This window comes from Mycobacterium sp. NGS50 (assembly GCF_059812545.1).
Genome location: NZ_JCALCW010000004.1, coordinates 1 through 113,829, shown reverse-complemented (window position 1 = coordinate 113,829; position 113,829 = coordinate 1). Strand labels below are relative to the sequence as shown.

General features: G+C 67.9%; 102 protein-coding genes, 2 tRNA genes, 1 other RNA gene and 1 pseudogene (1 of these 106 only partly in view). 55 read left to right on the top strand and 51 right to left on the bottom strand.

Annotation, left to right across the window (positions count from 1 at the left end; all coding sequences use genetic code 11):
* The 6 genes from AC5Y36_RS04550 to AC5Y36_RS04525 all read right to left on the bottom strand — a co-directional run.
* Positions 1 to 600, bottom strand: partial view of a PaaI family thioesterase gene (locus AC5Y36_RS04550; RefSeq protein ID WP_500039664.1) — the 5' portion only. Its footprint begins 30 nt before the window's first position; the window shows 600 of its 630 coding nt (coding positions 1-600); the start codon lies at positions 598 to 600; its stop codon lies beyond the left edge, outside the window.
* 136 nt (positions 601 to 736) lie between these two features.
* A complete protein-coding gene (locus tag AC5Y36_RS04545) occupies positions 737 to 3,721 on the bottom strand; it encodes a bifunctional [glutamine synthetase] adenylyltransferase/[glutamine synthetase]-adenylyl-L-tyrosine phosphorylase (protein ID WP_500039663.1) in 2,985 nt (994 codons plus the stop codon).
* A gap of 23 nt (positions 3,722 to 3,744) precedes the next feature.
* Positions 3,745 to 5,085, bottom strand: a complete 1,341-nt coding sequence (gene glnA / locus AC5Y36_RS04540; protein ID WP_500039662.1) for a type I glutamate--ammonia ligase — start codon at positions 5,083 to 5,085, stop codon at positions 3,745 to 3,747.
* 20 nt (positions 5,086 to 5,105) lie between these two features.
* Positions 5,106 to 6,617 carry an alpha/beta hydrolase gene (locus AC5Y36_RS04535; RefSeq protein WP_500039661.1) on the bottom strand — a complete coding sequence of 504 codons (1,512 nt, stop codon included), beginning with the start codon at positions 6,615 to 6,617 and terminating at the stop codon, positions 5,106 to 5,108.
* A gap of 90 nt (positions 6,618 to 6,707) precedes the next feature.
* Positions 6,708 to 8,249, bottom strand: coding sequence for an alpha/beta hydrolase (locus tag AC5Y36_RS04530; protein ID WP_500039660.1), 1,542 nt, complete (start codon positions 8,247 to 8,249; stop codon positions 6,708 to 6,710).
* A 222-nt stretch (positions 8,250 to 8,471) separates the two neighbouring features.
* On the bottom strand, positions 8,472 to 9,863 hold the full coding sequence (locus AC5Y36_RS04525) for a WS/DGAT/MGAT family O-acyltransferase (RefSeq protein WP_500039659.1): 1,392 nt from the start codon (positions 9,861 to 9,863) through the stop codon (positions 8,472 to 8,474).
* A 188-nt stretch (positions 9,864 to 10,051) separates the two neighbouring features.
* Between AC5Y36_RS04525 and panB the strand changes: the two genes are divergently transcribed.
* Together panB and AC5Y36_RS04515 are read left to right on the top strand one after the other, a co-directional pair.
* Entirely contained in the window at positions 10,052 to 10,888 is an 837-nt protein-coding gene (gene panB / locus AC5Y36_RS04520; RefSeq protein WP_500039658.1) for a 3-methyl-2-oxobutanoate hydroxymethyltransferase, read from the top strand.
* Positions 10,889 to 10,930: 42 nt separating this feature from the next.
* Positions 10,931 to 12,349, top strand: coding sequence for a CYTH and CHAD domain-containing protein (locus AC5Y36_RS04515; RefSeq protein ID WP_500039657.1), 1,419 nt, complete (start codon positions 10,931 to 10,933; stop codon positions 12,347 to 12,349).
* A 5-nt stretch (positions 12,350 to 12,354) separates the two neighbouring features.
* Here AC5Y36_RS04515 and rnpB read toward each other — a convergent pair.
* Positions 12,355 to 12,739: RNase P RNA component class A (rnpB, locus tag AC5Y36_RS04510), an RNA gene on the bottom strand.
* A 67-nt stretch (positions 12,740 to 12,806) separates the two neighbouring features.
* Here rnpB and AC5Y36_RS04505 point away from each other — a divergent pair.
* Positions 12,807 to 13,241 carry a TM2 domain-containing protein gene (locus tag AC5Y36_RS04505; protein WP_500039656.1) on the top strand — a complete coding sequence of 145 codons (435 nt, stop codon included), beginning with the start codon at positions 12,807 to 12,809 and terminating at the stop codon, positions 13,239 to 13,241.
* A gap of 13 nt (positions 13,242 to 13,254) precedes the next feature.
* Here AC5Y36_RS04505 and AC5Y36_RS04500 read toward each other — a convergent pair whose 3' ends face one another.
* Positions 13,255 to 14,565 (bottom strand): HNH endonuclease, encoded by a 1,311-nt coding sequence (locus AC5Y36_RS04500; protein WP_500039655.1) that lies wholly within the window; start codon positions 14,563 to 14,565, stop codon positions 13,255 to 13,257.
* A 63-nt stretch (positions 14,566 to 14,628) separates the two neighbouring features.
* Here AC5Y36_RS04500 and AC5Y36_RS04495 point away from each other — a divergent pair, with 63 nt between their 5' ends.
* The gene (locus tag AC5Y36_RS04495; RefSeq protein WP_500039654.1) at positions 14,629 to 15,339 is read left to right on the top strand and encodes a 2OG-Fe(II) oxygenase; all 711 of its coding nucleotides are present in this window, start codon (positions 14,629 to 14,631) and stop codon (positions 15,337 to 15,339) included.
* Positions 15,340 to 15,341: 2 nt separating this feature from the next.
* On the opposite strand, the gene AC5Y36_RS04490 is transcribed toward AC5Y36_RS04495, so the two are convergent.
* A complete protein-coding gene (locus tag AC5Y36_RS04490; RefSeq protein WP_500039653.1) occupies positions 15,342 to 15,968 on the bottom strand; it encodes a class I SAM-dependent methyltransferase in 627 nt (208 codons plus the stop codon).
* Positions 15,961 to 16,920 (bottom strand): NAD(P)/FAD-dependent oxidoreductase, encoded by a 960-nt coding sequence (locus AC5Y36_RS04485; RefSeq protein ID WP_500039652.1) that lies wholly within the window; start codon positions 16,918 to 16,920, stop codon positions 15,961 to 15,963. The genes AC5Y36_RS04490 and AC5Y36_RS04485 overlap by 8 nt, the downstream gene beginning before the upstream one ends.
* A 48-nt stretch (positions 16,921 to 16,968) precedes the next feature.
* On the opposite strand from AC5Y36_RS04485, the gene AC5Y36_RS04480 reads away from it, so the two are divergent.
* The gene (locus AC5Y36_RS04480; protein WP_500039651.1) at positions 16,969 to 17,544 is read left to right on the top strand and encodes a helix-turn-helix domain-containing protein; all 576 of its coding nucleotides are present in this window, start codon (positions 16,969 to 16,971) and stop codon (positions 17,542 to 17,544) included.
* A 7-nt stretch (positions 17,545 to 17,551) separates the two neighbouring features.
* Here the strand turns inward: AC5Y36_RS04480 and AC5Y36_RS04475 are convergent, their stop codons facing one another.
* The 4 genes from AC5Y36_RS04475 to cobC are packed head-to-tail and all read right to left on the bottom strand — an operon-like array spanning position 17,552 to position 21,522.
* Entirely contained in the window at positions 17,552 to 18,631 is a 1,080-nt protein-coding gene (locus AC5Y36_RS04475; protein WP_500039650.1) for a bifunctional RNase H/acid phosphatase, read from the bottom strand.
* On the bottom strand, positions 18,631 to 19,362 hold the full coding sequence (locus AC5Y36_RS04470; RefSeq protein WP_500039649.1) for a zinc ribbon domain-containing protein: 732 nt from the start codon (positions 19,360 to 19,362) through the stop codon (positions 18,631 to 18,633). The genes AC5Y36_RS04475 and AC5Y36_RS04470 overlap by 1 nt, the downstream gene beginning before the upstream one ends.
* Positions 19,352 to 20,491 carry a Nif3-like dinuclear metal center hexameric protein gene (locus tag AC5Y36_RS04465; protein WP_500039648.1) on the bottom strand — a complete coding sequence of 380 codons (1,140 nt, stop codon included), beginning with the start codon at positions 20,489 to 20,491 and terminating at the stop codon, positions 19,352 to 19,354. The genes AC5Y36_RS04470 and AC5Y36_RS04465 overlap by 11 nt, the downstream gene beginning before the upstream one ends.
* The gene (gene cobC / locus AC5Y36_RS04460; protein ID WP_500039647.1) at positions 20,488 to 21,522 is read right to left on the bottom strand and encodes an Rv2231c family histidinol phosphate aminotransferase CobC; all 1,035 of its coding nucleotides are present in this window, start codon (positions 21,520 to 21,522) and stop codon (positions 20,488 to 20,490) included. The genes AC5Y36_RS04465 and cobC overlap by 4 nt, the downstream gene beginning before the upstream one ends.
* A gap of 108 nt (positions 21,523 to 21,630) precedes the next feature.
* Between cobC and mtnA the strand changes: the two genes are divergently transcribed.
* From mtnA to AC5Y36_RS04420, 8 genes are all read left to right on the top strand, one after another.
* Positions 21,631 to 23,199, top strand: a complete 1,569-nt coding sequence (mtnA, locus tag AC5Y36_RS04455; protein WP_500039646.1) for an S-methyl-5-thioribose-1-phosphate isomerase — start codon at positions 21,631 to 21,633, stop codon at positions 23,197 to 23,199.
* The gene (locus AC5Y36_RS04450) at positions 23,196 to 23,735 is read left to right on the top strand and encodes a 1,2-dihydroxy-3-keto-5-methylthiopentene dioxygenase (protein ID WP_500039645.1); all 540 of its coding nucleotides are present in this window, start codon (positions 23,196 to 23,198) and stop codon (positions 23,733 to 23,735) included. The genes mtnA and AC5Y36_RS04450 overlap by 4 nt, the downstream gene beginning before the upstream one ends.
* Entirely contained in the window at positions 23,732 to 24,451 is a 720-nt protein-coding gene (mtnC, locus tag AC5Y36_RS04445) for an acireductone synthase (protein WP_500039644.1), read from the top strand. Before AC5Y36_RS04450 ends, mtnC begins: the two co-directional genes overlap by 4 nt.
* 145 nt (positions 24,452 to 24,596) lie before the next feature.
* Entirely contained in the window at positions 24,597 to 26,054 is a 1,458-nt protein-coding gene (locus AC5Y36_RS04440; RefSeq protein WP_500039643.1) for a type I restriction-modification system subunit M, read from the top strand.
* Positions 26,051 to 27,214, top strand: coding sequence for a restriction endonuclease subunit S (locus tag AC5Y36_RS04435; RefSeq protein ID WP_500039642.1), 1,164 nt, complete (start codon positions 26,051 to 26,053; stop codon positions 27,212 to 27,214). Before AC5Y36_RS04440 ends, AC5Y36_RS04435 begins: the two co-directional genes overlap by 4 nt.
* Positions 27,214 to 28,464 (top strand): exonuclease domain-containing protein, encoded by a 1,251-nt coding sequence (locus tag AC5Y36_RS04430; protein WP_500039641.1) that lies wholly within the window; start codon positions 27,214 to 27,216, stop codon positions 28,462 to 28,464. Before AC5Y36_RS04435 ends, AC5Y36_RS04430 begins: the two co-directional genes overlap by 1 nt.
* Before the next feature lie 48 nt (positions 28,465 to 28,512).
* Positions 28,513 to 29,718, top strand: a complete 1,206-nt coding sequence (locus AC5Y36_RS04425; RefSeq protein ID WP_500039640.1) for a Fic family protein — start codon at positions 28,513 to 28,515, stop codon at positions 29,716 to 29,718.
* The gene (locus tag AC5Y36_RS04420; RefSeq protein WP_500039639.1) at positions 29,715 to 33,131 is read left to right on the top strand and encodes a DEAD/DEAH box helicase family protein; all 3,417 of its coding nucleotides are present in this window, start codon (positions 29,715 to 29,717) and stop codon (positions 33,129 to 33,131) included. The genes AC5Y36_RS04425 and AC5Y36_RS04420 overlap by 4 nt, the downstream gene beginning before the upstream one ends.
* A gap of 79 nt (positions 33,132 to 33,210) precedes the next feature.
* Here the strand turns inward: AC5Y36_RS04420 and AC5Y36_RS04415 are convergent, their stop codons facing one another.
* Positions 33,211 to 33,678, bottom strand: a complete 468-nt coding sequence (locus AC5Y36_RS04415; protein WP_500039638.1) for a DoxX family protein — start codon at positions 33,676 to 33,678, stop codon at positions 33,211 to 33,213.
* A gap of 68 nt (positions 33,679 to 33,746) precedes the next feature.
* On the opposite strand from AC5Y36_RS04415, the gene AC5Y36_RS04410 reads away from it, so the two are divergent.
* The 3 genes from AC5Y36_RS04410 to AC5Y36_RS04400 are packed head-to-tail and all read left to right on the top strand — an operon-like array spanning position 33,747 to position 35,714.
* Positions 33,747 to 34,406, top strand: coding sequence for an HAD-IA family hydrolase (locus AC5Y36_RS04410; RefSeq protein WP_500039637.1), 660 nt, complete (start codon positions 33,747 to 33,749; stop codon positions 34,404 to 34,406).
* Positions 34,399 to 34,887 carry a low molecular weight protein-tyrosine-phosphatase gene (locus AC5Y36_RS04405; protein ID WP_500039636.1) on the top strand — a complete coding sequence of 163 codons (489 nt, stop codon included), beginning with the start codon at positions 34,399 to 34,401 and terminating at the stop codon, positions 34,885 to 34,887. The genes AC5Y36_RS04410 and AC5Y36_RS04405 overlap by 8 nt, the downstream gene beginning before the upstream one ends.
* On the top strand, positions 34,887 to 35,714 hold the full coding sequence (locus tag AC5Y36_RS04400) for an SURF1 family cytochrome oxidase biogenesis protein (RefSeq protein WP_500039635.1): 828 nt from the start codon (positions 34,887 to 34,889) through the stop codon (positions 35,712 to 35,714). Before AC5Y36_RS04405 ends, AC5Y36_RS04400 begins: the two co-directional genes overlap by 1 nt.
* Here the strand turns inward: AC5Y36_RS04400 and AC5Y36_RS04395 are convergent.
* Complete coding sequence (locus tag AC5Y36_RS04395) at positions 35,696 to 36,589, bottom strand: cobalamin biosynthesis protein (RefSeq protein WP_500039744.1); 894 nt, start codon at positions 36,587 to 36,589, stop codon at positions 35,696 to 35,698. The genes AC5Y36_RS04400 and AC5Y36_RS04395 overlap by 19 nt on opposite strands.
* 92 nt (positions 36,590 to 36,681) lie before the next feature.
* On the opposite strand from AC5Y36_RS04395, the gene AC5Y36_RS04390 reads away from it, so the two are divergent.
* The 4 genes from AC5Y36_RS04390 (at position 36,682) to AC5Y36_RS04375 (ending at position 39,415) form a co-directional block, all read left to right on the top strand.
* On the top strand, positions 36,682 to 37,494 hold the full coding sequence (locus AC5Y36_RS04390) for an oxygenase MpaB family protein (RefSeq protein WP_500039634.1): 813 nt from the start codon (positions 36,682 to 36,684) through the stop codon (positions 37,492 to 37,494).
* Between the two features lie 27 nt (positions 37,495 to 37,521).
* The gene (locus AC5Y36_RS04385; protein ID WP_500039633.1) at positions 37,522 to 38,385 is read left to right on the top strand and encodes an LLM class F420-dependent oxidoreductase; all 864 of its coding nucleotides are present in this window, start codon (positions 37,522 to 37,524) and stop codon (positions 38,383 to 38,385) included.
* On the top strand, positions 38,385 to 39,047 hold the full coding sequence (locus tag AC5Y36_RS04380; RefSeq protein ID WP_500039632.1) for an adenosylcobinamide amidohydrolase: 663 nt from the start codon (positions 38,385 to 38,387) through the stop codon (positions 39,045 to 39,047). The genes AC5Y36_RS04385 and AC5Y36_RS04380 overlap by 1 nt, the downstream gene beginning before the upstream one ends.
* A 62-nt stretch (positions 39,048 to 39,109) precedes the next feature.
* Positions 39,110 to 39,415, top strand: coding sequence for a CDGP domain-containing protein (locus AC5Y36_RS04375; RefSeq protein ID WP_500039631.1), 306 nt, complete (start codon positions 39,110 to 39,112; stop codon positions 39,413 to 39,415).
* Positions 39,416 to 39,443: 28 nt separating this feature from the next.
* Here AC5Y36_RS04375 and AC5Y36_RS04370 read toward each other — a convergent pair whose 3' ends face one another.
* The 5 genes from AC5Y36_RS04370 to AC5Y36_RS04350 all read right to left on the bottom strand — a co-directional run bounded on the left by AC5Y36_RS04370 (position 39,444) and on the right by AC5Y36_RS04350 (position 41,212).
* Positions 39,444 to 39,587 carry a hypothetical protein gene (locus AC5Y36_RS04370; RefSeq protein WP_500039630.1) on the bottom strand — a complete coding sequence of 48 codons (144 nt, stop codon included), beginning with the start codon at positions 39,585 to 39,587 and terminating at the stop codon, positions 39,444 to 39,446.
* A 94-nt stretch (positions 39,588 to 39,681) separates the two neighbouring features.
* Positions 39,682 to 39,756, bottom strand: a tRNA-Val gene (locus tag AC5Y36_RS04365).
* A 114-nt stretch (positions 39,757 to 39,870) separates the two neighbouring features.
* On the bottom strand, positions 39,871 to 40,338 hold the full coding sequence (locus AC5Y36_RS04360) for a peroxiredoxin (protein WP_500039629.1): 468 nt from the start codon (positions 40,336 to 40,338) through the stop codon (positions 39,871 to 39,873).
* Positions 40,339 to 40,761 carry a DUF3052 domain-containing protein gene (locus AC5Y36_RS04355; RefSeq protein WP_500039628.1) on the bottom strand — a complete coding sequence of 141 codons (423 nt, stop codon included), beginning with the start codon at positions 40,759 to 40,761 and terminating at the stop codon, positions 40,339 to 40,341. It lies immediately after the preceding gene.
* Positions 40,762 to 40,822: 61 nt separating this feature from the next.
* Entirely contained in the window at positions 40,823 to 41,212 is a 390-nt protein-coding gene (locus tag AC5Y36_RS04350; RefSeq protein WP_500039743.1) for an Rv2240c family protein, read from the bottom strand.
* Between AC5Y36_RS04350 and AC5Y36_RS04345 the strand changes: the two genes are divergently transcribed.
* Complete coding sequence (locus AC5Y36_RS04345) at positions 41,097 to 41,444, top strand: hypothetical protein (protein ID WP_500039754.1); 348 nt, start codon at positions 41,097 to 41,099, stop codon at positions 41,442 to 41,444. The genes AC5Y36_RS04350 and AC5Y36_RS04345 overlap by 116 nt on opposite strands.
* Before the next feature lie 190 nt (positions 41,445 to 41,634).
* On the top strand, positions 41,635 to 44,433 hold the full coding sequence (gene aceE / locus AC5Y36_RS04340) for a pyruvate dehydrogenase (acetyl-transferring), homodimeric type (protein WP_500039627.1): 2,799 nt from the start codon (positions 41,635 to 41,637) through the stop codon (positions 44,431 to 44,433).
* Between the two features lie 8 nt (positions 44,434 to 44,441).
* Here aceE and AC5Y36_RS04335 read toward each other — a convergent pair whose 3' ends face one another.
* Positions 44,442 to 44,882, bottom strand: coding sequence for a flavin reductase family protein (locus tag AC5Y36_RS04335; protein ID WP_500039742.1), 441 nt, complete (start codon positions 44,880 to 44,882; stop codon positions 44,442 to 44,444).
* A 141-nt stretch (positions 44,883 to 45,023) separates the two neighbouring features.
* Between AC5Y36_RS04335 and AC5Y36_RS04330 the strand changes: the two genes are divergently transcribed.
* The 6 genes from AC5Y36_RS04330 (at position 45,024) to AC5Y36_RS04305 (ending at position 51,740) form a co-directional block, all read left to right on the top strand.
* Positions 45,024 to 46,319, top strand: a complete 1,296-nt coding sequence (locus tag AC5Y36_RS04330) for a PucR family transcriptional regulator (protein ID WP_500039626.1) — start codon at positions 45,024 to 45,026, stop codon at positions 46,317 to 46,319.
* A gap of 129 nt (positions 46,320 to 46,448) precedes the next feature.
* Positions 46,449 to 47,369, top strand: a complete 921-nt coding sequence (locus AC5Y36_RS04325) for an ACP S-malonyltransferase (RefSeq protein WP_500039625.1) — start codon at positions 46,449 to 46,451, stop codon at positions 47,367 to 47,369.
* Positions 47,370 to 47,445: 76 nt separating this feature from the next.
* Positions 47,446 to 47,754 (top strand): meromycolate extension acyl carrier protein AcpM, encoded by a 309-nt coding sequence (gene acpM, locus AC5Y36_RS04320; RefSeq protein WP_500039624.1) that lies wholly within the window; start codon positions 47,446 to 47,448, stop codon positions 47,752 to 47,754.
* Positions 47,751 to 49,001: a 3-oxoacyl-ACP synthase KasA gene (gene kasA / locus AC5Y36_RS04315; RefSeq protein ID WP_500039623.1), complete on the top strand. Its 1,251-nt coding sequence runs from the start codon at positions 47,751 to 47,753 to the stop codon at positions 48,999 to 49,001. Before acpM ends, kasA begins: the two co-directional genes overlap by 4 nt.
* Positions 49,002 to 49,024: 23 nt before the next feature.
* On the top strand, positions 49,025 to 50,287 hold the full coding sequence (kasB, locus tag AC5Y36_RS04310) for a 3-oxoacyl-ACP synthase KasB (RefSeq protein ID WP_500039622.1): 1,263 nt from the start codon (positions 49,025 to 49,027) through the stop codon (positions 50,285 to 50,287).
* Between the two features lie 31 nt (positions 50,288 to 50,318).
* Positions 50,319 to 51,740 carry an acyl-CoA carboxylase subunit beta gene (locus tag AC5Y36_RS04305; protein WP_500039621.1) on the top strand — a complete coding sequence of 474 codons (1,422 nt, stop codon included), beginning with the start codon at positions 50,319 to 50,321 and terminating at the stop codon, positions 51,738 to 51,740.
* A 77-nt stretch (positions 51,741 to 51,817) separates the two neighbouring features.
* On the opposite strand, the gene AC5Y36_RS04300 is transcribed toward AC5Y36_RS04305, so the two are convergent.
* Complete coding sequence (locus AC5Y36_RS04300; protein WP_500039620.1) at positions 51,818 to 52,567, bottom strand: SDR family oxidoreductase; 750 nt, start codon at positions 52,565 to 52,567, stop codon at positions 51,818 to 51,820.
* An 85-nt stretch (positions 52,568 to 52,652) separates the two neighbouring features.
* Here AC5Y36_RS04300 and AC5Y36_RS04295 point away from each other — a divergent pair, with 85 nt between their 5' ends.
* The gene (locus AC5Y36_RS04295; protein WP_500039619.1) at positions 52,653 to 53,540 is read left to right on the top strand and encodes a LysR family transcriptional regulator; all 888 of its coding nucleotides are present in this window, start codon (positions 52,653 to 52,655) and stop codon (positions 53,538 to 53,540) included.
* 132 nt (positions 53,541 to 53,672) lie between these two features.
* Positions 53,673 to 54,437, top strand: coding sequence for a TNT domain-containing protein (locus AC5Y36_RS04290; protein WP_500039618.1), 765 nt, complete (start codon positions 53,673 to 53,675; stop codon positions 54,435 to 54,437).
* Positions 54,438 to 54,455: 18 nt separating this feature from the next.
* Here AC5Y36_RS04290 and AC5Y36_RS04285 read toward each other — a convergent pair whose 3' ends face one another.
* Complete coding sequence (locus AC5Y36_RS04285; RefSeq protein ID WP_500039617.1) at positions 54,456 to 55,145, bottom strand: hypothetical protein; 690 nt, start codon at positions 55,143 to 55,145, stop codon at positions 54,456 to 54,458.
* A 149-nt stretch (positions 55,146 to 55,294) separates the two neighbouring features.
* Between AC5Y36_RS04285 and AC5Y36_RS04280 the strand changes: the two genes are divergently transcribed.
* Positions 55,295 to 56,110, top strand: coding sequence for a CDP-diacylglycerol diphosphatase (locus tag AC5Y36_RS04280; protein ID WP_500039616.1), 816 nt, complete (start codon positions 55,295 to 55,297; stop codon positions 56,108 to 56,110).
* 3 nt (positions 56,111 to 56,113) lie between these two features.
* On the opposite strand, the gene AC5Y36_RS04275 is transcribed toward AC5Y36_RS04280, so the two are convergent.
* Together AC5Y36_RS04275 and AC5Y36_RS04270 are read right to left on the bottom strand one after the other, a co-directional pair.
* Complete coding sequence (locus AC5Y36_RS04275; RefSeq protein WP_500039615.1) at positions 56,114 to 57,706, bottom strand: FAD-dependent monooxygenase; 1,593 nt, start codon at positions 57,704 to 57,706, stop codon at positions 56,114 to 56,116.
* A 78-nt stretch (positions 57,707 to 57,784) separates the two neighbouring features.
* Positions 57,785 to 58,417 (bottom strand): TetR/AcrR family transcriptional regulator, encoded by a 633-nt coding sequence (locus AC5Y36_RS04270; protein WP_500039614.1) that lies wholly within the window; start codon positions 58,415 to 58,417, stop codon positions 57,785 to 57,787.
* A gap of 178 nt (positions 58,418 to 58,595) precedes the next feature.
* On the opposite strand from AC5Y36_RS04270, the gene AC5Y36_RS04265 reads away from it, so the two are divergent.
* The gene (locus tag AC5Y36_RS04265; protein ID WP_500039613.1) at positions 58,596 to 59,162 is read left to right on the top strand and encodes a methyltransferase family protein; all 567 of its coding nucleotides are present in this window, start codon (positions 58,596 to 58,598) and stop codon (positions 59,160 to 59,162) included.
* Between the two features lie 28 nt (positions 59,163 to 59,190).
* Here the strand turns inward: AC5Y36_RS04265 and AC5Y36_RS04260 are convergent, their stop codons facing one another.
* Both AC5Y36_RS04260 and AC5Y36_RS04255 read right to left on the bottom strand, forming a co-directional pair.
* On the bottom strand, positions 59,191 to 60,675 hold the full coding sequence (locus AC5Y36_RS04260; RefSeq protein ID WP_500039741.1) for a glycerol-3-phosphate dehydrogenase/oxidase: 1,485 nt from the start codon (positions 60,673 to 60,675) through the stop codon (positions 59,191 to 59,193).
* A 47-nt stretch (positions 60,676 to 60,722) separates the two neighbouring features.
* Positions 60,723 to 61,304, bottom strand: a complete 582-nt coding sequence (locus AC5Y36_RS04255; protein WP_500039612.1) for a TetR/AcrR family transcriptional regulator — start codon at positions 61,302 to 61,304, stop codon at positions 60,723 to 60,725.
* 56 nt (positions 61,305 to 61,360) lie between these two features.
* Between AC5Y36_RS04255 and AC5Y36_RS04250 the strand changes: the two genes are divergently transcribed.
* A complete protein-coding gene (locus AC5Y36_RS04250; protein ID WP_500039740.1) occupies positions 61,361 to 62,941 on the top strand; it encodes an FAD-binding oxidoreductase in 1,581 nt (526 codons plus the stop codon).
* On the top strand, positions 62,938 to 63,849 hold the full coding sequence (locus AC5Y36_RS04245; protein WP_500039611.1) for a diacylglycerol kinase: 912 nt from the start codon (positions 62,938 to 62,940) through the stop codon (positions 63,847 to 63,849). Before AC5Y36_RS04250 ends, AC5Y36_RS04245 begins: the two co-directional genes overlap by 4 nt.
* A gap of 70 nt (positions 63,850 to 63,919) precedes the next feature.
* Here AC5Y36_RS04245 and AC5Y36_RS04240 read toward each other — a convergent pair whose 3' ends face one another.
* The 3 genes from AC5Y36_RS04240 to AC5Y36_RS04230 form a co-directional block, all read right to left on the bottom strand.
* The gene (locus AC5Y36_RS04240) at positions 63,920 to 64,441 is read right to left on the bottom strand and encodes a DUF3145 domain-containing protein (RefSeq protein ID WP_500039610.1); all 522 of its coding nucleotides are present in this window, start codon (positions 64,439 to 64,441) and stop codon (positions 63,920 to 63,922) included.
* A gap of 134 nt (positions 64,442 to 64,575) precedes the next feature.
* Positions 64,576 to 65,397, bottom strand: coding sequence for a serine hydrolase domain-containing protein (locus AC5Y36_RS04235; protein WP_500039609.1), 822 nt, complete (start codon positions 65,395 to 65,397; stop codon positions 64,576 to 64,578).
* A gap of 11 nt (positions 65,398 to 65,408) precedes the next feature.
* The gene (locus AC5Y36_RS04230; protein ID WP_500039608.1) at positions 65,409 to 66,470 is read right to left on the bottom strand and encodes an alpha/beta hydrolase family protein; all 1,062 of its coding nucleotides are present in this window, start codon (positions 66,468 to 66,470) and stop codon (positions 65,409 to 65,411) included.
* 52 nt (positions 66,471 to 66,522) lie between these two features.
* On the opposite strand from AC5Y36_RS04230, the gene AC5Y36_RS04225 reads away from it, so the two are divergent.
* Together AC5Y36_RS04225 and AC5Y36_RS04220 are read left to right on the top strand one after the other, a co-directional pair.
* Positions 66,523 to 67,608 carry an S-(hydroxymethyl)mycothiol dehydrogenase gene (locus tag AC5Y36_RS04225; RefSeq protein WP_500039607.1) on the top strand — a complete coding sequence of 362 codons (1,086 nt, stop codon included), beginning with the start codon at positions 66,523 to 66,525 and terminating at the stop codon, positions 67,606 to 67,608.
* The gene (locus AC5Y36_RS04220) at positions 67,605 to 68,231 is read left to right on the top strand and encodes an MBL fold metallo-hydrolase (protein WP_500039606.1); all 627 of its coding nucleotides are present in this window, start codon (positions 67,605 to 67,607) and stop codon (positions 68,229 to 68,231) included. Before AC5Y36_RS04225 ends, AC5Y36_RS04220 begins: the two co-directional genes overlap by 4 nt.
* A gap of 88 nt (positions 68,232 to 68,319) precedes the next feature.
* Here the strand turns inward: AC5Y36_RS04220 and AC5Y36_RS04215 are convergent, their stop codons facing one another.
* Positions 68,320 to 69,048 (bottom strand): SHOCT domain-containing protein, encoded by a 729-nt coding sequence (locus AC5Y36_RS04215; protein ID WP_500039605.1) that lies wholly within the window; start codon positions 69,046 to 69,048, stop codon positions 68,320 to 68,322.
* Positions 69,049 to 69,065: 17 nt separating this feature from the next.
* A complete protein-coding gene (locus AC5Y36_RS04210) occupies positions 69,066 to 70,637 on the bottom strand; it encodes an Hsp70 family protein (RefSeq protein ID WP_500039604.1) in 1,572 nt (523 codons plus the stop codon).
* 308 nt (positions 70,638 to 70,945) lie between these two features.
* On the opposite strand from AC5Y36_RS04210, the gene AC5Y36_RS04205 reads away from it, so the two are divergent.
* Together AC5Y36_RS04205 and AC5Y36_RS04200 are read left to right on the top strand one after the other, a co-directional pair.
* Positions 70,946 to 71,626 carry a cutinase family protein gene (locus AC5Y36_RS04205; RefSeq protein WP_500039603.1) on the top strand — a complete coding sequence of 227 codons (681 nt, stop codon included), beginning with the start codon at positions 70,946 to 70,948 and terminating at the stop codon, positions 71,624 to 71,626.
* A 140-nt stretch (positions 71,627 to 71,766) separates the two neighbouring features.
* The gene (locus AC5Y36_RS04200) at positions 71,767 to 73,617 is read left to right on the top strand and encodes a serine/threonine-protein kinase PknD (RefSeq protein ID WP_500039602.1); all 1,851 of its coding nucleotides are present in this window, start codon (positions 71,767 to 71,769) and stop codon (positions 73,615 to 73,617) included.
* 4 nt (positions 73,618 to 73,621) lie between these two features.
* Here the strand turns inward: AC5Y36_RS04200 and AC5Y36_RS04195 are convergent, their stop codons facing one another.
* Positions 73,622 to 74,056 carry an SRPBCC family protein gene (locus AC5Y36_RS04195; RefSeq protein WP_500039601.1) on the bottom strand — a complete coding sequence of 145 codons (435 nt, stop codon included), beginning with the start codon at positions 74,054 to 74,056 and terminating at the stop codon, positions 73,622 to 73,624.
* Positions 74,057 to 74,110: 54 nt separating this feature from the next.
* Between AC5Y36_RS04195 and AC5Y36_RS04190 the strand changes: the two genes are divergently transcribed.
* Entirely contained in the window at positions 74,111 to 75,697 is a 1,587-nt protein-coding gene (locus tag AC5Y36_RS04190) for a Na+/H+ antiporter (protein WP_500039600.1), read from the top strand.
* Here the strand turns inward: AC5Y36_RS04190 and ngg are convergent.
* The 4 genes from ngg to AC5Y36_RS04170 are packed head-to-tail and all read right to left on the bottom strand — an operon-like array spanning position 75,694 to position 80,791.
* Positions 75,694 to 77,469, bottom strand: a complete 1,776-nt coding sequence (gene ngg, locus AC5Y36_RS04185) for an N-acetylglutaminylglutamine synthetase (RefSeq protein WP_500039599.1) — start codon at positions 77,467 to 77,469, stop codon at positions 75,694 to 75,696. The genes AC5Y36_RS04190 and ngg overlap by 4 nt on opposite strands.
* A 36-nt stretch (positions 77,470 to 77,505) precedes the next feature.
* Entirely contained in the window at positions 77,506 to 78,672 is a 1,167-nt protein-coding gene (locus AC5Y36_RS04180) for an acyl-CoA dehydrogenase family protein (protein ID WP_500039598.1), read from the bottom strand.
* Positions 78,669 to 79,757: an NAD(P)H-dependent amine dehydrogenase family protein gene (locus AC5Y36_RS04175; RefSeq protein WP_500039597.1), complete on the bottom strand. Its 1,089-nt coding sequence runs from the start codon at positions 79,755 to 79,757 to the stop codon at positions 78,669 to 78,671. The genes AC5Y36_RS04180 and AC5Y36_RS04175 overlap by 4 nt, the downstream gene beginning before the upstream one ends.
* Before the next feature lie 5 nt (positions 79,758 to 79,762).
* A complete protein-coding gene (locus tag AC5Y36_RS04170) occupies positions 79,763 to 80,791 on the bottom strand; it encodes an aromatic ring-hydroxylating dioxygenase subunit alpha (RefSeq protein ID WP_500039596.1) in 1,029 nt (342 codons plus the stop codon).
* A gap of 93 nt (positions 80,792 to 80,884) precedes the next feature.
* Between AC5Y36_RS04170 and AC5Y36_RS04165 the strand changes: the two genes are divergently transcribed.
* Positions 80,885 to 81,514: a TetR/AcrR family transcriptional regulator gene (locus tag AC5Y36_RS04165; RefSeq protein WP_500039595.1), complete on the top strand. Its 630-nt coding sequence runs from the start codon at positions 80,885 to 80,887 to the stop codon at positions 81,512 to 81,514.
* Here AC5Y36_RS04165 and AC5Y36_RS04160 read toward each other — a convergent pair.
* On the bottom strand, positions 81,507 to 82,715 hold the full coding sequence (locus tag AC5Y36_RS04160; protein WP_500039594.1) for a cytochrome P450: 1,209 nt from the start codon (positions 82,713 to 82,715) through the stop codon (positions 81,507 to 81,509). The genes AC5Y36_RS04165 and AC5Y36_RS04160 overlap by 8 nt on opposite strands.
* Before the next feature lie 205 nt (positions 82,716 to 82,920).
* On the opposite strand from AC5Y36_RS04160, the gene AC5Y36_RS04155 reads away from it, so the two are divergent.
* Positions 82,921 to 83,481 carry a TetR/AcrR family transcriptional regulator gene (locus AC5Y36_RS04155; RefSeq protein ID WP_500039593.1) on the top strand — a complete coding sequence of 187 codons (561 nt, stop codon included), beginning with the start codon at positions 82,921 to 82,923 and terminating at the stop codon, positions 83,479 to 83,481.
* Here AC5Y36_RS04155 and AC5Y36_RS04150 read toward each other — a convergent pair.
* Genes AC5Y36_RS04150 through AC5Y36_RS04135 form a run of 4 tightly spaced genes read right to left on the bottom strand, consistent with a single transcriptional unit; the run spans position 83,478 to position 85,999 of the window.
* A complete protein-coding gene (locus AC5Y36_RS04150) occupies positions 83,478 to 84,197 on the bottom strand; it encodes a DUF2652 domain-containing protein (protein ID WP_500039592.1) in 720 nt (239 codons plus the stop codon). The two genes, AC5Y36_RS04155 and AC5Y36_RS04150, sit on opposite strands and share 4 nt — an antisense overlap.
* A gap of 26 nt (positions 84,198 to 84,223) precedes the next feature.
* On the bottom strand, positions 84,224 to 84,799 hold the full coding sequence (locus AC5Y36_RS04145; protein WP_500039591.1) for a carboxymuconolactone decarboxylase family protein: 576 nt from the start codon (positions 84,797 to 84,799) through the stop codon (positions 84,224 to 84,226).
* Positions 84,796 to 85,113 (bottom strand): hypothetical protein, encoded by a 318-nt coding sequence (locus AC5Y36_RS04140; RefSeq protein WP_500039590.1) that lies wholly within the window; start codon positions 85,111 to 85,113, stop codon positions 84,796 to 84,798. Before AC5Y36_RS04140 ends, AC5Y36_RS04145 begins: the two co-directional genes overlap by 4 nt.
* Positions 85,114 to 85,129: 16 nt before the next feature.
* Positions 85,130 to 85,999: a sigma-70 family RNA polymerase sigma factor gene (locus AC5Y36_RS04135; RefSeq protein WP_500039589.1), complete on the bottom strand. Its 870-nt coding sequence runs from the start codon at positions 85,997 to 85,999 to the stop codon at positions 85,130 to 85,132.
* Between the two features lie 73 nt (positions 86,000 to 86,072).
* Here AC5Y36_RS04135 and AC5Y36_RS04130 point away from each other — a divergent pair, with 73 nt between their 5' ends.
* The 4 genes and pseudogenes from AC5Y36_RS04130 to AC5Y36_RS04115 all read left to right on the top strand — a co-directional run bounded on the left by AC5Y36_RS04130 (position 86,073) and on the right by AC5Y36_RS04115 (position 88,654).
* A complete protein-coding gene (locus AC5Y36_RS04130; protein WP_500039588.1) occupies positions 86,073 to 86,462 on the top strand; it encodes a DoxX family protein in 390 nt (129 codons plus the stop codon).
* Between the two features lie 64 nt (positions 86,463 to 86,526).
* Positions 86,527 to 86,620: pseudogene (locus AC5Y36_RS04125) on the top strand (antitoxin); the annotation flags it as partial.
* 139 nt (positions 86,621 to 86,759) lie between these two features.
* Complete coding sequence (locus AC5Y36_RS04120) at positions 86,760 to 87,140, top strand: type II toxin-antitoxin system VapC family toxin (protein WP_500039587.1); 381 nt, start codon at positions 86,760 to 86,762, stop codon at positions 87,138 to 87,140.
* A 782-nt stretch (positions 87,141 to 87,922) separates the two neighbouring features.
* On the top strand, positions 87,923 to 88,654 hold the full coding sequence (locus AC5Y36_RS04115) for a PE-PPE domain-containing protein (protein WP_500039586.1): 732 nt from the start codon (positions 87,923 to 87,925) through the stop codon (positions 88,652 to 88,654).
* Positions 88,655 to 88,984: 330 nt separating this feature from the next.
* Here the strand turns inward: AC5Y36_RS04115 and AC5Y36_RS04110 are convergent.
* Together AC5Y36_RS04110 and AC5Y36_RS04105 are read right to left on the bottom strand one after the other, a co-directional pair.
* Positions 88,985 to 89,058: transfer RNA gene (locus tag AC5Y36_RS04110), tRNA-Ile, on the bottom strand.
* 79 nt (positions 89,059 to 89,137) lie between these two features.
* Positions 89,138 to 90,013 (bottom strand): sigma-70 family RNA polymerase sigma factor, encoded by an 876-nt coding sequence (locus AC5Y36_RS04105; RefSeq protein WP_500039585.1) that lies wholly within the window; start codon positions 90,011 to 90,013, stop codon positions 89,138 to 89,140.
* A gap of 79 nt (positions 90,014 to 90,092) precedes the next feature.
* Here AC5Y36_RS04105 and AC5Y36_RS04100 point away from each other — a divergent pair, with 79 nt between their 5' ends.
* Entirely contained in the window at positions 90,093 to 90,476 is a 384-nt protein-coding gene (locus tag AC5Y36_RS04100) for a DoxX family protein (RefSeq protein ID WP_500039584.1), read from the top strand.
* 14 nt (positions 90,477 to 90,490) lie between these two features.
* On the opposite strand, the gene AC5Y36_RS04095 is transcribed toward AC5Y36_RS04100, so the two are convergent.
* Both AC5Y36_RS04095 and AC5Y36_RS04090 read right to left on the bottom strand, forming a co-directional pair.
* Complete coding sequence (locus AC5Y36_RS04095) at positions 90,491 to 90,997, bottom strand: nitroreductase family deazaflavin-dependent oxidoreductase (protein ID WP_500039583.1); 507 nt, start codon at positions 90,995 to 90,997, stop codon at positions 90,491 to 90,493.
* A gap of 25 nt (positions 90,998 to 91,022) precedes the next feature.
* Complete coding sequence (locus AC5Y36_RS04090) at positions 91,023 to 91,844, bottom strand: carboxymuconolactone decarboxylase family protein (protein ID WP_500039582.1); 822 nt, start codon at positions 91,842 to 91,844, stop codon at positions 91,023 to 91,025.
* A 66-nt stretch (positions 91,845 to 91,910) separates the two neighbouring features.
* Here AC5Y36_RS04090 and AC5Y36_RS04085 point away from each other — a divergent pair, with 66 nt between their 5' ends.
* The 3 genes from AC5Y36_RS04085 to AC5Y36_RS04075 are packed head-to-tail and all read left to right on the top strand — an operon-like array spanning position 91,911 to position 94,271.
* Positions 91,911 to 92,780, top strand: coding sequence for an alpha/beta fold hydrolase (locus AC5Y36_RS04085; RefSeq protein WP_500039739.1), 870 nt, complete (start codon positions 91,911 to 91,913; stop codon positions 92,778 to 92,780).
* A gap of 58 nt (positions 92,781 to 92,838) precedes the next feature.
* Positions 92,839 to 93,450: a TetR family transcriptional regulator gene (locus AC5Y36_RS04080; protein WP_500039581.1), complete on the top strand. Its 612-nt coding sequence runs from the start codon at positions 92,839 to 92,841 to the stop codon at positions 93,448 to 93,450.
* The gene (locus tag AC5Y36_RS04075; protein ID WP_500039580.1) at positions 93,447 to 94,271 is read left to right on the top strand and encodes a hypothetical protein; all 825 of its coding nucleotides are present in this window, start codon (positions 93,447 to 93,449) and stop codon (positions 94,269 to 94,271) included. Before AC5Y36_RS04080 ends, AC5Y36_RS04075 begins: the two co-directional genes overlap by 4 nt.
* Positions 94,272 to 94,291: 20 nt before the next feature.
* Here the strand turns inward: AC5Y36_RS04075 and htpG are convergent, their stop codons facing one another.
* Positions 94,292 to 96,235, bottom strand: coding sequence for a molecular chaperone HtpG (gene htpG, locus AC5Y36_RS04070; RefSeq protein ID WP_500039579.1), 1,944 nt, complete (start codon positions 96,233 to 96,235; stop codon positions 94,292 to 94,294).
* A 154-nt stretch (positions 96,236 to 96,389) separates the two neighbouring features.
* On the opposite strand from htpG, the gene AC5Y36_RS04065 reads away from it, so the two are divergent.
* Together AC5Y36_RS04065 and AC5Y36_RS04060 are read left to right on the top strand one after the other, a co-directional pair.
* Positions 96,390 to 97,874 (top strand): PE-PPE domain-containing protein, encoded by a 1,485-nt coding sequence (locus AC5Y36_RS04065; RefSeq protein ID WP_500039578.1) that lies wholly within the window; start codon positions 96,390 to 96,392, stop codon positions 97,872 to 97,874.
* 81 nt (positions 97,875 to 97,955) lie between these two features.
* Complete coding sequence (locus tag AC5Y36_RS04060) at positions 97,956 to 107,051, top strand: BTAD domain-containing putative transcriptional regulator (protein ID WP_500039738.1); 9,096 nt, start codon at positions 97,956 to 97,958, stop codon at positions 107,049 to 107,051.
* Between the two features lie 106 nt (positions 107,052 to 107,157).
* Here AC5Y36_RS04060 and AC5Y36_RS04055 read toward each other — a convergent pair whose 3' ends face one another.
* Complete coding sequence (locus AC5Y36_RS04055; RefSeq protein WP_500039577.1) at positions 107,158 to 107,337, bottom strand: hypothetical protein; 180 nt, start codon at positions 107,335 to 107,337, stop codon at positions 107,158 to 107,160.
* Positions 107,338 to 107,369: 32 nt separating this feature from the next.
* Between AC5Y36_RS04055 and AC5Y36_RS04050 the strand changes: the two genes are divergently transcribed.
* Complete coding sequence (locus AC5Y36_RS04050; RefSeq protein WP_500039576.1) at positions 107,370 to 107,798, top strand: type II toxin-antitoxin system VapC family toxin; 429 nt, start codon at positions 107,370 to 107,372, stop codon at positions 107,796 to 107,798.
* A 15-nt stretch (positions 107,799 to 107,813) separates the two neighbouring features.
* On the opposite strand, the gene AC5Y36_RS04045 is transcribed toward AC5Y36_RS04050, so the two are convergent.
* Together AC5Y36_RS04045 and AC5Y36_RS04040 are read right to left on the bottom strand one after the other, a co-directional pair.
* Positions 107,814 to 109,181 (bottom strand): metallopeptidase TldD-related protein, encoded by a 1,368-nt coding sequence (locus tag AC5Y36_RS04045; RefSeq protein WP_500039575.1) that lies wholly within the window; start codon positions 109,179 to 109,181, stop codon positions 107,814 to 107,816.
* The gene (locus tag AC5Y36_RS04040; protein ID WP_500039574.1) at positions 109,178 to 110,689 is read right to left on the bottom strand and encodes a TldD/PmbA family protein; all 1,512 of its coding nucleotides are present in this window, start codon (positions 110,687 to 110,689) and stop codon (positions 109,178 to 109,180) included. Before AC5Y36_RS04040 ends, AC5Y36_RS04045 begins: the two co-directional genes overlap by 4 nt.
* Before the next feature lie 33 nt (positions 110,690 to 110,722).
* On the opposite strand from AC5Y36_RS04040, the gene AC5Y36_RS04035 reads away from it, so the two are divergent.
* The 3 genes from AC5Y36_RS04035 (at position 110,723) to AC5Y36_RS04025 (ending at position 113,776) form a co-directional block, all read left to right on the top strand.
* Positions 110,723 to 111,589 (top strand): carbohydrate ABC transporter permease, encoded by an 867-nt coding sequence (locus AC5Y36_RS04035; protein WP_500039573.1) that lies wholly within the window; start codon positions 110,723 to 110,725, stop codon positions 111,587 to 111,589.
* Positions 111,576 to 112,388, top strand: coding sequence for a carbohydrate ABC transporter permease (locus tag AC5Y36_RS04030; protein WP_500039572.1), 813 nt, complete (start codon positions 111,576 to 111,578; stop codon positions 112,386 to 112,388). The genes AC5Y36_RS04035 and AC5Y36_RS04030 overlap by 14 nt, the downstream gene beginning before the upstream one ends.
* A gap of 68 nt (positions 112,389 to 112,456) precedes the next feature.
* Positions 112,457 to 113,776, top strand: a complete 1,320-nt coding sequence (locus tag AC5Y36_RS04025) for an ABC transporter substrate-binding protein (RefSeq protein ID WP_500039737.1) — start codon at positions 112,457 to 112,459, stop codon at positions 113,774 to 113,776.
* Positions 113,777 to 113,829 lie beyond the last annotated feature (53 nt).

The window sequence follows — 113,829 nt, the reverse complement described above, 5'->3', positions numbered from 1 at the left end:
GATGAACACGCCGTCGGCTTCGACGGTGACGCCCTCGGCGTCGATCAGATGGCCGCGGGCATAGGTTTTGATCCCGTCGCGACGTTCGATGAACGCCTCGGCGCGCAGCGACCCCAGCGGGGTGCCGCGCAGGTATTTGCAGCTGATGGTCCCGGTGAATTGCGGCTTCATCAGCCCGGAGCTGGCCGCCTCGCCGAGAATGTGGTCGAGCACCAGTGCGCAGATGCCGCCGTGCACCCAGCCCGGCGGCACCTCGTAGGCGGCGCCGAGTTCGAAGTCGCTCCAGCACCGTCCGGCGCCGTCGTGGTGGATGATCAGCGGCGGCGCGATCGGGTTGCGCATCCCGATGACCGGGTTGGCCCACACCACCGGGCGCCCGGTGTCCTCGTGCCGCAGCCGTCCGGTGCCGTTGTGCCGGACGCGCTGCAGGGTCGCGGTGACCGCCTCGATCGCGGCCTGCGCCTCCCGGATGGTGTCGTCGTCCACCCCGGTGTGGATGCCGGCGTCGATCAGGTCGCGGATGGCCTGGGTGAACGGGGAGTACACCGAGTGCAGACGGTCATGTTCGTCCGCGGCGATCACATCAAATGTGAAGTCCATCTACATTTACTAACACCAGCCCTGGCGGCACCGGCCCGCGGGGCCACCCAGGCCCCCTTCGTGATCGACGCCGGCGAGCGGAATATCGGGTGAACCTAGCGCCGGCGTCGATCTCGACGCGGGCAGCCAGAAAAACCTAGTCGCCGAACACCTTGTGCACGACGGCCTTTGCCCGCCGGGTCACCCGCAGGTAGTTGTCCAGGAACGCTCCCCCGTCGTCGTCGCGCCAGCCGGCGGCCACCGCGACCGCGTTGAGCTGGCGGCCGGGCCCGGGCAGCTGATCGGTGGGCTTGCCGCGGACCAGCACCAGGGCGTTGCGGGCCCGGGTCGCGGTCAGCCAGGCCTGCCGCAGCAACTCGACGTCCTCGGCGTCCAGCAGCCCCTCGGACTCGATGACGTCCAGGGTTTCCAGCGTCGACGTGTTGTGCAGCGCGGGAATCTCGTGCGCATGACGGAGCTGCAGCAACTGCACCGTCCACTCGATGTCGGCCAGCCCGCCGCGCCCCAGCTTGGTGTGGGTGTTGGGGTCGGCCCCGCGCGGCAGCCGTTCGGCGTCGACACGGGCCTTGACTCGGCGGATCTCGCGGACCGCCTCGGCGGACACCCCGCCGGCCGGATACCGGGTCGCGTCGGCGACCAGCAGGAACCGGTGCCCCAGGTCGACGTCACCGGCGACCCGGTGGGCGCGCAGCAGCGCCTGGATCTCCCACGGCTCGGCCCACTGGTCGTAGTAGGCCGCGTAGGAGGACAGCGTGCGCACCAGCGGGCCGTTGCGCCCCTCGGGGCGCAGGTTGGTGTCGACCTCCAGCGGCGGGTCGACACTGGCGGTGCCCAGCAGCGCGCGCAACTGCTCGGCGACCGACGCCGCCCAGCGCACCGCGGTCGCGTCGTCCGCGCCGGCGGCCGGTTCGCACACGAACATCACGTCGGCGTCGGAGCCGTAGCCCAGCTCGGCCCCGCCGAGCCGGCCCATGCCGATCACCGCGATCTTGGCCGGCGCGTCGGATTCGCGCCCCGGCTGAGGCAGATTGACCCGGATGATCGCCTCCAGGGCGGCCTGCAGCACCGCCACCCACACCGACGTCAGCGCGTAGCACACCTCCTTGACCTCGAGCATGCCCAGCAGGTCGGCCGAGGCGACGCGGGCCAGTTCGTAGCGGCGCAGGCTGCGTGCGGCGGCGATCGCCCGCACCGGGTCGGGGTAGCGCCCGGCGGAGGCGATCAGCGCCCGCGCAACCGCGTCGGGGGCCGCGTCGAGCAGCTTGGGGCCGGACCCGCCGTCGCCGTAGGACTGGATGACATCCGGGGCACGCATCAGCAGGTCGGGGATGTAGGCGGAGGTGCCCAGCACCTGCATCAGCCGTTTGGCGACCGCGTTCTCGTCGCGCAGCGTCGACAGATACCAGTGATATCCGCTGTGCGCCTCGCTGAGTCGCCGGTAGGCCAGTAGCCCGGCGTCCGGGTCGGGGGTGTCCGACAGCCAGTACAGCAGCTTGGGCAGCAGCACCGTCTGCACGCGCCCGCGCCGCCCGCTCTGGTTGATCAGCGCGGCCAGATGGGTCAGCGCGGCCTGCGGGGCGGCGTAGCCCAGCGCCTCGATCTGCCGCGCGGCGGCTTCCGGGCTCATGCCCTGCGCCAGGCCCATGTCGGGGCCCACCGCGTCCAGCAGCGGCTGGTAGAACAGCTTGGCGTGCAGCCGCGACACCCGCAGGTTGTGTCGCTTGAGGTCCTCGCGCAGCACGCCCAGCGCGTCGCGCCGCCCGTCGGGGCGGATGTGGGCGGCGCGCGCCAGCCAGCGCAGTCCTTCGTCGTCGTCGAACGCCGGCAGCAGGTGGGTGCGTTTGAGGCGCTGCAGTTGCAGCCGGTGTTCGAGCAGCCGCAGGAACTCGTAGGAGGCGGTCAGGTTGGCGGTGTCGTCGCGGCCGATGTAGCCACCGGCGCCCAGCGCCGCCAACGCGTCCAGCGTCGAGGCCACATGCAGCGACTCGTCGCTGCGGCCGTGCACCAACTGCAAAAGTTGCACGGCGAACTCGACGTCGCGCAGCCCGCCGGAGCCCAACTTGAGTTCGCGGTCGCGGACCTCGGCGGGCACCAGCGACTCCACCCGCCGGCGCATCGCCTGCACGTCGGCGACGAATCCGTCGCGCTCGCAGGCGGTCCACACCATCGGGGTCAGCGCGTCCACGTATTGGCGGCCCAGCTCCGCGTCGCCGGCGGCCGGCCGGGCCTTCAACAGGGCCTGGAACTCCCAGGTCTTGGCCCACCGCTGGTAGTAGGCGATGTGCGAGTCCAGGGTGCGCACCAGCTGCCCCTGTTTGCCCTCCGGCCGCAGCCCGGCGTCCACGGCGAAGAAAGCCGCCGACGCCAGCCGCATGGTTTCCCCGGCCACCCGGGCACTGATCGAGTCGGCGTCTTCGGCCACGAAGATGACGTCGACGTCGCTGACGTAATTCAGTTCGCGGGCACCGCATTTGCCCATCGCGATGATCGCCAGCCGCGGCGGCGCGGTGTCGGGACCACAGACCAGGTCCTGGGCCACCAGCAGCGTGGCGGCCAGGGCGGCGTCGGCCAGATCGGCCAGGTGCGACCCGACCCCGGTGAACGGCAGCACCGGTTCGTCCTCGACGGTGGACGCCAGATCCAGCCCCGCCAGCACCAGTAGCCGGTCGCGGTACAGGGTCCGCAGCTGGGTCATCCGCGCGTCGGGGGCATCGGTCGGGTCCCCGGCGCACGCGACGAACGCCTGGTGCAGCTGCGCCAAGGACGGCAGCTCGGTGTCGTTCAACAACCGCCAGGATTGCGGATTGGCGATCAGGTGGTCCCCCAGCGCCAGCGACGCACCGAGCACACCGAACAGCCGGCCCCGCAGGCCACGGTCGGTGCGCAGCGCCGAGTTCAGCTCGGCCCAGTCGGTGCCGGGGGTTTCCGACAGGGTGACCAGGGCGCGTAGCGCGGCGTCGGCATCCGGTGCGCGCGACAGCGCCCACAGCAGATCGACGTGTTCAGCGGTGTCCCAACCCAGCTTGGCCAGATCGGCGCCGGCCTCAGGTGCGACGAGACCGAGCCGCCCGGCGCTGGGCAGCGCGGACCGTTGCGTGGTGGGGCTGGTGGGATTAGCCACGTTCACGACGGTAGCGCAGCGCGCTACAGAGACAGGTACGTCTTCAGCTCATAGGGTGTGACGTGGCTGCGGTAGTTCGCCCACTCACTGCGCTTGTTGCGCAGGAAGAACTCGAAAACGTTCTCCCCCAAGGTTTCCGCGACCAGCTCGGACTTCTCCATCTCGCGCAGCGCGGCATCCAGGCTGGACGGCAGCTCGCGGTAGCCCATCGCGCGGCGCTCCTCGGGGGTGAGGTCCCAGACGTTGTCCTCGGCTTGGGGCCCCAGCGCGTAGCCCTTCTCCACGCCCCGCAGGCCGGCGGCCAGCAGCACGGCGAACGTCAGGTAGGGGTTGCACGCCGAGTCGGGGCTGCGCACCTCCACCCGCCGCGACGACGTCTTGTGCGGGCTGTACATCGGCACCCGCACCAGCGCGGAGCGGTTGGCCGCACCCCAGGACGCGGCGGTGGGCGCCTCGCCGCCGTGTACCAGCCGCTTGTAGGAGTTGACCCACTGATTGGTGACGGCGCTGATTTCGCCTGCGTGCTCAAGGATTCCGGCGATGAACGACTTGCCGACGTCGGAGAGCTGCAGCGGGTCGTCGGGGCTGTGGAAGGCGTTGGTCTCGCCCTCGAACAGACTCATGTGGGTGTGCATCGCCGAACCCGGGTGCTCGCCGAACGGCTTGGGCATGAACGAGGCCCGCACCCCGTCGTTGATCGCGATCTCTTTGATCACGTACCGGAAGGTCATCACGTTGTCAGCCATCGACAACGCGTCGGCGTAGCGCAGGTCGATCTCCTGCTGGCCGGGAGCGTTCTCGTGGTGGCTGTACTCCACCGAGATGCCCATCGACTCCAGGGCGTCGATCGCGTGCCGGCGGAAACCGGACGCCGAGTCGTGCACCGCCTGGTCGAAGTAGCCGGCGTCGTCGGCCGGCACCGGCGGCGACCCGTCGTACGGGCCAGGCTTGAGCAGGAAGAACTCGATCTCGGGGTGCACGTAGCAGGCGAAGCCGAGGTCGCTGGCCTTGGTCAACTGGCGGCGCAGCACGTGCCGCGGGTCCGCCCAGAACGGTGAGCCGTCGGGCATGGTGATGTCGCAGAACATCCGTGCCGAGTGGTGCTGGCCGGAGCGGCTGGTCCAGGGCAGCACCTGGAAGGTCGACGGGTCGGGCCGGGCCACGGTGTCGGATTCGTATACCCGGGCAAAGCCCTCGATCGAGGATCCGTCGAAGCCGACGCCCTCCTCGAAGGCGCCCTCCAGCTCGGCCGGGGCGATCGCAACCGACTTGAGGTAACCGAGCACATCGGTGAACCACAGCCGGACAAACCGGATGTCGCGTTCCTCCAGCGTGCGCAGCACGAATTCCTTCTGTCGATCCATGCTGCGAAGCGTATCGCGTCCTAACAGCGGATGCTGCCCGGCGACACTCCCGCGACGAAATAGCGCATCACGGCGTCGTCGACACAGCGCTCACCATTGAATACGACGGTGTGCTGGGTCCCTTCGAAACTGATCAGCGGGGCTCCGAGTTGGCGGGCCAGGCTGACCCCCGCCGCGTACGGGGTGGCGGGGTCGTGGGTGGTGGATACGACGACGACCTTGCCCGGCGCCACCGCCGCGACAGCGCCGGGCGCGGAGGTCGCCGGCACCGGCCACATCGCGCACACGTCGCGCGGCGCGAACCCGGTGAACGATCCGTAGGACAGGAACGGCGCCACCTGGCGGATCTGGCGATCCGCCTCGGCCCAGGTGGCGGTATCGGTCGGGGACGGGGCGTCGACGCAGCGGATCGCGTTGAACGCGTCCTGAATGTTCTGGTAGTGCCCGGCGCGGTCGCGGCCCTGGTAGTCGTCGGCCAGCGCGAGCAGGTCACCGGGGTCGGTGCCGCGCTGCAGCCCGAGCAACCCGCTGGTCAGGTACTTCCAGTACTGCGGGGTGTAGAGCGCGTTGATGGTTCCGGTGATGGCGTCGGCGTAGCCCAGCCCGCGCGGGTCCTTGGTCGCGGCGGGCCTGGTGACCAGCGGATTGACCAGCTGGTGGTAGCGGTTGACGGCCTGCGACGGGTCGGTGCCCAGCGGGCACCCGGCTGACCGGGCGCAGTCGGCGGCGTAGTCGTTGAACGCGACCTGAAAGCCCGCCATCTGCGCGATGTTCTCCTGGATCGGCCCCACGCTCGGGTCGATGGCGCCGTCGAGCACCATGGCGCGTGCGTGCTCACCGAACCGCTCCACGTAGGCGGTGCCCAGCTCGGTGCCGTAGCTGTAGCCCAGGTAGTTGATCTGCTGCTCACCCAAAGCCTGACGGACCATGTCCATATCGCGTGCGGCCGAGGCGGTGCCGACGTTCGCCAGGAACGCGGTGCCCATCCGCTCGACGCACTGCCGGACCAGCTGCTGGTTGACGGCGTCGATGCGGGCCACCCCGGCCTGGCTGTAGTCGGCCATCGGTTCGCGCCGGTACGCGTCGAACTCGGCGTCGGTGCGGCATCGCAGCTCGGGGGTGGAGTGCCCGACCCCGCGCGGGTCGAAGCCGACCAGGTCGAAATGCTCACCGATCGGGGTGTCCTCGAGCGCTTCACCCATGCTCGCGACGGTTTCGACCGCCGACGCACCGGGCCCGCCCGGGTTGATCAGCAGCGACCCGATGCGTTGACCGGTCGCCGGGATCCGGATCACCGCCAGCTGGGCCTGCTGGGTGCCCGGATGGTCGTAATCGACCGGAACCGGCACCATCGTGCAGCGCGCGGTGGGGATGTCGCTGACATCGCCGAGGACCGGGGCGCAGCTTCCCCACTGCACCTGGCCGGCGGCGGATTCGGTCGCCTGACCGGACTCCGGGGTGGCGTGAACGGCTGGGCTCACCACGGTCGCCAGTAACGGAAATAGGCAAAACGCAGAGCTCAGTAGTCTCATGCGCAACACGCGTCACATCGTCGCACGGGTAGCGGCGCCGATCGATGTCGGAAACGTCACGCGTCGGTCTCTAATGGGCCCGACGCGGGCTCAGCACTTCGAGCCGGGCGGCGGCACGACACCGTCGATCAGGTAGTCGGCGGCGAACTTGTCCACGCAGTCGTTGCCCTCGAAAACCACGGTGTGCTGGGTCCCGTCGAAGGTGAGCAGGCCGGCGTGCATCTGCTCGGCCAGGTCGACACCGGCCTGGTAGGGCGTCGCGGGGTCGTGGGTGGTGGACACCACCATCACCGGCGGCAGCCCGGGCACCGACAGCGCATGCGGTTCGCTGGTCGGCGGCACCGGCCAGAACGCGCAGGTGCCCAGCGGCGCATCGCCGGTGAATTCGCCGTAGCTCATGAACGGCGCCACCTCACGGGCACGGCGGTCCTCGTCGATCACCTTGGCCCGGTCCTTGACGGCGGGCTGGTCCACGCAGTTGATCGCCACCCGTGCGTCGGTGGCGTTGGAGTAGTGGCCGTCGGAATCGCGCTGCATGTAGACGTCGGCCAGCAGCAGCATGGTGTCGCCGTGCCCCTTGACCAACTCTTTGAGGCCGTCGGTCAGGTGTGACCAGAACGACGGCGAGTACAGCGCCATCAGGGTGCCGACGATGGCGTCGCCATAGCTCAGCCCGCGCGGGTCCTTGGTCTTGGCGGGCTGCTCCACCAGCGGGTCGACCAGGCTGTGGTAGACGTCGACGGCCTTGTCGGGGTCGGTACCGAGCGGACAGTTGGCGGCTTTGGCGCAATCGGCAGCGAAGTTGTTGAAGGCGTCCTGGAATGACGCGGCCTGCCGCAGATCCTCCTCGATGGGGTCGGCGTTGGGGTCGATCGCGCCGTCGAGGATCAGCGCGCGCACGTTCTGCGGGAACGCCTCGGCATACGCCGATCCGATCCGGGTGCCATACGAGTAGCCCAGGTAGGTCAGCTTGTCGTCGCCCAGCGCCGCACGCAGCGCGTCCAGGTCCCGAGCCACGTTGACGGTTCCGGAGTTGGCCAGGAACTTGGCGCCCGACTTCTCGACGCAGCGCTGCACGTAGGCCTTGGTCTCGTCCTCGATGTGTTGCACCCCGGCGGGGCTGTAGTCGACCTGCGGCTCGGCGCGCAGCCGGTCGTTGTCGGCATCGGAGTTGCACCAGATCTGCGGCTTCGACGACGCCACCCCGCGCGGGTCGAAGCCGACCAGGTCGAAGCGTTCCCGGACCCGCTCGGGCAGTCCGTCGACGACCCCGAGCGCCGCCTCGATGCCGGACTGGCCGGGCCCGCCCGGGTTGATCACCAGCGACCCGATCTTGTCCTTGGTGGCGGGAAACCGGATCAGGGCCAGCAGTGCGGTGTCGCCATCGAGGTGGTCGTAGTCGACCGGCACCGCGATCGCACCGCACTGCGCGTCTTTGGGGATCTTCGCGCTGCCGGACAGCACCTGGCAGCGACCCCACTCGACCGCCTGGCCGATCTTTGCCTGGTGCATGACGGCGCGACCGGCGACGACGCGGTCCTGGCCGATCACGAACACCAGCGCAGCGGTCATCGTCAGGATCAGGCAGACCAGCGTGGCGCGCGCAAGTGTGTCGCGACGAGACGAACCCATGACGCCCTATGCTGCCATGCGCAGATCAGCGGGCGGACCAGCCCGGCGGTTCAGCGAGGCTCGCCGCAGGCGAGGCGAAGCTGGGACCGCCGCATCAGCTCAGCGGTTCAGCGAGGCTCGCCGCAGGCGAGGCGAAGCTGGGACCGCCGCATCAGCTCAGCGGTTCAGCGAGGCTCGCCGCAGGCGAGGCGAAGCTGGGACCGCCGCATCAACCGCGGCGGTTCAGCGAGCGGCAACCACCAGCTCCTGCATCGCGGGGCCGAAGTCGTCGGCCATATCCCACAGATCGGGCAGCAGCTCCGGGCAGGACACCAATCCGACGTTGAGCTTGCCGTTCAGCGACATCACCGTGATGTTCAGTCCGGAGCCATGGAACACCGGCCCCAGCGGATACATGGCGGCGACCTGGGCGCCCAGGAAGTACAACGGAACCTGCGGGCCCGGCACGTTGGAAATCACCAGGTTGTGCACCGGGCGCCGCTCGGTCAGCCGGGTGCTCGCGTACAGACGCATCGCGACACCGAAGACCGCCGGTGCGGCGAACTGCGACCAATCCTGCAGCAGCGTCGCCCCGATAGCCGAACTGTGTTCTTTGGCAATCGAATTCGCTTCGGCGATGGCTTTGAGCCGTTCGGCCGGGTCAGCGATCTGGGTGTGCAGGTGAGAAAACATGCCCGACACCTGGTTGCGGCCGGGCCGATCGGATTTGCCATGCACCGACACCGGCACCTGCGCCACCAGCGAGGTCTCCGGCAGTTCGCCGCGGTCCGCCAGGAACCGGCGCAGCACCCCGGACACCAGCGCCATCACCACGTCGTTGACCTTGACACCGAAGTGGTCCTTGACCGTCTTGATGTCATCGAGGTCCAGCTGGGCGTAGGCGACATTGCGGTGGCCGGTGATGCTGGCGTTGAACGCGGTGCGCGGGGCGGTGAACGGCGAGGCCATCGCGGAGCCGCTGCGGGCCCGCTGCACGGTGTTGACCACCGACGACAACGTGCCCGGCAGCATGGCTGCCAACTGCAGCGGCCGGCTGACGAACCGGGCCAGCCCGCCGGCGACGATCTCCAGCGAGCTGGCGTCACCGACGCCGGGCACCGGCTCCGGGTCGGGGGCGTCGGCTTCGGTGCTGCACAACTGCGACATCAGGTTGGCGCCGGTGACCCCGTCCACGCCGGCGTGATGCACCTTGGTCATCACCGCGATCCGGCCGCCCTGCTGGGCCTCGCGTCCGTCGAGACCTTCGATCACCCAGGTCTCCCACAGCGGACGGCTGCGGTCCAGCGGCAACGAGGCAATGTGGCCGCAGATCGCCGACAGCTCGAATTTGCCGCCCGGCGGCGGCAGCCCGATGCGGTGCAGGTGCCGGTCGACGTCGAATGCGGGGTCTTCGACCCACACCGGATGGTCGAGGTTCAGCGGGCTGTCGGCAAGCTTCTCCCGGAACGCCGGCATCGCCTTCATCCGCAGGTCAAGGGCATCTCGAAGTTTCTCGAAGGTGTATCCGCCCGGAATCGTGGCGGTGTCCAACTCCAGGATCGAGCACACATGCAACGGCTGGGTGGGCGTCTCCAGATACAGGAAACTGGCGTCGAGTCCGCTGAGTCGTTGCATTTCGCTGATGGTAGGTGCAGCAAACCTCGACTGATACCTCAATCGGCCCACCGGATCACATTGTGAGGAAATCCACTGGTCGCAGTCGTTCATCCCGAGGGTGACAAGTGGCACACTGGCAAGGGTCAGATGAACCCGGGGACCCGACAGGGCCACGAGGATCAACCCGACCACCATCGAGGACACCGATGTCTGAGCAATCCGTCTACGGGTCCAATGCGCCTGCGCGCCGGCCCCAAACCCGCATCCACCACCTGCAGCAGATGAAGTCCGAAGGCCACAAGTGGGCCATGCTGACGGTCTACGACTACTCCACCGCCCGGATTTTCGACGACGCCGGCATCCCGGTGCTGCTGGTCGGTGACTCCGCCGCCAATGTCGTCTACGGCTACGACACCACCGTGCCGATCTCGATCGATGAGCTGATCCCGCTGGCCCGCGCCGTGGTGCGCGGTGCACCGCACGCGCTGGTGGTCGCCGACCTGCCCTTCGGCAGCTATGAGGCCGGGCCCGCCGCGGCGCTGGCGTCCGCCACCCGATTCATGAAGGAAGCCGGCGTGCACGCGGTCAAACTGGAGGGCGGTGAACGGGTCGCCGACCAGATCGCCACGCTGACCGCGGCCGGCATCCCGGTGATGGCGCACATCGGCTTCACCCCGCAAAGCGTCAACACCCTGGGCGGCTTCCGGGTGCAGGGCCGCGGCGACGCCGCCGAACAGGCCATTCACGATGCGATCGCGGTCGCCGAGGCGGGCGCGTTCTCGGTCGTCATGGAGATGGTGCCCGCCGAGCTCGCGACCCAGATCACCGGCAAGCTGACCATCCCCACCGTCGGTATCGGCGCCGGGCCCAACTGCGACGCGCAGGTGCTGGTGTGGCAGGACATGGCCGGCATGACCAGCGGCAAGACCGCGCGGTTCGTCAAGCGATTCGGTGATGTCGGCGCTGAATTACACAGGGCCGCAACGCAGTATGCGCAGGAAGTGGCCAGCGGGGCGTTTCCCGCCGAAGAGCACTGCTTTTAGAAGGCCCCGTCCTGTGGGCGGTGATGTGGCAGGCTGGTCGTCGTGTCCACCGGCGGCCCGAACACCTCGCGACATCGAGAGGTCGAGCGCAAGTTCGACGTCGACGAGTCCGCCATCTCGCCGTCGTTCGACGGCATCGCCGGGGTTGCCCGGGTGGAGCAATCGTCGTCGCACGCGTTGGAGGCGGTCTACTTCGATACGCCGGGACACGACCTGGCGAACCGGCGAGTCACGTTGCGCCGGCGTAGCGGTGGTCCCGACGCCGGCTGGCATCTGAAGTTGCCGGCCGGGCCCGATACCCGCACCGAGGTGCGTGCGCCGCTGGGTGCAGAGATCCCCGACGCACTGCTCGATGTGGTGGCGGCGATCGTGCGGGACCGGCCGCTGTCCCCCGTCGCGCAGATCTCCACCGACCGCAGTGTTGTGGTGCTGCGTGACGGCAACGACGAGGTGCTGGCCGAGTTCTGCGACGACCGGGTCACCGCGCAGGCCGGCGACGACGCCGAACGGCGTTGGCGGGAATGGGAACTGGAGCTGGGCTGCGGCGACCTCAAACTGTTGAACCGGCTCAGCAACCGGCTGCTCGACACCGGGGCGGTGCCGGCCGGCTACGGCTCCAAGCTGGCCCGTGTGCTCGGTGCGGGCTCGGCGCGCCCCCGCCCGGCCGACCGGATGCACCGCGCCCTGGCTGAGCAGGTCGAGCAGCTGCTGGTGTGGGATCGCGCGGTCCGGGCTGACGCCGACGATTCGATTCACCAACTGCGGGTGGTGATCCGCAGGATCCGCAGCCTGCTACAGGCCAGCCTGGAACCCGACGAGGACAGCTGGCTACTCGACGAACTGCAGCAGTTGGCCGCCCTATTGGGGGTGGCGCGCGATGCCGAGGTGCTCGGGCAGCGCTACCAGCAGGCGCTCGACGCGCTGGCGCCGGAACTGGTGCGCGGGCCGGTGCGCGATCAGCTGGTCGACGGTGCCGCCCGGCGCTATCACGCCGGCTGGCGACGAAGTCTTGCCGCGATGCGCTCACCGCGGTACTTCCGGCTGCTCGACGGCCTGGACGCACTGGTCAGCGCCGCGCCGTCCGGAGCGGGCGCGGCAACCGTCGACACCGCCTCCCACCGACTGCGCAAGGCGGTGAAGGCCGCTAAGCGGGCCGAGACGGCCGAGCGCGACGCGGCACTGCACCGCGTCCGCAAGGCCGCCAAGCGATTGCGGTACACCGCGTCGGCGGCCAAGAAGACCAAGATCGCCAAGCGCGCGAAAGCGATTCAGACACTGCTCGGCGAGCATCAGGACAGCGTGGTCAGCCGTGCGCATCTGCTGGAGCAGGCCGACATTGCCGTTGCGGCCGGCCAGGACACATTCACCTACGGGGTGCTGTATCTGCGGGAGGCCGATCTGGCCGAGCAGTGCCGCGGGCGATTGCGGCCCGCCCTGCGCAAGCTCCGCAAGGCGTTGTAGCGGGGCGGACGAGTTGGCCTGTAAGCCGGATTCTGTTCCGCGCCACGAGGACGCGGCGGCGACCATCCATCTGGACACACCGTTGCCGGGTGCCTCGAGCGGCCTACCCGCAGGCTCGGGCGAGCAACCCTCTAACGCCTGCGCGACCGCACCGCAGTGCGGCCTTCTTGGCCTTGCTTCGGGTGGGGTTTACCAAGCCATTCCGGTCACCCGGAATGCTGGTGCGCTCTTACCGCACCGTTTCACCCTTACCACCAAAAGGTGGCGGTCTGTTTTCTGTGGCACTGTCCCGCGAGTCACCTCGGATTGCTGTTAACAATCACCCTGCTCTGTGAAGTCCGGACTTTCCTCGACGCGCGGTATGCGCGCCGCGGCCGCCCGGCCAACTCGTCCGCGCTGCTCACCGTACCGTCTTGCGGATGTCCAAGCATCCACAACCGTCTGAGATACTGCCCCGGTGAACCCGTACCCGCCGAACTGGACGCCCGAGGTCGGCGGGTATCCGCCGAATGGTTACCCCCAGGGTGGTTATCCCCCACCCGGGCACTATCCCCCGCCCGGGTATCCCCCGCAGCCGTACTACGGCCCCGACCCCCAGGCCCCGTTCGGTCGCGACCCCGCGACCGGCCAACCGCTGTCCGACAAGTCCAAGATGACCGCGGGTCTGCTGCAGTTGTTCCTGGGCGGATTCGGCGTCGGCCGGTTCTATCTCGGCTCGACGAACATCGCCATCGGCCAACTGGTCACCTGGTTCGTCGGATTTCTGCTGCTCTTTCTCTACGGCATCGGGGCGATCGTCTTGTTCGGCCTGAGCATCTGGGCGCTGGTCGACGCCATCATGATCTTCACCGGCTCGGTGCGCGACCAGTACGGACGCCCATTGCGCCCGTAGCCGCCCGCCGCAGCTACGCCGCGTGCTGGTCCGGCAGCATCAGCCGGATCACTGCCGCCTCGACCTTGCTGACCTCGACGGCCGGCGGCCCGGTCGGCATCGGCGGAGCCGTCGAGGAATAGCGTGCTCCCGTCGGGGTACGGAACTCCGCACGATGCCCCGCGTCGTCGCAGGTCCGGACCCGCCAGCCGGCGGCCTCCTTGGCGTAGTTGCACTGCTCGCACAGCCCCAATCCGTTCGACGCCGACGTCGGCCCGCCGCGGCAGTGCGGCGTGGCATGGTCGCGGTGCCGGATCGGTGCGTCGCAGTAGGGCGTGCGGCACCGCTGGTCACGCAGCCCGATGAAGTCGGCCAACCCTCGGGGGAACAGCCGCGACCGGGACTCCATCGCGACCAGCGAACCCGATGTCGGGTGGGCATACAGCCGCCGCAGGGTGGCCTTGGATCGTGGGTCGGTCGCCGCCGCCCGAATCCACTGTGCGGCAACTTCAGCCGGGATCGGGCCGTAGCCTGACACCAGCGCCGACCCGGCAGCGCCGCCGAGCAGCACTTCATCGGAGAGCAGCAGGTTGACCGCCATCGAGATCGGCTGCGCGGCGTCTCGCCCGGTGACCCGCTCGACCAGCGTGTCGGCCATCACCTGTCCGAGCGAGCGATCGTCACGGCTGGTCTCGGCTGCCCGGCGCAGTGCGGCATACACCGAAACGCCCTGGGCGACCGGAAGCAACGCGGTCAGATACGTCATGGTGTCGGGCGCCGGCCGAATGGTGACCGTGCGGTCTTTCTCGGCTCGCGACGCCCGGTCGACCACCGCATGCGGATCCAGCCGGTAGGCGACCTGTTTGGCGGCGGCCGTCAGCGCGGCGTCCCCGACCCCGTCCAGCTTCCCGATATCCGCGCACAATTCGGTGTCCAGCCGGCCCCGATCCTCCACGTCCAGGCACGCCGATTCCCGCACCAGGATGGTCGCCCGCCACTCCGAGAGGGCACCGGCTTCCAACGCGGCCAACGTGTGCGGCATCTCGTGAACCAACGCTTTGGCGAACCCCAGATGCCGCCCGCCGCGCACCGGCGAATCACGCCGCGCCAGCGCGACCTCGCTTGCCACCCCCCGGCCACGCCGCGCCGTCGGCATCCCGGCCTCGGCTTCGGCGGCCCGCCGGGCCGCGTCGAGGGCGGCCGCTGCCCGGGCCTGCCCCGCCGCCGCGGCGGACTTGACCCGTTCCAGCAGGGCAATACGTTCCACCAGCTCCGACTCGGGCACGCCGGCATCCAGCACCGCCACCCCTGCCGAGAGGGCGGTCACCGCGTCCAGGTCGATCATGTTCATCACGGTATGCCGGGGGTCTGACAAGTTTTATGGTCGACGTCGAGGAAGGGAGCGACGGTGACACGGTGGCAGCAGCGGGTCGATGGCGCCGACTGGGACGCCGTCACCGCCGACGTCAACGCGCACGGCGGCGCCCTGCTGCCCCGGCTGGTCACCGCCACCGAAGCCGCCCGTCTCCGCGGGCTCTACCGCGACGATGACCGGTTCCGCGCGACGGTGGACATGGAACGTCACCGCTACGGCGCCGGCCAGTACCGCTATTTCGCCGCGCCCGCCCCGGACCCGATCGATCAGCTCAAACACGCGCTGTATCCCCGGCTGCTGCCGATTGCTCGTGACTGGTGGACCAAACTGGGCCGCGATACGCCCTGGCCGGACAGCCTCGATGACTGGCTTGCGATGTGCCATCGCGCGGGTCAACGAAAGCCGACCGCGCTGATGCTGCGCTACCACGCCGGTGATTGGAATGCGCTGCACCGAGATCTGTACGGCGAGCTGGTGTTTCCGCTGCAGGTCGTGATCAACCTGAACAACCCGGACACCGACTACACCGGCGGTGAGTTCCTGCTCGTCGAGCAGCGGGCCAGAGCGCAATCCCGTGGCACCGCCACCCAGATACCGCACGGGCACGGGTATGTGTTCACCACCCGGGAGCGGCCGGTCCCCTCGACGCGGGGCTGGTCGGCAGCCCCGGTGCGCCACGGTGTGTCTAGCGTGCGCTCCGGTCAGCGGTACACCCTGGGCCTGATCTTTCACGACGCCGCATAGGGTTACCCGGTCCGGCGTAGGACGAACACGTTGTCGGCCAGCGTGCCGGACTGTCCGTCCGGGCCGATGGCGGTCCGCTCGACGCGTTCGGCCCGCACCCGAGTCCACCGCGCGTCGTCGAGCTGCAGCGCGTTCAGAACGCGGTCGACGGTCGGGAATTCGTGGTTGCGGGCATGTTCTCCGGCCCACGGCGGGGCGGCGGCGTGATCGACGATCAGCAGCGTTCCGCCCACCGACACCGCGGCGGCCGCCCGTCGCAGCACCTCGTCGCGGTCGAGGCGCACCGGGGAGTGCAGGAACTGGGCCTGCACCAGGTCGAACTGTCCGCCCGGGAAGCTGGCGGGCAGGTGATGACACTGGAACTCGATGCCGGACAGCACGTTCCGTTCCTGCGCGGCTGCCCGACCGCGCTGCAGCGCCGTTTGCGAAACGTCCACAGCGCACACCCGCCAACCCCGCTCGGCCAGCCAGATGGCGTCCGCCCCCTCCCCGCAGCCCACGTCCAGGGCCCGACCGGCGGGCAGCTCCGAGGCCAGCTCCACCAGCCGGGCGTTCACCCGGCCGCTCCACACCTTCTCGGTGTAGAACTCGTCCCAGAATTCGCGCGGGTCCTGCTCGGGGTCAGTCATCGACGTTCGCTCCTTCGGCAACGTGCGGAAACGGCAGACCGTAATCCTCGGCGGCCAGGCTCTGCACGACCGCGGCCGCGGCGCGCGAGCCCGCCGCGATCACCGCGGCGACCTGCGGTAGCTCCCCGGTGATATCCCCGGCGGCGAACACCCCGGGAATCGAGGTGCGGCACAGCGGATCCACCCCGACAGCGTCTGCAGCCAACGGGGTGGGCGCGGCCGCTGAAGCGCCGAGCTGTTCGGCGAGCCTGTTGCGCTGCCGCATCGCGGTGGCGACCAGCAGGCCCCGGCGGGACAACCGGGCACCGTCGGCGAACACCACCGCCGACAGTTCGCCGTCGCGACCGTCGAGCGCCGCGACCGGCCGTTCATCGACCGCGACGCCGGCGGCGGCCAGGGCGGCCCGAGCGTCGTCGTCGAGGTCGGCGGCACCGTCGGTCAGCACCACGATGTCGTTGCTCCAACACCGCAACAACAAAGCCAGATGCAGTGCCTGGCCGCCCCGGGCCAGCACCGCCAGCGGCTGATCCCGCACCTCCCAGCCGTGACAGAACGGACAGTGGAACACCGAACGGCCCCAAAGCCCGTCGAGTCCGGGCAGCGCCGGCGGCTGATACACCATCCCGGCCGCCAGCAATACCCGTCGGGCCCGCTCGCCGGTCCCGTCATCCAGGCGAACAGCGAATTCTTCTCCCACGCGCTCGATCTCGACCACCTCAGCGGTACGCACCGGCACGCCGTAGGATGCGAGTTCATCGCGGCCGGCACGGTACAGCTCGGCCGGTGCGCGACCGTCGTGACCCAACAGGCCGCCGATACCGTGCGCGGCGCGGTTGCTCTGCTCCCCCGCATCGATCACCAGCGTGCGCCGGCGGGCCCGCCCCAAGACCAAACCCGCGCTAAGCCCAGCGGCACCGCCGCCCACGATCACGCAATCCCAGATATCGGTCATACATCCGAGCTTGCAGGCACCCCGGCACAAGTGGCAAGCTGATTTGCCATGCAGGCAAACGACGGGGAGAGCGATGTCGACCTGCGGGTGCGGCGCCGGCTCCGTGAGCTGCGCACCGAGCAGGGTTTGACGCTGGAGGATGTGGCCACTCAGGCCGGCATCGACGTCTCGACACTCAGCCGTCTGGAATCGGGCAAGCGGCGCCTGGCATTGGATCATCTACCCCGGCTGGCAGCGGCGCTGTCGGTCAGCACCGACGAACTGCTGCGCGCCCCCGAGCAACCGGACCCGCGGGTGCGGGGTGCCTCGCAGACCCACCACGGCATCACCTACTGGCCGCTGACCCGGCACGGGCCGGCCGGCGGCCTACACGCCTTCAAGATCCGCGTCAGCGTCCGGCGGCGCCGCCCGCAGCAGTTGCCGGTGCACGACGGCCAGGAGTGGATGTATGTGCTGTCCGGTCGGCTGCGGCTAGTGCTGGGCGACGACGAATTCGTGGTTCAGCCTGGCGAAGCCGTGGAGTTCTCTACCCGCACGCCACACTGGTTCGGCGCGATCGACGGGCCCGCCGAGGCGATCGTCATCTTCGGCGCCCACGGCGAACGGGTGCACCTGCACGACTGAAAACCGGTTACAGGTAGGCCGTTTGGTTCACCAGCCGCACCGCCGCTCCCCCGTCGGCGAAGAATTCGGCGATGCTCAACGACGCCAGGTCCAGGTGCAGTCGGTACAGGATCGACGGGCCGGCGTCCAACGCCAGCCGCAGCACCGTTTTGATCGGGGTCACGTGCGACACCACCAGCACGGTGGCGCCGCCGTGTTCGGCGATGATGCGGTTGCGGGCGCGGCGCACCCGGCGCTGCACGGCATCGAAACTCTCGCCGCCGGGCGGGTTGGTGCTGGTGTCGCGCAGCCAGCGCCCGTGCAGTTCGGGGTCACGCTGGGCGGCTTCGGCGAACGTCAACCCTTCCCAGGCCCCGAAATCGGTTTCGGTCAGGTCTTCGTCGACCACCACGTCCAGGCTCAGCAGTTTGGCTGCCGCTGTCGCGGTGTCGTAGCAGCGCTGCAACGGTGAGCTGATCACCGCCGAAATCCCGCCGCGCCCGGCCAGATACCGCGCGGCGGCGTCGGCCTGCCGCCGGCCCAGCTCGGTCAGGGCCGGATTGCCGCGCCCCGAGTAGCGCCGCTCCACCGACAACGCGGTCTGCCCGTGCCGCAGCAGCAACATCCGGGTCGGGGTGCCGAGGGCGCCGGTCCATCCGGGCGCGGTTGGTGCCGCCGCTTTTTCGGCAGGCGGTTGCTCGGGTGCGGCGGCGGCATCCATCGCCTCATTGGCCAGCCGGTCGGCGTAGGAGTTCTTCTCCCGCGGAATCCAGCGGTACCCGATCTGCTCGAATCGCGCGGCCAGGTCACGGGCCTGGGCGTACAGCACCGCCAGATCCGCGTTCTTGACCTTCCAGCGCCCGGACATCTGCTCGACGACAAGTTTCGAATCCATCGCCACCGCAACCTCGGTGGCGCCCAGCCGTGCGGCCTCGGACAGGCCCGCGATCAGTCCGCGATATTCGGCGACATTATTGGTGGCCCGGCCGATCGCCTCCTTGGCCTCGGCCAGCACCATCGCGCGGTCCGCGCTCCACACCACCGCCCCGTAGCCGGCCGGCCCCGGGTTTCCCCGCGAACCACCGTCGGCCTCGACGAGCACCTTCACTAGGACGCCCTGACCCGCAACAGAATCGCCCCGCACTCCGGGCAGCGCAATACGTCGTCTTCGGCGGCCGCCGAGATCCGGGACATCTCACCGCGGTCGATCTCGATCCGGCACGCGCCGCACCGCTGACCCTGCAGTTGACCGGCGCCCGCGCCGCCGGCCGCACGCTGGCGTTCATAGAGCGCGACCAGGTCCGGGGACAGCGCGACGATCAGCTCGTCGCGGCGCGCCATCCGCTGCCCGCGGTTGTCCTCCACATCGGCCAGTGCGCTGTCACGTTGCTGCTGTGCGGTGCTCAACTCGGCCTGCAACCCATCCACAGCGGCCTGCTCGGTCGCCTGCACGGCCTGCAACTCTTCGCGGCGCTCCATCACCTCCAGCAGCGACTCCTCCAGGCTGCTCTGGCGGCGCTGCAGGGTTTCCAGTTCGTGCTGAAGGTCGGACAGCTGCTTGGCATTGGTTGCCCCCGAATTCAGCAGCGAGCGGTCCCGGTCTTCGCGTTGGCGCACCCCGTCGATCTCCGCCTCGAAACGCGTCACCTGGGCGTCCAGGTCCTCCAAGGCGATTCGCACCGCACCCAGCCGGTCGGTGGCCGCCAGATGGTCGGCCTGGACCCGCTCGAGCTGCTGTTGTTCGGGCAGGTGCGCCGCGCGGTGTGCGATGCGCGACAGTTCCGCGTCGATCTCCACCAAGTCAAGAAGTGAGCGTTGTTGTGCCACTTCAGCTTTCATGACCTTCCCTCTCTGTGTCGACGTTCCAGGGATCGGTGCGGGTGGCGCTGACCCGCACCGGCAGCGTTGCGCCGAATGCTGTTCGTAGTACCTCCGCCGCTTGGTGGCACCACGGGTATTCGCTGGCCCAGTGCGCGACGTCGATCAGCGCCACCGGTGAGGCCCGGCGGTGCTCGTCGGCGGGGTGGTGGCGCAGGTCAGCGGTCAGGTACGCCTGCACGTCGGCGCCCGCCGCGACCGACAGCAGCGAGTCGCCGGCGCCGCCGCACACCGCGACCCGCGACACCGGCAGGTCGGGATCACCGGCGGCGCGCACTCCCCACGCGGTGGCCGGCAGAGCGGCGGCGACTCGTGTCACGAAGTCACGCAACGGCTCCGGACGGGGCAGCGTGCCGATCCGGCCCAGCCCGACGCCAGTGGGCGTCGGTTGCAGCGCGAACACGTCGAAGGCGGGTTCCTCGTAGGGATGCGCGGCGCGCAGCGCGGCCAGCACCTGTGCGCGCGCCCGCGCCGGGGCGATGACTTCGACCCGGTCCTCGCTGACCTGCTCCACGGCGCCCACCTGACCGACGGCCGGCGTCGCCCCGGCCCCAGGCAGGAACTGGCCGATCCCGGTGACGCTCCAACTGCACTGCGAGTAGGCGCCGATCCCGCCGGCACCGGCCGCGAACACCGCGTCGCGCACCGCACCGGCCTGCGCAACCGGCACGTAGATCACCCACTTGTCCAGATCGCTCGTGTTCGACCGCGGCTCGAGCACCGCCTCCACCGTCAGCCCCAGCACCTGGGCCAGCGCGTCGGAGACCCCCGGCGACGCCGAGTCGGCATTGGTGTGCGCGGTGAACAACGAACGCCCAGAACGAATCAGGCGATGGATCAACGCCCCCTTGGGGGTGCTGGCGGCGACGGTGTCCACCCCGCGCAGCAGCAACGGGTGATGTGCCAGCAGCAGGCCGTGGTCGGGAACCTCGTCGACGACGGCCGCGGTCGCGTCCACGGCGATGGTCACCGATTCCAGTACGTCGTCGGGGTCGCCGCACACCAACCCGACCGAATCCCACGACTCGGCCAACTGCGGCGGGTAGGCCGTGTCCAGCACGTCCATCACATCGGCCAGCCGTGCCGTCACGCCAACACTCCCGCGACCGCCTGCACCAGCGTCGGCCACTCCCGTCGCACCGCGGCCCGCAGATACTGGCCATTCAAGCCGACGAAGGTGTCGCAGCGTCGCACCGTAATCCCGTTAGCCCGCAAATGTTTACGCATCAGGATCGCATCGGGTACACCGAACAGCACGAACGGTGCGCGCCCGTCGATCACGTCGGCCCCCGTCTTTGTCAGCGCCGCCACCATCTGCGCGCGCAGCGCCGCCAGCTCGCGGGCGGCCTCAGCGGCCTGTGCCACCGCGTCGGGTGCGCTACAGGCCGCGATCGCCGCCAGTTGCAGGGTGCCCAGCGGCCAGTGCGGGCGCCGCGCGGTCAGCCGCGCCAACACCTCGGGGGCACCGAGGGCATAGCCGACCCGCAGGCCCGGCAGCGACCAGGTCTTGGTCAGGCTGCGCAGCACCACCACATCGGGCAGCGACTCTCCGGCCAGCGACTGGGGCTCGCCGGGAACGGCGTCGGCGAACGCCTCGTCGATCACCAGGATCCGGCCGGGACGCCGCAGTGCCAGGATCTCGGCGCGGTCGTGCAGCACCGAGGTCGGATTGGTCGGATTGCCCACCACCACCAGGTCGGCGTCCTCGGGCACCGCGGCGCTGCCCAGCCGAAACGGCGGCGGCAGCACGACCTGGCAGAACGGCACACCCGCCGCGGCCAGCACCACCTCGGGTTCGGTGAACGAGGGCGCGATCAGCGCGGCCCGGGCCGGGTGCAGGTTGGGCAGCAGGGCGAAACCCTCACTCGCCCCGGCCAGCAGCGCAACCTCCTCGCGGGGCCGGTTATGCCGGGCGGCGACGGCGTCGACCGCGGTCTGCTGGTCGTCGGCGCTCGGGTAGCGGGCAAGATCGGGCAGCGCGTCAGCCAGCCGAGCCAGCAACCAGTCCGGCGGGCAGGCGTCGCGGACATTGACGGCGAAGTCCAGGTGGCCCGCCTCGACGGCCTGATCGCCGTGGTAACGCGCGGCAACGCGCGGGATCGTCGGTGCGGGGCCGGTCACAGGGGCAACAGTACCCACATCGACTCTGCACTCACGGCGCACTCTTCTCGAACTTTTCCGCCGCACGCGCAGAGTCAGCGCCCGGGGTGCCGACGCTAGGCTTTTGGTATGCCGGTGGGTTCGATCGAGTGGGTGGACGGCGCGGTGGTCACCGTCGACCAACGTGCGCTGCCCGGCGAGGTGCGCATGCTGCGGCTCACCAGCGTCGACGAGCTGATCGACGCGATCCAGACGCTGGCCGTTCGGGGGGCGCCGGCCCTCGGGCTGTGCGGCGCGTTCGGGGTAGCGCTGGCCGCCGCGGCGCACGACGACGACCCGCAGCGGGTGCACTCGGAGGCCGCCCGGCTCGCAGCGGCCCGCCCGACCGCGGTCAACCTGGCGTGGGGTGTGCAGCGCGCGCTGGCCGCGTTGCCCGCCGGGGTGCAGGCGGTACTGGACGAGGCGCTGCACCTGGCGGCCGAGGGTGACCAGATGAACAAGGCCGCGGCCACCCACGCCGCGGACCTGGTGCAGCAGCTGTGCCCGGATCGGCCACTGCGGGTGCTCACCCACTGCAACACCGGGCGGCTGGCCACCGGGGGGTTCGGCACCGCGCTGGGGGCCGTGGAGGTGCTGTATGCCCGCGGGGCGCTTGAGGGTGTGCTGGTCGACGAGACCCGGCCGCTGCTGCAAGGCGCCCGGCTGACTGCCTGGGAGCTCGCCGAGGCCGGCATCCCCTACCGGCTGACCGTCGATTCGGCGGCGGCGTGGGCGATGGCCAACGGGCAGGTGGATTGCGTGATCGTCGGCGCCGACCGGATCACCGCCGACGGGTCGGTGGCCAACAAGGTCGGCACCTACTCGCTGGCCCTGGCGGCCCGACACCACCGGCTGCCGTTCATCGTGGTGGCGCCCGAATCCACCCGTGATGCGGCGACCGCCACCGGCGCCGACATCGTGGTCGAGGAGCGGGCCGCCCCTGAGATCACCCACATCGGCGCCGCGCCGACCGCACCACAGGGCACCGCGGTGTTCAATCCCGCCTTCGACGTGACACCGCCGCACCTGATCACGGCGGTGGTCACCGAGAACGGCGTCGTCGAGTCCAGCGCGGTCGGCCAGCAGATCGCCGAGATGTCGCTGGCCCTTTACGGCCGGGGCTGGATGCCGGGGACGGCCGGCAACATCTCGGTGCGCACCGGCACCACTGCGCTGATCACCGGGTCGGGGCTGTCCAAGGGCGAGCTGACTGCGGACGACATGGCGACGGTCGCCGTCGCCGACTCCGCGGCGGTATCCGGCGCGGCCCGGCCGTCGGCCGAAACGGCGATCCATACCGCCGTGTACCGAGCGGTGCCGACGGCCGGGGCCGTCGTACACGTGCACTCCCCGCATGCCACCGCGCTGTCGGCCGGCGCGTCCGAGACCATGCACTTCGCCGGCTACGAGCTCATCAAAGGGCTTGGCAGGTCAGGCGATATCGACGTCCCGGTGTTCGCCAACCATCCCGAGGTGGCGCGCATCGGTGCCGACGTCGAGCGTCATCTCAGCGCGCACCCGGATGCGCCGCCGGTGCTGTTCATCGCCGGGCACGGCATCACCGGATGGGGCGCGGACCTCGCGCAGGCCCGCGACCGGGTGGAGTGCCTGGAGGGCATCTGCGAGTTGGTGACGCTGACCGGGAGGCCGACGCTATGACCCTGCTGCAGGTGATGGCCGACGACGACGCCGACGAGGTGCGGCTGCGGACCACCGACGCCGACGTGATCGGTGCCGAACTCGCCCGGCGCGGCATCGATTTCGACCGCTGGCCGCTGGCCGACGACGCGGGCGACGACGTGGTGGCGCGCTACGGCGACCGGATCGCCGTGCTCAACGCGGACGGGCGCTACCAGTTGATCGATGTGGCGCGGATGCAGAACGCGGATCCGGACAGTGCCGCCGTCGCGCGGGAGAAGTTTCGCGCCGAGCACCGCCACGCCGAGCACGAGGTGCGCTTCTTCGCCGCCGGCCGGGCCTGCTTCTATCTGCATCTGGGCGCCGAGGTCGCCGCGCTGGTCTGCGAGGCCGGTGATCTGGTGTCGGTGCCGGCCGGCACCCGGCACTGGTTCGACATGGGCGCGCAGCCCTGCTTCACCGCGATTCGGTTCTTCGAACGGCCCGACGGCTGGGTCGGCGACTTCACCGGCGATCCGATCGCGCAGCGCTTCCCCAGCCTCGATGAACTGCGGTGATCAGCACCGTCGTTCTCGACATCGAGGGCACCACCAGCCCGACCTCGGCGGTGCGCGACGACCTGTACGGCTACACGCGCCGGCACCTGGGCGCCTGGCTTGCCGAGGGCGGGCCCGAGGCCGCCGGAGTCATCGCCGAGACCGGTTCGATCGCCGGACGTCCCGACGCCGACGCCACCGTGGTCGCTGAGATTCTGTGTGGCTGGCTGGATTCCGATGTGAAGACCGCGCCGCTGAAAACTGCGCAGGGCATCATCTGCGCCGCAGGCTTTCGCGCCGGGGATCTGCACGGCGAGTTCTTCGACGACGTGGCGCCCGCGCTGCGGGCCTGGCACGACGCCGGGCTGGGGTTGTGCGTGTTCTCCTCCGGGTCGGTGCGTAATCAGCAGGATTGGTTCGCCCACGCCCGCGGCGGCGAGTTGGCGTCGCTGATCAGCGGCTGGTTCGACCTGAGTACCGCCGGCGGCAAGCAGGACGCTGCCTCGTATCGGCGGATCGCCGACACGATTGGCCTGCCCGCCACGCAGATCCTGTTCCTGACCGACCACCCCGGCGAACTCGACGCCGCCGCGGCTGCCGGCTGGGCGGTCGTGGGCGTGGCGCGGCCCGGCGAGCCGCACCGGCCGCGGCCGCCGCAACGCTGGGTGGGGTCGTTCGACCAGGTGGATCCGCGCATCTTCGGCGAGCGTGCGTGTCCCCGGTCCGACACGCCGTGAGTTCCCCTGGTCCACAGACGCCCGCCGCTTGAAGTCGCTGCATTCCGGTATCCGCAACAGCGAGGTAAGGACATCCTCGCGACCTGTCAGTGGCCCCCTATATACAGTTCCGTTCAGCTTCGGATGCGATGAATGGGGTGGCCACGTGATAACCGGCGAACTGAAGGCCAAGGTGGACCGCGCCTGGGACGCGTTCTGGTCCGGCGGGATCTCCAACCCGATGGAGGTCATCGAACAGATCACCTACCTGCTGTTCATCCGCCGCCTCGACGACCTCAACACCCTGGCCGAGAACAGAGCCCGACGCGGCGGCAGCTCCGAGGGCATCGTCTTCGGCCCGGATCAGCAGCAGCTGCGCTGGTCACGACTCAAGGACACCGCGCCCGAGGTGATGCACAAGACGGTCGCCGACGAGGTCTTCCCGTTCCTGCGCGCCCTGGGCGGCGACGGGTCCACCTACTCCGAGCACATGCGCGACGCCCGGTTCACCATTCCCACCGCAGCGTTGCTGTCCCGGGTGGTGGACCTGCTCGACGACATCCCGATGGCCGACCGTGACACCAACGGCGACCTCTACGAATACCTGCTGTCCAAGATCGCCGCCGCCGGCGTCAACGGCCAGTTCCGCACCCCGCGGCACATCATCGCGTTGATGGTCGCGATGACGGCGCCTGGCCCGGCCGACGAGATCTGCGACCCGGCGTGCGGCACCGCCGGCTTCCTGGTTGCGGCCGCCGAACATGTCCGTGAGCAACATCCGAGCGTGTTGACCAATGCCGAGCAGCGCCGACATTTTCACGCCAGCATGTTCCACGGCTACGACTTCGACTCGACCATGCTGCGGATCGGCTCGATGAACATGCTGCTGCACGGCATCGAGTCCCCCGACATCCGCTACCGCGACTCGCTGTCTGAGGGTGCCAGTGAAGATGCCGAGAAGTACACCCTGATCTTGGCCAACCCGCCGTTCGCGGGCTCGCTGGACTATGAGTCGACTTCCAAGGATTTGCAGCGGGTGGTCAAGACCAAGAAGACCGAGTTGCTGTTTCTGGCACTGTTTTTGAAGCTGCTCAAGCCGGGCGGTCGGGCGGCGGTGATCGTGCCCGACGGTGTGCTGTTCGGCTCTTCCAAGGCGCACAAGGAGTTGCGCCGGGTGCTTGTGGAGGACCAGAAGCTCGATGCAGTCGTGAAGCTGCCATCCGGGGTGTTCAAGCCTTATGCCGGTGTGTCGACCGCGATTCTGCTGTTCACCAAGACCAACTCCGGCGGCACCGACCAGGTCTGGTTCTATGACGTGACCGCCGACGGGTTTTCGTTGGACGACAAGCGCAATCCGGTGGACGCCAACGACCTGCCGGATACGCTGGCGCGCTGGGCTTTGCGCGACAGCTCCGAGCGGGACCGCGCCCGCACCGAGCAGTCGTTCTGCGTGCCGGTGACCGACATCGTCGCCCAGGGCTATGACCTCTCGCTGAACCGGTACAAAGAGATCGTGCACGACGAGGTCGAGCACCGGCCGCCGCTGGAGATCATCGCCGAGATCGAGGTTTTGGAGGGAGAGATCGCCAAGGGGCTGGCGGAGTTAAAGGCGATGCTGTCGTGAGGACGGTACCGCTGGGTGAGGTCGCTGCACTCGCCAGTGGTGGCACACCACGTCGTGGGGTCGCGGAGTACTACGGAGAAGGGACACCGTGGGTATCAATCACCGATCTCAATGACGGGACGGTCGAATACACGAACGAATCACTCACTCCCGCGGGGCTCGCAAACAGCGCAGCGAAGCTGGTACCCAGCGGAACCATATTGGTAGCGATGTATGGCGCCTCTATTGGGAAGCTCGGTATTGCTGGCCAAACCCTCTGCACTAACCAAGCGATCGCTGCGATCCAGCCGGACTGCAACGCGCTCGATAGCCGCTACCTGTATCACTTCCTCCTCAATCAACGTCCATCTCTACGGGCCCGAGGTCGCGGAGGAGCGCAGCCGAACATCAGCCTGGGCGACCTTCAGGACTGGCCTATCCCCCTACCGCCCCTCCCCGAGCAGCGCCGCATCGCCACGGTCCTCGACCACGCCGACGCCCTCCGCACCAAGCGCCGTCAGGTGATCAGGCACCTCGACGATCTCAAGCAATCGATCTTCCTCGACATGTTCGGCGACCCCGTCCGAAATCCGAAACAGTGGCCGACGTTTCGACTTGAAGATCACATTGCTTCGATGCAGTACGGCCCACGGTTCTATAACGAGTCCTACTCAGCGCAGGGCGTGAGGATCGTACGGATCACCGATCTTGATGGTGGTGGTTACCTCGACTTCGATTCGATGCCAAGGATGGACGTAAATGACGACGAACTCCACAAATACCTCCTGACGCCGGGGGATATCGTTTTCGCGCGCACTGGAGCTACTGTCGGCAAGCTCGCAGTCATTGCGAAGCAGGACCCACTGTGTATCGCTGGCGCCTACTTCATCCGAATCCGGCTGAAGGAGAACGTCGATCCGGCTTACGTTGCAGCAGCCCTCCGATCTCGGAGCATTCAGTCAATAATCGTGTCCGGGTCTCATCAGTCAGCGCAACAAAACTTCAGCGGACCAGGTTTGCGGTCGCTACCGCTTCCGCTCCCCCCCACTGAGCTTCAGCACCAGTTCAGCACAACCCTGACTGCGCTCACGGAGAAGCGAGCCGCCAACATCCGAGGGCAATTATCGCTCGACACCCTCTTCGCCTCCCTGCAATCCCGAGCCTTCCGCGGAGAGCTCTGATGCCTTTCGCTGTCATCGATTTCGAGACAACCGGTGCCGTACCGGAGCGCACCGACCGCGTCGTCGAGGTCGGCATCGTGCTGGCCGACGACAACTGGCAGATCGAGGATGAGTGGACGACGCTGGTCAATCCGCGTCGCGACGTTGGGCCTTCGCGCATCCACGGGCTCACCGCCGGTGATCTGCTCGGCGCCCCGGACTTCGCCGACATCAGCAGCCACGTCCTGGCGATGCTGTCCGGACGAATCGTCGTCGCGCACAACGCCAGTTTCGATATGCGCTTCCTGCATGCTGAACTGCAGCGCGCCCACTACACGGTCCCCGACCGCCCGGCGGCACTGTGCTCGATGAAATGGGCGGGCCGAGCCATCGGCACCGCCAAACTGGCGCACTGCTGCGAGGCTTTCGATATCCCCCTCGACGAAGCGCACGCCGCGTTGTGCGATGCCCGCGCGACCGCACGCCTCATGCCGCATTTGATGACGATGTGCGGCAACACCACCGAGTGGTTCGACGACCTGCGCCGGTGCTCGACCTACCTGTGGCCGAACACGTTCGGCACCGCCGCGCACATTGCTTCGGTGGTGCACCGCCAGAGCACGCAGATCGCCGAGGAATGGCTGCGCACCGTGCTGAGGTCCGCCTGGATACCCGGCACCCCCGAGGATGAAGCCGCCTACCTGCTGGTGCTCGAAGATGCGCTGCTCGACCGGTCGATCTCGCGGGCCGAAGGGCAACAGCTGATCGATACCGCCGAAGCCTCCAGGTTGCGCCCGGAAACGGTGCGGCGGTTGCACCGCGATTATCTGCGTTCGGTTGCGATCGAGGCGTTGCAGGACGGTGTAGTCACCGGCGCGGAGCGCCACGACCTGGAACTGGTCGCCGCGGCCCTCGGGATGACACCGGACAACGTCGACCAGGCCCTGCACTGGGCCGCGGCGCTCGCCACGCAGCAGACCACCGGATTGACGTTGCAGGCTGGTGACCGGGTGGTGTTCACCGGCGACATGATCCGCGGCCGCGACGAGTGGCTGGCCACTATCCGCGCCGCCGGCCTGACCTCCGGCGGGATCAGCAAGTCGACCCGCGTGGTGGTCGCAGCCGACCCCGACTCGCTGAGCGGCAAAGCCGTCAAGGCACGTCAGTACGGCATTCCCGTGATTGGCGAGGTGGCTTTCGAACGATTGTTTGACGTGTTTCGACAGTCCTCAGCCACGGCCGCACAATGCCTGCCCACAACGATCATTTAGTGACACGAATTCGCAACAATGTCACACAAGTGCCAGTAGAGTGACATTGTGGACCTGGCCATGTTCGTAAACGAACATTCCGGCTCGCTCGTCGACATCCTCGGCGCCGACCCGGCCGGCCGTGAGTGGCGACACAAGGCGTTCGTTCCCGCCCCGCTACCCGACACGATGCCAGAACTAGCCACTCCCACATTCCTGGCTGTTTCGGCAGCTCGCGCAGCCTTGGCAGCGTTGGACAGCACCTCAGGCCAGCTGCCGGATCCCACTCTGCTGCGCCTACCCATTCTGCGGCGAGAAGCCCAGAGCACGTCAGCGCTTGAAGGCACGTACGCACCACTGGCCCAGGTACTGACCGCTGATGAGGACGAACCGTCCTCAGCCGAGCTCGTCGAAATCTTGAACTACGTGCACATGGCGAACCACGCATTCCACTGGGCCGCCGACGGTCGCCCTATCTCAACGACACTGCTAGAGGACTTGCAGGGACTCCTGATGCGTGGGACTCCCCTGGCCGCGGAGTCCGGCCGCATCCGCGACACACAGGTGGTCATCGGGCTGCGCAGCAATGCCCAACCCGACTTGGTGCCGGTTCATGCTGCCCGATTCGTTCCACCGCCCCCCGGCGACCATCTGATTACCGGACTGCAGGATCTGGTCGACTGGATGCGCCGCGACCACACCACCACCATCGACCCCGTCGTCGCGGCGGCGATGTCGCACTATCAACTCGAAACGCTGCACCCGTTCCGGGATGGCAACGGCCGCCTCGGCCGGCTGCTGATCATCTTGCACCTACACGCCGCCGGGGTGCTGACCGAACCGACGTTGACCGTGTCCCCGTGGTTTGAGGCCCGTCGCAGCGAGTACTACGACCGCCTCCTCGCGGTGAGTACCACCGGAGCGTGGGACGAATTTGTGCGCTTCTTCAGCGTCGGATTGCGCGACTCAGCCGACGCGACACGTCGCCAAATGCTCGAACTAGTGGGTATACAGAACGAACTCAAAGAGGTCGTGCGCAACTCGTCACTGCGCGCTGACAGCGCGCATGCCTTGATTGACTTTGCTGTCGCCAACCCGTCGTTCACCGTCCGCAACGTCGAAGCGGCACTGGGTATCTCGTATGGACGGGCCAACAAGCTGGTCACGCAGTTGATGGATCTGGACATCCTCGACGTCGTCGATCCACACGGCTACAAACGCCGGTTCTTCGCACCGCGCGTCTTCGCCGTCCTCACCGCAGGAGCAGCCCGTTGAGCAACTTCGCCTTCCTGCAGCCTGTCGGCTGGCCAGAACTGCACGCCGACTGCGCCCGCGCCGAAAGCTACGCCACCAGTGACCCGCGCGCGGCCTGTATCTACAGCCGCCGTGCCGTGGAGCAACTGGTCGCTCACCTTTATGACGTGCTGGGGTTGCCGATCCCCTACAAGGACGACCTGTCGGCGCGCACCAATGACGCGGCCTTCCGCGCCAGGACCGGGATGGGCATCGCCCAGAAGCTGAACCTGATCCGCAAACTCGGGAACACCGCCGTACACGAATCCCGGCCGATCCCCCCGCGTGCCGCCCTCGACGCGTTGCGCGAGCTGCATCACGTGATGGTGTGGGCGGCATTTCACTACTCCACCAACCCGCAGGCGGTGCCGCTCAAGGCTGCCTTCGACGCGACACTGGCTGCCAAGGGCGCGCCGCTTTCACGCGCTGAGCTCGCCAAGATCGCCGCACGCTTCCAGGCCCAAGACGAAGCCCACGCTAAGGCCCTGCGTGAGAAAGACGAGCTCGCCGCAGCCAAGGACGCCGAAATCGCCGCGCTGCGGGTGCAGATCAGGGCCGCGCAGGCCGCCAATCAGCAGACAGACGACCGCGACTACTCCGAGACCGAGACCCGCGACCGGTTCATCGACGTGCTGCTTGCCGAGGCCGGCTGGCCACTGGCCGAAGCCCGCGACCGCGAGTACAAGGTCGCAGGCATGCCGAACAACGATGGTGTCGGCTACGTCGACTACGTGCTGTGGGGCGCCGACGGATTGCCACTAGCCGTCGTCGAAGCCAAACGGACCACCAAGAGCCCCGAGGTGGGCCAGCAGCAGGCCAAGCTGTACGCCGACTGCCTGGAGAAAATGACCGGTCGCCGTCCAGTCATCTTCTACACCAACGGATACGAGCATTGGTTGTGGGACGACGTCGCCGGCTATCCGCCGCGGCCAGTGCAAGGTTTTCTGACCCGCGACGAGTTGGAGTTGTTGGTTCACCGCCGCCACGCCCGCCAACCACTGCACGAGGCCCCCATCGACGCCGAGATCGTGGAGCGCCACTACCAGCATCGCGCCATCCGGGCTATCGACGGCGCCTTCACCACCAAACAGCGCGAGGCCCTGCTGGTGATGGCGACCGGATCCGGCAAGACCCGCACCGTCATCGCCCTGGTCGACCAACTGATGAAGGCCGGCTGGGTCAAACGGGTGCTGTTCCTGGCCGACCGCACCGCACTGGTCAACCAGGCGGTCAACGCGTTCAAGACCCATCTGCCGGCCGTCACCACCGTCAACCTGGTCACCGAGAAGATCACCGATGGCCGTGTCTACACATCGACCTACCCGACGATGATGAACCTCATCAACGACACCGATTCGGGCCTGCGGACATTCGGCCCGGGATACTTCGATCTGGTGGTCATCGACGAGGCGCACCGCTCGGTGTACCAGAAGTACCGCGCCATCTTCGACTGGTTCGACTCGCTGCTGGTAGGGCTGACCGCCACCCCCAAGGATGAGGTCGATCACAACACCTACCGGCTGTTCCACCTCGAAGACGGAGTGCCGACGGATGCCTATAGCCTCGATGAAGCGGTGGCCGAGGGATTTCTGGTTCCGCCGGTGGGGGTGTCGGTCGGCACCAAGTTCTTAGAGCAGGGCATCCGCTACGACGACCTGCCCGAAGACCAGAAGGATGAGTGGGACGCCCTGGACTGGGGCGAGGACACCGATCCGCCCGACGCCGTAGCCGCCGAAGAGCTCAACCGGTTCCTATTCAATGAGGACACCGTCGACAAGGTGTTGGCAACCCTGATGGACAAGGGCCACAAGGTCGCCGGCGGCGACCGTCTGGGCAAGACCATCATCTTCGCCAAGAACCAGGAACACGCCGAGTTCATCGCACGACGATTTGACGATCAATACCCGGAATACGCCGGGCAATTCGCGCGAGTCATCACCCACGCGACGACCTATGCCCAAAGCCTGATCGACGACTTCTCCGTCGCCGACAAAGCCCCGCATATCGCCATCTCGGTGGACATGCTCGATACCGGCATCGATGTGCCCGAGGTTGTGAACCTGGTGTTCTTCAAGCGGGTCCGGTCCAAGAGCAAGTTCTGGCAGATGATCGGTCGCGGCACCCGGCTTTGCAAAGACCTCTACGGCCCGGACCGGCACAAGCAAAACTTCTATGTCTTCGACTTCTGCGGCAACCTCGAGTTCTTCAATCAGGACCTGCCCGGCTCGGAAGGCTCGGTGCAAAAGTCGCTGCAACAGCGGCTTTTCGAGACCCGACTTGGGCTGATCACCGCGCTCGACCAGGTCGTGGCACCCACCGAGCCCGAGCCGCCGGAGGGAACGGGCGAGCAGACCAAGCGAGGCCTGCGCGTCGACACCGCCTGGTTGCTGCACCGCGTCGTGGTCGGGATGAATCTGGACAACTTCCTCGTGCGTCCTCAGCGCAAATGGGTCGAGCACTACGGACAATGGTCGGCCTGGGCCCAGCTGACCACCGACGAAGCAGGAGATCTCTGCGAACACCTGGCCGGTCTGCCCTCCACGCACAAGGACGACGACGAGGCCGCCAAGCGGTTTGATCTGTTGGTTCTACGGCGCCAACTGGCCCAGTTGGAAGGCGACGCCGTCGCCACCGAACGTCTCCGCGAACAGATTCAGAACATAGCCGCGGGACTGCTTGCCAAGACGACCATCCCGCAAGTGCGCGCCCAGCAGGTACTGCTCGACGAGGTCGCCAACGACGAGTGGTGGATCGACGTCACCCTGCCAATGCTGGAACTCGCACGACGACGACTACGCGGCCTGATCACCTTCCTGGACAAGACCAGAAAGGCGACGGTGTACACCGACTTCGAGGACGAACTCGGCGACGCCACCCTGATCGACCTGCCCGGCGTCACTCCCGGCACGAACTGGGAGCGCTTCAAGGCCAAGGCCGCTGCCTACCTCAACACCCACCGCGACCATGTGGCCCTGCAGCGGCTGCGACGCAACAAGCCGCTCACCGCCGACGATCTGCAAGCGCTGGAGCAGATGCTGGTCGACAGCGGTGCCGGTGATACGACGGACATCGCCCAAGCCAGTGAGCAGGCCCACGGCCTGGGGTTGTTCATCCGCTCACTGGTGGGTCTGGACCGGACGGCCGCGGTCGAAGCGTTCGGGAAGTATCTCGACGGCACCGCGTTCACCGTCGACCAGATTCGCTTCGTCACGCTGATCGTCGATGAGCTCACCAGCAACGGGCTAATGGATCCGGCACGCTTGTACGAGTCGCCGTTCACCGACCATGCGCCGACCGGCCCGGAGACGGTGTTCGGCGAGGCCGACGTCGACAACATCGTCACCATCCTTCGCACCATCAAGGCCAATGCGGCGCCGAGCGACGTGGTCGCGTAGGCCGCCGGGATCGCCACTGAAATAGACGTCCAGATTGGCGTTCAGCCCCGAGAATCGCCGGTTTTCGAAATATGGACGTCTATTTCAGGAGCACGCTCCGGCGTCGATTGATCCGCGGGTCCAGGCCGCCCCTGCCCGACCCGACGCACACCAGCCACAGCAGCACTCCCAGCAGCAGCCACTCCGGGGCGTAAAACAGGTTGCTCAGGAAGTCCCACCAGCTTGGATACTGCTGCGCCAGACCCGGACCGATGTCGGTGATCAGCGCGCCGATCATGACGACGGCCAGCACCGCCGCGGCGAGCCGGGTCCCCAGGCCCAGCATCAACGCCGCACCGCCGACCAGTTCCGCCACCGCCGTGGCCGGCGCCACCAGCTGCGCACCGGGAATACCCAGGCCGACGAACATCCGGGTGAACGAGGCGAGATCGCCGAGCTTGCCCACCGCTCCGCTGAAGAACATGAACCCGACCGTGACCCGCAACAGCACATTGGGCAGCCAGCTGAGGTTGTCCAGTCTGGCGGTGGACACGGGGCCGCGGACCATCAGCTACCTCCTGTCGCGCATGGGGCAGCGATTCGAGCGCCGGGACCCCATCAGCGACAATAGACACCGTGACCCTGCCCGACACCCGCCCCCAGCTGGTGATTTTTGATCTGGACGGCACGCTGACCGACTCGGCGGACGGGATCGTGTCGAGTTTCCGCCACGCCCTGCAGCAGATCGGCGCGACCGTCCCCGGCGGCGACCTGGCCGCGAAGCTGGTCGGCCCGCCCATGCACCACACGCTGGCCGAGATGGGGCTCGGTGCGCACACCGACGCCGCGATCGCCGCCTACCGCGCCGACTACGCCGCCCGCGGCTGGGCGATGAACAGCCTGTTCGACGGGATCGCCCCGCTGCTCGACGACCTGCGCGCCGCCGGGATCCGGCTGGCGGTGGCCACCTCAAAGATCGAGCCGACCGCCCAGCGCATCCTGACCCACTTCGGGCTCGACGGCTACTTCGAGGTCATCGCCGGCGCCAGCCCCGACGGCGTCCGCTCGGCCAAGGCCGACGTGCTGGCCCATGCACTACAACAGCTCACGCCGCTCCCGGAGCGGGTGCTGATGATCGGTGACCGCGCGCACGACGTCCACGGTGCCGCCGCGCACGGCATCGACACCGTGGTGGTCGGATGGGGTTACGGGCAGACCGATTTCACCGGCAGCGACGGCGCGGGCGTAGCGCAGGTCGCCACCATCACCGAGTTGCGGGAGGTGCTCGGTGTCTGAACAGCGGCTCCACGTCACGTTCGTGTGTACCGGCAACATCTGCCGATCGCCGATGGCCGAGAAGATGTTCGCCGCCCAGATCATTCAGCGCGGCCTCGGCGAACGGGTGCGCATCACCAGCGCCGGCACCGGCGCCTGGCATATCGGCAACGGCGCCGACCACCGGGCCGAAACCGTGCTGCGCAGCCACGGCTACCCCACCGACCACTGCGCCGCCCAGGTCGACGACGACCACCTGGCCGCCGATCTGCTGGTCGCGTTGGGCCGCAACCACGTCCGGATGCTGCAGCACCTGGGCGCGCCCGGCACCCGGATTCGGATGCTGCGCTCCTTCGACCCGCGCTCGGGTGCGCATGCCCTCGATGTCGAGGATCCCTACTACGGCGGACCCGAGGACTTCGAACAGACCTTCACCGTGATCGACGCCGCCCTGCCCGGCCTGCACACGTGGGTCGACGAGCAACTGGGCGGCGCCCGCTGATGCGACGCTGGACCTTTCTGCTGCGCCCGGGCTGGCTGGCCCTGGGCGTGGTGGTGGCGGCGTTCGCCTACCTGTGCTTCACCGTGCTCGCCCCCTGGCAGCTGGGCAAGAACAGCCGGACCTCGCGGGAGAACTCCCAGATCGAGCACTCGCTGACCGCCGACCCGGTTGCACTGACAACACTGCTGCCGCAGCAGGATTCGACGGCACCCGACGCGCAGTGGCAACGGGTGACGGCGACCGGCCATTACCTGGCCGACAAGCAGGTGCTGGTGCGATTGCAGCCCGTCGACGGCAGCCCGGCCTTCAAGGTGCTGGCGCCCTTCGCCGTCGACCACGGCCCCACCGTGCTGGTCAACCGCGGCTACGTGCGCCCGGTGGAGGCATCGCGGGTGCCGCCGATCCCGCCTCCGCCGCCCGGCACGGTGAGCGTCATCGCCCGGTTGCGTGACCCCGAGCCGGCCATACCGGGCAAGGAGCCGCTCACCGACCAGGGGTTCGCCCAGGTCTACTCGCTGGACACCGCGCAGGTGGCGCAGCTGACTGGGGTTCCGCTCACCGCGGCCTATCTGCAACTGGTCGCCGATCAGCCCGGCGGCTTGGGGCTGATCGGGCTGCCGCACCTGGACTCCGGGCCGTTCCTGTCCTACGGGATTCAATGGATCGCGTTCGGCATCATCGCGCCAATCGGCTTGGGCTACTTCATTTTCTCCGAGCTGCGCGTCCGACGCGCCGAGCAGCGGGCCAGGGACGCCAAGGCACCGGGCAGCGACGAGCCGTTGACCGTCGAGGACAAACTCGCCGACCGCTACGGCCGGCGCCGGTAGAGCTGCGCCAGAACGGCGACGCCCGCCGCCGCCAGCTGCACCGCCCGCGAGAGCCGCACCGCGCGCCGCAGATCTTCGACCCCCGGCGCCGCGCCCCGCCCCAGCGTGGGCCGGATCTGCAGTTCGTGCCGATACGCGGTGGGTCCGCCCAGTTGCACGCCCAGCGCCCCGGCGAACGCGGCCTCCACAACCCCGGCGTTGGGGCTGGGATGCCGTGCCGCGTCGCGGCGCCACGCGCCGGCGGCCGCAGCAGGTGATCCACCGACGACCGGCGCGCACATCACCACCAGCAGCCCGGCCAGCCGCGCCGCCGCATAGTTGGCCACATCATCCAAACGCGCTGCTGCCCAACCGAACCGGGCGTACTGCGGCGAGCGGTAGCCGACCATCGCATCCAGGGTGTTGACAGCGCGATAGGCCAACGCCGCGGGCGCCGCCCCGACCGCCGCCCACAGCAGCGGCGCCACCTGCGCATCGGAGGTGTTCTCGGCGACCGATTCCAGCGCGGCCCGGGTCAGCCCGGCACCGTCCAACGCAGCCGGATCACGGCCGCACAGCGACGGCAGCAGTCGTCGTGCCCCGTCGATGTCGCCGCCGTCCAGCAGATCCGCCATCGCCAGTCCGGTGCGGGCCAGCGAGCTGCCGCCCAGCGTCACCCAGGTCGCCAAAGCGGTGACGGACGCCGAAGACACCCGGCCCCGCCGATCCGCGCCGCGCTGCGCCAGCACTCCCAGCAAGCTCACCGCGCCGACCAGCACACCCACATGCACGGCACCCGCGGTGCGGGTGTCGCGGTAGCCGACCCGCTCCAGCGCACTCGCCGCGGCGCCGAACCCGGCGACCGGATGCCCCACCGCCGGATCACCGAAGACCATGTCGGCCAGATAGCCGGCCAATACCCCGACGGCTCGAGTACGTCCTATCGGCCCCAGCACTCGGGCATACTCGCATCTATGGAGGTGCCTCAATGAAGCGGCCCATCACCCGCATCGTCGACGTGCTAAACCCGGCGGCGATGCTGCTGCCGGCTGCCAACGTGATCATGCAGCTCTCGCTGCCCGGCGTCGGCTACGGCGTGCAGGAATCCCGGGTGGACAGCGGCAACGTATACAAGCATCCGTTCAAACGGGCCCGCACCACCGGCACCTATCTCGCGGTGGCCACCATCGGCAGCGACGCCGACCGCGAGCTGTACCGCGAGGCGGTCGATACCGCGCACCGGCAGGTGCGTTCGACCGCGTCGAGCCCGGTGCGCTACAACGCCTTCGATCCCAAGCTGCAGTTGTGGGTGGCGGCCTGCCTGTACCGCTACTTCGTCGATCAGCATGAGTTCTTGCACGGTCCGCTCGACGACGCGGCCGCCGACGCGATCTACGCCGACGCCAAGAAGCTGGGCACCACCCTGCAGGTCACCGACGACATGTGGCCGGCGGACCGGGCCGCCTTCGATGAGTACTGGAAGCGCTCGATGGACCGGCTGCACATCGACCCGCCGGTGCGCGAGCATCTGCGCGGGGTGGCGTCGATGGTGTTTTTGCCGTGGCCGCTGCGGCTGGCCGGCGGGCTGAACCTGTTCGCGACGACGGGATTCTTGGCGCCGGAGTTCCGCGAGATGATGCAGCTGGACTGGTCGACGTCGCAGCAGCAGCGGTTCGAGTGGCTGCTGTCCGCGCTGCGCCTGGCCGACTGGCTGATCCCGCAGCGAGCGTGGGTACTGGGTTACCGAGCGTACCTGTGGGACATGCGTTTTCGCGCCCGCAACGGGCTGCGCGTCGTCTGAGAAGCCGGCCTGTGCAATCCTGGGACGGTGCGAGACGTTTCGGGTGTGGGGATCTGGAGTGCGCCGCTGCGCTACGGCGATCGGGGTGAGGCCGCCGACGCGGCCGCCGAGTTGGAGGAGCTGGGCTTCGGCACGCTGTGGATCCCCGACGTCGGCGGTGCGGTTTTCGACTCGGTAAGCAACCTGCTGTCGGCCACCGGACGGGCCGTCATCGCCACCGGCATCTTGAACCTGTGGATGCACACCCCCGACGAGGTGGCGGCGTCCTACGCCGCGCTGACGGCGGCGCACGGTGACCGGTTCCTGCTCGGCATCGGGGTCAGCCACGCCCCGCTGGTCGATGCCGGGGACCCCGGGCGCTACCGCCGGCCGCTGCGGGCGATGACCGCCTTCCTCGACGGCCTCGACGCCGCCGAGAGCCCGGTGCCGGTCGACTCCCGGGTGCTGGCCGCGCTCGGCCCGAAGATGCTCGATCTGGCGGCGACCCGCAGCCGCGGCGCCCACCCGTATCTGGTCACCCCCGATCACACCCGCTATGCGCGCGAGCAGCTGGGTCAGGCGCCGCTGCTGCTGCCCGAGCAGACCGCGATCCTGTGTCAGACCCGCGAGCAAGCCCGCGAGATCGGCACCAAATGGCTGGGCTCCTACCTCGCACTGCCCAACTACGCCAACAACCTGCGCCGGTCGGGATTCTCCGACGATGACATCACCTCGGTCAGTGACCGGTTGTTCGACGCGATCATCGCCTGGGGCACGGTGGAGTCGGTCATCGCCCGGATCGCCGAACACCGCGCCGCCGGCGCCGATCACGTCTGCGTGCAGATGCTGGACGCGGACCCGCGCGGGTTCCCCCGGGAGCAGTGGCGGCAGTTGGCCGCCGCCCTGGCCTGATGGAGCCCCGCCTGGATAGCCGGCTCGAGGACGACCAGCCGGTCCCGGTGCTGGCGTGGCGTTTCGCCGCGCCCCGGCTGTGCATCTCGTCGGGCCCGTTGGGCGGGGGCATCGGGTTGCGGGACTGGACGATCAACGCGACGGTGCCGCTGCATTACGAGCGGATGGACCCGGAGATCCACCTGATGGAGATCGCGGGCGCACTCGGCCTGCCCGGCACCGGCTGCGGCCTGCTGACCGCCGTCGACGTCAGCCATCATCACCGGGCCACCGACGGCGGCGTGCACGCATGCGCGACGGTCGGGATTTCCAGTCCGACCTGGGCGGCCGCGCCCGACGGGCACTTTCGCCGGGAGCTGCCGGCGATCGTGCGGGTGGGCACCATCAACGTCGTGGTGGCGGTCCCGGTCCGGCTGTCCGACGCCGCCCAGGTCAACGCCGTCGTCACGGCCACCGAAGCCAAGGCGCAGGCGCTGCACGAGGCGGGGATCGCCGCCACCGGGACAGCATCCGACGCCGTCGTCGTGCACTGCCCGGTCGACGGGCCGGTGGAGGCCTACGGTGGCCCCCGGTCGGTGTTCGGCGCCCGGATCGGGCGTGCGGTGCATGCGGCGGTACTCGACGGCAGCCGGGCCTGGATCGCCAGACATCGGAGTACGTGAGGCCCGACTCCCGGAAAGCGGAAACGGCCCCGGTTAACGCGACATTGCGTCATAGTGACCAGATGGCTGTCATCGCCGACACCATGCCGGCCCGGGCGCTCGCGGCGGTGGCCGGAATTCTTGTCGCGGCCGGTGTCGCTACCGCCCCCGCCGCCGCCGAACCGGCGGTCCCGCCGAACTGCGCGGCCGGGCAGGCGTTGTACTGCGACCAGCCGATCGAGGCCGACGGTTCCTGGATCCGGTGCTACCGAACGCGGGCGATCTTCATGTCACGCGGGCGCTACCTGCCCGCCGTGCAACGGTGTGTGCGAGCCTCCCCGGACGCCATCTCGATCGGCCCGCCGTATCACCTCGGCGACAGCCAGTAGTCCGCCAAACCCGTTGGCGTACCCCCGGTTAGCCGTTGATGATGAGCACCACCATGGCGATCGAGCACAACACCGCCATCCAGAACCACGCCTGCAGATAGATGCGCTCGTTGGTCTCCTCCACCTTCGGTGAAGCTGGTGCCGGGCGCTGGTCCGTCAATTGCGAAGTCATGCTAACTAGCTTTGTCGATTTGTCGGTTGCCAACAACGTGTTACTCAGCGCACCGAACCCCGCGTTGTGACGCCGGTCATATCGACGGCTGGTCTGGTGGGCGCGGACGGTATCGAACCGCCGACCGCTGGTGTGTAAAACCAGAGCTCTACCACTGAGCTACGCGCCCCTGCCTGGGGCAGGCTACCCGGCCGGGTACCTGACTCCCAAAACCTTCGCCCGCGAGCGTGCGCGGAATGCCAGTCAACATCGGTGACGGGTGTACAACTGCGCACGCTCGCGCTCAGGGGGCGGGCTTGAGCGCCGCCAGGGCATCCAGCCACAGCGCCTGGTCGCGGGTTTCGCCGGGCTGCTTCATCTCGGCGAACCGGATCACCCCGGACTTGTCGATCACGAACGTGCCGCGATTGGGATAGCCGGCCTCGTCGTTGAACACCCCGTAGGCCTGGCTGACGGCGCCGTGCGGCCAGAAATCCGACAACACCGGGAACAGGAAGCCGCTCTCGGCCGACCACACCTTGTGGGTCGGCGGCGGACCCACCGACACCGCCAGCGCCACGCTGTCGTCGTTCTCGTAGTCCGGCAGGTGATCCCGCAACTGGTCCAGTTCGCCCTGACAGATCCCGGTGAACGCCAGCGGGAAGAACACCAGCAGCACGCTGCGCACACCGCGATAGTCGCTCAGCGTGACGCGTTGCTGATTCTGGTCACGCAGGGTGAAGTCGGGTGCGACCGCGCCGACGGTCAGCATTCAGCGCTTGCCCGCACGCGACTTGGGCTGCACCAGCCGGCTGCCGCTCCAGTCGCCCAGGTTGACCGACGAGGTCGGCATCAATCCGGCGGTGGGGGCCGCCTCGGCGATCTCTGCGGGCTGCACGTGGCCGCGGCGTCCGGTCTTGGGCGTCAGCACCCAGATCACGCCGTCGTCGGCCAGCGCCGCGATCGCGTCCATCAGGGTGTCCACCAGGTCTCCGTCGTCCTCGCGCCACCACAGCAGCACGACGTCGACCACTTCATCGGTGTCCTCGTCGAGCAACTCGCCGCCGCAGGCGTCCTCGACGTCAGCGCGGATGTCGTCGTCGGTGTCCTCGTCCCAGCCCCACTCCTGGACAACCTGCTGCTTGCCGATGCCCAATTTGCGGGCGTAGTTCGGGGCGTCCGCCGCCGCGACCACCGTGAGACCTCCCTGTTCCAGCGTTACTCGTTATCGTCGCACAACCAATCGTCGGCCCTGATTAGGGAAAGGGGCGGCACTGGTCGATCCCTTGCCCTTTGATCTGGTTGAGCTGGTCTTTGCGGGCGTTGTACACCGAAATCGCCGCGTGGGTGGAGATGGCGTCGGCCACCGACCGCGCCGCACCCACATAGGCGTTGAAGGTGTCCCGCAGCGGTTGGGGCATCGCGTCGGTGATCGCGCCGGCGACCGCGTCGGCGCTGTGGTTCAGCGAATCCACCGCCGGTCCCGCCGTCCCGCCGGTGTCCCCGCCCTTGTTGTAGGCGTCGACCCAGTTGTTCGTGGCGGTCACCGCATCTTCGCTGGTGGTCCGGAACGTCCCGCACGCCCCGCTGATCGCCTGCGTGGTCAACGACTGCTGGCGCTGGGACTCTTTACTGCTCGACGTCACGGCCGAGGCCGACAGCGATTTGGAGACCGAGGTCCGAAAGGTGGCGGCGACCGAAGAATCCACCGAGGCGGTTCCGTCGATGATGCTGGTACACCCGACGATGCCCATCGCCACCGCGGCGACGCCGCCGATTATCGAGGCGCCGCGTGACCATCGAGGACTCCCGGATCGCTCGGCAGATCGCCTCGATCCACGTCGCGGCACGGTACGCCCTCCAATCGGCACAGGTTGAGACGTTACCGAATGTGGGCCGGGCCCACCCGGGTGGGCCGAAATTCGCTGGAAGTGCAGTTCCGACTGGCGAGTAACCCACAACAGGGGCCACCCTGGGTACGTGGTGCGGCACGATAGGGGGAAAAGCCCCCAACTGGCCCCCGAACGAGGGTTGTCCATCACTCAACCGCCAGCCGAGGAGTAGCGAGTTGACTACTGAGTTCGAACGCCACGATCTGGCGCAAAACTCAAGCAACACAACTGAATCTGATCGTGTCCGGGTGATCCGCGAGGGTGTCGCGTCGTATCTGCCGGATACCGACCCGGAGGAGACCGCCGAATGGCTGGAGTCCTTCGACGAGTTGTTGGATCGTTCCGGGCCGGCGCGGGCCCGCTATCTGATGCTGCGGCTACTGGAACGCTCCGGCGAGCAGCGGGTGGCGATCCCGGCCCTGACATCGACCGACTATGTCAACACCATCCCCACCGAGCTGGAACCGTGGTTTCCCGGCGACGAGGACGTCGAACGTCGCTACCGGGCCTGGATCCGGTGGAACGCCGCGGTCATGGTGCACCGGGCGCAGCGTCCGGGCGTCGGGGTGGGTGGTCATATTTCGACCTACGCGTCCTCGGCGTCGCTGTATGAGGTCGGCTTCAACCACTTCTTCCGAGGCAAGTCGCATCCCAGCGGCGGTGATCAGGTCTTCATCCAGGGCCATGCCTCGCCGGGCATCTATGCGCGGGCGTTCCTCGAGGGGCGGCTGTCCGCCGAGCAGTTGGACGGATTCCGCCAGGAGCACAGCCACCCGGGCGGCGGCCTGCCGTCCTACCCGCATCCGCGGCTGATGCCCGACTTCTGGGAGTTCCCCACCGTCTCGATGGGGCTGGGTCCGATGAACGCCATCTACCAGGCCCGGGTCAACCACTACCTGCACGATCGCGGCATCAAGGACACCTCCGATCAGCATGTGTGGTGTTTCCTGGGCGACGGCGAGATGGACGAGCCGGAAAGCCGCGGGTTGGCGCACATCGCCGCGCTGGACGCCCTGGACAACCTGACGTTCGTGATCAACTGCAACCTGCAGCGCCTGGACGGCCCGGTGCGCGGCAACGGCAAGATCATCCAGGAGCTGGAGTCGTTCTTCCGGGGCGCGGGCTGGAACGTGATCAAGGTGGTGTGGGGCCGCGAGTGGGATGCGCTGCTGCACGCCGACAAGGACGGCGCCCTGGTCAACCTGATGAATGTCACGCCCGACGGCGACTACCAGACCTACAAGGCCAACGACGGCGGGTACGTGCGGCAGCACTTCTTCGGCCGCGACCCGCGCACCAAGGCACTCGTCGAGGACATGTCGGATCAGGACATCTGGCATCTGCGCCGGGGTGGGCACGACTACCGCAAGGTCCACGCGGCCTACCGCGCCGCCATGGAACACAAGGGCCAGCCGACCGTCATCCTGGCCAAGACCATCAAGGGCTACAGCCTGGGCAGCTACTTCGCCGGCCGCAACGCCACCCACCAGATGAAGAAGTTCAGGCTGTCCGACCTCAAGGACTTCCGCGACGAGATGCGGATCCCGGTCACCGACGCCCAGCTCGAAGAGGACCCCTACCTGCCGCCGTACTACCACCCCGGCTCCGACGCCCCGGAGATCCGCTACCTGCTGGACCGTCGCCGCACCCTGGGCGGGTTCGTACCCGAGCGCCGAACCAAGACCAAGGCGCTGACGCTGCCCGGCAGCGACGTCTACGCGGCGGTGAAGAAGGGATCGGGCAACCAGGAAGTCGCCACCACCATGGCGACGGTCCGCATCTTCAAAGAACTGTTGCGGGACAAAGAGATTGGTCCCCGCATCGTCCCGATCATTCCCGACGAGGCCCGCACCTTCGGGATGGACTCCTGGTTCCCGAGCCTGAAGATCTACAACCGCAACGGGCAGCTCTACACCTCGGTGGACGCCGAGTTGATGCTGGCCTACAAGGAATCCGAAGTCGGGCAGATCCTGCACGAGGGCATCAACGAAGCCGGCTCGACGGCCTGCTTCACCGCGGTGGGCACCGCCTACGCCACCCACGACGTGCCGATGATCCCGGTCTACATCTTCTACTCGATGTTCGGGTTCCAGCGCACCGGCGACGGCCTGTGGGCCGCCGGTGACCAGATGGCGCGCGGCTTCGTGCTGGGAGCCACCGCCGGTCGCACCACGCTGACCGGTGAGGGCCTGCAGCACGCCGACGGTCATTCACTATTGCTGGCGTCCACCAATCCCGCGGTGGTCTCCTACGACCCGGCGTTCGCCTACGAACTCGCCCACATCATCGAAAGCGGCCTGGACCGCATGTACGGCGAGAACCCCGAGCACGTGTACTTCTACATCACGCTCTACAACGAGCCGTATGTGCAGCCGGCCGAACCGGAGACGCTCGACGCTGACGGCGTGGCGGGGCTGCTGCGCGGTATCTACCGCTACCAGAAGGCCGCCCAACCCGGCGCCTACAGCGCCCAGCTGCTGGCGTCCGGCGTGGCGATGCCCGAGGCGCTGCGGGCGGCCGACCTGCTGGCCCAGGACTGGAACGTCGCCGCCGACGTCTGGTCGGTGACCAGTTGGGGCGAGCTCAACCGTGACGGGGTGGCGATCGAACGCGCCAAGCTGCGCCACCCCGACCACCCGGCGGCGGTGCCCTATGTGACCCAGGCGCTGGCCGACGCCCCCGGCCCGGTCATCGCGGTCTCGGACTGGATGCGTGCGGTACCCGAGCAGATCCGGCCCTGGGTGCCGGGCACCTACGTCACGCTGGGCACCGACGGGTTCGGCTTCTCCGACACCCGCCCGGCCGCGCGCCGCTACTTCAACACCGACGCCGAGTCCCAGGTGGTCGCGGTGCTCGAGGCACTCGCACAAGACGGCGAAATCGACCGTGAGGTGGCCATCGCCGCAGCCCAGCGCTACCGGATCGACGATGTGTTGGCCGCCCCGGAGCAGACCAGCGACCCCGGCGTCGCCTAACGCCGGCGCTAGGCCGGGTGGCCGGGCTCGAGGTCGCTGACGTCGGACAGGCTCAGCAGCGGACCGGCATGCTCGGGTGCGCTGCCGGCGACGGGTTCCAGCAGGTAGCCGACGTGGTCGCCGAGATCGAGCCGGCTCAGCGTCTTGCCGACGAACCAGGCGACGGCGTCGTCGAGGATCGGCATCCCGTGCGGGCCGCGGTGCCAGGCGCAGCGGGTGAACTTGTCGATCTGGTCGCCGGTTTGCGCGCCGAACAGGGCGGCCAGCGCCCCATCGGAACGGGCAACGACATGCACCGCCAGGTGGGTGGACCGGCGGGCCACCGCGAAGGTGTGGTTGCGCCGGGAGATGCCGACCAGGAATCGGGGCGGCTGCAGGCTGGTCTGGGTGGCGAAGCCGACCAGGCAGCCGGACCGGTGATCGCCGGCCTCGGTGGTCACCACGAACATGCTGTAGTCCAGCAGAGCGACCAGCCGAGTGAATGCGTCCTCGTCCACCTGTCCATCATGGGCCGCCCGCCCGCAGCGTTCGCACGGTACCCCCGGCACCAGTTGGGGAAAACATCCAGAAATGTGGCGTATCTTTTAGAGATGGCCGACAGAACCGATACCGGGTTCGTCATTCCTCGTTCCACGCTGGATCAGTTGGAGGCGGTACCGGAATCGCTGCTGCGGCGGCTCAAGCAGTACTCGGGCCGGCTCGCCACCGAAGCGGTGTCCGCCATCGGCGAGCGGTTGCCGTTCTTCACCGAGCTGGAGGCGTCCCAACGCGCCGACGTCGCGCTGGTGGTGCAGACCGCCATCGTCAACTTCGCCGAGTGGATCCATGACCCGCGCGCCAATGTCGGCCACACCGCACGGGCCTTCGAACTCGTCCCGCAGGATCTGGCCCGGCACATCGCGCTACGCCAGACCGTCGACATGGTGCGGGTCACCATGGAGTTCTTCGAAGAGGCGGTGCCGGTGATCGCCCGCACCGAGGAACAGGTCACCGCGCTGACGGTGGGCATCCTCAAATACAGCCGCGACCTGGCCTTCACCGCCGCATCGGCATACGCCGACGCCGCCGAGGCCCGCGGCACCTGGGATTCCCGGATGGAGGCCAGCGTCGTGGACGCCGTAGTGCGCGGCGACACCGGCCCCGAGCTGTTGTCCCGGGCGGCGGCGCTGAACTGGGACACCACCGCGCCGGCCACCGTGGTGGTGGGCACCCCGGCGTCCGAGGGCGGCGCCCAGTCCAGCCAGGACGTGCGCGACATCGCTTCGGGTCATGGCCGCGCCGCGCTGACCGACGTCCACGGCACCTGGCTGGTGGCGATCGTGTCCGGGCAGCTGTCGCCGACCCAGAAGTTCCTGGGTGATCTGCTCGCCGCGTTTTCCGACGGCCCGGTGGTGATCGGGCCGACGGCACCGATGCTGACGGCGGCCTATCACAGCGCCAGCGAGGCGATCTCGGGGATGAACGCGGTCAGCGGCTGGACCGGTGCGCCGCGACCGGTGCTGGCCCGTGAGCTGCTGCCCGAGCGCGCCCTGATGGGCGATCGGTCGGCGATCGCGGCCCTGCACACCGATGTGATGCGGCCGTTGACCGATGCCGGGCCGGCGCTCACCGAAACCCTCGACGCGTATCTGGACTGTGGCGGCGCCATCGAAGCCTGCGCCCGCAAGTTGTTCGTTCATCCAAACACCGTCCGTTACCGACTCAAGCGCATCGCCGACTTCACCGGGCGCGATCCCACCCAGCCGCGCGATGCGTACGTGCTGCGGGTGGCCACCACGGTGGGCCGGCTGGCGAACCAGGCCGCCACCATCAGTGCTGTTACCCAGGCCACTCTTGCCGTCGGGACCGCCCCGGACACGGCCCCCGACCAGGGCCAGATCGACTGATAGGTCGCGAGACGGTATCGACAATGTCGCGGTGAATAGGGGTTTTGTAGGACCTCCACAAAAACTTAAGACAAGGTTCATAATCTGGTACACCCCTCAAATCCGTCTTCACAATGTTCTCTTAAAGACGTGATTGCGTTGCTTGCCCCCGGACAGGGGACCCAGACGCCGGGCATGCTGGAAGCGTGGCTGGAGCTGCCTGGCGCCGCCGAACAGGTCGCGTCGTGGTCTGAGCTCACCGGCCTGGATCTGGCCCGGCTGGGCACCACCGCTTCGGCGGAGGAGATCACCGACACCGCGGTCGCTCAGCCCCTGATCGTGGCGACCACCCTGCTGGCCCACCAGGAGATGGTCCGCCGCGGCCTGCTCGCCGACGCCACCACCCTGGTGGCCGGCCACTCGGTCGGCGAAATCGCCGCCTACGCCATCGCCGGCGTGATCAGCGCCGACGACGCCGTGTCGCTGGCGGGTACCCGCGGCGCCGAGATGGCCAAGGCGTGTGCCGTCGAGCCGACCGGCATGGCCGCCCTGCTCGGCGGGGACGAGGCCGAGGTGCTGGCCCGTCTCGAGCAGCTCGACCTGGTCCCGGCCAACCGCAACGCCGCCGGTCAGATCGTCGCCGCCGGCCGCATCGACGCGCTGGACAAGCTCGCCGAGGACCCGCCGGAGAAGGCCCGGGTCCGCCGGTTGGCCACCGCCGGGGCGTTCCACACCCACTTCATGGCGCCCGCGCTGGACGGCTACACCGCCGCCGCGGCGAAAATTGAAGCGACCACTGGAATTTCAGAGCCCACCACCACGCTGCTGTCGAACGCCGACGGGCAGCCGGTGGCCTCGGCGCAGGCCGCGATGACCACGCTCGTCGCGCAGCTGACCCGGCCGGTGCGCTGGGACCTGTGCGTCGACACCATGCGACAGCACGCTGTCGCGGCGATCGTCGAGTTCCCGCCCGCGGGAACACTCGTCGGCATCGCCAAACGTGAACTTCGGGGAACTCCGACGCACGCCGTCAAGTCCCCCGCAGACCTGGACGGGTTGGCGGATCTGTAACCAGCCGCGTCACCAAGCACGACCAGGATTTACCCCGTACGTCCGAGTAACACAACCAAGAAACAAAGGAGCCACAGTGGCCACCACTCCGGAGCAGGAACAAATCATCGCCGGCATCGCCGAGATCATCGAAGAGGTGACCGGTATCGAGCCGTCCGAGGTCACCATGGAGAAGTCGTTCGTCGACGACCTGGACATCGACTCGCTGTCGATGGTGGAGATCGCGGTGCAGACCGAGGACAAGTACGGCGTGAAGATCCCCGACGAGGACCTCGCCGGCCTGCGCACCGTCGGTGACGTCGTGAACTACATCCAGAAGCTCGAGGAAGAGAACCCCGAGGCTGCCGCTGCCCTGCGCGAGAAGTTTGCCGCGGAGAACCAGTGACCTCGTCTTCGACGCTAAACGGCGGTTACCCCAGTGTTGTGGTAACCGCCGTTGAGGCAACTACTTCGATCGGCGCTGACGTCGACAGCACCTGGAAGGGATTGCTGGCCGGCGAAAGCGGCATCCACGTCCTCGAGGACGAGTTCGTCACCAAATGGGACCTGCCGGTGCGCATCGGCGGTCACCTCAAGGACGGTGTCGACGACCACATGGGCCGGCTGGACCTGCGCCGCATGTCCTACGTGCAGCGGATGGCCAAGCTGCTCGGCGGCCGGCTCTGGGAGCGCGCCGGTACCCCGGAGGTCGACCCGGACCGCTTCGGTGTCGTGATCGGCACCGGGCTGGGTGGCGGCGAGAAGATCGTCGAAACCTATGACCTGATGAACGAAGGCGGCCCGCGCAAGGTGTCGCCGCTGGCCGTGCAGATGATCATGCCCAACGGCGCTGCCGCGGTCGTCGGTCTGCAGCTCGGCGCGCGTGCCGGGGTGATCACTCCGGTGTCCGCGTGTTCGTCCGGGTCGGAGGCCATCGCCCACGCTTGGCGCCAGATCATCATGGGTGACGCCGACATCGTCGTGTGTGGCGGTGTGGAAGGCGGCATCGAAGCGCTGCCGATCGCGGCGTTCTCGATGATGCGCGCCATGTCCACCCGCAACGACGAACCCGAGCGTGCGTCGCGGCCGTTCGACAAGGACCGCGACGGATTCGTGTTCGGCGAAGCCGGTGCGCTGATGATCATCGAGACCGAGGAGCACGCCAAGGCCCGTGGCGCCAAGCCACTGGCTCGGATCATGGGTGCCGGCATCACCTCGGACGCCTTCCACATGGTGGCGCCGTCTCCGGACGGTCTGCGGGCGGGCCGCGCCATGACCCGTGCGCTGGAGCTGGCCGGACTGTCCGCCAAGGATGTCGACCACATCAACGCCCACGGCACCGCCACCCCGATCGGTGACACCGCCGAGGCCAACGCCATCCGGGTCGCCGGGTGCGAGCACGCCGCGGTGTACGCGCCGAAGTCGGCGCTGGGCCACTCCATCGGTGCGGTTGGTGCGCTCGAGTCGGTGCTGACGGTGCTGTCGCTGCGTGACGGCGTCATTCCGCCGACGCTGAACTACGAGACACCGGACCCGGAGATCGACCTCGACGTTGTCGCGGGCGAACCCCGGTACGGCGACTACAAGTACGCCATCAACAACTCGTTCGGCTTCGGTGGGCACAACGTCGCGCTCGCCTTCGGGCGGTACTGAGCACGAGGTCTGTCGGAGTAGGCATGTCATCGCTGGCTACAGGGAACGGTTTCCCCGATGTCGTCGTCACCGGAGTGGCGATGACGACATCGGTGGCGACCGACGCGGAGGGGACCTGGAAGGCGCTGCTGGACGGGCAAAGCGGGATCCGCACGTTGACGGATTCGTTCGTCGAGCAGTACGACCTGCCGGTCCGCATCGGCGGGCATCTCGTTGAGACCCCTGAGTCCTTCGACGAAGGCCTGACCCGTACCGAACTTCGGCGGTTGTCCTATCTGCAGAAGATGGCGACCGTGATGAGCCGGCGTGCCTGGGTGGACGCCGGCTCACCCGAGGTCGACACCCGGCGGCTGATGGTGTCCATCGGCACCGGGATGGGCTCCACCGAGGAGTTGGTCTACGCCTACGACGCCATGCGGGACCGCGGTTTTCGGGCGGTCTCCCCGCTGACGGTGCAGAAGTACATGCCCAATGGCGCGGCCGCTGCCGTCGGGCTGGATCACCACGCCAAAGCCGGGGTCATCACCCCGATCTCGGCGTGTGCGTCCGGTTCCGAAGGTATCGCCCACGCCTGGCAGCAGATCGTTTTGGGCGAGGCCGACATCGCGATCTGCGGTGGTGTGGAGACCCGGATCGAAGCGGTGCCGATCGCCGGCTTCGCCCAGATGCGCATCGTGTTGTCGACCACCAACGATGACCCGGCCGGCGCCTGCCGGCCGTTCGACCGGGATCGCAACGGATTCGTGTTCGGTGAGGCCGCCGGGATCATGATCATCGAAACCGAGGCGCATGCCAAAGCCCGCGGGGCCCGGCCGCTGGCCCGCCTGATGGGCGCCAGCATCACCTCCGACGGCTACCACATCGTGGCCCCCGACCCCAACGGCGAACAGGCCGGCCACGCGATGACCCGGGCGATCCAGCTGGCGGGGCTGACCCCCAAAGACATCGACCACATCAACGCCCACGCCACCGGCACCGTGGTCGGCGATGTGGCCGAATCCAAAGCCATCAACCTCGCGTTGGGCAGCCACCAGGCGGCCGTGTACGCGCCCAAATCGGCGCTGGGCCATTCCGTCGGCGCCGTCGGCGCGGTGGAGGCGATCCTCACCGTGCAGGCGCTGCGGGACCAGGTCATTCCGCCGACGCTCAACCTGGCCAATCTGGACCCCGAAATCGACCTGGACGTCGTGGCAGGCCAGCCGCGCCCCGGCAACTATCAGTACGCCATCAACAATTCGTTCGGATTCGGTGGGCACAACGTCGCTACCGCCTTCGGCCGGTATTGACGAACCCTCACAACAGGAGGAGAAACACGCGATGACGATCACCGCACCCGAGACGATCAGCGAATCACTCGACCCCCGCGACCCGCTGCTGCGGCTGTCCACCTTCTTCGATGACGGCAGCGTGGAATTGCTGCACGAGCGCGACCGCTCGGGTGTGCTGGCCGCTGCCGGCACCGTCAACGGGGTGCGCAGCATCGCGTTCTGCACCGACGGCACCGTGATGGGCGGCGCGATGGGTGTCGAGGGCTGCGCGCACATCGTCAACGCCTACGACGCCGCCATCGCCGAGCAGAGCCCGATCGTGGGCATCTGGCACTCCGGCGGTGCGCGGCTGGCCGAGGGTGTGCGTGCGCTGCACGCGGTCGGGTTGGTGTTCGAGGCGATGATCCGCGCCTCCGGGTACATCCCGCAGATCTCGGTGGTGGTCGGGTTCGCCGCCGGCGGCGCCGCCTACGGTCCGGCCCTGACCGACGTGATCGTGATGGCGCCGGAGAGTCGGGTGTTCGTCACCGGCCCCGACGTGGTGCGCAGCGTCACCGGCGAGGACGTCGACATGGCGTCCCTCGGCGGACCCGACACCCACCACAAGAAGTCCGGGGTGTGCCACATCGTCGCCGACGACGAACTCGACGCCTACACACGCGGCCGCCAGCTGGTCGGGTTGTTCTGCCAGCAGGGACATTTCGACCGCACCAAGGCCGAGGCCGGCGACTCCGACCTGCACGCGCTGTTGCCGGAGTCGCCGCGGCGCGCCTACGACGTGCACCCGCTGGTGGAGGCGCTGCTCGACTCGGATGAGCCGTTCGCGGAGTTCCAGGCCAAGTGGGCGCCGTCGATGGTGATCGGCCTGGGCCGGTTGTCCGGTCGTACGGTCGGCGTGCTGGCCAACAACCCGCTGCGGCTGGGTGGCTGCCTGAACTCCGAAAGCGCCGAGAAGGCAGCACGTTTCGTGCGGCTGTGCGACGCGTTCGGCATCCCGCTGGTGGTGGTCGTCGACGTGCCCGGCTACCTGCCCGGCGTCGACCAGGAGTGGGGCGGCGTGGTCCGTCGCGGCGCCAAGCTGCTGCACGCGTTCGGTGAGGCTTCGGTGCCGCGGGTGACCCTGGTGACCCGCAAGATCTACGGCGGCGCCTACATCGCGATGAACTCCCGCTCGCTGAACGCCACCAAGGTGTTCGCCTGGCCGGACGCCGAGGTGGCCGTCATGGGCGCCAAGGCCGCCGTCGGGATCCTGCACAAGAAGAAGCTGGCCGCCGCACCCGACGACGAGCGCGAGGCCCTGCACGATGAGCTGGCCGAGGAGCACGAGCGGATCGCCGGCGGCGTGGACGCGGCCATCGACATCGGTGTCGTCGACGAGAAGATCGACCCGGCGCACACCCGCAGCAGGCTGACCGAGGCGCTGGCCAGCGCCCCCGCCCGCCGCGGCCGCCACAAGAACATCCCGCTGTAATTTTCTCCCGGCGAGCAGACGTAAATGTGCCCTAGTAACGCTGTTACAGGGCACATTTACGTCTGCTCGGCAGGGGGTTAGCGCGTGGTGTAGCCGCCGTTAGCGAAGATGGTCTGACCGGTGATCCAGTGGCCGCCGTCGGCCAGGAACGTCACCAGCGGCGCGATGTCCTCGATCTGGGTCAGCCGATTGCCCATCCCCTGCGACTTGTGGAACTCGACCCGTTCGGGAGTCTCCTGCGGATAGAAGAACGGGGTGTCCATCGGTCCGGGCGCCACGCTGTTGACGTTGATGCCGCGCACCCCGAACTCCTTGGCCGCCGCCCGGGTGAAATGCTCCACCGGACTCTTGGAGCCCGCGTACGTGGAGTAGCCGTCGGTGAAGGCACCCAGTAGCGCCGTCACGATCGTCACCACCGACCCGTTGTCGTTCAGTCGCTTGCCGGCCTCCTGCAAAAAGAAGTAGGCCGCCTTGGCGTTGATGTCGAACATCGAATCGTATTCAGCCTCGGTGGTTTCCACCATCGGCTTACGCAGCACCTTGCCGACCGTGTTGATGGCGAGATCGACACCGCCGAACGCGTCGACCGCCGCGCCGAACAGCGCGGTGACGTTGGCCGGCTTGGTCAGGTCGCCCTGCACCTTGATCGCGTTCACCCCGGCGTCCTGGACTGCGGCGACGGTCTTGTCGGCGTCAGGTTCGGAGCTGGCGCTGTTGTAGTGCACCGCGACGTTGACGCCCTGGGCTGCCAGCGTGGTGCTGATCAGTCCGCCGAGGTTCTTGGCGCCGGCCGCGACCACCGCTGATTTTCCGGTCAGGTTGCTCATGGAATCGAAGGTAGACCCCGCAACCACAAATGAGAAACAATGATCTGCGACCTTTTGACAAACAAACCTTGTGGATAGCAGGCCAGTGACCGACTCCCAATCCGATATCAGCGTTCCCGATCTACGCCGGCTGACCCATTTTGTCGCGGTCGTGGAGGCCTCGGGCTTCACCCGCGCCGCCCGCCACCTCCACCTGTCGCAACAGGCGCTGTCCAGTTCGGTACGACAGCTGGAGAAGGAGATCGGCGCGACGCTCCTGGTGCGCGCCGGCCGCCGGATCTCCGTGACCCCGGCCGGACAGACCCTGCTCGACGAGGGTCGCCCCCTGTTGGCCGCCGCCCGAACCATCACCCGGCACACCCGGGCGGCGGCCGGCGGAGAACCGGACGAGTTCGTCGTCGGTCACTCCCCCGCGATCAGCAGCATCGATGTGTACGCGCTGCTGCAGGACACCATCGCGGCGTTGCCGGACACCTCGTTCACCGTGATGCAGCTCTTTCCCGATCGGCTGGCCGCGGCGGTGCGCGACGGCACGGTGCATCTCGGCCTGCGGCGCGGGGTGGTGCCGCAGGAGCAGTTGGCCAGCGCGGTGGTGCGCTATGACGAGCTGCGGGTCGCGGTGTGCAGCGAGCACCCGCTGGCCGCCCGGTCCCGCATCGCCGTCACCGACTTGGCCACCGAGGCCATCGCGCTGTGGGCGCCGCCGGGCTCGTCGTACTACAGCGACTTTCTCGTGAACGCCTGCCGGCGAGCCGGTTTCGAGCCTCAGTACCGAGTCAGCCGGGTGCAGGGCTGCCCGCCGGAGGCAGCGGCACTGACCGAAAATGCCGTCGCATTCGTCACCGCGCCGCCGGGTCCGGCGATCGGCGGCGCCGTCACGGTCGTCGATCTCGACGAGCCGTTGCTGGTGCCGATGCAGGGGCTCTGGCAGCCGCATACCGGCTCTCCGGTGCGCGAGAAGATTGTGCGCTGAATCGGTGCCGGCCAAATCCGTCGATTTGTTTCCGCACGCGCCGAAACGCCTCTAACATCAACCCACGCCGCAGCACGCGGTACCAACGCGGGGGCATGATCGGGCGCGGGTCGCCCAGAAAAGAGACACCACATGCCGAAGCGCCCGCCGATCACTGTCGCGCTGATCATGTTGCTGCTGTCGTTGCTGGTGCCGCCGGTTACCGCGAACGCCAAGGGATGCGGTGAACGCGGCTCGTTGCCCGATACGCCGCCGACCACCCACGGTTTCAACGACGACCTCATGCTGGGTCCCGACCCGTTGCCGCACGATGCGCCGGTAGCCGCGATGGTGGGTCACTACAAGCGGTTTGGCGCCATGGACCTTGACGGGTTCAAGCACAACTTCGTCAAGCCGCCAGTCGATGACCAGCATTCGGCAACCTGGATCTGGCCGCCGGGCCCCGACGGGTTCGCCACGAAATCCGGCGGCACATTGGGCGCCCCGGACCGCAAGCAGATCACGTTGAAGGCCGGGACAATGCTGGATCGGTTCGGCTTCGCGACGGGGAAGTTCCTCGCGCCCAAGGACACCCCGTTCGGTAAGCGGGCGCTCCCGCCGCAAGCATTGGATACCGCCGACCACACCAACGCTGACTACGAGGGCCACAAGTGGACGCAGAACACCATCATTCCGCCGAGCAACTATCACGTCTACTGTGTCGCGCACGATTTCAAGGTCGACGCCGGACCGATCGCCCCGTGGTTCGGCCAGCCGGGCCTGGGCACCCAATACGTGCTGATGCCCAGCTATGTGGACAACCAACCGGACGACAAACTCACCGTGCTGTGGTTGCTGACCAACGGCCCCAAGGGAGCCGGTACGACGGACGCGTATCTGATCGAGCAACGGCCCTGATCGGCGCTGCCCGCGGGATCAGTTGGCGGCGAACCAGGCCGTGCGCACCTGCGCGGTCACCGGTGGCGGCGCCGCCGGGTCCGGTGCCTGGTTGGGACCGACCTTGACCGTCCACGTCGGCGCCGTCCGGTCGATCGGATCGGAACGGTCGCTCGGCGCCAGCACGCTGAGTCCGGGAGTCCCCACGCACCCGTAGTAGGCCACCAGGTCATCGTGCCGGTGGCCCCAGGCACCGCCATTGCGGAGCCGGCACTGGGTGCCGTCGGCGAGCAGCAGCGCGACCGGAATGGGTTTGGCCGGCGGGCCGACGGAGGGCAGCGCGGCACCGGCACGAATCCGGTGCAGTTCCTGGGCCCATGGGTCATTCATGCACAGCAGGTCCGGGCCGGAAGCGGGCCAGCACACGTCCGCGCCGAACGCGGACGGCCCGCAGCGGTAGATGTCGCTACTCACCGCCGCCGGGGACGCCTCGGTGCATTCCGCCGGACCGGGAACCGGTTCCCCGCCGGTGTTTTCGTGGTAGCCGTTGGCGGGATGGCCGTCGCGGTCGACGGCGACCGCGTTGATCACCTCGGTGGCTGCGCCACCGCCAGTGCTGGTGGTCAGCGATGTGGAGTTCGGGGCGGATTCGGTACGCGAAGAGCAGCCCGCCACCACTGCGGCGACAGCGATCGTCGCGGCCAGGGCGCTCAGAAACGGAGGTCTCATCCGCCCAGTATGCGGCCCCGAGCCGGGTGCGGACAGCCGTAAAACCCCACGACACGCCCGCGATTTGGGAACGTTTGCGTCTGTTCACCGCCGTGGGGACCACCTGGCGCATATGCTCCCGACAATCCCTGACATGGAGGAGGTGTCCCATGAACGACACTCGGTTCATTTCCCGCGCCGCACGCCGGTTCTTCGTGTGCCTCGCGGTGGCGTCCACCTGCCTGGCCAGCGGGTGGGCGGCGCCACCGGCGATGGCCGCGCCCGCCTGGCCCAATCCCGCGTGCGGCGACACCGGCGACAACATCGACCTGTGGAATGACGTCAAGGACGCGAAGCCGTTGAAGAAGGGCAACAACATCGAAGTGGTCTGGCCGAAGAACAATCGGGATCTGGGCTACGCCATCCACGACGGCGGGAAAGGGAAAGCGGCGAGCAAGTACAACCTGCTGCTCATCGCCGCGATCCGGGAGTTGGGAGTCGAGTGCCCCAACCTGCTGGATGCTGGTGCGGCCAACTATTTCCAGGAAGCGCGGCAGAAAACCAGTCACCTCCCGATGGGCACCGACTGGGCGATCGGCATCAACTCGGCACACGGGCGCACCCGTGCCCAGCTGCACATTCACCTCAGCCGGATCCAGCCGGCCGCCCGCACGGATCTCAACAACGCGTCGAAGTCGATCCCGACGACGGAGTCCAAATGGGCCGAGTCGGTGATCACCGTGATGGGCAAGAAGTTCCGGGCATGGAACGCCCCCAACCTGGATCGCAACATCTTCGCTGTGCTCAACGACCAGGTGGTGAAAGGACTTGCCGCACAAAAGGTCGGGATGGGCGACGAAACTATCTTCGTGACGGCGAACAAGAAGGGCAACGGCGTGATCGTCCTCAGTAGCGACGAGGTCAGCAAGGCGACCAACCCGGGGGCGAAGAACATCGAGTTTCTGATGAACGAAGCCCCCAAGTAAACCTCAGTTGCGGGCCAGGATCACCGACAACACCCGCTGCAACTCGGTATCCGGATCTGTCGGCAGCGCGTCGACCCGCCATCCGATCATGTCGTCGGGACGGATCAGCAGCGCACCGTCGGGCGTGAGTCCGGTGGCGCGCAGCCAGGCGTCATCGGCGATCCGATGCACCGCCAACGGGATGCCCAGGGCTTCCGATGCGCGCAACGCGGCGGCCTGCCACGGCGCACCCCGGTCTCCGGTGAACACGGCGAAGCCCGCGCCGAGCAGGTCGAGCGTCGAAACCCGTTGGCCGCCACGCATCAACCAGACGTGCGGAACCCGGGTCCCGGGCTGGCCGTGCAATTCCGGCACCAGCGACACGGCGTCTGGGTCGGCCGGCGCCGGCTCGTCGCTCACCACGGCGGCCGACCGATACTGGTGGCCGATGAGTAACGCGAACATCGGCGCTTCCTCGTCGGGAGGCAACCCCGGTACCTCGTCGTTCACCTGCAGTAGGTGCAGCGACGGCCCGGTCAGCGACTGACGAGCGCTGAAGCGGCCGACCGGGTGCCGCTCGGCGTGGTAGGTGTCCAACAACGACGCACCGGCCATCCCGGTCAGCACCGCGGCAAGCTTCCAGGCCAGATTGTGTGCGCTCGCAATGGCGCAGTTTGCGCCACCGGCCTTGAACGGCGGCATGGAATGTGCCGAGTCGCCGACGAGAAACACCCTGCCGCAGCGGAATTGCTCGGCTACCCGCTCGTAGGGCTGCCATGGCGCGACATCGACGATCTCGAGATCAATGCGCTCCCCTATCGCCTTGGTGAGCATCTCCCGGCACCGGTCGACGGTGAATTGCTCGGCGTGCTCCGCCCGGCCGGGCAGGTAGGTGCAGGCCAACATGCCGAAGTCGTCGCGCACCGGTAGAAAGATGCCGTCCACGTCGTCGTTCTTGACATGGATGGCGTCGCCGTCGCCGAGCTGGGGAACGAACCTCCGCCACGGCCCCCGGAAATAGATGAACACCAGATAGATCGGCAGCGCCCCATGCCCGGAGGTCGGCACTCCGAGTGCACCACGGACCGGACTGTGCACGCCGTCGGCGGCCACCAGGTAGTCGGCGCGCACCGTCTGAGACACACCCGAATCCCGGTCGCGTACCACGGCGGTGACGCCGGTCGCGTCCTGCCGAAACGAGCACAGTTCGGTGCCGTAGCGCGCCTGGCTGCCGCACCGGCGAATCTCCTCGAGCAGCATCGGCTCGAACGCGCTCTGCGGACAGTACTGTGCGGACGGCTCGGGACTCAGCCCGTCGAACGGCGCGAAGATGGCGTCGACGTCAAACGCCTTTTGCTGCGCGGTGCTGTTCAGCGCGGGTTTGGTGGGCATGTCCGAAACGCCCTCGGCGACCGCATGGACCCGCTCGGCGAGGCCCAGGCCGCGCAGGATCTCCAGGCTGCGAAAGCTCAGGTTGCGGGCCTTCGGGTAGATGAAAGTCTCGCGGCGCTTCTCGACCAGCAGCGAGCGGACACCGTGTTGTGCCAGCAACGTGGAGACGCTCAGGCCGGCGGCACCCGCGCCGACGATCAGCACCGGAACCCGGTTCTCGTTCATCGCCACCTCCTCGCTAGGCGGAACTAATCAGTTCCGCTTAGGTCCAATGTGGCACTCCCCGCGTCGCGGCGCAACCGGCTAGGGTGCGGGTGCACCGGCCAGCGGGAGAATCACGTCGTCGAGCACCCGGCGGACATAGACCCGGTCGATCGGCCGCCCGGTGATCATCCGCAGGACGTTGAGGCCCAGCGCGGCGTCGGGGATCAGGCTCAGGTCGCGGCCGGCCGGGATCTCCCCGCGTGCCACCGCGTGGTCGAGCAACGCCCGGATCACCTGGCGCGGCGGCGACAGCACGAGGTCGTCGAGGGCGGCGGCCAGGACGGGGTTGTGCATCGCGGCCGTCGCGACCCCGATAATGACCCGAATTGTGCTCAGACCAGCATCATCGAACTCGGGTACCGCCGCGACCAGCGCGTCGATATCGCCGCGCAGGCTTCCGGTGTCGGGCGCCGCGACGGAGCCCTGCCCGCGCCGCCAGTGCGCGATCGCGTCGGCCACCACGACGGCCTTCGACGGCCAGCGACGATAGATCGCGGCCTTGCCAACGCCGGCACGCGCCGCGATGTCGTCCATGCTCAGCCGGTCATATCCCGCTTCTGCCACCCCCTGCAGTGCTGCATCGAGGATGGCCGCGTCCAGCGACCGATCGAGGCGTCGCGGGCTTCGCGGCCGCCGCCCGACGCCGGCCGTCGGGACGCTGTCAGACTCCATGTCGTTTGCCCTAACCGAGACTTATGAGTTCCGCATCAGTCTATCTGCCGCGCTGATGGTGCGCTCCAGGATGACGGGTAGACCCTTGACACCGGCGGACATCGGGCCCATTATTCATCATGCGATGATTTCATCGGTCGATGAATAAGTGTCGCTGCGACACCAGGAGGACGGTTCGATGCCCGGATACCTCGCCGCCACGGTACTTCTGCTCACTTTCGGCATGGTGGTGACGCGAGTGATCATGTTGCGCCGCAGCGGGACCCATCCGTTGCACCTCGGGAACATCGATAAGAAGGACTTCCTGATCCCGCCCTTCGCGCTGTTCTACTTCTATGTCGTTCTCGCCGCCGCCTTCGGTTGGCCTCAGGTCAGCCATCAGCGGCTCTTCACCTCCGACACCGTCGCCTGGATCGGGGTCGCGGTGTGTTGCGCGGGCGCACTGTTCGTGTTGCTGAGCCTGATCTCCTTCGGCCGGAGTTTCCGGGTGGGCATCGACGTGGATCAACCCGACAAGCTCGTCACATCGGGGGTGTTCGCCGTCAGCCGCAACCCGATATACGTGGGTTTCGGTCTGGTATTGCTCGGCGAATTTCTGGTGTTCCCCAACTGGATCCCGCTGGCCTACCTGGCGACAGCCCTATGGTTGTTCAACCGTCAAGTGCTGCGGGAGGAAGCCTTCATGCGGGAGCACTACGGCCAGGAGTACGCGAACTACTGCGGCCGGGTCCGACGGTACCTGTAAACGCCGGGTCACTCGCAACAGCGGAGGGCTAGCCGGCCAGGAACTGCGCGGCCACCTCCACGACCTTCTCCCTGTCCGCCGGCACCAGGCCGATCCGGGTACGACGGTCGACGATGTCGCCGACCTCGAGCGCGCCCTCGTGGGTGACGGCGTACTCGAATTCGGCACGGATGACGTCGATCCCCTCGGCGACCGGCTCGCCGGGCCGCTCGCAGGTGGCGGCGGCCAGCACGTTGGCGGCCTCGGCCCCGTACCGCAGGACCAGCGACTCGGGCACGCTGGCCATCGGTGGCACCACGGAGCCGGGATTGGCCGGCGCACCGACCAGGGGCAGATCGCGGGTACGGCACGGCGCGGCCGACAGGCGCCGCATCTTGACCGTCCGGTTGAGCACATCGGCTGCCATGTAGCGGTATTCGGTCAGCTTGCCGCCGATCACGCTGATCACGCCGGTCGGCGCCTCCACCACCGCGTGGTCGCGTGACACGTCGGCCGTCCGGCCTTCGCCGGTGTCGATCAGTGGCCGTAGTCCCGCGTAGGAGCCGATCACATCAGCCTCGCTCACCGCGGTTCCCAGCGCGGTGTTCACCGTGTCCAGCAGGAAGGTGACCTCTTCCGGCGTCGGTTGCGGCACATCGGGAATCGGGCCGGGCGCCTCTTCGTCGGTGAGCCCCAGGTACACCCGGCCCAACTGCTCGGGCATGGCGAACACGAAGCGGTTCGACTCGCCCGGAATCGGTACCGTCAGTGCGGCGGTCGGGTTGCCGAAGGCCTCGGCGTCGAACACCAGATGCGTTCCACGGCTGGGCCGCAACGTCAGCGTCGGGTCGATCTCTTCGGCCCATACGCCGGTGGCGTTGATCACCGCGCGTGCGGTCACGTCGAACGACTCGCCGCTGCGCTGGTCGGTCAGCCGCACCGAGGTGCCGGTCACCTCCGAGGCCGCCACATAGGTCAGGATCCGGGCGCCGTGCGAGGCGGCGGTGCGCGCCACTGCGGCGACCAGCCGGGCGTCGTCGATCAACTGCCCGTCGTAGGCGAGCACTCCGCCGTCGAGGCCGTCGCGCCGCACGGTCGGAGCCAGGTCGAGGACCTGCGCCGACGAGATACGCCGGGAACCGGGCAGCACCGTGGACGGGGTGCCGGCCAGCCGGCGCAATACGTCACCGGCCAGAAAGCCGGTGCGGACCAACGCGCGCTGCCCACATCCCATGGATCCGAGCAGCGGGACCAACTGCGGCATGGCCCGCACCAGATGAGGTGCGTTGCGGGTCATCAGGATTCCGCGTTCGATCGCACTGCGCCGGGCGATACCCACGTTTCCGGTCGCCAGGTAGCGCAATCCGCCGTGCACCAGCTTCGAACTCCACCGGCTGGTGCCGAACGCCAGGTCGTGCTTTTCGGCCAGCACCACCCGCAGTCCGCGGGTGGCGGCATCCAGGGCGATGCCGGCGCCGGTGATGCCGCCGCCGATCACGACGACATCGACCGGCTCGCCGTCGGCCAGGGCCATCAATTCCACGGTGCGGCGGGTCGCGTTGAGCGCACTGGCGTCGGGGTTCACGACAGGTACCTGTTCAACGCGTAGGACAGTTCGACGGCCAGCGCGTCGGCGTCCAGGATCGGCGCCACCACCCGCGTCGACTGGATCGCCGACTGGGTGATCAACAGGCACATCGCCGCCAGCTGTCGTGGGTCGCCCTCCCGGACGCTGCCGTCGGCCTGCGCGGCGCTGAGTTCCAGGGCGGCAACGTCGATCAGCCGCCGCTGGCTGGCGCCCATCCGCTCGGCGATGTACACCATCGCAAGCTCCGGTGCGTGGTAGAGCACCTCCATGACGACCTCGTCTCGGCGCAGCCGCGCTGCCACCGCAATGATCCGCTCGACCAGGGCCTCACGTCCGCTACCCGACGCGGCGGGCACATGAATCCAGGCGTCGGTGATCCGCACGGTGAGCAGCGCGGCGATCACCGACCGGCTGTCCGGCCAGCGCCGATACACCGTGGGGCGGCTGACGCCGGCACGGCGCGCGATCGCCGCCAACGTCACCCGGTCGACTCCCAACGCGAGCACACAACTGGCCGCGGCGTCCAGGATCCGGTCGCCCGCATCCCCCGGCTCATCATTACTAGTTGACAACATGTGTAATACTGTAACGCATGACAGCGTCCGATGCCCAGGCCACGTTCACGCCCCCGATGAAGTGGAACGCCTGGGGCGACCCAGCCGCCGCAAAGCCCCTGTCCGACGGGATTCGCCAGCTGCTCAAGGTGGCGCTCGGGGTGGACGGCACCAGCGCCGCGGAGCCCGACGCCGATCAGGTGCAGTTGCGTCCGTCGTCGCTGTCCGACGCCGATCGCCAGGCGCTGTCGCAGATCGTCGGCGCGGAGTTCTGCCGTGTCGACCAGCCCGGACGGCTGCTGCGTGCCGGAGGGAAGTCGACGCTGGATCTCTTGCGGCGCAACGACTCCGGAATCCAGGACGCACCCGACGCGGTGCTGCTGCCGGGCGCTGACGACGAGGTCGCGGCGATCCTGGAGTACTGCAGCCAGCACGGCATCGCGGTGGTCCCGTTCGGGGGCGGCACCAGCGTGGTCGGCGGGCTGGACCCGATCCGCGGCGAGTTCGCCACCGTGGTGTCGCTGGACCTACGGCGCTTCGACCAACTGCTGTCGCTCGACGAGGTGTCCGGTGAGGCCGAGTTGGGCGCCGGCGTCACCGGGCCGGACGCCGAACGCCTGCTCGGCGAGCGCGGCTTTTCGCTCGGCCACTTTCCGCAGAGCTTCCAGTTCGCCACCATCGGCGGTTTCGCCGCCACCCGGTCCTCCGGCCAGGATTCGGCCGGCTACGGCCGCTTCGACGACATGATCCGCGGGCTGCGGACCATCACCCCGGCCGGCGTGCTGGATCTGGGTCGTGCCCCGGCCTCGGCGGCCGGCCCGGACCTGCGCCAGCTGCTGATCGGTTCGGAGGGCGTGTTCGGCGTCATCACCCGGGTCCGGGTGCGGGTGCATCCGGTGCCGGCGACCACCCGTTACGAGGCGTGGTCGTTCCCGGACTTCACCACCGGCGCCGCGGCGCTGCGCGCGATCACCCAGACCGGCACCGGCCCGACCGTCGTGCGGCTCTCCGATGAGGCCGAGACCGGCGTCAACCTGGCCAGCACCGAGCAGATCGGCGAACAGCAGATCACCGGCGGCTGCCTGGCCATCACGCTGTTCGAGGGCACCGCCGAACACACCGAGAGCCGCCATGCCGAAACCCGCGCGGTGCTGGCCGCGCACGGCGGCACCTCGCTGGGCGAGGAACCGGCTCGGGCCTGGGAGCACGGCCGGTTTTCCGCACCGTACCTGCGTGATTCGCTGCTGGCCGCCGGAGCACTGTGCGAGACACTGGAGACCGCCACCGACTGGTCGAACGTTCCCGCACTCAAGGCCGCCGTCACCGACGCGCTGACCACGGCGCTGGCCGACAGCGGCACCCCGGCATTGGTGCTGTGCCACATCTCGCACGTCTACCCGACCGGGGCATCGCTGTACTTCACCGTCGTCGCCGGACAGCGCGGCAATCCGATCGAGCAGTGGCGGGCCGCCAAAGCCGCTGCGTGCAACGCGATCATGAGCACCGGCGGAACCATCACCCACCACCACGCCGTGGGTGCCGACCATCGGCCGTGGATGGGCCAGGAGGTCGGCGAACTGGGTGTGCAGGTGCTGCGCGCGGTGAAGGCCACGCTGGATCCGGCGGGAATCCTCAACCCCGGCAAACTGATCCCATGAGTTCTCGGCGCCAGATCGCCCGCGTCACGCTGCTGACCAATCCGGCGGCCGGGCACGGCAATGCCCGGCACGCTGCCGAACGGGCGCTCGCGCAGTTCCAGCGGCGCGGCATCGACGTCAACCACATCGTGGGCTCCGATCCCCAGCACGCGCGCCAGCTGCTCGACGAGTCGCTGACCGCCGGCACCGACGCGGTGGTGGTGGCCGGCGGTGACGGTGTCATCTCGCTGGCCCTGCAGTCGCTGGCGCTGAGCGACGTACCGCTGGGGATCGTGCCGGCCGGCACCGGCAACGACCACGCCCGCGAATACGGTTTGCCCACCGGCGATCCCGAGGCCGCCGCCGACGTCGTGGCCGACGGCTGGACCGAGACCATCGATCTGGGCCGCATCGAACCCGATGGTGCCGCACCGTCCTGGTTCGGCACCGTGATGGCGGCCGGCTTCGATTCGCTGGTCAGCGATCGGGTCAATCGGATGCGCTGGCCGCACGGCCGGATGCGCTACAACGTGGCCATGGTGGCCGAGATGTCCAAGCTGCGGCTGCTGCCGTTCCGGCTGACGTTCGACGACGACGAGCCGCTGGACATCGATCTGACGCTGGCGGCGTTCGGCAATACCCGCAGCTATGGCGGCGGGATGCTGATCTGCCCGGGTGCCGATCACGCCGACGGCCTGCTGGACGTCACCATGGTGCACTCGGATTCCCGCACCAAGCTGATCCGGCTGTTCCCCACCGTGTTCAAGGGCACCCATGTGAGCCTCGACGAGGTGAGCACCCGGCGGGCTACCTCGATTCGGGTGGAGTGCCCCGGGATCAACGCCTACGCCGACGGCGACTACGTCGCGCCGCTGCCGGTCACGGTGTCGGCGATACCGGGCGCACTGCAGATCCTGCGGCCTCACTAGCGCGAGCAGACACAGAATCGCACGCGCGGGGCCCGCGTCGTGCGATTCTGTGTCTGCTCGCGGTGGGGAATCAGCCCACGCCGCGGCTGAGCCAGCTCACCTCCGCACCGTCGCCGCCGTCGCGGTAAGCCTCCAATGCCTCATCCCAGGCCGTGCCGAGCGCCGAATCCAACTCGGCGGCCAACGCGTCGGCCCCGGCGGCCATCATCGACCGCAGCCGCATCTCGCCGACCATGATGTCGCCGTTGGCGCTCATCACCCCACTCCACAGGCCCAGCTGCGGGGTGTGGCAGAACCGCTGTCCGTCGACGCCGGCGCTGGGGTCCTCGGTGATCTCGAAACGCAGCACCGACCAGGAGCGCAGCGCGCTGGCCAGCCGGGCACCGGTGCCGACCGGGCCTACCCAGTTCGTCACCGCCCGCAGCTGTCCGGGCATCGCCGGTTGCGGCGTCCACTTGAGCTTGGCCGGAGCTGACGGAGTCCCCAAAGCTGAGGTCAATGCCCACTCGACGTGTGGGCACACCGCCGCGGGCGAGGCGTGGATATACACCACGCCGGTGGTCACCTCGGCGAACTGGTTCGACGCACGCATCTGCTGCTCCTTTGGCTCCAGGACGTCTTCCCCAACGGCCGGTGAGCGCATGTAAAGCAACGATGCTGCTGATATTGAAGTGTTGTGCGTGTCTATTGTGCCCTGTGAGGCGCATGTTGCGCTAGTCTGCGGGGCTACTTCACACACTCTCCTAATACCCGGTCGGCCAGCGCGGGCCACAACGGCAGCGCCCAGTCGCCGAAATCGCGGTCGGTGAGCACCACCAGGGCCACGTCTGCAGCCGGATCCGCCCAGATCAGGGTGCCCGACTGGCCGAAATGGCCGAAGGTGCGCGCGGAGTTCGCCGTCCCGGTCCAGTGCGGCGTCTTGGCTCCCTTGATCTCGAAGCCCAGCCCCCAGTCGTTGGGCCGTTGCACCCCGTATCCGGGCAGCACCCCGTCCAGGCCGGGAAACTGCACGGTGGTCGCCTCGGTGTGCATCGCCCCCGACACGGTGACCGGGTGCAGCAGATCGGCGGCGAACGCCGACAGGTCGGCCACCGTGGAGGTGGCGCCGAACCCCGCCGCCGCGGCCCCGCCGTCCAGCCGCGATGACGTCATGCTCAGCGGCGCGAAGATCGCCTCGGCCAGGTAGGTGTCGAACGCGATGCCGGAGGCCTGCTGTACCGCCTCGGCCAGCACCGCGAAGCCGTAGTTGGAGTAGATGCGCCGGGCGCCGGGTTTGGCGAGCACCTGACCGGAGAGCATCGCCAACCCGGACGCGTGCGCGAGCAGATGGCGAATGGTGGAACCGTCCGGCCCCGCGGCAGTGTCGAGTTCGACGGCGCCCTCCTCGACCGCGACCTGCACGGCGCGCGCCACCAGCGGCTTGGTCACCGAGGCCAGCGCGAATGGGCGACTGGTGTCTCCGCGGCTGGCCACGATGCCGGTCGGCCCCACCACCGCGGCGGCGACGTTGGGCACCGGCCAGTCGTCAAGAATTTCAAGCGCATCCATCGCGCGACAGCTTAGGCCAGGTTCGCCTTGACGAATGCCGCCAGCGCATCGGCGAATTGGCTGGAGAACGGCAGTGGCTCGGTGTAGCCGCCCGCTGTCTTGCTGGGGTCCTCCTTGAGAGCGTGACTGACGCCGGCCAGATGCACGTAGTCGGTCTTGGCGTCGGCCGCCGCCAAGCCGGACACCAGGTGGTCGACGTCGTGGCAGCTGACCTGGATATCGGCGTCGCTGCACGTCACCAGCACCGGCATCGCCGACGGCAGTTCGGCGGCAACTGCGGCGGGGTCGATGGCATCTTCTTGGGCGAGGGCGTGGGCGTTGACGGCGTTGATGACCGGTCTGAGGCCAGGCGGCACATCGGACGGGACCTGTCCGGTCGCCCGGAACGCGGCGATGGCGCGATCGATCGCCGCTGTGCTCTCCGCGGCCTGCGCGGCCGTGACCTGTCCGGCCTGTACGGCGGCGTCGGCCTGCGCGCGGGCTTGCTGGGACACCGCGTCGAGGATGCGGATGGCGGCCGGCTCCACCAGCGCCAGCGCCCGCACCGACGGCGCCGTCCCCGGCGCAGCGGCCGCCGCCCGCAGGGCGAACAGCGCCCCTTCGCTGTGGCCGAGAATCATCATGCGCGCGCGATCGACACCGGGTCGATCGGCCAAGAACCCCAGCGCGGCGCGCACCTCATCTTCAAATGCGGACAGGCCGATGGTTGCGGGATCTGCGGTGTAATGGCCCAGACCGGTCTGACCGCTACCCAGCTTGTCGTATCGCAGGCTCGCTACCCCGTCCTCGGAGAGCGCCTGCGCGGCATTGCGCAGGGTGTCGATCGTTCCCGGTAACAGGGCAGTGTTGCCGTCCCGGTCGGTCGGTCCGCTGCCGGCGATCAACAACGCGCCGGGCACCGATGCCCCGGGGCCGCCCGGGTGCCGGAAGGTGCCGTACACCGTCATGCCCCCCGCGGTGAACGTGACCGGTTCATCCACCCAGGAAGGCGAGCGCGTCGTGCATCCGGTCAGCCCGTTGCTTGCCACGATCAGCACCGCTGCGGCCAGCCCGTGCGCCACCCGAGGAGCCATGACGGCGGAGCCTAACAGCGGAGCGTGCCAAGCAAGCGTTAGTTTGTAATCCATGAGTCAAACGGTGCGCGGCGTGATTTCACGTGAAAAGGGCCAACCCGTCGAACTGGTGGACATCGTGATCCCCGATCCGGGTGCCAACGACGTCGTCGTCAAGGTCACCGCCTGCGGGGTGTGCCACACCGACCTGACCTACCGCGAGGGCGGCATCAACGACGAATACCCGTTCCTGCTCGGCCACGAGGCCGCCGGCGTCGTCGAGGCGGTGGGTTCGGCGGTGACCGCCGTGCAGCCCGGCGACTTCGTGGTGCTCAACTGGCGCGCGGTGTGCGGGCAGTGCCGGGCCTGCAAGCGTGGCCGGCCGCAGTACTGCTTCGACACCTTCAACGCGTCGACGCCGATGACGCTGATCGACGGCACCGCACTGACCCCGGCGCTGGGCATCGGCGCGTTCGCCGACAAGACGCTGGTCCACGAGGGGCAGTGCACCAAGGTCGACGCGGCCGCCGACCCGGCGGTGGCCGGGCTGCTGGGCTGCGGGGTGATGGCCGGCCTGGGCGCGGCGATCAACACCGGCGGCGTCAGCCGCGACGACACCGTGGCGGTGATCGGCTGCGGCGGCGTCGGGGACGCCGCGATCGCCGGTGCGGCCCTGGTCGGGGCCCGGCGCATCATCGCCGTCGACACCGACGACACCAAGCTGGCCTGGACCCGCGACTTCGGAGCCACCGACACCGTCAACGCCCGCACCCAGGATGCGGTCGAGGCGATCCAGGACCTCACCGACGGTTTCGGCGCCGACGTGGTGATCGACGCGGTCGGGCGCCCGGAGACCTGGAAGCAGGCGTTCTACGCCCGCGACCTCGCGGGCACGGTGGTGTTGGTGGGTGTGCCGACGCCCGACATGCGCCTGGACATGCCGCTGATCGACTTCTTCTCCCGCGGCGGGTCGCTCAAGTCGTCGTGGTACGGCGACTGCCTGCCCGAACGCGACTTCCCCACCCTGATCAGCCTGTATCTGCAGGGCCGGCTGCCGCTGGAGCGGTTCGTCTCCGAACGCATCGGGCTCGGCGATATCGAGGAAGCGTTCCACAAGATGCACGGCGGCGGGGTGCTGCGCTCGGTGGTGGTGTTGTGACCAGCGGTGTTCAACGCGTGGTCACCCACGGCACCTTCGAACTCGACGGCGGCAGTTGGGAAGTCGACAACAACATCTGGATCGTCGGCGACGACGCCGACGTGGTGGTGTTCGACGCCGCCCACGACGCGGCCCCGATCGTCGACGCGGTCGGTGGGCGCAATGTGGTGGCGGTGGTGTGCACGCACGGCCACAACGACCACATCACGGTGGCCCCGCAGTTGGGCCGTGCGCTCGACGCACCGGTGCTGCTGCATCCGGCCGACGACATGTTGTGGCGGATGACGCACCCCGACAGCGATTTTCGGGCGGTGGATGACGGTGACACGCTGCGCGTCGGCGGGTTGGAGTTGCGGGCGCTGCACACCCCGGGACACTCACCCGGGTCGGTGTGCTGGCATGCCCCCGACCTGGGGGCGGTGTTCAGCGGCGACACCCTGTTCGCGGGCGGCCCCGGCGCCACCGGGCGTTCCTTCTCCGACTTCCCCACCATCCTGGCGTCCATCTCGCAGCGCCTGGGCGCGCTGCCCGCCGACACCGTCGTCTACACCGGCCACGGCGACAGCACCACCGTCGGCGACGAGATCGTGCACTACGACGAGTGGGTGGCCCGCGGCCACTGAACCCTACCCTCGTTGACTCTGCGCTGACGGCGCGGATTCGGGCCGAAATCGCGCCCTGGGCGCAGAGTCATCCCTGAAAGGCGGGCCGCTAGAGCTCGTCGAGGATTCGGCGCTTTTCCGCCTGGAACTCCGCGTCGGTCAACGCGCCGCTATCGCGCAGCGCCGCCAGGTGTCTGAGCTGTTCGATCCGGATGCCCTCGCCGGTGGGTTCGTAGCTGGGCGCGCCGAACGACGCGGGCCCGGGATCGGGCGGCAGGAACGCCGACGGCGCCGACGCCACCGCGGGCTTCGGGGTGCGCACCGACGCCCAGATTCCCGCGCCCAGGCCCAGCAGCGCCACCACGAACAGCGCGACGAACGCCCACACCAGGACGTCCAGCGAACTGTCGTGACCGAATGCCAGCCGCGGGTTGATGTATCCGTTGACCTGTCCTTCGGTGGTGATCGCGTAGCGGCCTTCCGCCGGGACCTGGATACGCCACACCCGACGCCGCGAATCGTTGTTGACCGTCGTTGTCCCGCCGAAGCTTTCGGTCACCTGCGGGTCGGCGACGCCGGCCGGCGGGTCGATGCTGATCCCCAGCGGCGGTACCGGCAACCCCCCGCCGTTGGGACTGCCGATGACCTGGGTGTGAAAGCTGACCGTCACCTCGCCGGCGGGCAGCTGCACCGTGCCCGAACCCGGGATGGGCACCTCGCCGTAGGCGTCGTAACGGTCCAGCACGAACAGGTTCAGGACCAGCGAGACGACGAAGCCGACGATGGAGACTCCCAACAGCACGCCGGAACCCACCACCGCGACGCGGGGCCACCTCATCAGCGAAGTGTGCCACGCTACTGCTGCACGCGCGGCAAACCCGGAATGTGCGGGATGTGCGGTACCTCTGACGGTTGCGAGGACGGGGTTGTCGTCAACGGGCCGGTGGTGGCCGACGACGGCATCGGTGTCGTCGGAGCCGGGGCCGTGCTGGCCGGAGTGGTGCGCGGCAGCGTCGCCGTGGGCTCCGGCGGGGGCGGCGCCTCGGTGATCTCGGGCTCCCCGGTGTCCACCGGTTCGGGAATCGTTTCCATCGGGGGCGGCGGGATCACCGGGCTGGGCGGCGCTGTGGTGGTCGTGGTGCGGTGTGTGCTTGTGGTGCTCGACGGCGGCGGCGTCACCGTCGGCTGCACCGCGCCGCCGTGCGAGCGCACCAGCATGGCGATCCCGATGATGGCGGCCAGAACAATCGCGGCCAGACCGGCGGCCAACGCCAGCGCCGCAGGCCGGCGCGCCCACGCTCGCACGGTGTCCATCACGCTGGCCTTCTGACCCATCCGCGCGGCCACGGCAGCGTCGCCGGCGCGGACCAATGCGGTGACTCCCCCGCCGGACTGCCCCTCACCGGCCAGCAGCGCGGCGCCCAGCGCCGCGGCGAACTGCGGCTGCGGGGCGGTGATCACCGGTACCTGGAAGCACTCCGAGAGCCCGGCGATGACCCCGGGAATATTGGCTCCGCCACCGACCGCGGCGATCGCCACCAGGCCACCACTGATTCCGTTGTGCTCCAACCCACTTCGCAGCACGTCATAGAACGTCGTCAGCGGCCGGCTGACGACGTCGTCAAGGTCGGCCCGGGTCAGCTCGACGTCCCCCTGAAAACCCGGAAGGTCGACGTTCAATACCGTCGACGCGGCCACCGACAGCTGCTCCTTGGCGTCGCGGCACTGGGCGCGCAGCCGGGCCAGCGATCCGATGCCCGAGGACAGTGAGCCGTCGAAGGTGCCGCCCGCGGACAACTCCGCCACCACGTGATTGACCAGGGCCTGATCGATCAGCTCACCGGAGAAGCCGAGGTGGCGCAGGCTGGCACCGACCTGCGCATAGCCCCCGCGCTCGGCGGGGGCCAAATCGACGAAGGTCACCGTGGTCCCGCTCCCGCCGAAGTCGCACACCGCGACCATCCCGGTCGGCACATCGATCTCGGTCGGTAGCGCGGCCAGCGCACCGGCGACCTCGGAGACCAGCAGCAGACCTTGCGACCAGGCCGACACCCTGTTCAGCGCTTCGCGCAGGGCCGCCACCGCCGACAGGCACCAGTACGCCGGATAGGTCACCCCGGCGACATCGGGCAACGGGCTGCCACCGGTCGCCGCATGGGCAAGCGCGCGCAGCCCGTCGGCGAGCAGATCCTCGGCACGGTGCTTGGATCCGTCGGTCGCCGTGATGCCGGCCGAGGCGCCGACCCGGTTGACGAAGTCGGCGATCACTAGACCCGGCTCGGTCAGGTTGATGTTCTCCGTCGGCCCCCCGACCTCGGACTGGCGGTGCGGGTACAGGGTCAGCACCGGCCTGCGGGTCAGCGAGCTGTCGGCGGTAACGGCTGCCAGGTTGGTGGCCCCAACCGACAGACCTATCGCTGGCTGCATCCGTCCTGCCGTCCACTTTCCGGTGTCCACGACGTGCCCGCGCACATCGGCAACCAATGTATCTGTTTTCGCGGAGCCGTTGGCGAGGTGCCGTGCGCGCAGATTATGCGGCAACACGGCCGCGCGCGTCCCGTGGGATCGCGCCGGCTGGCGGTACTCTCATCTTCGTGGGCGCTCAACGCCTATGCGGCGTTGCACAATTCCTTAGCCGACAGATGATGCCCGTCGGCGGTGGCAGTCGATTCTCTTCTCGCAGTGCGCGCGTCCGCATTCTGGGATATACCCGATGTGGAAACAGGAGGACGAACATGACTCGCCGACCGCTCCACGCTGTCACCCGATTCCCGATCGCCGCGATCGCCGCGGCGGCCGGCACACTGATCGGCCCGTTGATGCCCTACGCATCCGCCCAGCCGTGCCCCGACGTCGAGGTGACGTTCGCGCGCGGCACCGGCGAAGCCCCGGGGGTCGGGCCGACCGGGGACGCATTCGTCAACGCGCTGCGCCCGAAGGTCGGCGGCAAATCCGTCGGGGTGTACGCCGTCAACTACCCGGCCAGCGACGACTGGCCCACCGCCGTCGACGGGGTGCGTGACGCGGGCGCCCACATCGAATCGATGGCCACGAGCTGCCCCAACACCAGGATGGTGCTCGGCGGCTTCTCCCAGGGCGCCGCGGTGGCCGGTTTCGTGACCTCCGAAGTGGTGCCCGCCGAGGTGGATCCGGCCACCGTGCCCCGCCCCTTGCAGCCCGACGTCGCCAACCACGTGTCGTCGGTCGTACTGTTCGGGAAGCCCAACGTGCGGGCGATGAACTTCCTGGGTCAGCCTCCGGTCGTGATCGGCCCGCTGTATGTCGGCAAGACCATCGAGCTGTGCGCGACCGACGACCCGGTGTGCTCGGAGGGGCTGGAATTCGCCGCACACAATTCCTACGCGTCCGGCGGGTTGGTCGAGAGGGCGGCCACGTTCGCAGCCAACCACCTCTGAGTCTGACGCGCCCCTGCCAAATTGGCTGACGTCGCCCTGCTGTCGGTGGCGTTGACGTAAAATCCGCACCACCCGGCCGCAACGGACCCGACAACGGTGACGGATCACGGAGCCGGCCGGTTTTGCTGTTGGAGGGGTCGTTGAACGGATCTCAGTTCGGGAAGTACCGACTGATCGAGTTGTTGGGCCGCGGCGGAATGGGCGAAGTCTGGCGCGCGCATGACACTGTCATCGACCGGATCGTCGCCATCAAGATCCTGCCCGCGGAGATTTCCCGCGACGCGCTGTTCCTGCAGCGGTTCCGCCGTGAAGCCCACGCGGTTGCACGGGTGAACAGCCCGCACGTCATCCCGATTCACAATCACGGTGAGATCGACGGTCGCCTGTTCGTGGACATGAAGCTGGTCGAGGGCCGCGACCTGCAGTCGGTGCTGAACTACGGGCCGCTGCACCCGCAGCGGGCCGTGCACATCGTCGATCAGATCGCCCGGGCATTGAACGCCACCCACAAGATCGGTCTGCTGCACCGCGACGTGAAGCCGTCCAACGTGTTGCTCGACGACGACGACTTCGCCTACCTGATCGACTTCGGAATCGCACGCGCAGCAGATGAATTGAACCTGACGGCGGCGGGCGACATCATCGGCACCTTCCACTACATGGCCCCCGAACGGTTCGGCAACAACGCCAATCTGGCCGACGCCCGGTCCGATGTCTACTCGTTGACCTGCGTGCTCTATGAGTGCCTGACCTCGCAGCACCCGTTCCCGGGCAACAGCATGGAACAGCAGATCACCAATCATCTGGTGACGCCGCCACCGCGGCCGTCGCTGATCATTCCGTCGGTGCCCAGAGATTTCGACATGGTGATCGCCCGCGGTATGGCCAAGAACCCCGGCGAACGGTTCGGCAGCGCAATGGAGTTGGCGCGCGCCAGCCACGAGGTCCTGGGGTCGCCGATCTCCGGGCCGATCTCGGGTCCGCAGCCGGTGGCCCACACCCAAATGGCCTCCGGTGGCCACATGACGCCGGGCACCGGTTTTTCGGTGCCACCGCCGGCACCACGCCCGATGCCCTCGGCGCCGGCACCCGCCGCCCCCGCCCCCGCCCCGCCGGCACCGGCGCAGGCGTGGTGGCGCCGCAAAACCTCCCTCATCGCCGCCGCGGTCGTCGCCGTCCTGGCGCTCGGCGGCACGGCCGCCGTCACGCTGACCCATCACGGGTCGCAGGAGGTCAACCCCCGCCAATCGATCATGCCGTTCACCGGGCTGCGCGAACCGCAAGGCCTGTCGGTGGACTTCGGCGGGACGATCTATGTCGCCGACACCCTGCACAATCGGGTGTTGGCGCTGCCGGCAGGCGCGACCGAACCGGCGCCGCTGCCATTCGACGGCCTCAACTACCCGACCGGGGTGACCGCGGACGCCAGCGGCAACGTGTACGTCAACGACGCCGGCAACAAACGGGTGGTGACCCTTCGGGCCGGCACCAATACCGTGACCATGCTGCCGTTTTCCGGGTTAGGGAACCCGACCGGCCTCTCGGTGAGCAGCAGCCGGGTGGTCTACATCGTCGACACCGAGAACGATCAGGTGATCGCCCTCGATGATGACTCGCACCGGCAATCGGTGCTGCCGTTCACCGGCCTGAAGGCCCCCACCGGTGTGGTGGTCGACGAAGGCGGCACCATCTACGTCGCCGACGGGGGCAACAACCGGGTGCTGTCCTTGCCCTCCGGTTCGACCTCGCCCAACGAGTTGCCGTTCACGGGCCTCAACGAGCCCGGCGGGGTGACCGTCGACAAGGACGGCAACGTGTATGTCACCGACAGCGGCAACAACCGGGTACTGAAACTCCCGGCCGGGTCCACCACCCAAACCGAACTTCCGTTCAGCGGACTGGACTACCCGTGGGGGCTGGCGGTGGACAACCTGGGCACCGTCTACGTCGCCGGCCACTCCAACCAGGTGATCTCGCTGAAACCGGAGTGAACGCTCAGCTCTCCAGCGCCGCCGCACACGCGTTGAGGATCTCCTCGAAGCTCGAGTGCAGCAGCCGACGGGTGAGCGGCTCCAGCAGCTTTCCACCCACCCACAGCGGATGGGTGTAGCTGCTGTCCCAATCGACCCGGGTGCGACCGCCGGACGGTGTGAACGTCAGGGTGCCGCCCTCGTGGTTGAACGGCGGAAACGACGACAGGATCAGGTAGGAGTAACTGTGCGGCGGGTCGTAGGCGGTGATCTCCTCCCGGAACCAGACGCCCAACCCGATCACCCGGCGCACCGCACCCAGGGCAGGCCCCGGAGCGTCCTGCTCCCATCGCGCCCGTAGGACCGCCGCCGGGACGGTCAGACCGGCGGGGTCGGCCAGCCATGCGAAAACCTGATCCGGCGGCGCGGCGATGGTCCGCTGCAGATGAAGCTCAACCATGCCGTCCAGGCTAGTGGCGCGCGCCGGGACCGTCGATCAGGGCAAGATATGACCGTGTTCGGGCTCGTCGTCATCGTCACACTGGTCACCACCGTCATCGTGGGGACGGTGCTGGGCAAGCGTTATCGCGTCGGCCCGCCGGTGTTGTTGATCCTGCTCGGCGCCGCGCTCGGCCTGATTCCCCGCTTCGGCGAAACCCAGCTCGACGGCGAAATCGTCTTGCTGCTGTTCTTGCCCCCGATCCTGTATTGGGAGAGCTTGAACACCAGCTTCCGCGAGATCCGGGCGAATCTGCGCGTCATCGTGATGGTCAGCGTGGGTCTGGTGATCGCGACGGCGGTCGTGGTGGCGTGGACAGCGCGATCGCTGGGGATGGAGCCGCACGCGGCCTCGGTGCTCGGCGCCGTGCTGTCGCCCACCGACGCGGCCGCGGTGGCCGGCCTGGCCAAGAAGCTGCCGCGGCGCCCACTGACCGTGCTGCGCGCGGAAAGCATCATCAACGACGGGACCGCGCTGGTGCTGTTCGCGGTGACCGTCGCCGTTGCGACCGGCAGCCCCGCGATCGGCCCGCTCGACCTGACGGTCCGGTTCGTCGGTTCCTATCTCGGCGGGATCGCCGCCGGGCTGCTGGTCGGGGTGGCGGTGGCGTTGCTGCGCCGCCGCATTGACGCGCCGCTGGAGGAGGGCGCGCTGAGCGTGCTGACACCGTTCGCGGCGTTCCTGCTGGCCCAGACATTCGACTGCAGCGGTGTGGTCGCGGTGCTGGTGTCCGCTCTGGTGCTCAGCTATGTCGGCCCGCGGGTGATCCGGGCCCGCTCACGGCTGCAGTCCTCGGCGTTCTGGGATATGGCGACCTTCTTGATCAACGGCTCGCTGTGGGTGTTCGTCGGCGTGCAGATCCCCAGCGCGCTGCACGGTATCGCCAACACCGGGGACGGGCTGGCTCACGCCCTGCTGCTGGCGCTGGCGGTGACCGGTGTGGTCATCGGGACCCGGATCGCCTGGACCGAAATCACCACCGTGCTGATCCGGGCCGTCGACCGGCGGCCCTCGCAGCGGGCCCGACGGGTCAGTTGGCGCCAACGCGCGGTGTCGAATTGGGCGGGTTTCCGTGGCGCGGTGTCGCTGGCCGCGGCGCTGGCCGTCCCGCTGACCACCCACAGCGGCGCGTTGTTCCCGGACCGCAACCTGATCATTTTCGTTGTGTCCGTGGTGATTCTGGTGACGGTCCTGGTTCAGGGCAGCACCCTGCCCGCCGTCGTGCGCTGGGCCCGGATGCCCGACGATGTCGCGCACGCCGACGAATTGCAGCTGGCCCGTTCCCGCGCGGTCGACGCGGCGCTGGCGGCGCTGCCGGCGGTGGCCGAGGAGCTGAACGTCGGCCCGAAGCTGTTGGCCCGGCTGCAGAAGGAATACCAGGATCAGGCCGCGCTGGTGAGCGCGCGCGCCGATGACTCCGAGGACAACGGACTTGCCCAGCGCGACGACTTGGTGCGCCGGGTGCAGCTGGTCGTGCTGGACCACAAGCGCCGGGCGGTCACCGAGCTGCGCGACCGCAACGAGATCGACGACATCGTGCTGCGCGAGGTGCAGACCGCGATGGACCTCGAGGAGGTCCAGCTGCTCGACGGCGCCGACTAGCGGTTTTCGGGCCGGGACTCCGCCGGTGTCCACGCCGCGGGCGGTGCCGGGCGCCCGGGGAACAGGAAATCGAGAAAGGCCGCCGCGGTGGGTTGCGGCTCGTGGTTGGCCAGACCCGGCCGCTCGTTGGCTTCGATGAAGACGTAGTCATCGCCGGTGACGTCGGGGACGACGAGATCGATTCCGGTGACCGGGATTCCGATCGCATCGGCGGCTGCCACCGCCACCCGGCACAGTTCGGGATGGACTTTTGCGGTGACATCGTGGATGGTGCCGCCCTGGTGCAGGTTGGCGGTGCGCCGGACCGGGAGCCGGGTGCCCTGGGGCAGCACGTCGTCGAGCGCCCAGCCGGCGGCCGCGACGGTCGACTCGGTGATCTCTTCGAGCGGGATGCTGGACTCGCCGGCGGTGGCCTCAGCGCGGCGCCGGCTCTCGGCGTCGATCAACTGCCGCACCGTGTGCTCGCCGGTGCCGATGACCTCGGCGGGGCGGCGCAGTGCGGCGGCCACCATCTTGCCGTCGATGACGACCAGTCGAAGATCGTCGCCGGCCACCCGCTGCTCGATCAGCACCTCGGGGTGCTGATCACGCGCGCGGGCGAGGGCGGTTGTCAGCTCGGCGGGATCGCTGTCGGCGGTGATACCCACCGTGATGCCCCTGCCCTGTTCGCCGCGGGTGGGTTTGACGACGACTTCGCCGACCTCGGCCAGAAAGTCGTGGTCGCCGTCGTCGAAGGTAGCCAGCCGGGCACGCGGAACGACGATGCCCACCTCGGCGACCAGCCGCCGGGTCAGCCGCTTGTCGTCGCACCGGCTCATGGCGATCGCCGAGGTGTATTCGGACAGCGACTCGCGGGTTATCACGCTGCGGCCGCCGTGGGACAGCCGCATCTCGCCGGTCTCCGCGTCCAGCACCTGGACATAGATCCCGCGACGCAGCGCCTCGTCGGCGATGATCCGCGCGTAGGGGTTGAGGTCTTCGACCGTTTCCGGCGGTGGGGTGAACAGCGGTTCGTTGATCGCGTTCTTGCGCTTGATCGCCATCACTGGGACGCGGCGGAACCCGAGCTTCTCGTAGAGGCCGATCGCGGCGTCGTTGTCGTGCGAGACGGACAGATCCAGATAGGCGCGGCCGGCGTCGCGGAAGTGTGCGGCCATCGCCCGGGTCAGGGCTTCACCGACGCCGGGCAGGGAGGCTGCCGGGTCAACGGCCAGCGTCCACACACTCGATCCCCCCTCGGGATCACCGAACAGCAGGGCGTGGTCGACACCGGTGACGGTGCCGATCACCTCGCCGTCCTCGTCGCGCACCGCGACCAGATACGTCACCGCCGGGGCATACAGATGGTTGTTCCAGGTCACGTCAACCGGTGCCGGCAGCATCCCGCAGCGCACGTAGACGCGGTTCATCGCGTCGGCGTCGGCGGACTTCTTGCACGTGCGCACCGTGACGCCGGGCGCCGAGGGTTGTGACGGTTGCCGATCGCGGAACCGCAGTCGGTAAGTGTGGCTGGGATCGATGAAGAATTCGCTCGGTGATTCGGCGACCAGCACGTGCGGCTCGCGTGCGTAGATGCAGATATCGCGTCGCCCCGGGCCCTCCCGGCGCAGCGCGGCCGCCAGGGTGCGGGCATCGCCGAAGGTCTGGCCGAACAACAACCGGCCCCAACCCAGTTCGAGTTCCACATCAGCGGCCATCGTGCCCGCCACCTGGGGCGGTGCGGCGTCGTGCAGGCTCAGCGTGATCGGCTCGCGTGGGTCGGCGGCGCTCATGCCGGCTCGTTTACCCACTTCATCGAGCCGTCAAGCTCAGAGCCCGAACTGGTCGTCGATGATGCCGAGCCAGATCTGGGCGGCGTCGATGGCGACCTTCTCGCTGATGAAAGCGTGCTGGGTTCCGGTGTACAGGTCGCGGAATGCGCGTTCGAGGCGGCTGCCTTCGCGGATCGCGCTGGTCCCGGCCACCAGATGTGCCCATTCGGCGCAGCTTCGGGCGGTGTCGGTGGCGTAGACGGCGGCCACCCGCATGTCGGCGCGCAGGCCCGGCGTCAGGTCGTCGCCGGCGGCGACGGCGGCCTCGGCGGTGCTGAAGGCCTCCCGCACCAGCAGCCGGGCGGCTCGCCAGGCCGCGACGTGGTGGGCCAGACCTTTCTGGAAGGTCGGGCGGCTGGCCAATGCCGCCATGTCACTCATCCGGTATTTGGTCGCGGCCAGTTCGGTGACGTCGTCGAGCATGCTTTTGGCGACCCCGAGCGCCCAGGACGCGTGGCCGGCGGCGGTCACCGGCATCAGCCCCATCCGGGTGGCCGGCGAGGCACCCCGGTACGGTTCGCGGCTGAACAGCGCAAACGTCCGGTGCGCCGGGACGAACACGTCCTGCACGCTGTAGTCGTAGGAGCCGGTTCCCTTGAGCCCCTGGACATGCCAGCCGTCGTTGAACGAGACCTGCTCGCGCGGGACGATCGCCACCTGCATGTCGGGGACGCCCTCGCTGACCCAGCGCATCTCGCCGTCGTCCATCGGGAAGAAACCCGCGGCGACGTATTGCGCGTGGCCGATGCCGGAGCCGAAGCTCCACGCGCCGCTCAACCGGTAGCCGCCGTCGACCGCGGCGCCCTGCCCGTTGGGGAAGAACTGGCCGCCCATGGTGACGTGGTTGTCGTTGCCGCTGAACACCTCGGCGAAGCCTTCGTCGGGCAGGTATGCGGCGGCCGCGAACGACGACGGCATGTTCGCGATCCCGATCCAGCCGAACGATCCGTCCTGCCAGGCCATTTCGATCCAGGTCTCGATCATCTCGGTGAACGACGGTTCGACACCGCCGGCGGCGGCCGGATTGAACGACGACATCAGGCCGCTGCGCCACATCTCGTCGACGATCGGGTCGGTCAGGGTGCGTCGGCGTTCGGATGCGGCGGCCTCGGCGGCCACCAGATCCCGCATGCCGCGCGCCATCGCGACGACGTCGTCGCTCATGACGTGAAACGCCCCGCGAATCCGCGCAGTGGCAGATCGGCGCTGGTCAGCAGGCCCGGGCGGGCCGCCACCACGGATTTGATGGCGTTGAGCGCGGGCAGCCCGGTGACCGTCATGCCGATCGAGGCGAAGTTGTCCGGGTTGGACAGGTCCACGCCGCGCTTGGGAAAGATCATGTGCTTGTTGTAGATGCACGGGTCGCCGGTGATCTGGGTGATGTAGCAGCCCTTGATATTCCAGCTGGGGTCGGTGTGCGGCGTCATCTGCCATTCCAGATGCGTCTCCACGCGCGGCACCCCGTCCACCATGCCCTGGTACTTGATGTAGTTGCCGCCCAATGATCCCTTGGGCAGCGTGTACCAGCCCAGGTCGACGTCCTTGGTGCACACGCCGAGCTCATAGCTGAACGCGACTTCGTCGAGGGTCAGATCGAAGCAGTCGGCCATCATCAGCACGCTGTCGGCGAACACCCGGGTGTAGCGCTCCAGCTTGCCGGGGATCTCCGGGTCGTCGGCCGGCTGGCCGTAGCCGACCTCGATCCAGGTCTCCTTGGAGTGGTGGCACGACACGTCCACCGATTCGATGGTGGTGATGTTCTCGATCTCGGCGACATCAGCCGAACACACCACGCCCAGAATCTGGTTGAGCCCCGGGTTCATCCCGGTGCCGTAGAAGGTGGCGTTGCCCTTGCGGCAGGCCTCCGCCAGCAGCTGGCTCACCGGTTTGCCGGACGGGTGGGGGTGGTTGTTGTCGCGGTGCCAGCCGGTGATCCAGTCCGCGGTGGTGACGATGTTGATGCCCGCCTCGAGCACGGCGACGTAGAGGTCCTCGTCGGGGAACACCCCGTGAAAGGTCAGCACATCGGGCTTGGCCGCGATGATCTCCTCGATGCTGCCGGTCGCCGTGATCCCGTTGGACGCCAGGCCGGCCAGCTCGCCGGTGTCCTTGCCGACCTTTTCCGGTGAATAGCAGTGCACCCCAACCAGTTCCAGATCCGGCTGGGTGGCGATCCGTTTGATCATCTCTTTGCCGACGTTGCCGGTGGCGACCTGAAACACGCGGATCGGGGCGGCGGATGCATTCATTCGGTTCAGCCTCTCTGTGCGGTGACTTCAGCGACCTCAGCAGCACTGCCACCGATGCCGTCGGGGTAGAACTGCTTGGCCCACTGGCGGATTGCGGTGAAGCCCTGGTGTTCGGCGGTCGCCAGCGCCGGCGGATCCGAATAGCGCTGATGCGACCAGATGTGGATGTCTTGTTCGAACTGGCGGATCACTTCCCGGCCGAACTCGTTAGCCCTGGCCTCGGCGCGGACCGGATCGGCCGATTCGGTGCGGCCGATGTAGACCATGAACCGGACATCGGAGGTGCAGTCGTCGACCGGGGTGACCGCCGAGATGGTGCGGTTGTCGATCATCCCCCAGCTCCGGGTCACCGCGATTCCCAAGCCGCCGTTGATGGCCTGCACACCGCTGTTGACGTCCTCGATCAACTGGGCGTCGTCGCCTTCGAAGGTGATGGTGAAGTCGACGTAGGAGATCGGTTCGGCGAAGTCGTGGCGGGTGAACACCGGCACGATCGGGGTGCGGTGCACGTATTTGAAGTGGGCGAAATCGACGCCGTTCTCCAGCACGTACTGCGGGTGCATTTCCAGGGACTGCCGGTACAGCCGCTGTTGGGGGTAGTAGTCGGCGGAGGCGCGGTCGTCGTCGAAGCTGGCGAACACGTCCGGCGGGTCGAAGAACGGGTCGCGGCCGTGTTCGTCGTGCCAGATGTAGACGGACTCATTGCGTTCGACGACGGGATGGGTGCCGATACGCCGGCCGCGGTTGGGTCGATCCTGGTACGGGATACAGACGTTGCGACCCTGGGAGTTCCACTGCCAGCCGTGAAACGGGCACTGCAGCACTTCGCCGTGCACGGTGCCGCCGTAGCCGAGGTGCGCGCCGAGGTGCTCGCAGTAGGCGTTCATGACGGTGAGCTGTCCGGACTCGGCGCGCCAGGCGACCATCTCCTGGCCGAAGTACTTCATGGTGTGGACGTCGCCGACGCCGATCTCGTCGGACCAGGCGACCTGATACCAGCCGGTCGGTTTCATCGACAGCGGCGGTTTGGCCATCTCAGTGCGTCCTTTCGGTGGTCTCACGCAGCATAGTTCGCCTGTCCACAGAATCATAGTGGGCACTATGTAAATTTTGCTACGCTGCCCGGGATGGCTCAACCCGAACGGCGCAGCAACAAGCGGGGCCTGGCGACCCGTGAGGCGATGCTGGACGCCGCGGTGCGCTCGCTGGCCTCCGGCGACCCCGGCGCCGTGTCGGCCAGCCGGATCGCCAAGGAGAGCGGCGCCACCTGGGGCGCGGTGCAGTACCAGTTCGGCGACGTCGATGGTTTCTGGGCGGCGGTACTGCACCGCACCGCCGAGCGCCGCGACGCGACGATGGCAGCGTTCGGCGGCGTGAAACCAGATGCGCCGCTGCGGGATCGGGTCGCCGCGATCATCGACACGCTCTATGACGGTCTGGCGTCGCAGGATTCCCGGGCGATCGAGAACCTACGGGCCGCACTCCCCCGCGACCACGTCGAGCTGGAACGGCTGTATCCACGCACCGCGGCCGAGTTGTTCTCCTGGGGCCGCAGTTGGCTGGCAACCTGCCTTGATGCATTCGCCGATCTCGGTGTGGACCCGCAGCGGGTGCGCGAGGTGGCCGCGCTGATCCCGGGTGCGATGCGCGGGCTGGTCTCCGAGCGCCAGCTGGGCTCCTACGCCGATCTCGGCGAGGCCCGCCGCGGCCTGACCAATGCGCTGGCAGCCTATCTGGAGCAGTCGCGGATCAGCTGAGCTGGAGCTGCAGGTGCCGGCGGCGCCGGACCAGGATGCTGGGCAGCCATTCGCCAATGTCAGCCGCCTCGACCCAGCTGGTGCGGTCCAACAATGTCCGCAACACGATCCTGGCTTCCAGGCGGGCCAGAGCGGCGCCGACGCAGAAGTGCACACCCCTGCCGAACGTCACGTGGTTCTTGGCGCCGCCGCGGTCCAGGCGAAACTCATTGGGTGCCTCGAATCGTTGCGGATCGCGGTTCGCCGCGCCCCATAACAGCAGCAAACGCGCATTCGCAGGCAGCGCGACTCCGGCCAGGCTGGTGTCGCGCCACACGTGGCGGTAGTGGCCGCGGAACGGGGATTCGAAGCGCAGCGTCTCTTCGATGAAAGCGGTAAGCAGTTCCGGGTTTTCGCGTAGCCGACGCTGAATCTCTGGACGATCGGCGAGAATCCACGCCGCACTGCCCAGCAGCGAGGCCGTCGACTCACCGGCCGCACTGAACAGGGTCAGCATTATCCCCAGGGCCGGCAACTGCTCGAGCTCGCCCGAGGAACAGCGCGCAGCCAGGTCGGCGATCAGTCCTGGTTCCTCCGCCGCGTCGGCCTTCTCGAAGTGCTCCAGGACGTAGCCGGACAGCTCCATCGCCGACATTCCTGCAGCTTCGAGCTGTTCCGGCGTGACGATGCCGTCCAACAGGGTCGTCGTGGCGTACCCAAGCCGGATGAGCTTTTCAACGTCGTCGCCGGGCAGTCCCAGCAGCTTCGCCACCACCATCATGGGTAGACGGTTTGCCATCGCACTCATCCACTCGATCGTGCCGTCGCGCCGACTTGTTTCCCACAACTCACCGGCGGTGCGCACAGCGAATTCTTCGATGGTGCGCACCCGCTTGGCAGACAAGTGCGGCAGCAGGATCTTGCGATGCTGCGCGTGCACGGGGTCGTCGGCGGTAGCCAGGGTGTGAATTGGGCTTCCCGGCACCCCCATGTCGAACGCGGTGACGGTCCCATCGTTGCTGTACACCATCGTTGCGGTGAGGTTCGAGGAGAAATCGTCGACCCGTTCGACGGCTTCGATCACCGCGTCCCAGCCGCACACGACGTAAAACACCGAATCCCCCACGCGGTGCACCGGCGCCTCCGCCCGCAACCGGTCGTAGAGCGGGTAGGGGTCTTGGATCGTCTCGGTGTCAAAGAAGCGGGTCGGCGCAACCGTCATCGGCTCAGGCTGAACGCCGCCGCCGCCACCCGTCAACGGGCCGCCGCAAAGTTGACTAACGCCGGCTGCCGAATCCTCGGCCCGTGACGCCGGCTGGCGGGAACCACCAGCGCGTTAGGGTGAGAAATCTGACTCATTTTTCTCATGATGCGAGAAATTGGAAGATAGTTTGCGCGCCTTGCCGGCGTCGACGGAAGGGGACCAGATGGCACACAGCGACTGGCTGGTGGGACAGGATCGGCGCAGCGCCGCCGCGGAGCGTATCCACGCTGCCGCGGCCGACCTCATTGCCCGCCGGGGATATGAAGCCTTCACGATCGAGGATCTCGCAGCCGCCGTGCATTGTTCGCCGGCGACGATCTACCGGCACGCTGGCGGCAAGGCCGCAATCCGCGACGCCGTCGTCGGTATTCACGCCGCGCGCATCGTGGAATCGGCGCGCAACGCGATAGCGGACCTCACCGGACCGGAACGAGTCGTCACCGCCACCCTGGTCGCACTGCGTCGCCTGCACACCGATCCGCTGGCCCAGTTCATGCGCCCGATGCACAGCGGCCCGGTCAGCGAATGGATCACCAGTTCCCCCGCCGTCACCGGGTTCGCCGCAGAGATGCTCGGTCACGACAACGAGGACCCGCTCGCCGGCCAATGGTTGATTCGGGTGTTCCTCGCGCTGTGGTGTTGGCCGCTCAGCGATCCCGCGGCGCAACGCGCCATGGTGGAGCGCTTCCTCGGACCGATGTGCAGCCGTCTCCCGGACGCTTAGCTCGCCGACAACTCGGGAGCGGCGCGGCCCAAGCTGCGGAATCCCGCGCCAGGGTCCTTGATGCCGAGGACATACGGCAACGCATTCCACCGCAGCTTCATTTTCCCGGCGAATCCCATGGCGTCTGGCGGCGGCGGTGCCGTCGACGCGGCGAGATCGAAATAGTAGGTCGAGGTTTCGCCCAGGCCCTCGAAGTCGTGCAGCAGCGGCAGGCACCGCCCGCGCACCGTCTCGTCGAGACACTCCGCGATCACGTCGGTCATTAGCACGTACTCCGGCACCGGCACCTGGTTTTTCAGCATGCGATGCACCAGGATGACATCGACCCCGGCGAGTTCGGTGTGGCGCTTGACTTTCTGCTCGGCCACCTCGCCCTGATGTGCGACGAACTTCAGCGACAGGTTCTTGAGCTGCTCGCAACTCGCGCACTCGCAGCCGCGGCCGTTTTCGATGCGGGCCCGCTGATCGACGAACGCCTGATGCATCCGCGCTATCCGCTTGCTGACCAACGCCTGGGCGTCGCCGTCGGGCGCCCAGAAGAAGGCGGCATCACCCTCGAGTTTGGCGAGCTTCATGCCCTTGGCGGCGTCGATGACCGATTCCAGCAGCGTGGCCACCGCCATCTGTGCGTGCACCAGGTGGGTTCGGTTCCAATTCATGTAGGCGGTGTATCCGCCGATGTCGGCGATGACCAGCACCGCGCGCCGGATGGCCATGAACTCAGCAGTGTAGTCCTCGATGCTCAGCGGTAGCCGCGCTTGACCAGATGGCGTGCACCGGCCTGCATCGCGGCGGGGCCGGCCACTTCGAAGTCGAACGCGTTGGCCAACCGGTCGGTGATGTTGAAGACCAGGCTCACGGCCAAGGCGTCCTGGATCTGGGCGGGGGTGACGCCGGCGTCCAGCACGCCGCGCACATCGTCGGCGTCGATGCTGTGGTCGTGTGTCAGCTTGCCGAGCAGACGCAGCGTCGCCCGCAGCGGCTCCTCGATGGGCGCCGTATCCAGATCGGCGAGGGTCGCCGCGGCAGTCGCGTCGTCGTCGTAGCAGACGTTGGAGGTCGCGGTGTGCGCGGCGACGCAGAACGGGCAGGCGTTGACCTGGGAGACGTAGGCGGCCATCAGCTCTCGCTCCCCGACCGTCCACGCCGACGGTCCGCGCATCGCCTCGTGGGTCAGGGGGCCGCCGCCGTAGAACTCCGGGCGATAGAAGGCCAGCTTGACCGCGTCGACCACCGGTTGGCGGGAGACCAGCCGAATGAGGCCGAGCAATGCCTTGGTGTGCCAGCGGTGCCCGTGATCGAGGATGGCGAGTCTCATTGCCGGCCCCCTTCGTCGGTGGCGGCGGCCAGCGCGGCGAGCCCGGTGGTGTACTGGCGGCCCGCCTGCCCGACCGCGGCGCACACCACGATCTCGAAGATCTGGTCCTCGCTGAGTCCGGCGGATCGCGCGGCGGCGATGTCCTCGTCGCTCACTTGGTAGGAACGATGGGCCACCCGGTCGATCAAGGTGCTCAGCGGTTCATTGAGGCCGGTGTTGTCGAAGGCGGCTCGGCGCAGTTGCAGCGGCGCGGTGGCGTCGTCGCCGAGGATGCGACCCAGCAGCGCGCGGTGCAATTCGGTGATGTCGGACATCGTGTTTCGGGGCCTCCTAGTCCAGGGGTGTCAGGTCGAGTTCGCGCAGGCGGTCCGAGGCGGTGAGGATGTCGATTTCGACGATCTTTCCGGCGACGACGGTGAATCCCATGACCGACAGCGGGCGCCCCTGCGAGAGCGCGACGATGCCGGCCGCCCCGTTCACCAACACCGGGCGGGCGAATTCGGCGTGGCGGGCGAACAGCATCGCGCGCTGGGCGGCGCCACGCGCGCCGCGAAGCTCCAGCGGCTGGGGCGCACCGGTGTCCGCGCGGACCAGGACATCGGGGTGCAGGGTGGCCACCAGGGCGTCGAAGTCACCGCCGCGGGCCGCGGCCAGGAAGGCGTCGACGACTTCGCGCTGGCGGGCCAGATCCGCGTCGGGTACCGGGGCGCCCTGAACGCGCCGGCGGGCGCGACTGGCCAGCTGTCGGGCTGCCGGCGGTGAGCGGTCCACGATGGGCGCAATCTCCTCGAACGGGACGGCGAACATGTCGTGCAGCACGAACGCGACCCGTTCGGCGGGGGTCAGCGTGTCGAGCACCACCAGCAACGCCAGGCCCAGCGAGTCAGCCAGCACCGCCTGCTCCTCGGGGGCGGGGCGGTCGTCGCGGCCCAGGATCATCTCGGGTAGTCGGGCATCCAGCGGTTCCTCGCGGCGAGCGTGGCGGGACCGGAGCATGTCCAGGGATACCCGCGCCACCACCGTCGTCAACCATCCGGTCAGGTTGTCGACGTGATCGACGTCCGCGCGGCTCAGCCGCAGCCAGGCCTCCTGGACCGCGTCGTCGGCCTCGGTGAGCGACCCGAGCATCCGGTAGGCCACCCCGCGCAGGTGTGTGCGGGTGTCTTCGAATCGTGTCGCCAACCACTCTGCGTCGTCCACGGTCACATCCTCCGGTCGCTATCCGTCAATTGTGTGACGAACTGATCCACCCGAACGTGACGAGGAGCCAGCCATGACCACCCATCCCCCTTCCCGCGGTCGCGCCGTCGCCTACTGGGCCGCCACTGCTGTGCTTGGCACCGAGATGCTGGTCGGCGGCATGTGGGGCATCCTGCGGATTCCGTTTACCCGCGACATGCTGCAGCAGCTGGGCTACCCCGATTACTTCGGCGTGCTGCTCGGTACCTGGTATCTGCTGGGCGGGTTGGCGGTGCTGGCGCCCGGGTTCCCCCGGCTCAAGGAGTGGGCGTATGCCGGGGCGACCATCGTCTACACCGGGGCGGTGGTGTCGCACCTTGCGGTGGGGGATCCGGCGGGCAAGGTGATTCCGCCGATCGTGTTTCTGGGTGTGGTGTTTGCGTCGTGGGCGTTGCGGCCGGAATCGCGGCGGCTGGCGGGGTGAGTTCACCGTCGCCTCGGCCGGTCAGCTGGACTAAACTAAGTTCATGACTAAGTCTGCTGTCATGAGGGTGGGTGTCCACGAGGCGAAGACACGCCTGTCGGAGCTGCTGCGGCTCATCGACGGCGGACAGGAGATCGAGATTGCCCGCGGAGGCGAGCCCGTGGCGAAGTTGGTGCCGGTCCGCGCCCGCGAGGTGCGCCTCCTAGGGATCGATGAGGGCGTGTATGCGGTGCCCGACGATTTCGACGCCCCATTGCCTGATGACGTGCTGGAAGCCTTCTATCGGTGACCCGTTACTTGCTCGACACCCAGGTGTGGCTCTGGATGCAGGCCGATCCCGGCCGGCTGCGCGATGAAACTCGCACGCTCGTTCAGAATGTTCGCCACACGTTGTTGTTGTCGGCGGCCAGCGCCTGGGAGATCGCGATCAAGTACCGCCTCGGGAAACTGCCGTTGCCCGAGCCGCCGGCCACCTACGTGCCCGACCGCATGCGCCGCTCCGGAACATCCCCGCTGCCGGTCGACCATGCACACACGTTGCGGACCGCGGAGCTTCCCGATCACCATCGCGACCCGTTCGATCGCCTCCTGGTCGCTCAGGCACAGCTCCTCGGCCTGACCATCGTTACCGCCGACAATCAGTTGTCCGCATACGACGTCTCGGTGATCGCGGCCTGAGCCAGCTTGGGCTCGGGCCACCGTAGACCCCGCCGCCATCCTCAGTAGCTACCGCCTGGGTCGGAGCAGAACCGACTCGCCTTGCTAGCAGCATCTCCAGTGCATGGCGTGTAACCGTTCGGCCCCCATGCGCCGGGAGTGTTGGGCTCGAGCGTGTCGACACAGGCATAGGGGTCTTCCGAATTCGGGTTGTGCACCTGGCCTATCGGGCACGAGGCCGCTTCGTGAAAGAGGCCGTCTGCTGGCGCCGCGGTCGCGACCCCACTCCACATGGCGCCCAGCGCCAGGGCGCCCCCGACTACAGCACCGACAACGATGCGCGAAATGCGTTTCACCGTGATCCCCGTTCCATGCCGAGTAGTTAGCCGCGAGCGTACTGGCCGGGTCTGACACCGGCCCGTTCCGGCGGCTGGCTGCCGCCCGGCACACCGACACATCGCCGCACAGCGGTCAATGGCACGGTCTGTGATGACGATATTCCTGGGTGTCGGCGTCGGTCTCGAGTCATGGTCGTGATCACGGCGCCCGGGAGATGGCCCCCAGGCTCGGCATCGCCCGAGGTCCGGAGAGCGGTTGCCTTAGTGATGCCATGAATTTTTGTTCAGCAATTTTTCAATTCGGGAACCTAATTGATGCAACGTGCAGTAATTTCGCCGTTGGAAGGTCAGCGTCATAGCGCAGGATCGGCCGTTTCCGCCGCGGGGGAATGTTTGGACAACGTCATTATCAGCGCGCTGACCAGTGCGGCGAGATGATCTGTGAGCTTTCAAACAGGGGGATTTATGAAGCAGGTGATCCTCGCCGCCGCGCTGTGCGGCGCCGCGCTGGCATTGGCCGGTGCATCCCAGGCCGACGACACCAGCAACTTCCTGTCGGGGTCATCCAACGCATTTATCCTGGGCCCGACCGGCATACCGACCCCGGATGCCACCTACATCGGCGACGCACTGAGGCTCTACCTCGACCCGAACGGGTACGACGGCACCTTCGCCTCGACGCTGGCACTGACCACCCCGGAGAGCTACGACTTCGGCCAAAGCGTGACACTGGGCGAGCAGGCCCTCGTCGACGCGGTCGTCGATGACTACAAAGCCGGCGGCATGGATTGCACCGCCTCCGGCGTGTGCAGCGACCCGCTGACGATTTTCACCTACTCGCAAAGCAGCCTCATCGCCTCGGTCGCCGAGCAGAAACTCGCCGAAGCCGACGTCCCCAGCGATGCCTTACGTTTCGTGATGCTGGGCGCCAATCCCGAAGCCGTCCCCGACAATCTGTACCCCACCGACGTATACAACATCGTCGGCGACTACTTTGCGGACCCTGGCTCCGTCGGCTCAACGTGGCTGGACATCCTATTCGGGTTAGTAACCCATGATGCCTACCTCGGGTTGACGGCAGCCGAGATCGACTCGGCCACAATGGTCGTCGACGGAATGACCACCATCTACGATATTCCGCCACTCACCACCCTCGAGCTGTGGGAGGCGCTGCTCGGTGCGTCCGCCGCAGGCTGATTCAGCCGTGCCGCATGGAACCGAAATGCCGTTGCTACGAACTCAGGGTCAATGACTTGGTGGTCTCGCCGTGTGGCGCCGACTGCAAACGCCTCGAAATATCGCGAACAACAGCGGTGGGCGAATATCAGTCATACACCGACGTGGCCGCAAGCCCGTCGGCGATCACCGTCATCGCGGCCTGATACCGCTGCTCGACCACGCTCAACTCGCTCATCTAGGGAGTGTCAAGGACCAACCGAAGCCGCTGTCAAGCATCATCCGAAACACCGTCAAGCATCACCCGACACCGAAATGACAAGCATCAACCGAGGTCATACAGGTTTTACGTGGGGCGGGCGGGGCTCGAACCCGCGACCAACGGATTATGAGTCCGCGGCTCTAACCGACTGAGCTACCGCCCCTGGTTCCAACTGGCTGCGCAAGACATTAGCGCCCGCCCTCTGATCGTCGACGACATGGTGGTGTCAGCGACGCACTCGACTAATCACCCTCAGGCGGATCCGGCAGGTCGAGGCCGGCCAACCGCACCGGGTCGAAGATCGACACGATGCCGACCAGGCGACCGTCGCGCACCGTGCACGCCATCAGGCTGAGCGGCCGACCGGTCGGACCCCAGCCGAGGATTCCGGGCTCGCCATTGACCAGGACCCGGCGCACGCGGATGCGTGAGCCCTGACCTCGGCGAACCGCGCTCACGATCTCGTCGGGCCCGGTCGTGACGGTCACGCCGCGGACGGTGTGCTGACGCCAGGTGACGTCGGGATCGAGCACCCGCAGCAGGGCATCGAAGTCGCCGGCTTGCGACGCCGCGAGAAACGCATCGACGACCTCACGCTGCTCTCGCCGGTCACCCGTGGGCGCCGGCACGTCCTGAACCTTGCGGCGCGCCCGGCTGGCCAGCATCTTGGCGGCATCGGCCGATTTGCCCAGGACCGGCCCGATCTCGGCGAACGGGACGGCGAACATGTCGTGCAGCACGAAGGCGAGTCGTTCATCAGGACGCAGCGACCCCAGCACCACCAGCAGGGCCAGACCCACCGAGTCCGACAGCACCGCAACGTCTTCGGGACCGTCGCGGTCCTCGGTCACGACGAGTTCGGGAAAGTCCGCGTCGATCGAGACCTCGGGTCGCGCGGCGCGCGAACGCAAGGTGTCGATGCACAGGCGGCTGATCACGGTCCTCAACCACCCGGCCAGGTTGTCGATCGCCTCGGCGTCCTGACCGGACAGCCGCAGCCACGCCTCCTGGACGACGTCTTCGGCATCGGACACCGAGCCCAGCACTCGATGCGCCATCGCCAGCAGCCGTGGCCGCTGCCGCTCGAAGTCCTCCGCCAGCTGCGGGTCGGTGGTCATCAGTTACCTCTCGTCGTGCCGGTCCGTCATAGGTAATGACGGACCCCACCCGACCGAGGTAACCACGAAGGAGTACGCCATGAACACCACACTGTGGATCATCGCCGCCGTCCTCGCCACCGGCTTCGTCATCGGCGGCGCCACCCTACTGTTGATGCCGAAGGAGAAGTACCGGGCATTGGGCGCCAACCAGCACTGGGTCGACGACTTCCGCCCCGGCCATCTCAAGGCCATCGGCACGATCAAGCTGACCGGTGCGATCGGCCTGATCCTGCCCGCGGCCCTCGGCGTGGCACCCGTGCTGGTGCCGCTGGCCGCCTGCGGCCTGATGCTGTTCATGGCCGGTGCGGCCACCACCAGGTTCCGCCGCAACGAGTGGGGCTACATGCTCGGCGACGTCGTGTTTCTCGCCGTGTTCGCCTGGCTCGCGTGGGGCCGGTTCGACCTGGAGCCGTTCGCCTGAAACCCGCCCAAACCCTAGACCGGCCGCAACCGGAACACCCGGATCTCCCGCGGCGCGCAGCTGACCCGGTACCCCTCGTAGCCGGCGTAGAAATCGACCGCGGTCGCCCAGGCCGCCGTCCGCGCCTCGCCGGTCAGCAGCTGGGCCCGATACGGCGTGGGCGCCCCGCGGAACTCGATGGTGCAGTCGGGGTGGGCCAGCAGGTTGGCGCTCCACGCCGGATGCGTCGTCCGCCCGTAGTTGGAGCCGATGGCCAGCAGACCCTCGCCGTCGTCGATCAACGCCAACGGATGGGTGCGTTGCTGCCCAGATTTGGCGCCGGTGGAGGTCACCAGGCCGATCTTGTCGAATCCCATCACGCTGAGCCGGCCGTTGGTGCGGGGTATCAGCGTCTTGTCGATGTGCGGTGCGGCATGCAACATGAACTGATAGCCCACCCGGCTCATCGCGAACCGTTCCAACACCACTTCGTGCGGCCACAGCCGCCGTCCGCGTAGCGGACTCTGCCGCAAGAGCGCCATGGCACGAAGCTACTCGCCGCCGCCGTCAGCTGAAGACCGTTTGACCACTTGCATCCAGCAGATACTGCTCGGTGCCGTGCTCCACGCGCGGCGCGTCGGCGCCCAGCGCGACGGCCACTTTGTTGCTGGCATTGCGCATCACGTCCAGCGTCAGCTCGAGGGCCTCGACATCGGAGAAATGGGTGCGCACCCCCTCGGCAACCGAAGCCTCGATGCGCGCGGGCGACCAGATCAGCGCGTCGACGTAGCGCAGCGCCACCTTGTGCCGCTCGGTCAGCAGGGACGACGACTCGAAGTCTTCGATGTCGTCGTAAAGGCTCTCCGATCCCCCGGCATCCAGCGCGGTGCGCTCCCGCAGCGATTTGCACAGTCGGCAGTTGTGCTGGGCCGCGCCGCGCAGTCGTACCAGTTCGGCGGTCACCGCGTCCAGATCACGCAGCCGCGCGACGGCGGGCAGGACCTCGTTGAACACCAGATCGGACAAATCGCCGCCGTCGTCCGTCACAAAGCCGACGGCCCACGGCACCGGCAGACCCAGAGCTTGCAGTCCGGCACCGACCCGCGGTACGAAGTCGGCGATATACATCTGGACCACCGCGGCGAAGGTGTTGTCCCCCAACGCCGACCACAGTCGCGATCGCTGATCGGCGGAGATCAGCGACACATCTATGCTGAACTGCTCGGCGAACTCGGCAACCACCGCATCCGAAGGGTCCGCCCCGTCAACGGCTTCCTTGCCCGGCAACGCGGTCAACCCCAGCGTCTGCCCGCATACCCGGCGGATCAGGGCCCCGGTACGGCCGCCGGACAGCGCCACCGCCCGGACCAGCATCTGCTCGACACTCATCGGTCGATTATCGCCCACCTGTCGGGCGGCACCAGGGCCGCGGCATAGCATCGCAGGATGAGCCGGATGGCAATGACGCCGGAAACGTTCGTTACGCACCGGCCCGACGGTGTAAAGATCGTCGCGGATCGCCGAGGCGATCCGCAGGCACGCGCGGTGGTCTTCCTGCACGGCGGCGGGCAAACCCGCCGCTCCTGGGGCCGGGCCGCCGCGGCGGTCGCCGAGCGGGGCTGGCAGGCGGTGACCGTCGATTTCCGGGGCCACGGGGAGTCGGACTGGTCCGGTGCCGGCGACTACCGGGTGGTCAGCTTCGCCGCCGATGTGGAGGCGGTGCTGCAGCAGCTGCCGCCGCGCCCGGTGCTGGTCGGTGCCTCGCTGGGCGGCTTCACCACCATGCTGCTGGCCGGGGAGGTCACGCCGGGGATCGCCAGCGCCGTCGTGCTGGTCGACATCGTGCCGGAGATGAACCCGTCGGGGGCCGACCGCATCCATGCGTTCATGGCCGAGCGGATGGAGTCGGGTTTCGAGTCGCTCGACGAGGTCGCCGACATGATTGCCGAATACAACCCGCACCGGCCGCGGCCGTCTGACCTGGCCGGGCTGACCACCAATCTGCGCCGCCGCGGCGACCGCTGGTTCTGGCATTGGGATCCGCTGTTCATCAGCGGCACCGCGTCACTGCCCCCGATCGAGGTCACCGAGGTCGAGCGGCTGTACACCGCGGTCGACACCATCTTGCGCGGCGGTGTGCCGATGCTGTTGGTGCGCGGTCAGCTCAGCGATCTGGTCAGCGAGGACCGCGCCGAGGCGTTTTTGGCCCGCTTCCCGCAGATCGAATTCGTCGACGTGCGCGGCGCCGGGCACATGGTGGCCGGCGACCGCAACGACGTGTTCGCCGACGCGGTGCTGGATTTCCTGGCCCGGCACGGCGGATAACCCATTTGGTTGACACTCGTCATTGACGGGTGTCAACGATAACCGCTACGCTGCTACCGTGCGTTCCGCACTGTCGAGCGGATCTGGCTCGCGTGAAGCCCAGCGGCTTCAGACACGCGCCAGGGTTTTCGACGCTGCCGTGGTCGAGATCGGCCGATCCGGATTGGCCGGCGCCGATGTCGCGGCGATCGCCGCGGCCGCCGGGGTGTCGCGCGGCACGTTCTACTTCCACTTCCCGACCAAAGAGCATGTGCTGGTCGAGTTGGAGCGGGCCGAAGAGCTCAATATCGTGTCCAAACTCAGCGCGACGTCGACCGAATCCGGCGATCTGATATCGAGGTTCCAGCTGCTGGTGCGTCAGGTGCTGTCGGCTGAGCGACGGTTGGGCCCGGTGCTGTTCCGAGACATGTTGGGATTGCACTTTTCCGCGACGCGACCCGTCGTCGACGAGTTGACCGCTCACCCGTTGGCCGAGCACGTCATCGCCGCCGTCGCCGCAGCGCAGGCGGCGGGCCGGGTGGCCGGGGACACCGACCCGAGCGAACTCGGGGTGATCTTTCTGACCGGGCTCTATGCGCTGCTGGCAACCGGCGTCGGCAGATCCCGGGTGCGCGCAGCGCTGCTGGATCGATACGTCAGGACCATCGTTCAAGGAATGGAGGCGCGATGAACGAGGCACGCATCGAGGGCTACCGCGACTTTCTGATGCGACGCGACGGCGCCGCTGACCTGTTGCACCGCCGGTTGGCCCGCCGTGAGGAATTCTTCTCCGCACTGCAAGCCGATCCGGTCCGCTCGACGCACCCCGTCGACCGAAAAGTGTTCCTGCGCAATCTGCGTCGCCGCCGACCCGAGCCCGGTATCGAGCCGAAGACCCTGTTCTTGCTGGCCACCGCGAAGCTGAATCAGGCCGAGCGGTTCGGTGTGGACTTGGGCGACACCTACGGCCGCATCGGCCGCGACGGCGACCCGCCGGAGCGGATGTACATCGCGCTCGAAGAGTTCTACCACACCAGGCTGTTGGCCTACGTGCTGGAGATTTTCGATCTGCCGTACCAGGTGGTTGTACCGCCGCTGGTGATGCGCCAGTTCGTCAAGGTCAACGTGTTCCTGCCCGAGAGGTGGAGGTTCGCGTTCGTCGGTGCGGCAGAAATGGTCGGGTGCATCATGTTCGACGAACTGCGCCGCGTCGGCGTCACGTTGTTCGCCGACGAGCCCGATGTCGCCGCGCGGATTGGGCGCCTGTACGCCGAAATCCTCACCGACGAGATCGGCCACGTCGGATACTGCGCATCGCAGTGCACCCGGGCGGAGCGGGCGGCGATGCGGTGGATCTATCCACGGATCGGACGCGTCGCTGCTCGGCAAACCGACGAGATCAGGCTTCTCGTCGATAGCGACGCTTTACGTGCCCGTCTGGCCCAGCCGTTCGACGTCGACGCGCTTGCTGCAGATCTGCCGAACGAGACGTTTGTGGCCGCACACCCGTAATCGGACGCCGACCACCCCGTCTAGACGGTGCGGACCAGACGCTGCGCGAGCAGCTCGGCGAACCGCGCCGGATCCTCCAGCGCCCCGCCCTCGGCCAGCAGCGCTGTGCCGTAGAGCAATTCCGCGGTCTCGGCCAGTTCGGGATCCTCGGCCTTTTCGCTGTGCGCCTGACGCAGCCCGGTGATCAACGGATGGCCCGGGTTCAGCTCCAGGATGCGTTTGCCGACCGGCACTTCCTGCCCGTTGGCCTGATAGATCCGCGCCAGCGCCGGGGTCATCTCGAAGGTGTCGGTGATCAGGCAGGCCGGGGACTCGGTCAGTCGGGTCGACAGCCGCACCTCCTTGACGTGATCGGTCAGGGTCTGCGCCAGCCACGCCGTCAGGTCGGCGAAGTCCTTTTCCTGTTCCTTGCGTTCGGCTTCGTGGGCGGTCTTCTCCTCCTCGGAGTCCAGATCCACCTCGCCCTTGGCCGTCGACTGCAGCGGTTTGCCGGCGAACTCGCTGACCGCGTTCACCCACACCTCGTCGACCGGGTCGGTGAGCAGCAGCACCTCAAAGCCCTTGGCCTTGAACGCCTCCAGATGCGGCGACTTCAGCAGCTGCTGACGGGACTCGCCGGTGGCATAGAAGATCTGCTCCTGGCCGTCCTTCATTCGTTCGACATACTCGGCCAGCGTGGTGGCCTCGGAGTCGCTGTGGGTGGAAGCGAACGAGCAGATGCCCAGCAGCGCTTCCTGGTTGTCGAAGTCGGAAAGCAGACCTTCCTTGACCACCCGGCCGAACTGGGTCCAGAAGGTCCGGTAGTCCTCCGGGCGGCCCGACTGCAGCTCCTTGATGGTGGACAACACCTTCTTGGTCAGCCGCCGCCGGATCGCATTGATCTGGCGGTCCTGCTGCAGGATTTCCCGGGAGACGTTGAGCGACATGTCCGCCGCGTCGACGACACCCTTGATGAAGCGCAGGTACTCGGGCATCAGCTGGTCGCAGTCGCCCATGATGAACACCCGTTTGACGTAGAGCTGGACCCCGACGTGGGCGTCGCGGTTGAACAGGTCGAACGGGGCGTGCGACGGAATGAACAGCAGCGCCTGGTATTCGAAGGTGCCCTCGGCCTTCATCGCGATGACCTCGAGCGGGTCGTCCCAGGCATGCGCGATGTGCCGGTAGAACTCCCGGTATTCCTCTTCGGAGACTTCGTCTTTGGGGCGGGCCCACAGCGCCTTCATCGAGTTCAGCGTCTCGGTTTCCACCGTGACGGCACCGCCCGCCTCTCCTTCTGGATGGGCGGCGTCCTCCCGCTCGACCTGCATCCGGATCGGCCAGGCGATGAAGTCGGAGTACTTCTTGATCAACCCGCGCAGCGTCCACTCGGCGGTGTAATCGTGCAGCGAATCCTCGGCGTCTTCGGGCTTGAGGTGCAGGGTGATCGAGGTGCCCTGCGGCGCGTCCTCTTTCGCTTCGATGGTGTAGGTGCCCTCGCCGCTAGATTCCCAGCGGATCGCCTCACTCTCGCCGGCCTTGTGGGTCAGCATCTCCACCTTGTCGGCCACCATGAACACCGAGTAGAACCCGATCCCGAACTGGCCGATCAGTTCCTCGGAGGCGGCTTCGCTCTTGGCGTTCTGGGCCTCGCGCAGCTGCTGACGCAGCTCGGCGGTGCCCGATTTCGCCAGCGTGCCGATCAGGTCCACCACTTCCTCACGCGACATGCCGACGCCGTTGTCGCTGATGGTCAGCGTGCGGGCGGCTTTGTCCACCGCGATCTCGATGTGCAGGTCCGAAGTGTCGGCATCGAGGTCCTTGTTGCGGAAGGCCTCCAGCCGCAGCTTGTCCAGCGCGTCGGAGGCGTTGGAGATCAGCTCCCGCAGGAACGCGTCCTTGTTGGAGTAGACCGAGTGGACCATTAAATCCAGCAGCTGGCGGGCTTCGGCTTGGAATTCCAGTTGCTCGACGCGTGCATTCATGAGGCTCGAATCTACCGGGACCGTCCCCCGGCACGGCGTGCAGTGCGGCCGCATCTCTTGCCATGAGCTGAATTGAGCAACAGAATACGCTGAGAAAAACAAGGGTCTGGCCGGTGGCTCGACCAGACCCTGGTGCCCGAGGAGAGGGGGTTCCATGTCCGGACGACCCGGCGCGCTGCGGGCGTTCCTCACCACCGGCGTCGCCATTACCGGCGCCGGCCTGATCGCCGTCACCCCTGTGCGGCCCCCGGAACCCAGCCCGCCGGCCGGCTTCGTGCTGCTCGCCGGCGGCGACAGCGCGGATTCAACACTGGGCGACGGCACTGCGCTGATCCCCGGCGCCAGCTTCATCGCGACACCCAGCCGAGGCTGGTTGCAGGCCTTCGACACGCTGTACCTGCAGCCCCACGGCTTCACCGGCAGCATGCAGGCCGTGACGACACCGGAGTCGCTGTATCCGTTCACCGGCCCGTTCAGCATGACGTTCAACACGTCGACCACCCAGGGCGCACAGATACTCGAGGACGCGATCCACGCTCGCATCGGTGCCGGAAACGTCGACGCCGCCAACCCCATCGTGATCGGCGGCTATTCGCAGAGTTCTTCGATCGACTCGCTGCTGATGTCGCGCCTGGCTGCTGACCGTGTGCCCACCGATGATCTGCACTTTGTGCTGCTGGGCAATCCGAACAACCCCAATGGTGGCATGCTGGAACGCTTCGACCTGCCATCCGGTGCGAATCCGGACGCCGAAAGCCTCGGCCTGACGTTCAACGGCGCGGCGCCCTCAGATCTCTACCCGACCGATGTCTACACCTACGAATACGACGGCTTCGCCGACTTCCCGAAGTATCCGATCAACATCCTGTCCGACCTCAACGCGTATCTGGGGATCGTTTTCAACCACACCGCATATCTGGGCCTCACACCCGAGCAGGTGACGCCGGTCGCCGACGGCGGCGAGGCGATTTTGCTCCCGACATCGGCGGACAGCCTGACCAACTACTACATGATTCCCTCCGACAGCCTGCCATTGCTCGACCCGCTGCGGTTGATTCCGTTCGTGGGCAATCCCCTGGCCAACCTGCTCGAGCCAGACCTACGCGTACTGGTGAACCTGGGCTACGGCTCCATCACCGACGGCTGGTCGCCGGGGTTCGCCGATGTGCCCAGCGGCATCGGGTTCCTGCCACCCCAGAGCGTTCTGGAACAGGTTCCCGACGCCCTGATGGCAGGCCTGCAGCAAGGGGTCCAAGACGCGTTCAAGACGTTGATGGATGCCACCAACTACCAATTGATTTCGCCCGAGACGATGACCGACGTGGTGGACCCGTTGTTGCGGGCGGCGACGGCCGCGTTCAATCTCGACGGATCGTTCACCGACATCTCGAACTATCTGTCCGAATTCCTGCAGGGCGCCGTGAACTGGTTCGAGCAGGGTCTCGGCGAGGTGACGTTGAGCCACACCGGTATCCCGTTCATCGACATGGCAGGCGCGGCTCTGTTCACCCTGCCTCAGATCGCGATGGAGCTCTTCAGCAGCGAACTCGCTGCCGGTGACTCCCTCGACGCGATCGGACTTCCCATCGCCGCCCTCGTGGGGCTTGCCCCGCTCATGCTGGTGGGCGCGATTATCTGAGCCCACCAGGCCTCTTTACCCGATCTTGACCGCGCGTTGAATCCGCCCACCGACGATGACGACGTGACTACCATTCAAACGGTGGAGCTGGGGGTTCTGGGGCCTCTCCAGGTCCGGCAGGACGGCGCACCGGTGATGGTCCCGGGCGCTAAACCGCGTGCCATCCTGACGATGCTCGGGCTGCATGGCGGTTCGGTCGTCTCCGCCGAATCGCTGATCGAACTCCTCTGGGACGACGCTCCGCCGCGCACTGCCGGCAAGGCCCTGCAGACCCACATCTCCTCGCTGCGTCGGGCGCTGGGTGACGGGTTCGTGCTCACGGAGGGACTGGGCTGGGCGCTGAGCACGACCGAGATTGATGCCCCGCGATACCAGCGGGCCGCCAAGGCGGGCCGAGAGGCGGCGGCCGCCGGTGACACCACCCAGGCGGTGGTGTGCTTGGAGGAGGCACTGAGTCTGTGGCGCGGTGCTCCCGAACTTCCCGATTCCCGCCGCGGAGTATCGGAGCGGACGCGCTGGGTCGAAGGCCAGGCCGCGCTGGTCGAGGATCGCGCCGACGCACTACTGGCGGCGGGCCGGGCCGCGGAGATCATCGGCGACCTCGAGGCCGCCGTGGCCGATGCACCGCTGCGCGAAAGGCGCTGGGGCCAGCTGATACTCGCCCTCTATCGTGCGGGCAGACAGGGCGAAGCCTTGGGCGCATATCAGCGGGCGCGGTCGCAGCTAGCCGATGAACTGGGAGTGGACCCCGGGCCGGAACTCCGGCGACTTGAGGCCGCGATCGTCGCTCAGGACGCCGCGCTGGACTACCCGGTGACACAGCATGTTCCGTCGGTGACACGCGCCGTGACGTTCCTGCTCACCGACATCGAAGGGTCGACCGCGGCGTGGGAGGCGGACTCCGACGCGATGGCGGTCGCGCTGGCCCGCCACGACGAGCTCATCGAACAGGTCGTCACGTCTCGCGGCGGCCGGCTGATCAAGACGCGCGGCGAGGGGGACGCCACGTTCTCGGTATTCGAGCGGCCATCGGCGGCGGCAGCAGCTGCCTTGGAACTGCAAGAGGCGATCCGCCACGAGCCGTGGGCCCTGCGAGAGCCGATGTGCATCCGGGTGGCGTTGCATACCGGTGAGGTCGAGCTACGCGACGGCGACTACTTCGGTCGGGCGGTCAACCGCGCCGCGCGATTGCGGTCGCTGGCCGTCGGTGGCCAGATCTTGTGCTCGGGTGCTACCGCCGAACTGGTCATCGACACCCTGCCCGACGACGTGGTGCTCGCCGACCTCGGGATGCGCCAGTTGCGTAACCTGCCGCGCCCGGAACACGTTTTCGAGCTCCGCCTCCAGACCGCCGAACGACCCGAGGAGACCGGCGAGGTTCCCGCGGAGCGGCCCGACCTCCCCGCGGTGTTGACCGGCCCCGGGCCGTTCGTGGGGCGCGGACGTGAACTGGAGCAGCTGGCGTCCACCTGGCAGACCGGTGGCACGCACGCGGTGCTGATCGCCGGCGAACCCGGGGTCGGCAAGACCCGGTTGGCCGGCGAATGGTCCCGCCAGGCGTACGCCCAAGGCGCCGTCGTGTTGTACGGCCGTTCCGATGAAGATCTCGGTGCGCCCTACCAGCCGTTCGCCGAAGCGCTGCGGGCGCTGGTGCCGTGCCTGGGCCCCGGTCGGCTGCGGAGACTCCGCGGCGTCGAAGCTTTGCTGCCCCTGGTTCCCGGACTGACCGATCTGCTCCCTGATTTATCCGCGCCGCCACGTGCCGACCCGGACACCGAACGCTACGCACTGTTCGACGCCGTCGTCGCGGTGTTGGAACTCGCCTCCGCGAGCGCACCGGTCGTCCTGATTCTCGACGACATGCACTGGGCGGCCAAGCCCACCCTGTTGCTATTGCGGCATCTGCTGCGTTTCGGTGACCACACCCGGGTGCAGGTCGTCGGGACGTACCGCAGCACCGACCTCGACCGCTCCCATCCGCTGGCGGCGATGCTCGCCGACCTGCACCGGGACGGCACCGCGAACCGGCTTGCCCTGGCCGGTCTCGACGAGGAGGACGTGGCCGCCTACGTCGCCGAGGTCGGTTACGACGACGAAGAGCTCGCCCGGGCGTTGGCCTCACTCACCGGCGGCAACCCGTTCTTCCTGATCGAGGCGCTGCGGCATGTGGACGAAAGCGGCGGGGTGTGGGATCCGAGCACTCTGCCGCAGGGTGTGCGGGAAGCGGTGAGCCGCCGGCTATCCCGGCTCCCGGTGGAGACCAACAAGGCGCTTGCCGCGGCCGCGGTCGTCGGCAGCCGGTTCGCTTTGGACCTGGTGGAGCGGGTAGTGGACCAGGATCTTGTCGACGCGTTCGACGAAGCGGGCAAGGCCGGCCTCCTCATCGAGGAGCCCGGCGGCCGATACCGGTTCAACCATGCGATCGTCCGGCAGTCGCTGCTGGCCGAGCTGGCGTCGGTGCGGCGCATGCGGCTGCACCAGCGCATCGCCACGATATTGGAGGACGAGCCCGGAGCGGATAACGAGCTGCTGGCGGAGCTGGCCTATCACTACTTCGAATGTGCCTGGGCGGGAAACGCGGCCAAGGCCGTCGAGTACTGCCGACGAGCGGCGGAGCAATCGATGTCCCGCCTCGCCTACGAGGGCGCCGCCGACCTGTACGACCACGCCCTGCACGCGCTGGAGGAGATCGACGAGGAGCTGCCCGACCGCGTTGAGCAGGTCGCCGAGCTGCTCATCGCGCGCTGCGAAGCCCTGCTGGCCGCGGGTGACGTAGCGTCGGCGGCCGGTGCGGTCGCGCAATTGCAAGCAGCGACGGTCGATTCGGCCCGGTTGGCGGCGTGGGCGATCTGCTTCGACGGCCAGCTGTCGATGCTGGTCCATCCCGAGCGGTTAGACGCGGTCGAAGCCGAGTTGGGCACGGCCGCCGACACGCTGGCCGGATTGGGCGATGCCGCAGGGGAAGCCAAAGCCCATACGGTGCGGGCCGGATGCCTCACCCGCCTGGGGCGCATCGGCGACTGCGAAATCGCGTTGGACCACGCGCTGACCGCGGCACGCCGCGCGCGTGAGCACCGCCGGGTCAATGCGGTGCTGGCCGGCGCGCCGCTGGCCGCGCTGTGGGGGCCCAACCCGGTTCCGCGCGCCGGCGGGCGGTGCCTGGACGTGGTGCGGCTGTTGCGCATCACCACGGATTCGCCTGCGGTGGAGGCGACGTCGACGCGATGCCAGGCCGTGCTGGAGTCTTTCCGCGGCCGCGCCGCCGCGGCCCGGCGGATGATCGATTCGGCGCGGCGCACGGTCACCGAACTCGGCCTGCGCCATGCACTGCTCGAGGTTGAACAGTTCGCCGGGATCGTCGAACTGGTCGCCGACGAACCAGCCGCGGCCGAGCCGCATCTTCGTCAGGCCTACCGTGGTTTTCGCCGCATGGGTCTGGACGCCGACACCGCCGAGACAGCGGCGCTGCTGGGTCGCACCTGTCTCGCGCTCGACCGGGATGTTGAGGCCCAGGAGTTGTGTTCGGAAAGTGAGCGACTCGCCGGGCACGCGCTGAAGGCGTCGATCGCGTGGCGCACGCTTCGTGCCCTGCTGTTGACGCGTCGCGGCGAGCACGACGAGGCCCGGCAGATGGCCGAGGCTGCGGTCGGACTGGCCGAGCGCACCGACGCATTGGTCGATCACGGGGACGCGTGTCTGGCGCTGGCAACCGTGTTGGGTGGGGGCGGCGACGAGGCGGGGGCGCGGGCCGCCGCCAGGAGATCCCTCGACCTGTACGAGCGGAAAGGCGCTGCGGCACTGGCCGACATGGCGCGGCTGTTGCTCGGGGAGCGGGTCTCTCCTCCCGCCGCATCACCGCCGGATACGCCGGGCGTCGAGCTCGATAATGCATGTGTGCGAGTCGGCAACCGTGTGCTTGCTGCTGCCGACCGTGAGGCGTGGGACGAGTTCGAGCAGCTGTTTGCACCCGGGGCTACTCTTGAGAGCCGCCGCAAGATCGTCGGCTTCATGCCCGCCGATCTCCCGTCGGACTGGGTACATCAGAATCGTCGCAATCTCGAGACCGGTGCGATGCGGGTGACCGCGACAGTTTTGGCCGTACGAGGCGAACGCCTGGCTCTGGCCCGATTGCGGGTCGGGACTGCCGACGCGAGTCCCGGGGCACCACACGACGAACTTCTCCAGATATACGGCATCGACGACACGGGCCGCATCGCGCTGCAGGTGTGGTTCGACGTCGACGACCTGGACGCGGCGGTCGCCGAACTCGACGCCATGCACGCCCGGTTCGAGGAAGAGCGCTCACACGCGCAGCGCTTGAAGAACAAGGCAGCACTGGTAATCGAGCGGGTTTACCCAGCTATCACGGCCCGCGACTGGGATGCCATCGCGCAAACAGCGGCCGTCAACTATCTCATCGACGATCGCCGGCGGATGGTGAACGCCGGGATCCGACATGGCCGCGATGCCCTCCTCGAAGAGTTGCAGGCCACCGCGGACCTCGGCTTCGCGACGACCATGTTGGGTGTCGTGGCAAACCGCGGCGAACGCCTCGTCCTCACGCATGTTCGTGCCTTCGGCCGCGACCTTCAGGCGATTCAGAACGATGTCCTTAACGTGGTCGAGATCGACGCCCAGGAAAAGGTGGTGGCGGTTGTCGTGTTCGACCTCGAAGACATCGACGCTGCGTTTGCGGAACTCGATGTGCGCTACCTCGCCGGCGAAGCGGCCGCACATGCGCGCACCTGGTCGGCGATCACGCGTGCCTGCGCCACACTCAACCGGCACGAGTCTCCGGCGACGACCCCAGATTGGGTGAACATCGACCACCGCCGGGGACCAGCGTTCGCGCCGGGTGACATGACGACCAATACCCGTCCTGTCTGGGACCTCACGCCGGACCTCAGCAACTATGTCGAGGTAGTGCATCGGCTCAACGACCTCGGAGCAATTGTGACCCACAGGGCGCAGGGCACCTCAGAGGAGGGCTTTGACGCCGAGTGGCGGGTGATTGACGTTCTGACGCTCGAAGGCGACCTGATCAATCGGTTGGAGCTATTCGACGAGGCAGACCTCGACGCCGCAATCGCGCGGTTCGACCAGCTTAGCCGGCCAAGGCTGAGAACCGCCGCAGCGCGAGTTTACGAGCGCATCCTGGCGTATTTCGCTGCGCGGGACTGGGTCGCGATCACAGAGGTTCTGGCCGAAGGCGTTTCCACCGAGGATCGTCGTCGGGTGGTCAATGCCGGCCTCCGACATGGCCGGGAAGCCGTGATCACGGAAATTGCAGCAATCGCCGAGGCGGGGGTTACAGACCTCACGTCCGAGGTCCTTGCGACCCGTGGAGAACGGCTCGTCTTGAGTCGTGGCCGCGCCTCGGAAGGGGACCACCAAACCGATGCGTTCCGTACGGATCTCCTCGACATCGTCGAAGTCGACGCCAACGAACGGGTCGTGGCCCGCGTCATATTCGACCCCGACGACTTCGACACCGCCATCGCCGAACTCGATGCGCGCTACCTCGCCGGCGATGTGGCCGCACACGCGCGCACCTGGTCGATCGTTACGGGGATCTATGCCGGGGTCAACCGGCACGAACTCCCCGCGACGACACCGGACTGGGCCAATGTCGATCACCGGCACGTGATCACAATTGCGTCAGGCGAACTACTCGCCAATCTCCGTGCCATGTGGGACATCGCACCGCAAGCCCGCATCTACATCGAGGCCGTCCACCGGCTGAATGACCGCGGAACCGTCGTTACCCATTCGCTAACCGGGCCCTCGCAAGAGGGATTTCTCGCCGAATGGCGGATGGTCAATCTCATGACGTTCGAAGGCGGCCTGGTCGACCGCAGTGAGCTTTTCGACGAGGAAGACCTCGACTCCGCACTCGCGACGTTCGACCGGCTGAGCCCGTCGGCGCCACGACTAGAGAACGCAGCAAGCCAAGTGTCTGAACGCTTCCTGGCACACTTCGTGGCCCGCGATTGGGACGCCATGTCGACTGTATTGGCCGATGACTACAACTACATCGATCACCGAAGCGTCGTGAATGCGGGAACTCGACACGGTCGAGATGCGGCCGTCGAGAATCTGCGGGTAGTCGCGAGCCTCGGTATATCAGACATCGACACGACCGTCGTGGCGACCCGCGGCGAACGCCTCGTCCTCACCCACAGCAGCTATTCGTTCCGCGATCAAGGTCCGACAGCTTTCGGCGGTGAGCAACTCGATGTCGGGGAGATCAATTCGGATGGGCGGATGGTGGCGAGCGTTACTTTCGACCTCGATGACATCGACGCCGCGTTCGAGGAGCTCGACGCGCGCTACCTCGCCGGCGAGGCGGCGGCGCACGCACATACCTGGTCGGTCATCACGAGCGGTTATGCCGCGTTCAACCGAAACGACTTCCCCGCGCCCGACTGGGTGAACGTCGATCATCGACGGGCGAGGGCGTTCGAGCCCGGTGAGCTGACCGAATACATGCACGCCACCTGGGCGGTCGCGCCCAACGCCAAAGTATTGGTGGAGACCGTTCACCGGCTGAGCGACCTCGGGGCTGTCGTCACCCATCTGGTCCGTGGAACCTCGCGAGAGGGCTTCGACGCCGAATGGCGGGAAGTGGTCCTGCTCACCATCGAAGGCGACCTATTCACCTGCTGCGAGGTCTTCGACGACACGGACGTCGACGCCGCGATCGCGCGGTTCGAGGAGTTGCACACGCAGACACGGCAGCTGGAGAACGCGGCGAGTCGGATGTACCACCGCGTGAACGCGTACTTCTCGGCCGGTGACTGGGCCGCGATGTCAACGGTATTGGCGCCCAACCTGGCCGACGATGATCGTCGACGCATCGTGAATGCCGGCATCCGACGCGGTCGGGATATCGAAATCGCCAACGGTCAAGCCTTTGTCGAACTCGGCGGTGAGAAGCTCACGTCGACCGTCATCGCGACTCGCGGTGGACGCCTCGCGCTGTGCCGTTCATCGATATTCGGGCGAGACCAGCGACCCGGGGCGTTTCGCATCGAGTTTCTCAGCGTCGTCGAGATCGATGCCGACACGCGGTTGGCGGCCCATGTCGCATTCGACCTCGACGACTTCGATGCAGCCTTCGCGGAACTCGAGGCCCGCTACCTGGCCGGCGAAGCGGCCGCCCACGCGCACACCTGGTCGGTCATGTCGCGGGGCTACCAAGCATTCAACCGGCGCGAACCCCTTCCCGCGACACCCGAATGGGTAAGCATCGACCACCGGCGAGGAGGTATCTTCGCGCCCGGTGACATAGCAGGGGCCATCCACGCCGCGTGGGACCTCATGCCGGACACCGGTTGCTACATCGAAGCTGTGCATCGTCTGTCCAACCTTGGAGGAGTGGTCACCAGCGCGACGCAAGGAACGTCGGAAAACGGATTGAACGCCGAGTGGCGACAGATCGACCTATTGATAATCCACGACAACCTCGTCAGCCGCTGCGAGATCTTCGACGAGGCGGACCTTGATGCCGCGCTCGCCCGTTTCGAGGAACTGCACGCGCAGACGCCGCGACTGCAGAACGCGGCAAGCCGAGTGTTCGAACGCTTTTCGGCGCGCTATGTTGACCGCGACTGGGAAGCCGTGACGGAGATGCTGGCCGATGACGTTTTCAACGACGATCGTCGTCGAGTGGTCAACGCGGGGGTACGACGCGGTCGCGATGCCACGCTCGCAAGCATGCGGGCGACAGCCGAGTTCGGGCTCTCGACAATCACATCGACGGTTATCGCGACCCGTGGGGAGCGCCTCGCCCTCAGTCGTGACAGCTTTTCAGTCCGAGACCAGCAGTCCCAGGAGGTTGTTGCGGAGGTGTTCGGCATCGTCGAGATCGACGCCGACGAACAGATCGTGGCGCGCCTCGCGCTCGACCTTGACGACATCGACGCCGCGTTCGAAGAACTCGACGCGCGCTATCTCGCCGGCGAAGCGGCCGCATACGCGCACACCTGGTCGGTCATCACGCGAGGCTATGCCGCGGTCAATCGGCACGAACTTCCTGCCATGACATCGAATTCTGTCTACATCGACCACCGAGCGGTCCTAACGACCGAGCTGGAGGACCTGGCTGCGTATCTTCCTGCGGTATGGGACCTCACGCCGGACATCAGCGTTTACATCGAGGCGGTGCATCGGCTGAGCGGCCTGGGCACGGTCATCACCCATGCTGCACGTGGAACGTCGCAAGAGGGCCTTGACGTCGAGTGGCGGGTAATCGTCGTTGGCATCGTCGAAGGCGACCTCTACCACCGCGTCGAGGTCTTCGACGAGACCGACCTCGACGCCGCACTCGCCAGGTTCGACGAGCTGAGCCAACCGGCGCGACGTCTAGAGAACGCGGCAGCCCAAGCCTACGAGCGCTTCCGGACATACTTCGCCGCACGCGACTGGGCCGCGATGGCAGAGTTGCTGACCGCCGATACGTCTGTCGACGACCACCGGCGGGTCGTCAACGCCGAAATCCGGCGCGGCCGGGATGTCGAAATCGCGAACATGCGGGCCTTCGCCGACATTGGGGTGACCAGTACTACGGCGACGGTTGTCGCCACGCGAGGTGAACGCCTTGTCCTGTGCCGGACGTGTATCTCGAGCGAAGACCACCAAGTAGGAGGATTCCGCATCGAGATGCTTGTGATCGTCGAAACATCCGCCGACAACCGGATCCGGGCACGCGTCGCATACGACCCAGACGACGTCGACGCCGCTTTCGAAGAACTCGATGCGCGATACCTTGCCGGCGAAGCAGCCGCTCACGCGCACACCTGGTCGGCCGTTGCGCAGGCCAACGCCGCGCTCAATAGGCGCGAAATCTTCGCGACGACTGTCGACTTCGTCGACATCGACCATCGGCCGCTTGCCGCGATCGGGCCTGGCGACCTGAAGGCCTACATGCGTGCCGCGTTAGACGATGGCGGGTACCACATCTACGTCGAAGCCGTACATCGGCTGAGCGACCTCGGAGCGGTCGTCACCCTTGTGTCGACCGGTACCTCACAAGTGGGTTTCGTCGGCGAGTGGCGCATGGCGGACCTCTTTGCGGTCGACGGTGACCTCATCAGCCGCTGTGAGATCTTCGACGAGCCCGACCTGGACGACGCGCTCGCCACGTTCGACGAGTTGCAGGCGCCTCGGCATGGCTAACGTCGAAACAGGGCCGCTTGCGTGATTGCTATCACTATTGATAGCATTGCCTGTGCCGAACGTACTGATCCGCGATGTCCCCCCCGACGACCTCGACCAGATTCGCTCAGCGGCCGCGGCGCGCGGCGTCTCCTTGCAGGCGTATCTGCTGGAGGCGATGCACGCACAGGCTGCTCATCTTCGCCGCCGGGCCGCCCTGAACCGCACTGCGACGCGCCTTGCGCAGCAGCCGGCTGTCAGCGAACAAGACCGGACAGCCGTGCTCGATGCCATCGATGAAGCTCATGCCGACCGTGGTGCACAGCTGAGCGATCCAACGTGATCGTCGACGCCTCGGCCGTCATCGACGCCGTCACCGACTCCGGTCCGCGCGGTCAGGCCGCTCGCCGGGAACTCGCCAACCATCCCGCTTCTGAACCGCTGCGTGCACCCGGGCATCTCGCGATCGAAATCCTGTCCGGGCTGGTGGCGGCGGCACACCGGCCGTCCCATCCGCTGCAGTCCGACCAGATCGAGCATGCACTCCTTGACGCCGCGGCGTACGAGATAACGATCGAGGGCACCCCCTGGGACGACGTCTTGCGCGCCTGGACACTAGCGCAGGCCTCGTTGCGCTACCCCGACGCCGTCTACGTCGCCAGCGCCGAACGCCACCGCATCGCGCTGCTCACCAGCGACACCCGCATCAAACGATCCGGTGCCCCGATCCGCTGTTCCATCGTCACGATCCGGCCGGACGACGGCTGATCTGAGACTGCGTGCTCACTGCGCCTGGCTGACCGAGGACATGTGGAAGTCGGGGATGCGCAGGCTGGGCATCGCCGCCCGGGTGGCCCAGTCGCCCCACTCCCGCGGCAGGGTCGGCTCGCTGATCCCGGCCTCGGTGGCCCGCCGGAGCAGATCCAGCGGGCTTTCGTTGAACCGGAAGTTGTTGACCGCCGCGGTCACCTGGCCGTCTTCGACCAGGTAGACACCGTCGCGGGTCAGCCCGGTCAGTAGCAGGGTGATGGGATCGACCTCGCGGATGTACCACAGTGTGGTGAGCAGCAGACCTCGCTCGGTGGAGGCGATCATCTCGTCCAAACTCGCTGTGCCGCCGGTCATCAGCAGGTTGTCGGCGGCCACCGCGACCGGCGCGCCGAACTCCGCGGCCACCGCCCGCGGGTAAGCCAGCGCGTTGATCACCCCGCCGCGGATCCAGTCGGTACGGCCGATGTCCATGCCGTTGTCGAACACCGACACCGTCTCTGAGGACGCGGTTGCCGCCACGAAGGGGGCACACGCCAGACCGGCCGCCCCCGGATCGGAGTACAGGGTCAGCGGCAGATCGGTCAGCCGCTCCCCCACCCGGGTGCCGTTGCCGGGCGCGGCCAGCGCGGTGCGGCCTTCCTGTGCGCCGCGACCGCTCATCGTCCAGGCCAAATAGATCATCATGTCGGCGACCGTGGAGGGCGGCATGATCGTCTCGTAGCGTCCGGCCGGCAGGTCGATGGTGCGCGCCGCCCAGCCCAGCCGGGTGGACAATTCCTCCAGCAGCTGATCGGTGGGCACATCGACGAAGTCGGGGGTCGAGACCCCGGCCCAGGCACTGGCGGCACCGCGCTTGGCGTTGATCTCCACGGTCCCGGTGGGCTGGGTATAGCGTCGCCGCAGCCCGGTCGAGGACGCGACGAACGTCGTCTCCAGCTCGTGGCGGGCGAAACCGTAGAGCCGGTCCGCGGACCGGAAGCCGCGGCTGAGCGACGCGGCGACGTCGGTGAACACCTCGGCGCCATTTCCGGGCACCACCGCGTCCCAATCGTCGGGCACACCGGACCCGGTCAGCAGCGGCGCGGAATCGTGGGCCGGCGGGGCGCTGCGCGCGGCACGCTGCGCCGCGGTCACCAGTTCGGGGATGACGCTCGGGTCCACCTCGGAGGAGCTCAGCGCGCTGGCGCTGACACCGTCGGCGGTCGGCACCATCGAGATCACCGTGGTCGCCCGGCTGAACGACACCCCGTTGGTGGTCATCGAATTGCCCGCCCAGCGCAGCGACGACTCGGCACGGTCGCTGACCACCACGATGGTTTCGCCGTCGGCACCACCGGCCGCGTCCAGGGCGAGGTCGACAACCTGCTGCGACCGGATCATCGTCCCCCCTCGCTGCGGGTGTTGAGCACATTGACGCCGCGGAACAGCGCCGACGGGCAGCCGTGGCTGACCGCGGCCACCTGCCCGGGCTGGGCCTTGCCGCAGTTGAATGCCCCGCCCAGGCGCCACGTCGATGGCCCGCCAACGGCTTCCATCGAATTCCAGAAGTCGGTGGTGGTGGCCTGATAGGCGACATCACGCAGTTGGCCGTCGAGTCGTCCACGGCGGATCCGGAAGAATCGCTGCCCGGTGAACTGGAAGTTGTAGCGCTGCATGTCGATTGACCAGGACCGGTCGCCGACGATGTAGATCCCGTGCTCGACGCGGCTGATCAGATCGTCGGTGGACAGCTCCTCGACGCCGGGCTGCAGCGACACGTTGGCCATCCGCTGGATCGGCACGTGGTGCGGCGAGTCAGCATACGAACAGCCGTTGGAACGGGCGTGTCCCAACCGGGTTGCGAACACTCGGTCCAGCTGGTAGCCGACAAACACGCCGTCGCGCACCAGATCCCAGCTTTGCGCGGCCACCCCTTCGTCGTCGTAGCCGATGCTGGCCAGCCCGTAGGGCACGGTGCGGTCGGCAGTCACGTTCATCACCGGCGAGCCGTACTGCAAGGTGCCCAGCTTGTCCGGGGTGGCGAAAGAGGTTCCGGCGTAGGCCGCCTCGTAGCCGATAGCACGATCGTATTCGGTTGCGTGACCGATGGATTCATGAATGGTCAGCCACAGATTGGTGGGGTCGATCACCAGGTCGGTCGTCTCCGCCGTCACACTGGGCGCCCGGATCTTTTCGGCCAGCAGCGCCGGCAGCTGGGCCAGTTCGTCGGTCCAGTTCCAGACGTCGTCGCCGGCCACCGCCTCCCAGCCGCGCGCGGTCGGCGGGGCCAGCGTGCGCATCGACTCGAACCCGCCGGACCCGACGCTGACGGCTTCGCAGCTCGGCATCACCCGCACCCGCTGCTGGGTGATCGTCGAACCGAACGTGTCGGCGTAGAAGCTCTGCTCCTTGACCGCGGTCAGCGCCGCCGACACGTGGTCGACCCCGGGGGCGCCCAGCAGCCGCCCGGAGTAGTCGGTCAGCACGTCGATCTTGTCGGCGCCGGGCACCTGGAACGGGTCGATCCGATAGTCCGACACCCAGCTGGCGTCGGCGTAGACCGGCTCGGCGGCCAGTTCGATGCGTTCGGCGTTCAGCGCGGCCAACGTCTGGGCCACCTGCACGGCACGGCGTGCGGTATCGGCGGCGATGTCCGTCGCCAGTTCGGCGTGCGAGGCGAATCCCCATGTGCCGTCGACAACCACCCGCACCGCCAGCCCCAGCTCGCGGGTCACCGTGGAGGTCTCCAGCTCTCCGTCGCGCAACCGGATCACCTCGGTGGCGATGCGGTGAATACGCAGGTCGGCGTGGCTGGCGCCGGCTGCCTTGGCCGCCGACAGCGCGGCGTCGGCCAGCTCGTGGCGCGGCAGGGCCAGAAAGTCGGCGTCGATCTCCCGGTCGGCTGTCACCGGTCCACCGTAACGAGGCGCTTTAATACCTTCATGGCCCGTCCCCGCTCTGTCGCGCTGGCCTACGCGCTGCTGGCCCCCAGCCTGTTCGGGGTGGTCGCGTTCCTGCTGCTGCCGATCCTGGTGGTGGCGTGGCTGAGCCTGCAGCATTGGGATCTGTTGGGTCCGATCAGCTATGTCGGGGCCGACAATTGGCGTTCGGTGCTAACCGACCCGGGTTTCGGCAATTCGCTGCTGGTGACGGTGCTGTTCGTGGCGATCGTCGTCCCGGTGCAGACGGTGTTGGGGCTGGCGGTCGCCGCGATGCTGGCCCGCGAGCTACCCGGCAGCGCGATGTTCCGCACCCTGTACGTGCTGCCGTGGGTGTGTGCGCCGCTGGCCATCGCGGTGCTGTGGCGCTGGATTCTGGCACCCACCGACGGCGCGGTCAGCACGCTGCTGGGACATCGCATCGAGTGGCTCACCGATCCGGGCCTGGCGCTACCGGTGGTTTCAGCGGTGGTGGTGTGGACCAACGTCGGCTATGTGGCGTTGTTCTTCCTGGCCGGGATCCTGGCCATCCCGGCCCAGATTCATGCCGCCGCCCGCACCGACGGGGCCAGCGGCTGGCAACGGTTCTGGCGCATCACGCTGCCGATGCTGCGCCCGACGATGTTCTTCGTGGCGGTGACCGGGGTGGTCAGCGCGGCGCAGGTGTTCGACACGGTGTACGCGTTGACCGGCGGCGGCCCGGCTGACCGCACCGATCTGGTGGCGCACCGCATCTACGCCGAGGCGTTCGGGGCAGCGTCGATCGGGCGGGCCGCGGTCATGTCGGTGGTCTTGTTCGTGGTGTTGGTGGTGATCACCGTGATTCAGCACCTGTACTTCCGGCGGCGGATCAGCTATGACCTCGCGTAACGCCCTGGTCTATGCCGGCCTGGCATGCGGCGCGATGATCACTCTGGCGCCGTTCTTGCTGGGCTTGCTGACGTCGTTCACCTCAGCGCATCAGTTCGCGACCGGGGCTCCGCTGGCCTTGCCGCGGCCGTTCACGTTGGCCAACTACACCGATCTGGGTGGCGCGGGCTTCGGTCGAGCGCTGATGGTGACGGCGTTGATGACCGCGGTGATCGTGGTGGGACAGTTGACGTTCTCGGTGCTGGCTGCGTATGCGTTTGCGCGGTTGCGGTTTCCCGGTCGCGATGCCCTGTTCTGGCTGTATGTCGCGACGCTGATGGTGCCCGGAACTGTCACGGTGGTACCGCTGTATCTGATGATGGCGCAGCTGGGATTGCGGAACACGTTCTGGGCGTTGGTGTTGCCGTTCGTGTTCGGGTCGCCGTACGCGATCTTCTTGCTGCGCGAGCATTTCCGGGCGATCCCCGACGCGCTGGTGAACGCCGCGCGGTTGGACGGCGCCAACACGCTGGATGTGATCACCCATGTGGTGGCGCCGGCCAGTCGCCCGATCCTGGTGACGCTGACGTTGATCACCGTGGTGTCGCAGTGGAACAACTTCATGTGGCCGCTGGTGATCACCAGCGGCGGCAAATGGCGGGTGTTGACGGTGGCCACCGCGGGCCTGCAGTCGCAGTACAACGCGCAGTGGACGTTGGTGATGGCCGCGACGACGGTGGCGATGGCGCCGCTGATCGTGCTGTTCGTCGTGTTCCAGCGTCACATCGTTCGCTCGATCGTGGTGACGGGGCTCAAATGAGGCGCCGGTTTCTTCGGCGAGCAGACACAAATGTGCCCTATTTCACCCGTTTTAGAGCACATTTGCGTCTGCTCGGCACACCTCCCCGGTTCTCCACGCTGGCCGCCGCGGCGGTAGTTCTGGTCGCGGTGCTGCTGGTTGGCGCGGCGGTGCTGCTGGACCGCTCGACTCGCAGCGCAACGACGGTGGTGACGGTGCGACTGTGGGACCAGCAGGTGGCCGCCGCCTACCGGGAGTCGTTCGCCGAGTTCACCCGTACGCACCCCGATATCGAGGTCCGCACCAATGTGGTGTCGTATGCGACCTACTTCGACACGCTGCGCACCGAAGTGGCTGCCGGCGGCGGCGACGACATCTTCTGGATGTCCAATGCATACCTGGCCGAGTATGCGGCGAATGGCAAGCTGACGCCGGTCAGCCCGGCATCCGGATGGGAGCCGTCGGTGGTCGCCCAGTTCACCCGCGACGGGGTGTTGTGGGGCGTCCCGCAACTGACCGACGCCGGAATCGCGCTGTACTACAACGCCGATCTGCTGGCGGCCGCCGGCGTCGACCCGGCGTCGCTGAACCAGCTGCGGTGGAACCCGGGTGGCACCGACACCCTGCGCCCGCTGCTGGCCCGGCTCACCGTCGACAGCGACGGGCGAACCGCGTCCACGCCCGGTTTCGACGCCCGCAGAGTCCGGCAGTGGGGCTACAACGCCGCCAACGACCCGCAGGGGATCTACTTGAACTACCTGGGTTCGGCCGGCGCCGAGTTTCAGCACGGTGACCAGTTCGCCTTCGACAACCCGGCGGCGGTCGACGCCTTCGGGTATCTGGTCGCACTGATCAACAGCGACCACGTCGCGCCGCCCGCCTCGGACACCAACACCAACGGCGATTTCTCCCGCAACCAGTTCCTGGCCGGCAAGATGGCGCTGTTTCAGTCCGGCACCTACAACCTGGCCACGATCGCCGCGCAGGCCGACTTCGGTTGGGGGGTGGCGATGCTTCCCGCCGGGCCGATCGGACGGGTCAGCGTGACCAACGGCATTGCCGCGGCTGGCAATACCGCCTCGCCTCATCCAGAGGCAGTACGCCAGGTGCTGGCCTGGATGGGCAGTCGGCAGGGCAACCAGTATCTGGGCCGGCGCGGTTCGGCCATTCCCGCGGTGCTCGACGCTCAGCGGGTGTACCTGGACTACTGGCGGGCCAAGGGCGTCGAGGTCGCACCGTTCTTCAGCGTGTTGGACGGTCCGCGCATGCCGGCGCCGGGCGGGGCCGGGTTCGCGGCCGGATTTCAGGCGCTCAGGCCGTATCTCGACGAGATGTTCCTGGGTCGCGCCGATGTGGCGACGACGCTTCGCCGGGCCCAGCAGGCCGCCAACACCGCTGCCCAGCGGTAATCGCTCGCGGCGCTGCGCCGAAATTGCACACAGGGACAAAAAGTTCGAGTGAG

Bases quoted from the DNA above. Each gene is read 5' to 3' on its own strand.
- glnA (WP_500039662.1), bottom strand. From the start codon at position 5,085: ATGGATCGACAGAAGGAATTCGTGCTGCGCACGCTGGAGGAACGCGAC.
- AC5Y36_RS04535 (WP_500039661.1), bottom strand. From the start codon at position 6,617: ATGAGACTACTGAGCTCTGCGTTTTGCCTATTTCCGTTACTGGCGACC.
- AC5Y36_RS04530 (WP_500039660.1), bottom strand. From the start codon at position 8,249: ATGGGTTCGTCTCGTCGCGACACACTTGCGCGCGCCACGCTGGTCTGC.
- AC5Y36_RS04525 (WP_500039659.1), bottom strand. From the start codon at position 9,863: ATGCAACGACTCAGCGGACTCGACGCCAGTTTCCTGTATCTGGAGACG.
- panB (WP_500039658.1), top strand. From the start codon at position 10,052: ATGTCTGAGCAATCCGTCTACGGGTCCAATGCGCCTGCGCGCCGGCCC.
- AC5Y36_RS04500 (WP_500039655.1), bottom strand. From the start codon at position 14,565: ATGATCGACCTGGACGCGGTGACCGCCCTCTCGGCAGGGGTGGCGGTG.
- AC5Y36_RS04490 (WP_500039653.1), bottom strand. From the start codon at position 15,968: ATGACTGACCCCGAGCAGGACCCGCGCGAATTCTGGGACGAGTTCTAC.
- AC5Y36_RS04485 (WP_500039652.1), bottom strand. From the start codon at position 16,920: ATGACCGATATCTGGGATTGCGTGATCGTGGGCGGCGGTGCCGCTGGG.
- AC5Y36_RS04480 (WP_500039651.1), top strand. From the start codon at position 16,969: ATGCAGGCAAACGACGGGGAGAGCGATGTCGACCTGCGGGTGCGGCGC.
- AC5Y36_RS04470 (WP_500039649.1), bottom strand. From the start codon at position 19,362: ATGAAAGCTGAAGTGGCACAACAACGCTCACTTCTTGACTTGGTGGAG.
- mtnA (WP_500039646.1), top strand. From the start codon at position 21,631: ATGCCGGTGGGTTCGATCGAGTGGGTGGACGGCGCGGTGGTCACCGTC.
- AC5Y36_RS04450 (WP_500039645.1), top strand. From the start codon at position 23,196: ATGACCCTGCTGCAGGTGATGGCCGACGACGACGCCGACGAGGTGCGG.
- AC5Y36_RS04430 (WP_500039641.1), top strand. From the start codon at position 27,214: ATGCCTTTCGCTGTCATCGATTTCGAGACAACCGGTGCCGTACCGGAG.
- AC5Y36_RS04415 (WP_500039638.1), bottom strand. From the start codon at position 33,678: ATGGTCCGCGGCCCCGTGTCCACCGCCAGACTGGACAACCTCAGCTGG.
- AC5Y36_RS04400 (WP_500039635.1), top strand. From the start codon at position 34,887: ATGCGACGCTGGACCTTTCTGCTGCGCCCGGGCTGGCTGGCCCTGGGC.
- AC5Y36_RS04395 (WP_500039744.1), bottom strand. From the start codon at position 36,589: ATGGTCTTCGGTGATCCGGCGGTGGGGCATCCGGTCGCCGGGTTCGGC.
- AC5Y36_RS04390 (WP_500039634.1), top strand. From the start codon at position 36,682: ATGAAGCGGCCCATCACCCGCATCGTCGACGTGCTAAACCCGGCGGCG.
- AC5Y36_RS04380 (WP_500039632.1), top strand. From the start codon at position 38,385: ATGGAGCCCCGCCTGGATAGCCGGCTCGAGGACGACCAGCCGGTCCCG.
- AC5Y36_RS04375 (WP_500039631.1), top strand. From the start codon at position 39,110: ATGGCTGTCATCGCCGACACCATGCCGGCCCGGGCGCTCGCGGCGGTG.
- AC5Y36_RS04370 (WP_500039630.1), bottom strand. From the start codon at position 39,587: ATGACTTCGCAATTGACGGACCAGCGCCCGGCACCAGCTTCACCGAAG.
- AC5Y36_RS04360 (WP_500039629.1), bottom strand. From the start codon at position 40,338: ATGCTGACCGTCGGCGCGGTCGCACCCGACTTCACCCTGCGTGACCAG.
- AC5Y36_RS04335 (WP_500039742.1), bottom strand. From the start codon at position 44,882: ATGTTCGTGGTGACCACCGAGGCCGGCGATCACCGGTCCGGCTGCCTG.
- AC5Y36_RS04330 (WP_500039626.1), top strand. From the start codon at position 45,024: ATGGCCGACAGAACCGATACCGGGTTCGTCATTCCTCGTTCCACGCTG.
- kasB (WP_500039622.1), top strand. From the start codon at position 49,025: ATGTCATCGCTGGCTACAGGGAACGGTTTCCCCGATGTCGTCGTCACC.
- AC5Y36_RS04305 (WP_500039621.1), top strand. From the start codon at position 50,319: ATGACGATCACCGCACCCGAGACGATCAGCGAATCACTCGACCCCCGC.
- AC5Y36_RS04300 (WP_500039620.1), bottom strand. From the start codon at position 52,567: ATGAGCAACCTGACCGGAAAATCAGCGGTGGTCGCGGCCGGCGCCAAG.
- AC5Y36_RS04290 (WP_500039618.1), top strand. From the start codon at position 53,673: ATGCCGAAGCGCCCGCCGATCACTGTCGCGCTGATCATGTTGCTGCTG.
- AC5Y36_RS04285 (WP_500039617.1), bottom strand. From the start codon at position 55,145: ATGAGACCTCCGTTTCTGAGCGCCCTGGCCGCGACGATCGCTGTCGCC.
- AC5Y36_RS04280 (WP_500039616.1), top strand. From the start codon at position 55,295: ATGAACGACACTCGGTTCATTTCCCGCGCCGCACGCCGGTTCTTCGTG.
- AC5Y36_RS04275 (WP_500039615.1), bottom strand. From the start codon at position 57,706: ATGAACGAGAACCGGGTTCCGGTGCTGATCGTCGGCGCGGGTGCCGCC.
- AC5Y36_RS04270 (WP_500039614.1), bottom strand. From the start codon at position 58,417: ATGGAGTCTGACAGCGTCCCGACGGCCGGCGTCGGGCGGCGGCCGCGA.
- AC5Y36_RS04265 (WP_500039613.1), top strand. From the start codon at position 58,596: ATGCCCGGATACCTCGCCGCCACGGTACTTCTGCTCACTTTCGGCATG.
- AC5Y36_RS04260 (WP_500039741.1), bottom strand. From the start codon at position 60,675: ATGGCCCTGGCCGACGGCGAGCCGGTCGATGTCGTCGTGATCGGCGGC.
- AC5Y36_RS04255 (WP_500039612.1), bottom strand. From the start codon at position 61,304: ATGTTGTCAACTAGTAATGATGAGCCGGGGGATGCGGGCGACCGGATC.
- AC5Y36_RS04250 (WP_500039740.1), top strand. From the start codon at position 61,361: ATGAAGTGGAACGCCTGGGGCGACCCAGCCGCCGCAAAGCCCCTGTCC.
- AC5Y36_RS04245 (WP_500039611.1), top strand. From the start codon at position 62,938: ATGAGTTCTCGGCGCCAGATCGCCCGCGTCACGCTGCTGACCAATCCG.
- AC5Y36_RS04240 (WP_500039610.1), bottom strand. From the start codon at position 64,441: ATGCGTGCGTCGAACCAGTTCGCCGAGGTGACCACCGGCGTGGTGTAT.
- AC5Y36_RS04235 (WP_500039609.1), bottom strand. From the start codon at position 65,397: ATGGATGCGCTTGAAATTCTTGACGACTGGCCGGTGCCCAACGTCGCC.
- AC5Y36_RS04230 (WP_500039608.1), bottom strand. From the start codon at position 66,470: ATGGCTCCTCGGGTGGCGCACGGGCTGGCCGCAGCGGTGCTGATCGTG.
- AC5Y36_RS04225 (WP_500039607.1), top strand. From the start codon at position 66,523: ATGAGTCAAACGGTGCGCGGCGTGATTTCACGTGAAAAGGGCCAACCC.
- AC5Y36_RS04215 (WP_500039605.1), bottom strand. From the start codon at position 69,048: ATGAGGTGGCCCCGCGTCGCGGTGGTGGGTTCCGGCGTGCTGTTGGGA.
- AC5Y36_RS04210 (WP_500039604.1), bottom strand. From the start codon at position 70,637: ATGCAGCCAGCGATAGGTCTGTCGGTTGGGGCCACCAACCTGGCAGCC.
- AC5Y36_RS04205 (WP_500039603.1), top strand. From the start codon at position 70,946: ATGACTCGCCGACCGCTCCACGCTGTCACCCGATTCCCGATCGCCGCG.
- AC5Y36_RS04195 (WP_500039601.1), bottom strand. From the start codon at position 74,056: ATGGTTGAGCTTCATCTGCAGCGGACCATCGCCGCGCCGCCGGATCAG.
- ngg (WP_500039599.1), bottom strand. From the start codon at position 77,469: ATGAGCGCCGCCGACCCACGCGAGCCGATCACGCTGAGCCTGCACGAC.
- AC5Y36_RS04180 (WP_500039598.1), bottom strand. From the start codon at position 78,672: ATGAGCGACGACGTCGTCGCGATGGCGCGCGGCATGCGGGATCTGGTG.
- AC5Y36_RS04175 (WP_500039597.1), bottom strand. From the start codon at position 79,757: ATGAATGCATCCGCCGCCCCGATCCGCGTGTTTCAGGTCGCCACCGGC.
- AC5Y36_RS04170 (WP_500039596.1), bottom strand. From the start codon at position 80,791: ATGGCCAAACCGCCGCTGTCGATGAAACCGACCGGCTGGTATCAGGTC.
- AC5Y36_RS04165 (WP_500039595.1), top strand. From the start codon at position 80,885: ATGGCTCAACCCGAACGGCGCAGCAACAAGCGGGGCCTGGCGACCCGT.
- AC5Y36_RS04160 (WP_500039594.1), bottom strand. From the start codon at position 82,715: ATGACGGTTGCGCCGACCCGCTTCTTTGACACCGAGACGATCCAAGAC.
- AC5Y36_RS04155 (WP_500039593.1), top strand. From the start codon at position 82,921: ATGGCACACAGCGACTGGCTGGTGGGACAGGATCGGCGCAGCGCCGCC.
- AC5Y36_RS04150 (WP_500039592.1), bottom strand. From the start codon at position 84,197: ATGGCCATCCGGCGCGCGGTGCTGGTCATCGCCGACATCGGCGGATAC.
- AC5Y36_RS04145 (WP_500039591.1), bottom strand. From the start codon at position 84,799: ATGAGACTCGCCATCCTCGATCACGGGCACCGCTGGCACACCAAGGCA.
- AC5Y36_RS04140 (WP_500039590.1), bottom strand. From the start codon at position 85,113: ATGTCCGACATCACCGAATTGCACCGCGCGCTGCTGGGTCGCATCCTC.
- AC5Y36_RS04130 (WP_500039588.1), top strand. From the start codon at position 86,073: ATGACCACCCATCCCCCTTCCCGCGGTCGCGCCGTCGCCTACTGGGCC.
- AC5Y36_RS04115 (WP_500039586.1), top strand. From the start codon at position 87,923: ATGAAGCAGGTGATCCTCGCCGCCGCGCTGTGCGGCGCCGCGCTGGCA.
- AC5Y36_RS04105 (WP_500039585.1), bottom strand. From the start codon at position 90,013: ATGACCACCGACCCGCAGCTGGCGGAGGACTTCGAGCGGCAGCGGCCA.
- AC5Y36_RS04100 (WP_500039584.1), top strand. From the start codon at position 90,093: ATGAACACCACACTGTGGATCATCGCCGCCGTCCTCGCCACCGGCTTC.
- AC5Y36_RS04095 (WP_500039583.1), bottom strand. From the start codon at position 90,997: ATGGCGCTCTTGCGGCAGAGTCCGCTACGCGGACGGCGGCTGTGGCCG.
- AC5Y36_RS04090 (WP_500039582.1), bottom strand. From the start codon at position 91,844: ATGAGTGTCGAGCAGATGCTGGTCCGGGCGGTGGCGCTGTCCGGCGGC.
- AC5Y36_RS04085 (WP_500039739.1), top strand. From the start codon at position 91,911: ATGGCAATGACGCCGGAAACGTTCGTTACGCACCGGCCCGACGGTGTA.
- AC5Y36_RS04075 (WP_500039580.1), top strand. From the start codon at position 93,447: ATGAACGAGGCACGCATCGAGGGCTACCGCGACTTTCTGATGCGACGC.
- htpG (WP_500039579.1), bottom strand. From the start codon at position 96,235: ATGAATGCACGCGTCGAGCAACTGGAATTCCAAGCCGAAGCCCGCCAG.
- AC5Y36_RS04065 (WP_500039578.1), top strand. From the start codon at position 96,390: ATGTCCGGACGACCCGGCGCGCTGCGGGCGTTCCTCACCACCGGCGTC.
- AC5Y36_RS04055 (WP_500039577.1), bottom strand. From the start codon at position 107,337: ATGAGCTTCATCGATGGCATCGAGCACGGCTGTCCGGTCTTGTTCGCT.
- AC5Y36_RS04045 (WP_500039575.1), bottom strand. From the start codon at position 109,181: ATGATCCGGTCGCAGCAGGTTGTCGACCTCGCCCTGGACGCGGCCGGT.
- AC5Y36_RS04035 (WP_500039573.1), top strand. From the start codon at position 110,723: ATGGCCCGTCCCCGCTCTGTCGCGCTGGCCTACGCGCTGCTGGCCCCC.
- AC5Y36_RS04030 (WP_500039572.1), top strand. From the start codon at position 111,576: ATGACCTCGCGTAACGCCCTGGTCTATGCCGGCCTGGCATGCGGCGCG.